Source organism: Actinacidiphila sp. DG2A-62 (assembly GCF_035825295.1).
Classification (GTDB): domain Bacteria; phylum Actinomycetota; class Actinomycetes; order Streptomycetales; family Streptomycetaceae; genus Actinacidiphila.
Window position 1 is genome coordinate 1,645,413 of the sequence record NZ_JAYMGI010000002.1, and the last position, 115,343, is coordinate 1,760,755.

General features: G+C 74.8%; 85 protein-coding genes and 12 pseudogenes (1 of these 97 only partly in view). 42 read left to right on the forward strand and 55 right to left on the reverse strand.

What is annotated here, in order from left to right:
- From cobN to cobC, 11 genes and pseudogenes are all read left to right on the forward strand, one after another.
- A pseudogene (gene cobN / locus VSR01_RS07360) lies at nucleotides 1-404 on the forward strand (cobaltochelatase subunit CobN) (it extends 3,371 nt beyond the left edge of the window).
- Nucleotides 405-409: 5 nt separating this feature from the next.
- Nucleotides 410-2,523: pseudogene (locus tag VSR01_RS07365) on the forward strand (putative cobaltochelatase).
- Complete coding sequence (cobO, locus tag VSR01_RS07370; protein WP_326448464.1) at nucleotides 2,523-3,119, forward strand: cob(I)yrinic acid a,c-diamide adenosyltransferase; 597 nt, start codon at nucleotides 2,523-2,525, stop codon at nucleotides 3,117-3,119. Before VSR01_RS07365 ends, cobO begins: the two are co-directional and overlap by 1 nt.
- Complete coding sequence (locus VSR01_RS07375; protein ID WP_326448465.1) at nucleotides 3,113-5,035, forward strand: cobyrinate a,c-diamide synthase; 1,923 nt, start codon at nucleotides 3,113-3,115, stop codon at nucleotides 5,033-5,035. The genes cobO and VSR01_RS07375 overlap by 7 nt, the downstream gene beginning before the upstream one ends.
- 206 nt (nucleotides 5,036-5,241) lie before the next feature.
- A complete protein-coding gene (gene cobI / locus VSR01_RS07380) occupies nucleotides 5,242-5,973 on the forward strand; it encodes a precorrin-2 C(20)-methyltransferase (RefSeq protein WP_326453535.1) in 732 nt (243 codons plus the stop codon).
- A pseudogene (gene cobM, locus VSR01_RS07385) lies at nucleotides 5,970-6,794 on the forward strand (precorrin-4 C(11)-methyltransferase); the annotation flags it as partial. The gene cobI and the pseudogene cobM, both read left to right, overlap by 4 nt.
- A gap of 130 nt (nucleotides 6,795-6,924) precedes the next feature.
- On the forward strand, nucleotides 6,925-8,376 hold the full coding sequence (cbiE, locus tag VSR01_RS07390; protein ID WP_326448466.1) for a precorrin-6y C5,15-methyltransferase (decarboxylating) subunit CbiE: 1,452 nt from the start codon (nucleotides 6,925-6,927) through the stop codon (nucleotides 8,374-8,376).
- A gap of 184 nt (nucleotides 8,377-8,560) precedes the next feature.
- Entirely contained in the window at nucleotides 8,561-10,378 is a 1,818-nt protein-coding gene (gene cobJ, locus VSR01_RS07395; protein ID WP_326453536.1) for a precorrin-3B C(17)-methyltransferase, read from the forward strand.
- A gap of 103 nt (nucleotides 10,379-10,481) precedes the next feature.
- The gene (locus VSR01_RS07400) at nucleotides 10,482-11,192 is read left to right on the forward strand and encodes a precorrin-8X methylmutase (protein WP_326453537.1); all 711 of its coding nucleotides are present in this window, start codon (nucleotides 10,482-10,484) and stop codon (nucleotides 11,190-11,192) included.
- Nucleotides 11,189-12,205, forward strand: a complete 1,017-nt coding sequence (locus tag VSR01_RS07405) for a sirohydrochlorin chelatase (RefSeq protein WP_326448467.1) — start codon at nucleotides 11,189-11,191, stop codon at nucleotides 12,203-12,205. Before VSR01_RS07400 ends, VSR01_RS07405 begins: the two co-directional genes overlap by 4 nt.
- Before the next feature lie 75 nt (nucleotides 12,206-12,280).
- A complete protein-coding gene (gene cobC, locus VSR01_RS07410; protein ID WP_442785656.1) occupies nucleotides 12,281-13,264 on the forward strand; it encodes an Rv2231c family pyridoxal phosphate-dependent protein CobC in 984 nt (327 codons plus the stop codon).
- Between the two features lie 60 nt (nucleotides 13,265-13,324).
- Here cobC and VSR01_RS07415 read toward each other — a convergent pair whose 3' ends face one another.
- The 6 genes from VSR01_RS07415 to VSR01_RS07440 all read right to left on the reverse strand — a co-directional run bounded on the left by VSR01_RS07415 (nucleotide 13,325) and on the right by VSR01_RS07440 (nucleotide 22,626).
- The gene (locus VSR01_RS07415) at nucleotides 13,325-14,935 is read right to left on the reverse strand and encodes an ABC transporter substrate-binding protein (RefSeq protein ID WP_326453539.1); all 1,611 of its coding nucleotides are present in this window, start codon (nucleotides 14,933-14,935) and stop codon (nucleotides 13,325-13,327) included.
- The gene (locus VSR01_RS07420) at nucleotides 14,875-16,431 is read right to left on the reverse strand and encodes a protein kinase domain-containing protein (protein WP_326448468.1); all 1,557 of its coding nucleotides are present in this window, start codon (nucleotides 16,429-16,431) and stop codon (nucleotides 14,875-14,877) included. Before VSR01_RS07420 ends, VSR01_RS07415 begins: the two co-directional genes overlap by 61 nt.
- Nucleotides 16,432-16,590: 159 nt before the next feature.
- Nucleotides 16,591-17,850: an SCO1860 family LAETG-anchored protein gene (locus VSR01_RS07425; protein WP_326448469.1), complete on the reverse strand. Its 1,260-nt coding sequence runs from the start codon at nucleotides 17,848-17,850 to the stop codon at nucleotides 16,591-16,593.
- A 308-nt stretch (nucleotides 17,851-18,158) separates the two neighbouring features.
- Entirely contained in the window at nucleotides 18,159-20,555 is a 2,397-nt protein-coding gene (locus VSR01_RS07430) for a dipeptide ABC transporter ATP-binding protein (RefSeq protein WP_326448470.1), read from the reverse strand.
- Nucleotides 20,552-21,532 carry an ABC transporter permease gene (locus tag VSR01_RS07435; protein ID WP_326453540.1) on the reverse strand — a complete coding sequence of 327 codons (981 nt, stop codon included), beginning with the start codon at nucleotides 21,530-21,532 and terminating at the stop codon, nucleotides 20,552-20,554. The genes VSR01_RS07430 and VSR01_RS07435 overlap by 4 nt, the downstream gene beginning before the upstream one ends.
- A gap of 110 nt (nucleotides 21,533-21,642) precedes the next feature.
- Nucleotides 21,643-22,626 (reverse strand): ABC transporter permease, encoded by a 984-nt coding sequence (locus tag VSR01_RS07440; RefSeq protein WP_326448471.1) that lies wholly within the window; start codon nucleotides 22,624-22,626, stop codon nucleotides 21,643-21,645.
- 264 nt (nucleotides 22,627-22,890) lie between these two features.
- Here VSR01_RS07440 and VSR01_RS07445 point away from each other — a divergent pair, with 264 nt between their 5' ends.
- Together VSR01_RS07445 and VSR01_RS07450 are read left to right on the forward strand one after the other, a co-directional pair.
- On the forward strand, nucleotides 22,891-24,597 hold the full coding sequence (locus VSR01_RS07445; RefSeq protein WP_326448472.1) for an ABC transporter family substrate-binding protein: 1,707 nt from the start codon (nucleotides 22,891-22,893) through the stop codon (nucleotides 24,595-24,597).
- Nucleotides 24,598-24,657: 60 nt separating this feature from the next.
- Nucleotides 24,658-25,305 carry a class I SAM-dependent DNA methyltransferase gene (locus tag VSR01_RS07450; protein WP_326448473.1) on the forward strand — a complete coding sequence of 216 codons (648 nt, stop codon included), beginning with the start codon at nucleotides 24,658-24,660 and terminating at the stop codon, nucleotides 25,303-25,305.
- A gap of 103 nt (nucleotides 25,306-25,408) precedes the next feature.
- Here the strand turns inward: VSR01_RS07450 and VSR01_RS07455 are convergent, their stop codons facing one another.
- Entirely contained in the window at nucleotides 25,409-26,500 is a 1,092-nt protein-coding gene (locus VSR01_RS07455; protein ID WP_326448474.1) for an amidohydrolase family protein, read from the reverse strand.
- A 152-nt stretch (nucleotides 26,501-26,652) separates the two neighbouring features.
- Between VSR01_RS07455 and VSR01_RS07460 the strand changes: the two genes are divergently transcribed.
- Nucleotides 26,653-27,033 carry a DUF488 domain-containing protein gene (locus VSR01_RS07460; RefSeq protein ID WP_326448475.1) on the forward strand — a complete coding sequence of 127 codons (381 nt, stop codon included), beginning with the start codon at nucleotides 26,653-26,655 and terminating at the stop codon, nucleotides 27,031-27,033.
- A gap of 77 nt (nucleotides 27,034-27,110) precedes the next feature.
- Here VSR01_RS07460 and VSR01_RS07465 read toward each other — a convergent pair whose 3' ends face one another.
- Complete coding sequence (locus VSR01_RS07465) at nucleotides 27,111-28,802, reverse strand: aldehyde dehydrogenase family protein (RefSeq protein WP_326448476.1); 1,692 nt, start codon at nucleotides 28,800-28,802, stop codon at nucleotides 27,111-27,113.
- A 198-nt stretch (nucleotides 28,803-29,000) separates the two neighbouring features.
- Between VSR01_RS07465 and VSR01_RS07470 the strand changes: the two genes are divergently transcribed.
- Nucleotides 29,001-29,771 carry an IclR family transcriptional regulator gene (locus tag VSR01_RS07470; protein ID WP_326448477.1) on the forward strand — a complete coding sequence of 257 codons (771 nt, stop codon included), beginning with the start codon at nucleotides 29,001-29,003 and terminating at the stop codon, nucleotides 29,769-29,771.
- A 141-nt stretch (nucleotides 29,772-29,912) separates the two neighbouring features.
- On the opposite strand, the gene VSR01_RS07475 is transcribed toward VSR01_RS07470, so the two are convergent.
- The gene (locus tag VSR01_RS07475) at nucleotides 29,913-30,659 is read right to left on the reverse strand and encodes a hypothetical protein (RefSeq protein ID WP_326448478.1); all 747 of its coding nucleotides are present in this window, start codon (nucleotides 30,657-30,659) and stop codon (nucleotides 29,913-29,915) included.
- A 176-nt stretch (nucleotides 30,660-30,835) separates the two neighbouring features.
- On the opposite strand from VSR01_RS07475, the gene VSR01_RS07480 reads away from it, so the two are divergent.
- On the forward strand, nucleotides 30,836-31,486 hold the full coding sequence (locus tag VSR01_RS07480) for a SigE family RNA polymerase sigma factor (RefSeq protein WP_326448479.1): 651 nt from the start codon (nucleotides 30,836-30,838) through the stop codon (nucleotides 31,484-31,486).
- A complete protein-coding gene (locus tag VSR01_RS07485) occupies nucleotides 31,486-32,433 on the forward strand; it encodes a hypothetical protein (protein WP_326448480.1) in 948 nt (315 codons plus the stop codon). The genes VSR01_RS07480 and VSR01_RS07485 overlap by 1 nt, the downstream gene beginning before the upstream one ends.
- Before the next feature lie 268 nt (nucleotides 32,434-32,701).
- Here VSR01_RS07485 and VSR01_RS07490 read toward each other — a convergent pair whose 3' ends face one another.
- Complete coding sequence (locus VSR01_RS07490; protein WP_326448481.1) at nucleotides 32,702-33,895, reverse strand: hypothetical protein; 1,194 nt, start codon at nucleotides 33,893-33,895, stop codon at nucleotides 32,702-32,704.
- 25 nt (nucleotides 33,896-33,920) lie between these two features.
- Complete coding sequence (locus VSR01_RS07495; protein WP_326448482.1) at nucleotides 33,921-34,859, reverse strand: 5-dehydro-4-deoxyglucarate dehydratase; 939 nt, start codon at nucleotides 34,857-34,859, stop codon at nucleotides 33,921-33,923.
- A 222-nt stretch (nucleotides 34,860-35,081) separates the two neighbouring features.
- Between VSR01_RS07495 and VSR01_RS07500 the strand changes: the two genes are divergently transcribed.
- From VSR01_RS07500 to VSR01_RS07515, 4 genes and pseudogenes are all read left to right on the forward strand, one after another.
- The gene (locus VSR01_RS07500; protein WP_326448483.1) at nucleotides 35,082-35,900 is read left to right on the forward strand and encodes an NAD-dependent epimerase/dehydratase family protein; all 819 of its coding nucleotides are present in this window, start codon (nucleotides 35,082-35,084) and stop codon (nucleotides 35,898-35,900) included.
- Nucleotides 35,901-36,084: 184 nt separating this feature from the next.
- Nucleotides 36,085-37,064 (forward strand): annotated as a pseudogene (gene dapD / locus VSR01_RS07505) (2,3,4,5-tetrahydropyridine-2,6-dicarboxylate N-succinyltransferase).
- Nucleotides 37,065-37,337: 273 nt separating this feature from the next.
- The gene (locus tag VSR01_RS07510) at nucleotides 37,338-38,960 is read left to right on the forward strand and encodes a hypothetical protein (protein WP_326448484.1); all 1,623 of its coding nucleotides are present in this window, start codon (nucleotides 37,338-37,340) and stop codon (nucleotides 38,958-38,960) included.
- Between the two features lie 301 nt (nucleotides 38,961-39,261).
- Nucleotides 39,262-40,812, forward strand: a complete 1,551-nt coding sequence (locus VSR01_RS07515; protein WP_326448485.1) for an alkaline phosphatase PhoX — start codon at nucleotides 39,262-39,264, stop codon at nucleotides 40,810-40,812.
- 44 nt (nucleotides 40,813-40,856) lie between these two features.
- Here the strand turns inward: VSR01_RS07515 and VSR01_RS07520 are convergent, their stop codons facing one another.
- The 3 genes from VSR01_RS07520 to VSR01_RS07530 form a co-directional block, all read right to left on the reverse strand.
- Nucleotides 40,857-41,501, reverse strand: coding sequence for an HNH endonuclease family protein (locus VSR01_RS07520; RefSeq protein ID WP_326448486.1), 645 nt, complete (start codon nucleotides 41,499-41,501; stop codon nucleotides 40,857-40,859).
- A gap of 201 nt (nucleotides 41,502-41,702) precedes the next feature.
- Nucleotides 41,703-42,950 carry a TerD family protein gene (locus tag VSR01_RS07525; protein ID WP_326453541.1) on the reverse strand — a complete coding sequence of 416 codons (1,248 nt, stop codon included), beginning with the start codon at nucleotides 42,948-42,950 and terminating at the stop codon, nucleotides 41,703-41,705.
- Between the two features lie 112 nt (nucleotides 42,951-43,062).
- On the reverse strand, nucleotides 43,063-45,291 hold the full coding sequence (locus VSR01_RS07530; protein WP_326448487.1) for a DUF2264 domain-containing protein: 2,229 nt from the start codon (nucleotides 45,289-45,291) through the stop codon (nucleotides 43,063-43,065).
- Nucleotides 45,292-45,556: 265 nt separating this feature from the next.
- On the opposite strand from VSR01_RS07530, the gene VSR01_RS07535 reads away from it, so the two are divergent.
- Nucleotides 45,557-45,688 (forward strand): hypothetical protein, encoded by a 132-nt coding sequence (locus tag VSR01_RS07535; protein ID WP_326448488.1) that lies wholly within the window; start codon nucleotides 45,557-45,559, stop codon nucleotides 45,686-45,688.
- 113 nt (nucleotides 45,689-45,801) lie between these two features.
- Here the strand turns inward: VSR01_RS07535 and VSR01_RS07540 are convergent, their stop codons facing one another.
- On the reverse strand, nucleotides 45,802-47,799 hold the full coding sequence (locus VSR01_RS07540) for a lamin tail domain-containing protein (protein ID WP_326448489.1): 1,998 nt from the start codon (nucleotides 47,797-47,799) through the stop codon (nucleotides 45,802-45,804).
- Between the two features lie 607 nt (nucleotides 47,800-48,406).
- On the opposite strand from VSR01_RS07540, the gene VSR01_RS07545 reads away from it, so the two are divergent.
- The 5 genes and pseudogenes from VSR01_RS07545 to VSR01_RS07565 all read left to right on the forward strand — a co-directional run bounded on the left by VSR01_RS07545 (nucleotide 48,407) and on the right by VSR01_RS07565 (nucleotide 55,593).
- Nucleotides 48,407-48,613, forward strand: coding sequence for a type A2 lantipeptide (locus VSR01_RS07545; protein WP_326448490.1), 207 nt, complete (start codon nucleotides 48,407-48,409; stop codon nucleotides 48,611-48,613).
- 120 nt (nucleotides 48,614-48,733) lie between these two features.
- Nucleotides 48,734-49,495 (forward strand): HlyD family efflux transporter periplasmic adaptor subunit, encoded by a 762-nt coding sequence (locus VSR01_RS07550; RefSeq protein WP_326448491.1) that lies wholly within the window; start codon nucleotides 48,734-48,736, stop codon nucleotides 49,493-49,495.
- Nucleotides 49,492-51,897: an NHLP family bacteriocin export ABC transporter peptidase/permease/ATPase subunit gene (locus VSR01_RS07555; protein ID WP_442785410.1), complete on the forward strand. Its 2,406-nt coding sequence runs from the start codon at nucleotides 49,492-49,494 to the stop codon at nucleotides 51,895-51,897. Before VSR01_RS07550 ends, VSR01_RS07555 begins: the two co-directional genes overlap by 4 nt.
- Before the next feature lie 178 nt (nucleotides 51,898-52,075).
- Nucleotides 52,076-52,366 (forward strand): annotated as a pseudogene (locus tag VSR01_RS07560) (hypothetical protein); the annotation flags it as partial.
- A gap of 305 nt (nucleotides 52,367-52,671) precedes the next feature.
- The gene (locus VSR01_RS07565) at nucleotides 52,672-55,593 is read left to right on the forward strand and encodes an NHLP bacteriocin export ABC transporter permease/ATPase subunit (RefSeq protein ID WP_442785411.1); all 2,922 of its coding nucleotides are present in this window, start codon (nucleotides 52,672-52,674) and stop codon (nucleotides 55,591-55,593) included.
- Nucleotides 55,594-55,616: 23 nt separating this feature from the next.
- Here the strand turns inward: VSR01_RS07565 and VSR01_RS07570 are convergent, their stop codons facing one another.
- The 8 genes from VSR01_RS07570 to VSR01_RS07605 form a co-directional block, all read right to left on the reverse strand.
- Nucleotides 55,617-55,955, reverse strand: coding sequence for a metal-sulfur cluster assembly factor (locus VSR01_RS07570; protein WP_326448492.1), 339 nt, complete (start codon nucleotides 55,953-55,955; stop codon nucleotides 55,617-55,619).
- On the reverse strand, nucleotides 55,952-56,416 hold the full coding sequence (gene sufU, locus VSR01_RS07575) for a Fe-S cluster assembly sulfur transfer protein SufU (protein ID WP_326448493.1): 465 nt from the start codon (nucleotides 56,414-56,416) through the stop codon (nucleotides 55,952-55,954). The genes VSR01_RS07570 and sufU overlap by 4 nt, the downstream gene beginning before the upstream one ends.
- A gap of 13 nt (nucleotides 56,417-56,429) precedes the next feature.
- Nucleotides 56,430-57,677, reverse strand: a complete 1,248-nt coding sequence (locus VSR01_RS07580; RefSeq protein WP_326453544.1) for a cysteine desulfurase — start codon at nucleotides 57,675-57,677, stop codon at nucleotides 56,430-56,432.
- Between the two features lie 44 nt (nucleotides 57,678-57,721).
- Complete coding sequence (gene sufC, locus VSR01_RS07585) at nucleotides 57,722-58,486, reverse strand: Fe-S cluster assembly ATPase SufC (protein ID WP_326448494.1); 765 nt, start codon at nucleotides 58,484-58,486, stop codon at nucleotides 57,722-57,724.
- A gap of 7 nt (nucleotides 58,487-58,493) precedes the next feature.
- Nucleotides 58,494-58,844, reverse strand: coding sequence for a non-heme iron oxygenase ferredoxin subunit (locus VSR01_RS07590; RefSeq protein ID WP_326448495.1), 351 nt, complete (start codon nucleotides 58,842-58,844; stop codon nucleotides 58,494-58,496).
- A complete protein-coding gene (sufD, locus tag VSR01_RS07595) occupies nucleotides 58,841-60,022 on the reverse strand; it encodes a Fe-S cluster assembly protein SufD (protein WP_326448496.1) in 1,182 nt (393 codons plus the stop codon). Before sufD ends, VSR01_RS07590 begins: the two co-directional genes overlap by 4 nt.
- 109 nt (nucleotides 60,023-60,131) lie before the next feature.
- Entirely contained in the window at nucleotides 60,132-61,553 is a 1,422-nt protein-coding gene (gene sufB, locus VSR01_RS07600; protein WP_326448497.1) for a Fe-S cluster assembly protein SufB, read from the reverse strand.
- Nucleotides 61,550-62,482: a helix-turn-helix transcriptional regulator gene (locus VSR01_RS07605; RefSeq protein ID WP_326448498.1), complete on the reverse strand. Its 933-nt coding sequence runs from the start codon at nucleotides 62,480-62,482 to the stop codon at nucleotides 61,550-61,552. The genes sufB and VSR01_RS07605 overlap by 4 nt, the downstream gene beginning before the upstream one ends.
- Before the next feature lie 191 nt (nucleotides 62,483-62,673).
- Between VSR01_RS07605 and VSR01_RS07610 the strand changes: the two genes are divergently transcribed.
- From VSR01_RS07610 to VSR01_RS07625, 4 genes are all read left to right on the forward strand, one after another.
- Nucleotides 62,674-63,600, forward strand: coding sequence for an ABC transporter ATP-binding protein (locus VSR01_RS07610; protein WP_326448499.1), 927 nt, complete (start codon nucleotides 62,674-62,676; stop codon nucleotides 63,598-63,600).
- 161 nt (nucleotides 63,601-63,761) lie between these two features.
- Nucleotides 63,762-64,478 (forward strand): ABC transporter permease, encoded by a 717-nt coding sequence (locus VSR01_RS07615; protein WP_326453545.1) that lies wholly within the window; start codon nucleotides 63,762-63,764, stop codon nucleotides 64,476-64,478.
- Between the two features lie 51 nt (nucleotides 64,479-64,529).
- Nucleotides 64,530-65,105 carry a YdeI/OmpD-associated family protein gene (locus VSR01_RS07620; RefSeq protein WP_326448500.1) on the forward strand — a complete coding sequence of 192 codons (576 nt, stop codon included), beginning with the start codon at nucleotides 64,530-64,532 and terminating at the stop codon, nucleotides 65,103-65,105.
- A gap of 130 nt (nucleotides 65,106-65,235) precedes the next feature.
- Nucleotides 65,236-66,321, forward strand: a complete 1,086-nt coding sequence (locus VSR01_RS07625) for a COX15/CtaA family protein (RefSeq protein WP_326448501.1) — start codon at nucleotides 65,236-65,238, stop codon at nucleotides 66,319-66,321.
- Between the two features lie 420 nt (nucleotides 66,322-66,741).
- Here VSR01_RS07625 and VSR01_RS37675 read toward each other — a convergent pair.
- From VSR01_RS37675 to VSR01_RS07645, 4 genes and pseudogenes are all read right to left on the reverse strand, one after another.
- Nucleotides 66,742-66,932 (reverse strand): annotated as a pseudogene (locus VSR01_RS37675) (amidohydrolase); the annotation flags it as partial.
- A 246-nt stretch (nucleotides 66,933-67,178) separates the two neighbouring features.
- Nucleotides 67,179-67,688: pseudogene (locus VSR01_RS07635) on the reverse strand (amidohydrolase); the annotation flags it as partial.
- 116 nt (nucleotides 67,689-67,804) lie between these two features.
- On the reverse strand, nucleotides 67,805-68,221 hold the full coding sequence (locus VSR01_RS07640; RefSeq protein ID WP_326448503.1) for a hypothetical protein: 417 nt from the start codon (nucleotides 68,219-68,221) through the stop codon (nucleotides 67,805-67,807).
- 79 nt (nucleotides 68,222-68,300) lie between these two features.
- Complete coding sequence (locus VSR01_RS07645; protein ID WP_326448504.1) at nucleotides 68,301-69,011, reverse strand: tetratricopeptide repeat protein; 711 nt, start codon at nucleotides 69,009-69,011, stop codon at nucleotides 68,301-68,303.
- 413 nt (nucleotides 69,012-69,424) lie between these two features.
- Here VSR01_RS07645 and VSR01_RS07650 point away from each other — a divergent pair, with 413 nt between their 5' ends.
- On the forward strand, nucleotides 69,425-70,390 hold the full coding sequence (locus VSR01_RS07650; protein ID WP_326448505.1) for an ArsR/SmtB family transcription factor: 966 nt from the start codon (nucleotides 69,425-69,427) through the stop codon (nucleotides 70,388-70,390).
- Here the strand turns inward: VSR01_RS07650 and VSR01_RS07655 are convergent.
- Nucleotides 70,335-71,309 (reverse strand): heme o synthase, encoded by a 975-nt coding sequence (locus VSR01_RS07655; RefSeq protein ID WP_326448506.1) that lies wholly within the window; start codon nucleotides 71,307-71,309, stop codon nucleotides 70,335-70,337. The two genes, VSR01_RS07650 and VSR01_RS07655, sit on opposite strands and share 56 nt — an antisense overlap.
- A 445-nt stretch (nucleotides 71,310-71,754) precedes the next feature.
- Here VSR01_RS07655 and tkt point away from each other — a divergent pair, with 445 nt between their 5' ends.
- From tkt to pgl, 5 genes and pseudogenes are all read left to right on the forward strand, one after another.
- Nucleotides 71,755-73,857, forward strand: coding sequence for a transketolase (gene tkt, locus VSR01_RS07660; protein ID WP_326448507.1), 2,103 nt, complete (start codon nucleotides 71,755-71,757; stop codon nucleotides 73,855-73,857).
- Nucleotides 73,858-73,894: 37 nt separating this feature from the next.
- Entirely contained in the window at nucleotides 73,895-75,013 is a 1,119-nt protein-coding gene (gene tal, locus VSR01_RS07665) for a transaldolase (RefSeq protein WP_326448508.1), read from the forward strand.
- 114 nt (nucleotides 75,014-75,127) lie between these two features.
- Nucleotides 75,128-76,633, forward strand: a complete 1,506-nt coding sequence (zwf, locus tag VSR01_RS07670; protein ID WP_326453546.1) for a glucose-6-phosphate dehydrogenase — start codon at nucleotides 75,128-75,130, stop codon at nucleotides 76,631-76,633.
- On the forward strand, nucleotides 76,630-77,691 hold the full coding sequence (gene opcA / locus VSR01_RS07675) for a glucose-6-phosphate dehydrogenase assembly protein OpcA (protein WP_326448509.1): 1,062 nt from the start codon (nucleotides 76,630-76,632) through the stop codon (nucleotides 77,689-77,691). The genes zwf and opcA overlap by 4 nt, the downstream gene beginning before the upstream one ends.
- A gap of 44 nt (nucleotides 77,692-77,735) precedes the next feature.
- Nucleotides 77,736-78,475, forward strand: a pseudogene (gene pgl, locus VSR01_RS07680) (6-phosphogluconolactonase).
- Between the two features lie 78 nt (nucleotides 78,476-78,553).
- Here the strand turns inward: pgl and pgi are convergent.
- The 3 genes and pseudogenes from pgi to VSR01_RS07695 all read right to left on the reverse strand — a co-directional run bounded on the left by pgi (nucleotide 78,554) and on the right by VSR01_RS07695 (nucleotide 82,193).
- Nucleotides 78,554-80,212: a glucose-6-phosphate isomerase gene (pgi, locus tag VSR01_RS07685; protein ID WP_326448510.1), complete on the reverse strand. Its 1,659-nt coding sequence runs from the start codon at nucleotides 80,210-80,212 to the stop codon at nucleotides 78,554-78,556.
- An 84-nt stretch (nucleotides 80,213-80,296) separates the two neighbouring features.
- A pseudogene (locus VSR01_RS07690) lies at nucleotides 80,297-81,059 on the reverse strand (sugar isomerase domain-containing protein).
- Nucleotides 81,060-81,206: 147 nt separating this feature from the next.
- Nucleotides 81,207-82,193, reverse strand: coding sequence for a BadF/BadG/BcrA/BcrD ATPase family protein (locus tag VSR01_RS07695; RefSeq protein ID WP_326448511.1), 987 nt, complete (start codon nucleotides 82,191-82,193; stop codon nucleotides 81,207-81,209).
- Between the two features lie 55 nt (nucleotides 82,194-82,248).
- Between VSR01_RS07695 and VSR01_RS07700 the strand changes: the two genes are divergently transcribed.
- Nucleotides 82,249-83,115 carry a MurR/RpiR family transcriptional regulator gene (locus tag VSR01_RS07700; protein ID WP_326448512.1) on the forward strand — a complete coding sequence of 289 codons (867 nt, stop codon included), beginning with the start codon at nucleotides 82,249-82,251 and terminating at the stop codon, nucleotides 83,113-83,115.
- 212 nt (nucleotides 83,116-83,327) lie between these two features.
- Here the strand turns inward: VSR01_RS07700 and VSR01_RS07705 are convergent.
- The 11 genes and pseudogenes from VSR01_RS07705 to uvrA all read right to left on the reverse strand — a co-directional run.
- Nucleotides 83,328-83,542: pseudogene (locus tag VSR01_RS07705) on the reverse strand (RNA polymerase-binding protein RbpA); the annotation flags it as partial.
- 253 nt (nucleotides 83,543-83,795) lie between these two features.
- Nucleotides 83,796-84,032, reverse strand: a complete 237-nt coding sequence (gene secG, locus VSR01_RS07710) for a preprotein translocase subunit SecG (protein WP_326448513.1) — start codon at nucleotides 84,030-84,032, stop codon at nucleotides 83,796-83,798.
- A gap of 121 nt (nucleotides 84,033-84,153) precedes the next feature.
- Nucleotides 84,154-84,939 (reverse strand): triose-phosphate isomerase, encoded by a 786-nt coding sequence (tpiA, locus tag VSR01_RS07715; protein WP_326448514.1) that lies wholly within the window; start codon nucleotides 84,937-84,939, stop codon nucleotides 84,154-84,156.
- Between the two features lie 6 nt (nucleotides 84,940-84,945).
- The gene (locus VSR01_RS07720; RefSeq protein WP_326448515.1) at nucleotides 84,946-86,160 is read right to left on the reverse strand and encodes a phosphoglycerate kinase; all 1,215 of its coding nucleotides are present in this window, start codon (nucleotides 86,158-86,160) and stop codon (nucleotides 84,946-84,948) included.
- Nucleotides 86,161-86,337: 177 nt separating this feature from the next.
- Nucleotides 86,338-87,342, reverse strand: coding sequence for a type I glyceraldehyde-3-phosphate dehydrogenase (gap, locus tag VSR01_RS07725; protein WP_326448516.1), 1,005 nt, complete (start codon nucleotides 87,340-87,342; stop codon nucleotides 86,338-86,340).
- 247 nt (nucleotides 87,343-87,589) lie between these two features.
- Nucleotides 87,590-88,567 (reverse strand): DNA-binding protein WhiA, encoded by a 978-nt coding sequence (gene whiA, locus VSR01_RS07730; protein WP_326448517.1) that lies wholly within the window; start codon nucleotides 88,565-88,567, stop codon nucleotides 87,590-87,592.
- The gene (locus VSR01_RS07735; protein ID WP_326448518.1) at nucleotides 88,558-89,577 is read right to left on the reverse strand and encodes a gluconeogenesis factor YvcK family protein; all 1,020 of its coding nucleotides are present in this window, start codon (nucleotides 89,575-89,577) and stop codon (nucleotides 88,558-88,560) included. The genes whiA and VSR01_RS07735 overlap by 10 nt, the downstream gene beginning before the upstream one ends.
- Before the next feature lie 2 nt (nucleotides 89,578-89,579).
- Nucleotides 89,580-90,503 (reverse strand): RNase adapter RapZ, encoded by a 924-nt coding sequence (gene rapZ, locus VSR01_RS07740; protein ID WP_326448519.1) that lies wholly within the window; start codon nucleotides 90,501-90,503, stop codon nucleotides 89,580-89,582.
- 214 nt (nucleotides 90,504-90,717) lie between these two features.
- Nucleotides 90,718-92,794: pseudogene (gene uvrC / locus VSR01_RS07745) on the reverse strand (excinuclease ABC subunit UvrC); the annotation flags it as partial.
- Nucleotides 92,795-92,861: 67 nt separating this feature from the next.
- On the reverse strand, nucleotides 92,862-93,299 hold the full coding sequence (locus VSR01_RS07750; RefSeq protein ID WP_326448521.1) for a Rieske (2Fe-2S) protein: 438 nt from the start codon (nucleotides 93,297-93,299) through the stop codon (nucleotides 92,862-92,864).
- A gap of 212 nt (nucleotides 93,300-93,511) precedes the next feature.
- The gene (gene uvrA / locus VSR01_RS07755; RefSeq protein ID WP_326448522.1) at nucleotides 93,512-96,520 is read right to left on the reverse strand and encodes an excinuclease ABC subunit UvrA; all 3,009 of its coding nucleotides are present in this window, start codon (nucleotides 96,518-96,520) and stop codon (nucleotides 93,512-93,514) included.
- Between the two features lie 260 nt (nucleotides 96,521-96,780).
- Between uvrA and VSR01_RS07760 the strand changes: the two genes are divergently transcribed.
- Complete coding sequence (locus VSR01_RS07760; protein WP_326448523.1) at nucleotides 96,781-97,446, forward strand: MBL fold metallo-hydrolase; 666 nt, start codon at nucleotides 96,781-96,783, stop codon at nucleotides 97,444-97,446.
- 103 nt (nucleotides 97,447-97,549) lie between these two features.
- Here the strand turns inward: VSR01_RS07760 and VSR01_RS07765 are convergent, their stop codons facing one another.
- The 3 genes from VSR01_RS07765 to VSR01_RS07775 all read right to left on the reverse strand — a co-directional run bounded on the left by VSR01_RS07765 (nucleotide 97,550) and on the right by VSR01_RS07775 (nucleotide 99,859).
- A complete protein-coding gene (locus tag VSR01_RS07765; RefSeq protein ID WP_326448524.1) occupies nucleotides 97,550-98,041 on the reverse strand; it encodes a DUF6907 domain-containing protein in 492 nt (163 codons plus the stop codon).
- The gene (locus VSR01_RS07770) at nucleotides 98,038-98,469 is read right to left on the reverse strand and encodes an ATP-binding protein (RefSeq protein ID WP_326448525.1); all 432 of its coding nucleotides are present in this window, start codon (nucleotides 98,467-98,469) and stop codon (nucleotides 98,038-98,040) included. Before VSR01_RS07770 ends, VSR01_RS07765 begins: the two co-directional genes overlap by 4 nt.
- A gap of 205 nt (nucleotides 98,470-98,674) precedes the next feature.
- Nucleotides 98,675-99,859 carry a helix-turn-helix domain-containing protein gene (locus VSR01_RS07775; RefSeq protein ID WP_326448526.1) on the reverse strand — a complete coding sequence of 395 codons (1,185 nt, stop codon included), beginning with the start codon at nucleotides 99,857-99,859 and terminating at the stop codon, nucleotides 98,675-98,677.
- A 217-nt stretch (nucleotides 99,860-100,076) separates the two neighbouring features.
- Between VSR01_RS07775 and VSR01_RS07780 the strand changes: the two genes are divergently transcribed.
- A complete protein-coding gene (locus VSR01_RS07780; protein WP_326448527.1) occupies nucleotides 100,077-100,451 on the forward strand; it encodes a hypothetical protein in 375 nt (124 codons plus the stop codon).
- A 204-nt stretch (nucleotides 100,452-100,655) separates the two neighbouring features.
- Here the strand turns inward: VSR01_RS07780 and VSR01_RS07785 are convergent, their stop codons facing one another.
- The 7 genes and pseudogenes from VSR01_RS07785 to uvrB form a co-directional block, all read right to left on the reverse strand.
- Nucleotides 100,656-102,488, reverse strand: a complete 1,833-nt coding sequence (locus VSR01_RS07785) for a protein kinase domain-containing protein (protein WP_326448528.1) — start codon at nucleotides 102,486-102,488, stop codon at nucleotides 100,656-100,658.
- Nucleotides 102,489-102,608: 120 nt separating this feature from the next.
- Nucleotides 102,609-103,481, reverse strand: a complete 873-nt coding sequence (locus VSR01_RS07790; RefSeq protein ID WP_326448529.1) for a serine/threonine protein kinase — start codon at nucleotides 103,479-103,481, stop codon at nucleotides 102,609-102,611.
- Nucleotides 103,482-103,627: 146 nt separating this feature from the next.
- Complete coding sequence (locus VSR01_RS07795) at nucleotides 103,628-104,692, reverse strand: cytochrome c oxidase assembly protein (protein ID WP_326448530.1); 1,065 nt, start codon at nucleotides 104,690-104,692, stop codon at nucleotides 103,628-103,630.
- Between the two features lie 114 nt (nucleotides 104,693-104,806).
- A pseudogene (locus VSR01_RS07800) lies at nucleotides 104,807-105,806 on the reverse strand (TerC family protein).
- 146 nt (nucleotides 105,807-105,952) lie between these two features.
- Nucleotides 105,953-107,986 carry a TerD family protein gene (locus VSR01_RS07805; protein ID WP_326448531.1) on the reverse strand — a complete coding sequence of 678 codons (2,034 nt, stop codon included), beginning with the start codon at nucleotides 107,984-107,986 and terminating at the stop codon, nucleotides 105,953-105,955.
- Between the two features lie 109 nt (nucleotides 107,987-108,095).
- Nucleotides 108,096-108,674 carry a TerD family protein gene (locus VSR01_RS07810; RefSeq protein ID WP_326448532.1) on the reverse strand — a complete coding sequence of 193 codons (579 nt, stop codon included), beginning with the start codon at nucleotides 108,672-108,674 and terminating at the stop codon, nucleotides 108,096-108,098.
- Between the two features lie 209 nt (nucleotides 108,675-108,883).
- The gene (gene uvrB, locus VSR01_RS07815) at nucleotides 108,884-110,980 is read right to left on the reverse strand and encodes an excinuclease ABC subunit UvrB (protein ID WP_326448533.1); all 2,097 of its coding nucleotides are present in this window, start codon (nucleotides 110,978-110,980) and stop codon (nucleotides 108,884-108,886) included.
- A gap of 211 nt (nucleotides 110,981-111,191) precedes the next feature.
- Here uvrB and VSR01_RS07820 point away from each other — a divergent pair, with 211 nt between their 5' ends.
- On the forward strand, nucleotides 111,192-111,722 hold the full coding sequence (locus VSR01_RS07820) for a methylated-DNA--[protein]-cysteine S-methyltransferase (protein WP_326448534.1): 531 nt from the start codon (nucleotides 111,192-111,194) through the stop codon (nucleotides 111,720-111,722).
- Between the two features lie 253 nt (nucleotides 111,723-111,975).
- Here VSR01_RS07820 and VSR01_RS07825 read toward each other — a convergent pair whose 3' ends face one another.
- Nucleotides 111,976-113,025: a slipin family protein gene (locus tag VSR01_RS07825; protein ID WP_326448535.1), complete on the reverse strand. Its 1,050-nt coding sequence runs from the start codon at nucleotides 113,023-113,025 to the stop codon at nucleotides 111,976-111,978.
- A gap of 210 nt (nucleotides 113,026-113,235) precedes the next feature.
- A complete protein-coding gene (locus VSR01_RS07830; RefSeq protein ID WP_326448536.1) occupies nucleotides 113,236-113,601 on the reverse strand; it encodes a tetratricopeptide repeat protein in 366 nt (121 codons plus the stop codon).
- 106 nt (nucleotides 113,602-113,707) lie between these two features.
- Between VSR01_RS07830 and coaE the strand changes: the two genes are divergently transcribed.
- Nucleotides 113,708-114,310 carry a dephospho-CoA kinase gene (gene coaE / locus VSR01_RS07835; RefSeq protein ID WP_326448537.1) on the forward strand — a complete coding sequence of 201 codons (603 nt, stop codon included), beginning with the start codon at nucleotides 113,708-113,710 and terminating at the stop codon, nucleotides 114,308-114,310.
- Between the two features lie 67 nt (nucleotides 114,311-114,377).
- Here the strand turns inward: coaE and VSR01_RS07840 are convergent, their stop codons facing one another.
- On the reverse strand, nucleotides 114,378-115,313 hold the full coding sequence (locus VSR01_RS07840; RefSeq protein ID WP_326448538.1) for a proteasome assembly chaperone family protein: 936 nt from the start codon (nucleotides 115,311-115,313) through the stop codon (nucleotides 114,378-114,380).
- Between the last annotated feature and the right edge of the window lie 30 nt (nucleotides 115,314-115,343).

The window sequence follows — 115,343 nt, forward strand, 5'->3', positions numbered from 1 at the left end:
GCGCCCGCGTGGTCAACCCCCGCTGGATGGCGGCGATGCGGCGGCACGGCTACAAGGGCGCCTTCGAGATGGCGGCCACCGTCGACTACCTGTTCGGCTACGACGCCACGGCCGGCGTGGTGGACGACTGGATGTACGAGCGGCTGTCCGCGGAGTACGTCTTCGCGCCGGACAACGCGGACTTCATGCGGAAGTCCAACCCGTGGGCGCTGCGCGGCATCACCGAGCGCCTGCTGGAGGCGGCCGACCGCGGCCTGTGGGAGCGGCCGGACCCGCGGACGCTGGAGCGACTGCGGGAGACCTACCTCGCCCTGGAGGGCGATCTGGAGGGCGCGGTGGACGGCGAGTCGGACAGCGAGTGGGGCAGCGGCACCGAAGGCGACCCGGAAGGCGGCACCGCATGAGCGGCATGAACACCCCTTATCCGTTCAGCGCGTTGGTCGGGCAGGACGCCCTGCGGCTCGCGCTGGCGCTGAACGCGGTGAGCCCGGCCGTCGGCGGCGTGCTGGTCCGCGGCGAGAAGGGGACCGCGAAGTCCACCGCGGTGCGGGCGCTGGCGGCGCTGCTGCCGCCGGTCGCGGTGGTGCCGGGCTGCCGCTTCAGCTGCGACCCGGCCGCTCCCGACCCGGCCTGCCCGGACGGTCCGCACGCGCAGGACGGGCCCGGCGCGGACCGCCCGGCCCGCCTGGTGGAGCTGCCGGTGGGCGCCTCCGAGGACCGCCTGGTGGGCGCGCTGGACATCGAACGCGCGCTGGCCGACGGGGTGAAGGCGTTCGAACCGGGGCTGCTGGCCGACGCGCACCGCGGCATCCTCTACGTCGACGAGGTCAACCTGCTGCACGACCACCTGGTCGACCTGCTGCTCGACGCCGCGGCGATGGGCGCGAGTTACGTGGAGCGCGAGGGCGTCTCGGTGCGGCACGCGGCGCGTTTCCTGCTGGTCGGCACGATGAACCCCGAAGAGGGCGAGCTGCGCCCGCAGTTGCTGGACCGGTTCGGGCTGACCGTGGAGGTCGCCGCGTCCCGCGAGACGGACGAGCGGGTGGAGGTGGTGCGCCGCCGGCTGGCGTTCGACGCCGACCCGGCGGGGTTCGCGGCGCGTTGGGCGGCCGAGGAGCAGGCCCTGCGCGAACGCATCGCGGCGGCGCGGGCGCTGCTGCCGCAGGTGCGGCTCGGCGACGCGGCGCTGCGGCAGATCGCCGCGACCTGCGCGGCGTTCGAGGTGGACGGGATGCGCGCGGACATCGTGATGGCGCGCACCGCGACCGCGCTCGCCGCGTGGGCCGGCCGCACCACGGTGCTGGCCGAGGACGTGCGCCAGGCCGCGCTGCTGGCGCTCCCGCACCGCAGGCGGCGCAACCCCTTCGACGCGCCGGGGCTGGACGAGGACACGCTGGACGAGACGCTGGAGCGCGAGCGCGGCGAGGACCCCGAGGACGGCGGCGACGGCGGGGGCCCCGACGATCCCGACCCCGGCCCCGACGGTCCGGGCGGCGGCCGGCCCCGCGGGACGGCGGCCCGGACGCGGGGCAGGCCGCCTCCGACGCCGACACCGGGAGCCGGGCGGACGACCGTGTCGCGCAGGCGCCCGAGGACCCGTCGGGCCCGGACGCCGGCCGGGGCGACCCCGCGCCCCGGGACGCCGCGCGGCAGGACCCGGCCGACCGCGGTTCCGACGGCGCCGCGGACGGCGGCACGCGTCCGCCCGCCGCGCCCGCCGACCCGTACCGGACCCGGCCGCTGACCGTGCCGGGGCTCGGCGAGGGCGCGGCAGGCCGCAGGTCAAGGGCGCGCTCGGCGCACGGCAGGACCACCAGCGACCGGCGGCCCCGGGGCGCGCTCACCGCGCTGCACCTGGCGGCCACCGTGCGCGCGGCGGCCCCGCACCAGCGGGCCCGCGGACGCGCCGGACGCGGCCTGGTGGTGCGCAGGGACGACCTGCGGCAGGCGGTGCGCGAGGGCCGCGAGGGCAACCTCGTGCTGTTCGTGGTGGACGCCTCGGGGTCGATGGCCGCGCGGCAGCGGATGAGCGCGGTCAAGGGCGCGGTGCTGTCGCTGCTGCTGGACGCCTACCAGCGGCGGGACAAGGTCGGCCTGATCACCTTCCGCGGCGCCGCCGCGGACCTCGCGCTGCCGCCGACGTCGTCGGTGGACACCGGCGCGGCGCGGCTCGCGGCGCTGCCGACCGGCGGCCGGACGCCGCTGGCCGCGGGCCTGTTGAAGGCGCACGAGGTGCTGCGGGTGGAGCGGCTGCGCGACCCGGCGCGGCGCGCGCTGCTGGTCGTGGTGACCGACGGCCGGGCCACCGGCGGACCCGAGCCGGTGGCGCTCGCCGCGCGCGCCGCCCGCCTGCTGGCCGCGGCCGGCGCGGCGTCGGTGGTCGTGGACTGCGAGTCCGGGCCGGTCCGGCTGGGCCTCGCGGGCGCGCTCGCCGAGGAGTTGGGCGGCGTCGCGGTGACGCTCGGGGAACTGCGCGCGGACACCGTGTCCGCGCTGGTGAAGGACGTACGGAGGGCCGCCTGATGCCGCAGGGACAGCCGAGCGTGGTGCCGGACGACGGCCTGACGACCCGTCAGCGCCGCAACCGTCCGCTGACGATCGTGCACACCGGGCCCGGCAAGGGCAAGTCGACCGCGGCGTTCGGGCTGGCGCTGCGCGCGTGGAACCAGGGCTGGCCGGTCGGGGTGTTCCAGTTCGTGAAGTCCGCCAAGTGGCGGGTGGGCGAGGAGCGGGCGCTGCGTGTGCTCGGCGCCTCCGGCGAGGGCGGCACGGTCGCCTGGCACAAGATGGGCGAGGGCTGGTCCTGGGTGCAGCGCTCGCCGGAGTCCAACGAGGAGGCGGCGCGCGAGGGTTGGGCGCAGGTCCGGCGCGACCTGGCGGCCGAGACGTACCGGCTGTACGTGCTGGACGAGTTCGCGTACCCGATGCACTGGGGGTGGGTGGACACCGACGAGGTGGTGTCGGTGCTCCGCGACCGCCCCGGCACCCAGCACGTGGTGATCACCGGCCGCAACGCGCCGGCCGCGCTGCTCGACGCGGCGGACCTGGTCACCGAGATGACCAAGGTCAAGCACCCGATGGACGCGGGGCAGAAGGGCCAGCGGGGCATCGAATGGTGAGCGGGCGGGAGCGCAGCGGCCCGGGCGCGGACGCGGCGGGCGAGGGCGGCCCGAGCGCGAGGGCGGACGCGGCGGCGCGTGAAGTCGGCGCGGCGGCGCGGGCGTACCAGGTGCCGCGGCTGGTGATCGGCGCGCCGGCCTCGGGCAGCGGCAAGACGACGGTGGCCACCGGGCTGATGGCCGCGTTCGGCGCGCGGGGCGTCGCGGTGTCGCCGCACAAGGTCGGGCCGGACTACATCGACCCCGGCTACCACGCGCTGGCCACCGGCCGGCCGGGCCGCAACCTCGACCCGTACCTGTGCGGCGAGGAGCGGATCGCGCCGCTGTTCCTGCACGGCGCGGCCGGCTGCGAACTGGCCGTGGTGGAAGGCGTGATGGGGCTGTTCGACGGCGCCTCGGGACAGGGCGAGGCGGGGTCCACCGCGCAGGTGGCGAAGCTGCTGCGGGCGCCGGTCGTGCTGGTCGTGGACGCCTCCTCGCAGTCGCGGTCGGTGGCCGCGCTGGTGCACGGGTTCGCGTCGTGGGACCCCGGGGTGCGGCTGGGCGGGGTGGTGCTCAACCGCGTCGGCTCCGACCGGCACGAGACGCTGCTGCGCGAGGCGCTGGACGAGGCGGGCGTGCCGGTGCTGGGCGTCCTGCACCGCGCCGACGACCTCCGCGTGCCGTCGCGGCACCTCGGCCTGGTCCCGGCGGCCGAGCGCGCCGCCCAGGCCCGCGAGTGGCTCTCCGCGCTCGCCTCGCGCGTCACCACGGGCTGCGACCTCGCGGCGCTGTGGGCGCTCGCCCGGTCCGCGCCGCCGCTGCACGCCGCGCCGTGGGACCCGGCGGTGGAGATCGCGATGGCGGGAGCGGCCGGAGCCGCCGGAGCCGCCGCCGGAGCGGGAAGGCCCGGTCCGGACGGGAGTGACGGCGCGGGGACGCCGGGCGCTGCGCCGGCGAACCGCCGTGCGGCACCGCCGGCTTGGGCGTCCGGCGCCGAGCAGACGGGCGGAAGCCCGCGCGGCGGCGCGGACGGCGGGCTGCTCCTCCCGCGCGCCGCCGCAGCCGATCCCGGGCGGGCGCGGGGCGCCGCGCGGCCGGTGGTGGCGGTGGCGTCCGGGGCGGCGTTCACGTTCGCGTACCCGGAGAACGCGGAACTGCTCCGGGCCGCGGGCGCGCGGGTCGTGGCGTTCGACCCGCTGGCCGACGAGACGCTGCCCGAGGGGACCGCGGGCGTGGTGCTCGGCGGCGGCTTCCCCGAGGCGTACGCGGCCGACCTGTCCGCGAACGAGCCGCTGCGCCGGGCGCTGGCCGCCTTCGACGGGCCGATCGCCGCGGAGTGCGCGGGCTTGCTCTACCTGGCGCGGTCGCTCGACGGCCGGCCCATGTGCGGGGTGCTGGACGCCGAGGCCGTCATGACCGACCGCCTCACCCTCGGCTACCGCCAGGCCGTCGCGCTCGCCGACAGCGTCCTTGCGGCACCGGGCACCCGGCTGCGCGGCCACGAGTTCCACCGCACGGCCGTGACCCCCGCGTCCGGCTCCGACGGCCTCGCCGCGCGCGGCGGCGCACGGCGCGGAGTGAGCGCCGGCCGGGCGGTGAGCGCCGGGCGCGCGGACGGCACGGGTACGGCGGCGGGCCGTACGGTCCGGGTCGCCCCCGCGGGTGCGGGCGGCGCGGGCCACCGGCCCGGCGCGGGCGTCGGAGGCGTCGCCGGCACGGGCCGGGTGACCGGTGTGACAGGTGCGACCGATGCGACCGATGCGCACGACGCGGCCCGTACGCCCGTCGAGGCGTCCGCCGCCTGGGGCTTCACCCCGCCCGCGCCCCGGCGCGAGGGCTTCGTCCAGGGCGCCGTGCACGCCTCCTACCTCCATCTCCACTGGGCCGCCGAGCCCTCGCTGGCCCTGCGCTTCGCCGGAAGGTGCGCCTCATGACCACGTCTTCCCCCGTCCCCCGGCCGCCCGACGGGCACGACCGGACCGCACCGGCCCCGCCCCGGCCCGCCGCCGCGGCGACGGCGCCGCAGGTCCCCTCCACGCCCTCCCGGGTCGGCCCGGCCGCCGCGGGCGAGCACCCGGCCGACCCGGGACGGGCGGGCGCGCCGGCCGCCGCGGGCGGATCCGGGGGCGGCCCCGGCGGGGTGCCGCCGCGGCTGGTCGGGGTCGGGGTGGGGCCCGGGGACCCGGAGCTGGTGACGGTCAAGGGCGTGGCGGCGCTGCGCGCGGCCGGCGTCGTGGTCGTGCCGGTGCTGGACACCGGTGAGACGGGCCGCGCGGAGGCGACGGTGCGGCACTACGTGGACGCCGCCCGGATCGTGCGCGTCGTCTTCGCGCTCAACGAGCGGACGGACCGGGCGCGTCGGGAGGCCGCGTGGGACGCGGCGGGCGCGCGCGTCGCCGAACTGCTGCGCGTCCACGGCACGGTGGCGTTCGCGACGATCGGCGACCCGAACGTGTACTCCACGTTCACCTACCTCGCGCAGACCGTGCGCGCGCTGCTGCCGGACACGGCGGTGCGGACCGTGCCGGGCATCACCGCGATGCAGGACCTCGCCGCGCGCAGCGGCGCCGTACTCGCCGAGGGGACCGAGCCGTTGACGCTGGTGCCGGTCACCGCGGGCGCCGCGGTGCTCAAGGACGCGCTGGAGGGGCCGGGCACGGTGGTCGCGTACAAGTTCGGCCGGCTGGCGGGGGACGTCGCCGCGGCGCTGCGCGACACCGGCCGCACCGAGGGCGCGGTGTGGGGCAGTTCGCTCGGTCTGCCCGCCGAGTCGATCCGGCCCGCGTCCGAGCTCCTCGACGGCCCGCTGCCGTACCTGTCCACGCTGATCGTGCCCGCGCGGCGCGACGGCGGGCGGGGGGCGAAGCTGTGAGCGCGGCGGGCGCGGGCGCGGCCGGTACCAGCGCGGGCGGCGGCAAGGTGACCATCGTGGGCGCCGGTCCCGGGGCCGCGGACCTGCTGACCTTCCGGGCCGCGAAGGCGATCGCCGAGGCCGACGTGGTGATCTGGGCGGCGAGCCTGGTGCAGCCGGGCGTCCTGGAGCACGCCCGGCCGGACGCGGAGATCATGGACTCGGCCGGGATGCCGCTGGAGGACGTGGTCGCGGTCTACGAACGGGCCGCCCGCGAGGGCCTGAAGGTGGCGCGCATCCACTCCGGCGACCCGGCGTTGTGGGGCGGTACGCAGGAACAGGTCGACCGCTGCGCGGAGTTGGGCGTCGAGGTGGAGATCGTGCCGGGCGTCTCCTCGTTCTCGGCGGTGGCGGCGGCCGCCGGGCGGGAGTTGACCGTGCCGGAGGTCGCGCAGTCGGTCGTGCTCACCCGGCTGGGCGGCGGCAAGACGCCGATGCCGCCGGGCGAGGAGGTGCGCGAGTTCGCGCGGCACGGCACCACGATGGCGGTGTTCCTGTCCGCCGCGCGGTCCGGCCAGCTCGCCGCGGAGCTGCTGGAGGGCGGCTATCCCACGGACACGCCGGTGGTGGTCGCCCACCAGGTCACGTGGCCCGAGGAGTTGCTGCTGCGCTGCACGGTGGGCACGCTGGAGCAGACCGTGAAGGCACACCGGCTGTGGAAGCACACCCTTTTCCTGGTCGGCCCCGCGCTCTCCGCCTCAGGCACCCGCTCGCACCTGTACCACCCGGGCCACTTCCACGGCTTCCGCCGCGCGGACCCTGCGGCCCGGCGCGCCCTGCGGGACGCCACGCGCGCGACGGGGGCGGCGAGCGCTGCGGGTGCGGCGGGTGCGGCGAGCGCTGCGAACGCGCTGGACCCGGCGGGTTCCGCGGACGGCGGCGCCGCGGCCGAGACGGCTCGCGGGTGACGGCGTGATCACGGTGTACGGGACGGGGACGGGGACGGGGACGGGCGCGCCGCCGCCGCTGGTCGGCGCCGCGGACCTGGTGGTCGGCGCGGCCCGGCACCTCGCCGCGGCGCAGCTGCCTGCGGGGGCGCGGCGGCTGGCGCTCGGCCCGCTGGCCCCCGCGCTGGACGAGATCGCGGCGTATGTGCGTGCCGGACGGCCCGTGGCGGTGCTGGCCTCGGGCGACCCCGGGTTCTTCGGCATCGTGCGGGCGCTCGGCGAGCGCTTCGGCGCGGCGTCACTGGACGTCCGGCCGTCCGCGCCGTCCGTCGCGGTCGCGTTCGCCCGGCTCGGGCTGAGCTGGGACGACGCGGTCGTGGTGAGCGCCCACGGGCGCGACCTGCGGACCGCGGCGAACGTCTGCCGCGCCCACCGCAAGGTCGCCGTCCTCACCGGCCCCGGCGCCGGCCCCGCCGAACTCGCCGCCGCCCTCCTGCCCGGACCCGCTCCGGCGGCCACCGCGGCGGCCGCCGTCCCTAGCGCGGCCGCCACGACGCCGCACGCCGAGCCGCCGCACGCGGAGCCGCCGAGCGCCGGGGCCTGCGCGACGGCGGGCCTCGCGGGGGCCGCCAGCGGCGTTGACATCGGGGTCGCGGAAGCCGGGGCGGACGACCGGGCAGTGTCCGGGGACGAGCGGGGCGGGCCGGAGCGGGTGCTCGTGGTCGCGGCCGCGCTCGGGACGGCGGCCGAGTCGGTGGTCCGGGTGCCGCTCGCGGAGGCGGCCGCGCGGTCGTGGCCCGCGGGCGTGTCGGTCGTGCTGTGCCTGGGGCCCGAGCCGTCGCTGGTGGCCGGGCGGGCCCGTACGGTCGCGGGCGGCCCGGCCGCGCCGGCCGGGTGGGCGCTGCCCGAGGAGGAGTTCGCGCACCGGGACTCGATGATCACCAAGTCCGAGGTGCGGGCGCTGGTGCTGGCCCGGCTCGGCCCGCGCACGGGCGAGTTGGTGTGGGACGTGGGCGCTGGGTCCGGCTCGGTCGCGGTCGAGTGCGCGCGCTTCGGCGCGGCGGTCGTGGCCGTCGACCAGGACCCGGACGCGGTCGCCCGGGTCCGCGCCAACGCCGCCGCGCACGGCGTGGACGTCGAGGCGGTACGCGGCCGCGCGCCCGCCGTCCTGGCCGAACTGCCCGACCCCGACGCGGTGTTCGTCGGCGGGGGCGGCGCGGGCCTGCCGGCGGTCGTCGCCGCGGCGGCACGTCGCGCGCGCCGCGCCGTCGTCGTGACCCTGGCCGCGATCGACCGCGCGGCGGCGGTCCGCGCCGCCCTGCGCGAGGCCGGCCTGGTCCCGGACGGCGTCCTCCTGCAGTCCTCCCGCCTCGCCCCGCTCCCCGGCGACGTCACCCGCCTGGCCGCGACCAACCCCGTCCTCGTCCTCTGGGCCACCCGCCCGCTGCCCCCGCCCGCCGAAGGAGCCCCCGCATGACCCACGCCGACCCCTCGGCCCCGCCGCACGGCGCCGGGCGCACGCCCGCGCGGGCCGCTGCCGCCCGGCGGCCGCAGGCGCCCCCGCACGGCCGTGAGCGAGGGCGCCACGCCCGCACCGCCGGGCAGCCGCGGGCGGCGGGCGCCGACTCCGCCGGATGCGGCCCGACCGACGGGGGGCCGCGGTGATCGGGCTGGTGGCGGCGACGGCGGCCGGGGCGCGGGGGTGCGAGCGGCTCGCCGCGGCCTGGCCGGAGCGGACGCGGCGGTACGAGGGCGGCGTCAGGGACGCGCTGACGCGGGCGTTCGCGGAGTGCGACCAGGTCGTGGCGTTCCTCGCGACGGGCGCGGTGGTGCGGCTGGTCGCGCCGCTGCTGGTGTCCAAGGCCGCGGACCCCGGCGTGGTGGCCGTCGACGAGGCGCACCGGCACGCCGTGGCGCTGCTCGGCGGCCACGCCGGCGGCGCGAACGCGCTGGCGCGCGAGGTCGGCGCGGTGCTGGGCGCGGAGCCGGTGATCACCACCGCCACGGACGCGGTCGGCCTGCCCGGCCTCGACGCCCTGCCGTATCCCGCGGAAGGCGACCTCGCGGCGGTCACCCGCGCCCTCCTCGACGGCGCGCCCGTCGCCCTGCACGCCGACGCGACCTGGCCGCTGCCCCCGCTCCCGGTGACGCCGGCGGCCCCGGACGACACCGCAGCCGACCGGGAGACCTCACCCGCGGCGCCGGAGCACACCCCCGCGAACGCCGCGGACACCGCCGACACCGCGGACCCCGCCGACACCGCCGACACCGCCGACACCGCTGCCATCGGCGGCGGGTTCGCCCTCCACGTCACCGACCGCGTGCCCGACCCGGCGCACCCCCGAAGCGGCCATGCCGTGTACGTACGGCCTCCCTCGCTCGTGGTCGGCGTCGGGGCGAGCCGCGGCGTCGGCGCCGCGGAGGTCGTGGCCCTGGTCCGGCGCACCCTCGCGGAGAGCGGCCTCGCGGGCAAGAGCGTGACCGCGCTGGCGACCGTGGACGCCAAGCGGGACGAGCCGGGCATCGTCGCGGCAGCGGCGGAGTGGGGCGTGCCGCTGCTGGTGTTCGACGCGCCGTCCCTCGCGGCGGTCGCCGTGCCGAACCCGTCCGCCGCGCCGCTCGCGGCCGTGGGAACGCCGTCCGTCGCGGAGGCCGCGGCGCTGCTCGGCGCCGGTCGCGGCGGTGAACTCGTCGCGCAGAAGCGGAAGTCGGCGATGGCGACCGCTGCCGTGGCCCGCAGGACGCCGCGCGGCCGGCTCGCCGTGGTGGGCCTGGGACCGGGCGCGCGGGACCTGATGACGCCGCGCGCCGCCGCCGAGTTGCGCCGCGCCTCTGTGGTCGTCGGCCTGGACCAGTACGTGGACCAGGTCCGCGATCTGCTGCCGCCCGGCATGCGGGTGCTGGAGAGCGGCCTGGGCGCGGAGGAGGAGCGCGCCCGCACCGCCGTCGCGCAGGCCCGCGCGGGCCACGCGGTCGCGCTGATCGGCAGCGGCGACGCCGGGGTCTACGCGATGGCCTCGCCCGCGCTCGCCGAGGCCGCCGACGACATCGACGTGGTCGGCGTGCCCGGGGTGACCGCCGCGCTCGCCGCCGCCGCGCTGCTCGGCGCGCCGCTGGGGCACGACCACGTCGCGATCAGCCTGTCGGACCTGCACACGCCGTGGGAGGTGATCGAGCGGAGGGTCCGGGCGGCGGCCGAGGCCGATCTCGTCGTCACCTTCTACAACCCGCGCAGCCGGGGCCGGGACTGGCAGTTGCCGAAGGCGCTGTCGGTGCTGGCCGGGCACCGCAGGCCGGACACGCCGGTGGGCGTCGTGCACGCCGCGTCCCGCCCCGACGAGCGGCACGCGGTGACCACGCTCGCCGAACTCGACCCGGCGGACGTCGACATGGTGACGGTGGTGACCGTGGGCAACACCGCCACGCGTACCGTCGCCGGCCGCATGGTCACCCCGCGCGGCTACCGGTGGCAGTCGTGACCCGGGCGGGGCACGGCCGCCCGCCGCGGGTCGAGCGGCGCGCCCCGCACCGGGCGGGGGACCGCACGCCAGAAACCGACCGTTCGCCGAGGAGCGCACCGTGATCCGTACCCGAACCGTCCACCCCATCGAGCAGGAGTCGTTCCGCATCCTGCGCTCGCGGCTGGACACCTCGCGCCTGCCGCCGCTGCGCCGCGCCGTGCTGGAACGGGTCGTGCACGCCAGCGCCGACCTGGGCTACGCCGACGACCTGGTCGCGGACGAGGCCCACCTGCGGGCCGGGCATGCGGCGCTGCACGCGGGCGCGCCGATCGTCGCGGACGTCGAGATGGTCGCGGCCGGGATCACCGCGCGCCGCGCGCTGTGCCGGGTCGCGGACGCGGCGGCGGGCGAGGGGCTGACCCGCAGCGCGCACGCGGTCCGGCTGGCGTACGCCGAGGTCGGCCCGGGCGCGGTGTGGGTGGTCGGCTGCGCGCCCACGGCGCTGGAGGAGCTGATCGCGCTGGACGCCGCGCCCGCGCTGGTGATCGGGATGCCGGTCGGGTTCGTCGGGGCGGCCGAGAGCAAGGCGCACCTGCGGGCCTCGGGGCTGCCCGCGGTCAGCAACGTCTCGGAGAAGGGCGGCTCCGCGGTGGCCGCCGCGGCCCTCAACGCCCTGCTGTACACGCCGCTTTCGGCCCCCACGGCGGACGGCCCGGCGACGGCCCGCGCCGCCGCCGGCGTCGCCACGGCTCCCCCGGCCGATGTCCCGTCCCCCGCCGGGCCCCCCGGGTCCGGCGGCCCGCACCCCCTGCGCAGGGAGAACCACCGGTGAACGCCCCCGCCCTGCTCCTGGTCGGCCACGGCACCCGCGACACGGCCGGCGCCGAGGCGTTCCGCGCCTTCGTCGCGCAGTTGGCCGCCGATCATCCCGAAATCCCCGTCGGCGGGGGCTTCATCGAGCTGTCGCAGCCCCCGCTGGCGGACACGGTGGCCGCGATGGCGGCGGACGGCGTACGGGAGTTCGCCGCGGTGCCGCTGGTGCTGGTGTCGGCCGGGCACGCCAAGGGCGACATCCCGGCGGCGCTGGCCCGCGAGGAGCGGCGGCACCCGGGCACCTCGTACGCGTACGGCCGGCCGCTGGGCCCGCACCCGAACCTGCTGGCGGTGCTGGAGCGGCGGCTTGACGAGGTGCTCGCGGAGGCGGGGGCGTCGCGTGCGGACGCCACCGTGCTGCTGGTGGGCCGTGGTTCGACCGACCCGGACGCCAACGCCGAGGTGTACAAGGCCGCGCGGCTGCTGTGGGAGGGCCGCGGGCCGGCCGGTGTGGAGACCGCGTTCGTGTCGCTGGCCGAGCCGTCGGTGCCGGCCGGCTTGGACCGCTGCCGCCGGCTGGGCGCCCGACTCGTCGTGGTGCTCCCGTACTTCCTCTTCCCCGGTGTGCTGCCCGACCGGGTACGGGACCAGGCCGGCGAATGGGCCGCGGGCGAGGACGCGGCGGGCGTGGACGTGCGCTGCGCGGACGTGATCGGCCCGGAACCCGAGCTGGCCGCGCTGGTGATGGAGCGCTACCGCGAGACCCTGGCCGGCGACCTGCGGATGAACTGCGACGCGTGCGTGTACCGGATCAAGCTGCCGGGCTTCGAGGACCGGGTCGGCGCGCCGCAGCAGCCGCACCACCACCCGGACGACCCGGGCCACACGCACGGGAACCACGCGCACGGCGACCACGCGCACGGCGACCACGGACACCAAGGCCACGGACCGCACGGCGACGACCACGGGCACGAAGGCCACGGACCGGGCGGCGGCCACGGCAGCGGCGGTCACCATGCACACACCCACTGACCCGGGCGCCGGCCCGCACCCGCGCCCGGCGGCTACGACCTGCTGCACCACGGCGACGCCGAGACCGCCGCCGGCCTGGTGGACCTGGCGGTCAACGTCCGTGCCGGCACGCCCCCTTCGTGGCTCGCGCGGGAGATCGCCGACTCGCTCGGGGGCCTCGCCGCCTACCCCGACGACCGCTCCGCCCGCCGGGCGGTCGCGCGCCGGCACGGCAGGCCGGACGCGGAGGTGCTGCTGACGGCGGGCGCGGCGGAGGCGTTCGTGCTGCTCGCGCGGGCGCTGCGGCCGCGCCGCGCGGTCGTGGTGCACCCGCAGTTCACCGAGCCGGAGGCGGCGCTGCGGGCGGCCGGCCACCGGGTGGAACGGGTGCTGCTGCCCGCCTGCGACGGTTTCCGGCTGGACCCCGCGGCGGTGCCGGACGACGCCGATCTGGTGGTGCTGGGCAATCCGACGAACCCGACGTCGGTGCTCCACCCGGCCGCGCTGGTACAGGATCTGGCGCGGGCCGGGCGCACTCTGGTGGTGGACGAGGCGTTCATGGACGCGGTGCCGGGCGAGCGGGAGTCGCTGGCCGGGCGGCGGGACGTGCCGGGGCTGGTGGTGCTGCGCAGCCTGACCAAGACCTGGGGTCTGGCGGGCCTGCGGATCGGCTACGCCCTGGCCGGCGCGGCGACGGTGGCGGCGCTTCAGCGCGCACAGCCGCTGTGGGCGGTCTCGACCCCGGCGCTGGCGGCGGCGCGGGCGTGCGTGACGCCGCGGGCGCTGGCCGAAGCGGCGGAGGCCGCCCGCACGGGCGCCGCGGACCGCGCGTATCTGGTGGAGCGGCTGCGCGCGCTGCCCGGCGGTGTCGAGGTCGCGGGAGAGGCGCCGGCCGCGCCCTTCCTGCTGCTGCGGCTGCCGGACGCCGACGCGGTGCGGCTGCGGCTGCGGGATCTCAGCTGGGCGGTGCGCCGCGCCGACACCTTCCCCGGGCTCGGCCGGGAGTGGCTGCGGGTCGCGGTGCGCGACCGGCGCACGTCGGACGCGTTCGCGAAGGCGCTGGCCGCCGCGACGGCATAGGGGCGACGGGACCGCTCCCGGCACCCCCGCCGACGCCGCACCGCATCCCGGGGACCGCGGCTACCGCCGCACGCCCAGCGCCGTCAGGTCGATGCCGCCGAGCACCTGCTGGACGTACACGTTGGTCAACCGCGGCGCGCGGTAGACGAGATGGCGCGGGTAGAGCAGCGGGACCATGGTGGACTCGCTCATCACCTTCGCGTCGATCTTCTTCCAGTCGTCCGCGGCCTTCGCCGGGTCGGACTGCGCGTCGGCCTCGTCCACCAGGGAGTTGATCTCGGAGTCGTCCAGACCGGAGTAGTTGTTGGCGCTGCCCGGCTGGATCAGGGTGCGCAGGAAGCCGCCGCCGGTGGGCCAGTCGGCGGCCCAACTGGTCAGCACCATGCCCCACTTCTTCGTCTTGAGCTTGGCCGGGTTGAGCAGCGCGTCGTAGAAGGTCGCGGTGTCCATGCTCTGCACGGTGACCTTGATGCCGACCTGGGCCAGCGCGGTCTTGACGGACTGCATGGCGTCGTCGGTCTGCGGGGAGTCGGGCCCGGCGAGGGTGACGTCGAAGCCGTTCGGCCGGCCGCAGTTCTTCAACTGCGTCTTGGCCGCCTGCGGGTAGGACACGCCGGCGGTGGTGCCGAAGGGCGTCGCGTTCGCGTCGTGGCCGTCGCTGGTGGGCGGCAGCATGGTGGTGGCGATGTCGCCGCCGTCGTACTGCCCGCCGAAACCGGCGCGCAGCGAGGCGCGGTCGACCGCGTACTCCACCGCCCAGCGGCACTGGTAGTCGCTGAACGGGGCGACGTCGGTCTGCAGGCTGAGGAAGCGGGTGGCGCCGCTGTAGGCGAGGTCGGTGTTCGCCTTCAGGGCGGGCGAGTTGAGGATCTTGGTCTCGGTGGCGTCGGAGAGGGTGGCCGCGTCGATGTCCAGGTCCGCGCGGCCGTCCAGCAGCGCCGCCTCGACGGCGTCCTGGCTGGCCAGGTAGGTGAGGTCGATGCGGTCGGGCAGCGCGGAGTGGATCGGGTCGGTGGCCGGGTCCCACTCGGGGTTGCGGACCAGCTCCAGGCTCTTGTCCGGGGCATAGGAGGCGACCTTGTACGGGCCGCTGGCCACCGGGTGCTTCTCGAAGTCCTTGCCGCCGCCGGTGTCGGCCGAGCGCGGCACGGGCGCGCCGATGGACAGCGCGAGCACGTAGCGGAAGTCGGCGAACGGCTTGGCGAGGGTGAAGACGATGGTGGAGGAGTCCGGCGTGGCCACCGACTTCAGGCCGAGCTTGTCGGGGTCGGTGTCCTGGTAGGGGCCCGGGTAGTGCTGGCCCTCGTCCAGCAGGTCCGGGAAGTAGGAGGGGCCGCCGGGGAAGACGTCGCGGGCGAAGGTGCGCTCGATGCCGTACTTGACGTCCTGGGAGGTGATCGGCGAGCCGTCCTGGAACTTCACCCCGGACTTCAGGTGGAAGGTCCAGGTCAGGCCGTCGGAGCTGACCTTGCCCGTGTCGGTGGCGAGGTCGGGTTCGAGGACGCGGCCCTTCTGTCCGGGCGCGGGGGCGTAGTCGACCAGCTTGCGCAGGTACAGCCGCTGCACGTTCCAGGCGGGCTGCTCGTAGGTGGCGGCCGGGTCGAGGAGGTTCAGCGGCGGGTAGGCGGCGGCCAGCCGGAGGGTGCCGCCCTTGGTGCTCGACGGGCGCACGACGCCGTCGAGGCCGCCGCCGTAGCCGCTGCCCTCCTTTCCGCCGTGCAGGGTGAGCGCCGCGTTGCGCACGGTGGTGGACGTGCCGGTCGCGGTGCCGGTCGGATCGGGGTTCGCCGTGCCGCCGCCCAGCGGCCCGTAGACCAGGGCCATGGTGACGCCCACGGCGGCCACCGCGACGCCCGCGCCGGCCGCGGTCCAGCGGCCCCTGCGGCGGCGGCGCAGCGCGGCGGCGCCGTCGCCCGCGTTCGGCGGCGGGGTGCCGGGGCCGGCAGGTAGGCGGGCGGCGGGGGCGTGAGCGACGGCGGCGTGTGCGGGGCCGCCTGGCCGTACGCGGGGTGCTGGGGCTGCGCGGGCGGCGGCGGGGTGGCGTCCCGCACGCCCTGGGCGGGTATGTGCGGCGGGAACTGCCCGGGCGTCCGCGGCGCCGGGCCGCCGGGCGCGCCGGCCGGCTGCCGCGGGGCCGCGCCCGGCAGCACCGGCAGCTGGCCGCCCAGGCCGTACGTGGCGCGGGGGTCGGCGCGGTGCGCGGGGGCGTCCGCGGCGGGGGCGGCGGTCGGGGCCGCCGGCGCGGCGTCCTTGACCAGGGGCGCGGACGTGGCCGCGGCGGCGGGGGCGGCGTCGGCGGACGGGTCCGGGACGGCGGACGAGCCGGCGGCGGCCACGCCGGACAGCCAGCCGCGCAGCCGGTTGCGGAAGACCGCCGCGTCGGCCGGCCGCGAGGCCGGGTCCTTGGCGAGCGCCTGCAGCACCAGGGCGTCCAGTTCCCTGGGCACCCGGGGATTGCGCGCGGAGGGCTCGGGCGGCGGGGTGTGGACGTGCCAGTACATCAGGTTGATCGGGTTGCCGTCGGTGAACGGCGGGCGCCCGGTGAGCAGTTCGACCAGCACGCAGCCGGCCGCGTAGACGTCGCTGCGGGCGTCGACGTCACCGCCGTTGATCTGCTCCGGCGACATGTAGCTGGGCGTGCCGATCGCCGAGCCGGTCGCGGTCAGCCGCTGGTCGGAGTCCAGCACCCGCGCGATGCCGAAGTCGGCGACCTTGACGGTGCCCTCGTCGGTGATCATCACGTTGGCGGGCTTCACGTCGCGGTGGACGGTGCCGCGGCTGTGCGCGTGGGCGAGCGCGTCGAGGATGTCGCAGACGATGCGGACGGCTTCCTCGGGCTCGAACGACGCGCGTTCGCGGACGAGTTGGGCGAGGGTGCGGCCGGAGACGTACTCCATCACCAGGTACGGGACGACCTGGTCGCCGTCCTCGACCTCGTCCTGGTCGTGGACGGTGACGATGCCGGGGTGGTTGAGCGCGCCCGCGGCCTGCGCCTCGCGGGCGAACCTGCGGCGGGCGTCGGGGTTGTCGGCCAGCTCCGGCAGCAGCGTCTTGACCGCGACGATCCGGCCCATGCGGGTGTCGCGGGCCCGCTGGACCCGTGCCATCCCGCCGTGGCCGAGCATTCCCAGCAGTTCGTACCGCCCCGCGAACAGCCCCTCGCCCATGCTCTGCCCGTCCCGCGCCCCGGCGCGTCGTCTCGCGGCGCCGTCCCCGCGGCACCGGCTCCAGATTAAGGGGGCGACGCCGCTGCTGGCGCCGCCCCCCGGTGCTGTTACCGGCTTGTGTCGATCAGTTGCAGGAGCGCGACCCGAGGCCGCGCCCGGTCAGTTGTCGCCCTGGGCGGCGGCGCGCCTGCGGCGGTTGGCGACCAGGTAGACCCCCGCGCCGGCCGCGACGAGGGCCGCGGCGCCGCCCGCGAGATACGGCGTGGACGAACTCGCGCCGGTCTCCGCGAGGTCGCCGGTGTCGGCGACGGTCTGGGTGTGCGTGTCGCCGCTGCCGCCGCTGCCGCCGCTGGAGGAACCGCCGGACGAGGAGCCGCCGGAGGCGGCGGCTCCGGACGTCGAACCGCCGGAGCTCGACCCGCCGTTGGTGCTGCCGGACGTCGAACCGCCGTTCGTGGAGCCGCCGTTCGTGGAGCCGCCGTTCGTGGAGCCGCCGTTCGTGGAGCCGCCGCTGCCGGAACCGCCGGAGCCGCCCGAGGTCGATCCGCCGGTGGAGGTGCCGCCGGTGGTGCTGCCGGACGTCGAACCGCCGGACGTGGCACCGCCGGTGGACGAGCCTCCGGTCGAACCGCCTGTCGAGCCGCCGGTCGAACCGCCGGTCGAGCCGCCCGTCGAGCCCTCCGGGGTGCGGCAGGTGGCCTGCGCGAGCGTGACGTCGCCGCTCACGTCGGCCACGCCCAGGTTCAGCGGGTTGACGTGGACCTGGAGGCGCAGGGCGGTGGCCGCCGCGGTGCGCGAGGTCAGCACGGTGTTCGTCAGTTCCAGGCTGACCTTGCCGACGCCGGGCACCACCACCTGCGTGGTGCCGACCGCGTCGAGCGCGACGCGCTGCCCGAGCACGGTCACACCGGCCAGGTGCGAGGAGGCGGTGGGCTTGCGCCCCACCGTGCAGGTGGCCCGCGAGGAGATCGCGTCCAGCTTGACCAGGGACAGCAGCGGCAGGCCGGGCAGGTGCAGTTGGGCGTTGGCGACGTTCGCGTAGCCCTCCGCGGTGTGCCGGTCCACGGTGGCGTCCGCGGTGGCGACGGCCGCGCGCAGGATGTTCACCGGGCGGCCCTGCTCCACGCCGTGGCCGACGGTGACGGTCAGCGCGGTCTCGTCGGCGGAGGCGGGGGCGTGCACGTCGTTCAGGGAGACGTTCACCGGCACGTCGACCGTCTTGTTCAGCAGCGAGACGTCCAGACCGGCGCGCAGCACGGTCGCGGTGGACGCCCCCGCGCCGGTGGTGTGCGCCGGCGCGGGCGCACCGGCCCGCGCGGCCGGCGCGACGGCGAGGGCGCCCGCCGCGAGGGCGGTGGCGGCGCCGAGCACGGCGGCCGAACGGCGAGCTGGGACAAGGGACTTGGGAATGCGGTACACGGTTGGGAACCCCTGTGGAACGACATGGCGTCCCCGGCGCGCGCTGATCTGGGGACAGCCGCCGGAGACTCGGACCCGGCCATGATTTACGCACTGTGGGTGAATGAGCGGCTACACGGCGCTAGTTCACCCGTAAGCGTGGTTTCCGCGCGTGTTTTCGAACGACGGCGTACACCCGTTCCCAACGAGCCCTTGTCGCGACCCCTTTCGTGGTGTCCGCAGTCGCCCCCGCACCGGACATCTCGGCCGGCGCGGCGGGGGTGCGAGCCCGGTACGCCAGGCGTACCCGCGCCCGCGGACCCGCGCGGTCAGCCCGCCGGGGCGTCCGGCCAGTGGCAGGCGGCCACGTGGTCGGGGCCGTGCGCGGTGGCGGCGGGCTCCTCCGCGGCGCACCGGGCCCGCCGCCCCTCGTCCAGCACCGCGTGGACCGGGCAACGGGCGCGGAAGCGGCAGCCGGTGTGCCGCCGGGTCGGGCTCGGCGGGTCGCCCGCGAGCAGGATCCGCTCCCGGGACCGCTCCCGCGCCGGGTCGGGAACCGGGACGGCGGACAGCAGAGCCCGGGTGTACGGGTGCCGGGGGCGGCCGAACACCGCGTCCACGCCGCCCGCTTCGACGACGCGGCCCAGGTACATCACGCTCACCCGGTCCGCGACGTGCCGCACCACCGACAGGTCGTGCGAGACGAACAGGTAGGCCAGGCCCAGTTCGGCCTTCAGCCGCTGGAGCAGGTTGAGCACGCCGGCCTGCACCGACACGTCCAGCGCGGACACCGGCTCGTCCAGCACGACGAGCCGCGGCGAGGTGGAGACCGCCCGCGCGATGCCGATGCGCTGGCGCTGGCCGCCGGAGAACTCGTGCGGGAAGCGCTCCGCGTGCGCGGCCTCCAGGCCGACCTGGCGCAGCAGTTCGGGCACCCGCGCCGCGATGCGCTCGCGCGGCATGCCGTGGGCGCGCATCGGCTCGGCGACGATGTCGCCGATCGTCATCCGCGGGTCGAGGCTGGCGGCCGGGTCCTGGAAGACGATCTGCACCCGGCCGCGCGCGGCGCGGGCGGCGCGACCGGTCGGCCGGCCGGCGCCGCCCACCGACTCGCCGAGCACCGTCACCTCGCCCTCTTCGGGCTCGCCGTCGCGGAACAGCTCGAACAGCGTGGTGCTCTTGCCCGACCCCGACTCACCGACCAGGCCGAGCGTCTCGCCCTCGCGGATGTCCAGGTCCACGCCGTCCACCGCGTACACCGTGCCGCCCCCACGCCGCAGCAGCCCGCGCCGCAGCAGCCCGCGCCCGGCCGGTGCGAAGGTGCGCACCAGCCCCTGGACGCGCAGGATCTGCTCGCGCTCCCCGCGCGGTCGCGCGGCGACGGCCGGGGCCGCCGCCTCGGGCACCGGGAAGACGTCCCGGGGCGCGAGCCCGTCCGTCTCCCCCGCCCGCGCGCAGGCCACGAGGTGGGGATACGCCCCCGGGCCCGCGGCGGGCCGGCCGTCGGCGCCCGTGCCGGGGCCGGTACGCTCCCCCGGCCGGTGCGGCTCAGCGGGCGCGGGGACGGCCGCGGCCGAGGCTGCGGGAGCGGCGGGGGCGGCCGCCGGAAGCGGGAGCAGGACCGGCTCGGCGGACCGGCAGTCCTCGTGGGCCAGCGGGCAGCGCGGCGCGAAGGGGCAGCCGCCCGGCAGCGCGGACATCGGCGGCGGGGCGCCGGGCACGGGCACCAGGGGCGCGCCGTCGCCCGCCGCGTCGAGCCGCGGCACCGCGCCGATCAGCCCCAGCGTGTACGGCATCCGCGGCCGCGCGAACAGCTCGTCGACCGGCGCGGTCTCCACCACCCGCCCCGCGTACATCACCGCGACGCGGTCCGCGAAGCCGGCCACCACACCGAGGTCGTGGCTGACCAGCAGCAGTGCCGCGCCGGTCTCACGGCGGGCGGTGCGCAGCACGTCGAGGACCTGGGCCTGGATGGTCACGTCCAGCGCGGTGGTGGGCTCGTCGGCGAGGATGAGGTCGGGGTCGTTGGCGATGGCCGCGGCGATCATCGCCCGCTGCCGCATGCCGCCGGAGAACTCGTGCGGGTACGCCTGCGCGCGCAGCCGCGGCTCGGGGATGCCGACCAGGTCGAGGAGTTCGACCGCGCGCTCGCGGGCCTGCCGGCGGGAGACGTCGCGGTGCGCCCGTACGGTCTCGGCGATCTGGTCGCCGATCCGGTACACCGGGGTGAAGGCGGACAGCGGGTCCTGGAAGACCATCGCCACCCGGCTGCCGCGCAGCCGGGCCATCGCGCCGTCGGAAGCGCCGACCACCTGCGTGCCGCCGAGCAGGACCGAGCCGGTGACGCGGGCGTCGGCGCCGAGCAGCCCGGTGAGCGCCAGGGCGGTCACCGACTTGCCGGCGCCCGACTCGCCGACCAGGCCCAGCACTTCGCCGCGCGCCAGGTCGAGGTCCACGCCGCGCACGGCCGGCACCGCGCCGCCGCGCCGGGCGCCGGGCGCGCCGAACTCCACCCGCAGGTCGCGCACCCGCAGCACCGTCCCGTCCGCGAGGTCGGCACGGCCCGGACGGCCCGGATGAACCGGACGAACCGGTTGGCCCGGACGGCCCGGACGGTCCGGCCGAACCGCCTGGTCCCGCTGGTCCGCCTGGTCCACCTGGTTCGCCTGGTCCACCTGGTTCGCCTGGTCCGGCTGGTCCGGCTGGTCCGGCTGCGCCCCGCTCATGGTCCCTTCCCTTCCGCGGTCGGCCGCGGCTCGCGCACCGGGTCCTGATCCCCCGCCCGCGCCCGCAACGCCTGCCGGCCCTGACGTCCGAGCCGGTCCCGACGGCCTCGCCGGTCCCGCCGTCGCGCCCGCCGCTCGCCGCGCCGCCTGGCCCGGTCGGAGGTGGGGTCCAGCGCGTCGCGCAGCCCGTCGCCGACCAGGTTGACCGCCAGCACGAAGACCACCAGCAGTCCGGCGGCGAAGAAGAACATCCACGGGTAGGTCAGCGCGGAGGGCGTGCCGTCGGCGATCAGCGTGCCCAGCGAGACGTCCGGCGGCTGCACCCCGAAGCCGAAGTACGACAGCCCGGTCTCGCTCATCACCGCGCCGCCGACCTGGATGGTGGCGTCGATGATCAGGAACGACGCGACGTTCGGCAGGATGTGGCGCAGGATCACCCGGAACGGGTGCAGCCCCATGAAGCGCGCGGCGCGCACGAAGTCGCGGTCGCGCAGCGACAGCGTCATCGAGCGGACCACCCGGGCGGTGATCATCCAGCCGAACAGCGCCAGCAGCCCGACGAAGGCGATCCAGCCGGCCGACTTCAGCCGCGGCGAGACGATCGCGATGATCAGGAAGCCGGGGAAGACCAGCAGCAGGTCGACGACGAACATCAGCACCCGGTCGGTCCAGCCGCCGAAGTAGCCGGCGCAGGCGCCGACCAGCGAGGCGGCCACCGTCGAGAACAGCGCCACCAGCAGCCCGATCAGCAGCGACTTCTGCAGTCCGCGCACGGTCTGGGCGAAGACGTCCTGGCCGATCGCGTTGGTGCCCCACCAGTGGCTGCCGCCGGGCGCGGACCGGATCGACTCGTAGTCCACCGACGCGTAGGACCAGTGCGTCAGGTGCGGTCCGGCGAAGGCCAGCACGAACAGCGCCACGATCACCGCGGCGCCGGCCGCCGCGCCGCGGTTGGCCAGGAAGCGGCGCAGCACCACGCGGGCCCGGCCGGCGCCGCCCTGCCCCCGGCCCGCGCCGCGGCGCTCCCCGCCGGCGGGGTCCTCGCCGCCGGTGCGGTCCTGTCCTGCCGCGGTGCGCGGCGGCGCGGTCACGACTGCCGCACCCGCGGGTCGAGGGCGGCGTGCAGCACGTCGGCGAGCAGCCCGGACAGCAGCACCAGCACGGCCGTGAAGATGTTCACCGCCACCACCGAGTTGACGTCGCTGCGGTTGATCGAGTCGATGAACCACTCGCCCATCCCGTGCCATCCGAAGATCTCCTCGGTGAACGTCGCACCGGTGAACAGTCCGAGGAAGCCGTAGGCGAAGAACGTCGACATCGGCACCAGCGCCACCCGCAGTCCGTGTTTGAACAGCGCCCGGCGGCGGGTGAGTCCGCGCGCCATCGCCGCCCGCACGTAGTCCGCGCCGAGCACGTCGAGCATGGTGCTGCGCTGGTAGCGGCTGTACGCGGCGACGGTCCCGAGCGCGATCGCCAGCGTCGGCAGCACCAAGTGCACGGCGTCGTCCCGCACATGGGCGAGGAAGCCGCCGCTCATGTCCGGCGTGGACTGGCCGGTGAACTGCAACAGGTCGTATCCCAGCAGGGAGTTGAGTTTGATCGCGCCGATCTTCAGCAGCACGGCGATCAGGAAGGTCGGCATGGAGAGCACCACGAACGACAGCACCGTGACGACACGGTCCGAGGCGCGGTACTGGCGGACCGCGCCCCACGCGCCGACCAGGATGCCGGCGGCGGTGCCCACCAGCGTGCCGACCAGCAGCAGCCGCAGGCTCACCCCGATCCGGCGGCCGAACTCGTCGTTCACGGGCGTGTCGTCGATGGTCCTGCCGAGGTCCCCGCGCACCGCGTGCCCGGCCCAGTGCCCGAACCGGTCCGGCAGCGGGGTGCGGTCGTTGATGCCCAGGTGGGTCAGTTCGCGGTCGACCGAGGCGGCCGCGGGACGCGGGTGCTTCGCCTCGAAATAACCGCGCGGGGCGAGGGCCGCCGCCGCGAGCAGATACGACAGGAAGGTCGCGACGACCAGCAGCACGGCGTAGTAGCCCAGCCGCCGCCCGGCGTACGCCAGCATCGCGCCCCCCTTCATTTCTTTCGCACCGGCCGGTGCAGCGGAAACGTAGCAGGTGCCGGGCAATTCCGAGAGCCCCGGGGACGGTTGACGTGCCATTGTCTCGGCAGTATGAACGCGATATTAAATAACCCGCTCCGGCTATACAGCTGGGGCCGGTGGTGCCTACGGTGAGCCGGCCTCTTTCCGCGGCGCGGCCCAGATCGGGCGGTGCGCCGCGGTTCCGCGTGCCCCGGACACGGGGCGGCCCAGCAACCGGGAGAGTCAGTGGGACATCAACGGGGGCGCCACACCGCCCTGTTCGCCGTCGTCGTCGCGTTGGGCCTGGTGGTCGCCGGCTGCGGTTCCGGCGGCAAGCACTCCGGCGCCCCGCACCCGGGCGGTTCGGCCGCGCCGGCCGCCGGCTCCTCGGGCATCGCGGCCACCGCGCGGGACCGGGTCAAGCAGGGCGGCACCGAGACCGTCGGCATCCAGCAGTGGATCGACCAGTACAACCCGTACCAGGTGGACGGCGCGCAGGGGGACGGCTCGTGGCTGGCGTCGCTGACGCTGCCGGACCTGTTCAGGACCGACGCCTCCGGCGTCCCGCACACCGACCCCGACGTGCTCGCCGACGCGAAGGTCACGGCGACCTCGCCGCGCCAGGAGGTGACGTACACGCTCAACCCCAAGGCGGCGTGGTCGGACGGAACTCCCTTGAGCTGGAGAGACTTCCGCCGGCAGTGGCAGGACCTGAACGGCTCCGACCCGGCGTACCTGATCACCTCGTCGAGCGGCTACGACCAGATCTCCGACGTGCGCAGGGGCGCCGACGACCACCAGGTCGTGGTCACCTTCGCGCGGCCCTTCGGCTCCTGGCAGCAGCTGTTCGATCCGCTGCTGCCGGCGGCCGCGGCGGACACCCCGGCGAAGTTCAACAAGGGCTGGCAGGCCAAGGTGCCGATCACCGGCGGCCCGTGGACCTTCGGCGCGACCGACAAGACCACGCAGACGGTCACCCTGGTGCCCTGGACCGGGTACTGGGGCGTCAAGCCGAAGCTGGACAAGCTGGTGGCCAGGGCGCTGAGCGGTGACGCGGACACCGACGCCTTCCTCAACCACGAGATCGACGTCACCGGCGCGGGCACGCCCGACGAGTACAAGTCGCTGTCCAAGGCCCCCGGCACCGACATCCGGGTGGGCTCGCGGTGGGACCAGACGATCATGTCCTTCAGCAACCAGGGGCTGCTGGCCGACCAGCGGCTGCGGCAGGCGCTGCAGCACGCGGTGGACCGCAAGGCGCTGGCCAAGGTGGCCGGTTCCGGGCTGCCGTTCACCCCGCCGGTGCTGAACAGCCACTTCTACATGCCGAACCAGGCCGGCTACCAGGACGACTCCGGCGGCTACGGCACCTACGACCTGGCGGCGGCGAAGCGGCTGCTGGACCAGGCGGGCTGGCGGGACCACGGCGCGGGCAAGCCGCGCACCGACGCCAGGGGCCGCGAGCTGAAGCTCTCCTACGTCATCTCCAGCGGAAGCCCGACCTCCTCCCAGCGGGCGCAGCTGGTGAAGAGCATGCTGGGACAGATCGGGGTGGACGTGGAAATCCAGACGGTGCCCGCGAACGATTTCTTCGAGAAGTACGTGAACGACGGCAAATACGACCTGACCGTTTTCCGCGAGGTCGACCAGGTCTATGCCTCGCAGTCCATTCCCGACTACCAGAAACCGGTCGGGACGAATGTCTTCGAGAACTACGGGGAGATCGGCACGGACCAGCTCGACGCGACCATGCGGCAGGCCGCGGAGCAGACCGACCCGGCCAAGGCGCGGGCGCTGTACAACCAGGCCGACCGCCAGTTGTGGGCGCTGGCCAACTACCTGCCGCTGTTCCAGACGCCGTCCATCCACGCGGTGACGAGCAAGCTGGTCAACGAGGGCTCCTGGGGCATGCTCGACGCGAACCAGTACGTCGACACCGGATACGTCGGCTGACCGCCGGGGCCGCGCCAGGCGCGGCCCCGCTGTCGTACCCCGCCCCTACGCTCGGCCGGTATGACAGAACCCGGCTTCCTCACCGACGCGCGCGCCTTCTACGACACCATCGCCGACGAGTACGCCGAGCGGTTCAAGGCCGAGCTGGAGGGCGCCGTGCTGGCGCGCGCGATGCTCGACGCCTTCGCCGAACTCGTCGGTCCCGGCGGCCGGGTGCTGGAGGCCGGGTCGGGCCCCGGCCGCGTCACCGCGTATCTGCACGCGCGCGGGCTGGACATCAGCGGCGTCGACCTGTCGCCGCGCATGGTGGAGCTGGCCCGCGCCGCGCACCCGCACGTGCGCTACGAGGTCGGGTCGATGACCGCGCTCGGCGCCGCGGACGGCTCGCTGGCCGGACTCGTCGCGTTCTACTCGCTCATCCACATCCCCGCGGAGCGGCTGCCGGACGTGCTGGCCGGGTTCCGCCGGGTGCTGGCCGCCGGCGGGGTGCTGCTGCTCGGCTTCCAGGTCGGGGACGAGCCCAGGCGGCACGAGCGGACCGCCGCCGACGGCCGCCCGGTCGCCCTCGCGTTCCGCCGGCTGCGCCCCGGGCGGATCGCAGCGCTGCTCGCGGCGGCGGGCTTCGACGTGGAGGCCACCATGGAGCGCGCCGCGCAGGGCGACGAGCCGTCGCCGCACGCCTATGTGATCGCCCGCGCGCGGCGGTAGCGTCCCGGCCGGCCGGGACGGGGCCGGCTCAGCCGTCCCGCGACTCAGCCGACCACCCGACCACCCGAATCAGCCGACCACCCGGCTCACCCGACCACCCGGCTCAGCCGACCACCCGGCCGCGCAGCACGATCCGCCGCGGCGCGGCCAGCACCCGCACGTCCTCGCGGGGATCGGCGTCGTAGACGACCAGGTCGGCGGGGGCGCCCTCGGTGAGCCCCTCCCGGCCGAGCCACTGCCTGGCTCCCCAGGTGGCGGCCGACAGGGCGGCCGTGGCCGGGAGTCCGGCCCGCACCAGTTCCTCGACCTCCGCGGCGATCAGGCCGTGCGCGAGGCCGCCGCCGGCGTCGGTGCCCGCGTAGACCGGGATGCCGGCGTCGTATGCGTCGCGGACGGTGGCGTGGCGGCGGGCGTGCAGCCGGCGCAAGTGGTCCGCCCAGCGCGGGTACTTGGCGTCGCCGCCGGCCGCGAGGGAGGGGAAGGTGGCGATGTTGACGAGCGTCGGCACGATGGCGACGCCGCGCTCGGCGAAGAGCGGGACGGTGTCCGCGGTCAGCCCGGTGGCGTGCTCGACGCAGTCGATGCCGGCGTTCACCAGGTCGGCGAGCGAGTCCTCGGCGAAACAGTGCGCGGTGACCCGGGCGCCCTCCTCGTGCGCGGCGGCGATGGCCTCGGCGAGGGCGTCCGCGGGCCAGCACGCGGTGAGGTCGCCGACCTCCCGGTCGATCCAGTCGCCGACCAGCTTGACCCAGCCGTCGCCGCGACGCGCCTCGCGGCGCACGTAGGCGGCCAGGTCGCCGGGCTCGATCTCGTGCGCGTAGTTGCGGATGTAGCGGCGGGTGCGGGCGATGTGCCAGGCCCTGATGATCTTCGGCAGGTCGGCGCGGTCGTCGATCCAGCGGGTGTCGCTGGGCGAGCCGGCGTCGCGGGCCAGCAGGGTGCCGGCGTCCCGGTCGGCGAGCGCCTGCTTCTCCGCGGTGCCGGCGTCCACCGCGCCGTGCGCGTCCAGGCCCACGTGGCAGTGCGCGTCCACCAGCCCCGGCAGCGTCCACCCGGTCAGCGTGGCGTCGGGCGCGGCGGCCGGCCGCGTGTACGTGACCCGCCCGCCGACCACCCACAACTCGTCGTGCACGTCCGCCTCGCCGGGCCCGGCCAGCACCCGTCCCGTGACGTGCAGCACCTCTGCTTCAGCCATGCACCGCACTCTACGAGCCCCGGTCCCGCGCCCCCACCCGGGCCGGTCCGCCGCTACGGCCCGCCGCCGGGCGTCCGCGCGCCGGCCGCGGGAAGCTGGAGGGGGAAGGCACGGGCCGGCGCGGGCCCGTATCAGCGCGGCAGGAGGTCGTCATGGCAGCGTCCCCAGCGTCCCCAGCGTTCCGGGTGCGGCGGGTGTACGAGGAGCCGGAGCCGGCGGACGGCGTGCGGGTGCTCGTGGACCGGCTGTGGCCGCGCGGGCTGGCCAAGGACCGCGCGGCCGTCGACGAGTGGGCGAAGGACCTGACGCCCAGCGGCGAGCTGCGCGCGTGGTACCACGCGCACCCGGACGAGTACGCGGAGTTCGTCCGCCGCTACCGCGCGGAGCTGGCCGAGCCCGAGCTGGACGAGCCGCTGCGGCGCCTGCGCGACCTCGCGGCGAAGGGCCCGGTCACGCTGCTGACCGCGGTGAGGGACCCCGAGCGCGGGCACGTGCCGGTGCTGCGGGCCTGCCTGGAGGACGAGGACGGGTAGCCGCCGGACGTCCCCGGGGGCTCCCCGACAGCCCGGGGCCGCCCCGGCCGGCGTCCCGCGGGGGCGGCGCCAGGACGCTAGGAAGCCGGCGCCGCCGGGACGAGGCGGCCGTCGACCCTGCTCGGGATGCCCAGCGGGTTGCCGTCGCGCAGCTCGGGCGGGAGCAGCGCGGCGGGGGTGTCCTGGTACGCCACCGGGCGCAGCCACCGCTCGACGGCCGTCGCGCCGACCGAGGTTGAGGTCGAGGTGGTCGCCGGGTAGGGGCCGCCGTGGTGCTGGGCGGCGGTCACCGCGACGCCGGTCGGCCAGCCGTTGATCAGCACCCGGCCGGCCAGCGCGGTCAGCCGGGCGAGCAGGGCCGCGGCCGGTCCGCCGTCCTGCTCGGCCTCGCGCGCGCCGAGGTGGGCGGTCGCGGTGAGGCTGCCGGGCAGCCGGTCGAGGACCGCGGCCAGCTCGGCGGCGTCGCCGTAGCGGACCACGACGGTCAGCGGGCCGAAGCACTCCTCCAGCAGCAGGTCGTACGCGCCGGGCTCGGTCAGGTCGCGGGCCTGGGCGACGACGTAGCCGGGCCGGACCGCGGGCGCGGCACCGGCCTTGTCGGAACCGCCCGCCGCGTCCGCACCGCCGGCCGCGCCTGCACCGCCCGCCGCGCCCGCGCTCCCCGCGGTGTCCGCGCCGCCGGCCGTACGGGCATCGGTCCCGCCGGGCTCCTCCGCCCCGCTCGCGTCGCCCGCGCCGACCGGGCTGGTGACGCCCGGCAGCGCCGCCCGCGCCGCCGCGCCCCGCAGGAAGTTGTCGCGCATCCGGCCGTCGAGCAGCACGCCCGCCGGGGCGGCCGAGGCGGCCTCGGTCAGCGCGGCGAGCAGCCGGTCGCCGTCCGGGCCCGCGGGCGCGAGGACCAGGCCGGGCTTGGTGCAGAACTGGCCGACGCCCAGCGTGAACGACCGGGCCAGGCCCGCGCCGATGGCCTCCGGGCGCTCGGCCGCGGCGGCCGGGGTGACCACGACGGGGTTGAGGCTGCCCAGCTCGCCGTGGAAGGGGATGGGCCGGGGCCGGGCCGCGGCGGCGTCGAACAGCGCCCGGCCGCCGGGCACGGAGCCGGTGAATCCGGCCGCGGCCACCAGCGGGTGCCTGACCAGCTCGACGCCCGCCTCGAAGCCGTGCACCAGCACGACCGTGTCGGCGGGCAGCCCGGCCTCCACGGCGGCGCGGCGCAGCAGGGCGGCGCACAGCTCGGAGGTGGCGGGGTGGTCCGGGTGCGCCTTGACCACCACCGGGCAGCCGGCGGCGAGCGCGCTCGCGGTGTCGCCGCCGGGCACGGAGAAGGCGAGCGGGAAGTTGCTGGCCGCGTAGACCGCGACGACGCCCAGCGGGACCTTCCAGCGGCGCAGGTCGGGGCGCGGGATCGGGGTCGCGTCGGGGTCGGCGTGGTCGATGATCACGTCGAGGTACGCGCCCTCGTCGACCACGTCGGCGAAGGTCCGCAACTGGTAGGCGGTGCGGGCCAGTTCGCCGGTCAGCCGGGGCACGCCGAGCGCGGTCTCGGCGTCGGCCGCGGCGACCACCTCGGCCGCGGACTCCTCCAGCAGCCCGGCCGCGCCGCGCAGCAGCCGGGAGCGTACGCTGCGGTCGGCGAGCGCGGGCAGCGCGGTCGCGGCGGCGCGCACCGCGGCGTCGACGTCCGCGGCGGTGGCCTCGACGGCGACCGGGCCGCCCTCCTCCCGGCGCTTCCCGGTGCGGGGGTCGGCGCTCCAGACTGCTGTTGCCACCGGATGAACCTCCATGTGTCCGTGCCGTCAATCCGTACCGCGCATCCGTGCCGTCGGTCCTACCCTGGGCCGCGGAGCCGCCGTCGTTTCAGGTTGTTCCAGCCAGTGGTTCGATATACTGAACGGCGTCTTCGGATGTGAATCTATGCCGGGAGCCTACGTCCACGCCTCCCGGCCGAACAAGAGGGGTCTTGCGCGATGGCTGCTGCCGAGGGAGCCGGTTCCCAGGTCAAGTCCGCGGTCCGCACGGTGGAACTGCTGGAGTTCTTCGCGAACAGCCCCGGCATGCACAGCCTGGCCGCGGTCCAGGAGTCGGTCGGCTACCCCAAGTCCAGCCTGTACATGCTGCTGCGCACGCTCGTGGAGCTGGGCTGGGTCGAGACCGACGCGACCGGCACGCGGTACGGCATCGGCGTGCGCGCGCTGCTGGTCGGCACCTCGTACATCGACGGGGACGAGGTGGTGGCCGCCGCGCGGCCCACGCTGGACCGGCTCTCCGACGACACCAGCGAGACCATCCACCTGGCCCGGCTGGACGGCACCAACGTCGTCTACCTCGCCACCCGCCAGTCGCAGCACTACCTGCGCCCGTTCACCCGGGTCGGCCGCCGGCTGCCGGCGCACTCCACCTCGCTCGGCAAGGCGCTGCTGGCCACGTACAGCGACGAGCAGGTGCGCAAGATGCTCCCGGAGACGCTGGAGCCGCTGACCGAGCACACCCACACCGACCGCGAGAAGCTGATCGAGGAGCTGGCGCAGATCCGCGAGCAGGGCTACGCGGTGGACCGCGAGGAGAACACGCTGGGACTGCGCTGCTTCGGCGTCGCCATCCCCTACCGCACGCCGGCGCGGGACGCGGTGAGCTGCTCGGTGCCGGTGGCGCGGCTCACTCCCGGGCACGAGCAGATGATCAAGGACACGCTGTTCGACGCGAGGGACCGGCTGCTGCTGGCGACGCGACGGCTGTAGGGGTTGGGCGCGGGCGCGTAGGGTCGGTGGCATGGCGGGGACGCCGTGCTCGACGTGAGATCGCGCGGGTGCTGCGGCCGGGCGGGGTGCTCGGCGCGCCGTGGCACCCCGACGACGCGCCTGTGACGTGAGCGGCCGCGGTCACCGGTCGGTGTGGGCGGCGGTGACGGCCGCTTCGACGCTGAAGCCGGCTTCGCACTCCGCGCATCGGGCGTGGCCGAAGGCGTAGGTCAGGGCCGTGGCGATCTCGGGATGGCCGTCGGCGAGGGCCCGGGCGTGCAGGGAGCGGGCCGGGGCGCTCAGGGCGTCGGGGACCGCGGGGATCAGCGGGAGCTTCGGAGCGGCGCTGTCGCGCATGTACATGCTGTCGGTCGTGGTGAAGCAGCCGTACCGGCCGAACGCCACGAAGTTCTCCGCCGCGCACGCGGGGCACGCGACCACGTACTCCCCGTCGTTCAGCCGGTCGAGCTGCTGGGCCCAGACCTCGACGCCGTCCAGGGCGAGCAGCGTCTGCAGGAGGTGGACATAGGCGTCGGCGTCACGCGCCGGGACGCTCAGGGCCTGTTCGGTGAGGGCGCGCAGCTCGGTGATCTCGGCCGCGTACGTCGCGCGGGGGTCGTCGTGGCCGTGCGGCCGGTCGGTGCTCGCGAGGATCGCCCCGGCCAGGACCAGCGGCATCGACCGGTCCGCGGGCGGCCGGCCGCGGGCGATCGCGGTGAGCGCGGGCAGCGCCGCGTAGCTCGCGGTGTACACGGTGCCCTGGTGGCACACCCTCGACCACAGGTCGTCCCACTCGGGGGCCCGCGGATGCGCGCCGGCCGCGTCGAGCAGCGCGGGGAGGTCCTCCGCCGTGCCGTACGCGTGCCGGAGCCGCGACCAGTCGGTCATGCCGGTGATCCCATGCCGGTGATCCAAACACACGCCGGCCCGGCCCCGCACACCGGCGGCGGCCGGCTCGCACGCCGGAGACCGCCGTGTCCGGGTTATGGCGTGGCGGCCGGAGGGGGCGCTACGCTCTCCGCCGCGCTGGGCGGGGTCGACGGGGTCGACGGGGAGAGGTGACCGTGGGGGAAGCCGGTGAGGGGGCGGGCGACGCCGCCGCGTTCCACGCCTTCTTCGAACGCCACTACGCCGAACTCGCGCGGCTGGCCGCCCTGTTGACCGGCGACGCGGACGCCGCCGACGACCTCGCGGCGGACGCGCTGGTGGCGGTGTGGCGGCGCTGGGACCGGGTGCGGGACGCCGACCACCCGGCCGCCTACGCGCGCGGCGTGGTCGCCAACCTCGCCCGCTCCCGCATCCGCAGCGCCGTGCGCGAGCGCCGCCGGATCGCACAGTTCTGGTCACAGCGCAGCGACCGCGTGGACGACCCGGACGTGCCCGCGGTCCTCGACGTGCGCGAGGCGCTGCAGCGCCTGCCGTTCCGCAAGCGCGCCTGCGTGGTGCTGCGGCACGCCTTCGACCTGTCGGAACGCGACACCGCTGCCGCGCTCGGCATCTCGGTGGGTACGGTGAAGAGCCAGACGTCGCGTGCGGTGGCCGAACTCGAACGGCTGCTCGCACCGCGGTCCACCGTGGCCGATACGGTTCCGGGGGCGCCGCGCCCGGACGCCCGGGGAGACGCCGGCGCCCCGGACACGGCCGCCCCGGCCCGGCTCCTCGGCGCGCCCGCGCGCGAACCGCGGGCCCGTACTCGTACCGGACGGGGAGTGTGATGGCCGAACTGCCGGAGCGGCTGCGCGAGGCGGCCGACGCGCACCGGCCGGACCGCGCGCGCATCCTGGCCCGGGTGGAGGAGGCGATGGCCGCGCCGGACGGCGGGGCCGCCGCGCCGGTGGGCGGCGCCGCGGCGGGGTCGGACGTCGGGCCGGGCCGGGAGCGCCCGCCCGCGCCGTGGGTGCGGGTGGCGGCGGTGACCGCGGCGGTCGCCGCCGCGGTCGGCCTCGGCGGACTCGCCGTGGGCGCCGTCACCGGTGACGCCTCGCCGGCCCCGACCACCGCGGCGCCCGGCGGCGTGAGCCCGTCCGCCCCGCCGCCGACCGCCGACTCCCCCCGCGGCTCGGCGGGTTCGGGCAGCGGCGCGAGCCGGACCCCCGCTCCGCCGGCCGGCCGCACCGGCGCCGACACGCACCGGGGCACGCCGACCGGCGGCCCCTCGGGAGCGCCCGCGAGCGGCGGGTCCGGACCGTCGGCCACCCCGACCGGAAGCGGCGCCGACACGGGTACCGGCACCGGCGCCGGCCAGGGCGGACAGCGCACGCCGCAGCCGGGCGGCGCGAAGGCGCAGAGCAACGGCGTCGCCGCGACGGCCGCGGTGGACGGCAGCAGCAACGACTACTGGACGCAGAGCGACATCACGCTGACCTGCGACCGCCCGCTGACCTCGCTGACGATCGAGCTGCGGATCGCCAGGACGCCGGGGGTGGAAACCACCGGCTCGTACGACTCGGTGTCCGGGCAGACCAACGTCTCGACCACCGTCGAGGGCGATGTCCTGGTCTACCGCTGGGCGTTGAACGCCGGGCAGACCCTCGCGCCGGGCACCTACACCTTCGCCGGGCAGTTCCAGCACGACGGCGGCGGGCGCGACGCGTCCGGCGACACGTACACGGTGGCGGCGAGCGGCCCGGCCGGCGACTCGTCCCTGTCCGGCCACTACTGACCGCCCGGCGCGGCCGACCCTCCGGGCCCGGGTCCGCGGCGCTCCGCGGCCGACTGTGACGGATCAGTGGCAATCCGTGGCGTCACGGGTCTGGACCCCGGGTGTGACCTCCCGGAAATATTCCCGTCATCACGGCAACCTCCTGCGCCCCGGTGGCGACTTGGGTATGCACGACCCCCCGCCCGACGGCGGGTGCGACTCCGGAGCGCGGCGGTACCCCCATGATCGCCGCGCTCCGGGCACCAACCCCGGCGCGCCGCCCGCGGGTTCACAGCCCGGCGAGCGCCTCCCGCACCAGGGCCAGGTCCGCCTCGGCGGCCAACCCCGCGTGGTAGAGGCGCAGTTCGGTGGCGCCGAGCGACGCGGCGTGCGCGGCGTCGGCGGCGAGCGTGGCCGGGCTGCCGCCCATGCCGCGCACGACGGTGAAGTTCGCCGCCAGCACGGTGTGCCGGCGCGCGTGCCGGGCGGCCGGGCCGAGCACCGCCTCGCGCGCCGCCGCGTCCCCGGTGCACGGCAGCACCAGCCCGTCGGCCACGCCGAGGATGTGCGCGGCGTCCACCCCGGCGTTCGCGCCGCAGCGGTACGGCGCCGGGTCGGCGTGCATCAGCACCTGGAAGCCGGGCTCCGCCGCCGCGCGCACCGCTGCCACCACCGCCTCCTGGAGCGAACGCGCCTGCCGCGTCCGCCAGTCCAGCACCGCGGCGGCCAGGTCGGCGTCGCCGAGCAGCGCGGCGCCGACGGGTGCGTCGAGGACGGCGCCGGGAGCAGTGCCGCGTCCCGCCCAGTGCGGTGCGAGCCCCCGCCGCACCGCCGCGGCGAGCCGTTCGCCGTCCACGCCGCGGTCCGCGTAACCGGCCCTGCAGTGCGGGCAGAAGCACAGCGACATCAGGTACTGCTCCGCGTCGCCGAGCGGCACCCCGCCGATCTTGTCGTGGGCGTGCAGGTGCGCCAGGCCGTACCAGCCGAGGGATTCCAGCTCCGTGCCGGACGCGCCGGGCCGGGTCGCGGCTTCGGCGGCCAGCTCCACCAGGTAGGCGCGGACGGCCGGTTGGGCGATGCACGGCGCCCAGGGGTAGCGGTCGCCGTAGGCGTTGACCACGCTGGTGTCCGGACGGTCGCGGCCCATGCGGGAGTTGTGCGCGAGCACCACCCAGGTGTGCACGTCGAGTCCGGCGGCGCGCAGCGCGGCGGCGGCCTCGCCCCAGGCGTCGCCGGGCGCCCAGGCGCCGGCGGCGTAGGGCCGCAACTCCCGGTCCCGCCAGCGGTGTTCGTCGGTCGGGTAGAGCACCGCGGCGTGCTCGGCGGTGACCACCCGGTGCCGCGGGTGGCGCGGGGTCAGCGCGCGGGTGGAGTGGTAGGCGGCGGCGAGGGTGACCTGCGCGACGCCGAGCGCGGCGATGCGCTCGGGCGCGGCGGGGTCGCCCACCACGTCCCAGGGGTAGACGAAGGCGGAGGCTCTCATCACCGGCGGCGTCCCGTGCCCGCCGTCAGTTCTCGCCGAGCAGCGCGAGTCCGCGCTCGATCAGCTCGGCGAGCTCCTTGACGTGGGCGGGCGACGGCTCCGACAGCGGCGGGCGCACCTCGCCGACATCGGTGCCGCGCAGCCGCACCCCGGCCTTGACCAGCGAGACGGCGTAGCCGCGGCCCTTGTTGCGCAAATCCACCAGCGGCCGGTAGAAGCCGTCGAGCAGCCGGTCCACCACCGCGTCGTCGCCGGTGGTCAGGGCGCGGTGGAAGGCGAGGGCGATCTCGGGCGAGAAGGCGTAGACCGCCGAGGAGTAGAGGGTGACGCCGATGCCGCGGTAGGCCAGGCCGGTGAGCTCGGCGGTGGGCAGGCCGTTGAAGTACAGGAAGTCCTCGCCGGGCCGGGCGGTGCGCACCGCGCTGATGATCCGCTGCATGAGGTCCAGGTCGCCGTAACCGTCCTTCAGGCCGATGACGTTGGGGATCGCGGCGAGGGCGACGACGGTCTCCGGGGTGAAGACCGCGTTGTCGCGCTGGTAGACGATCACGTCCAGGCCGGTGCCGGCGGCGAGGGCGGTGTAGTGCCGCAGCAGGCCGTCCTGGTCGGCGGTGACGAGGTACGGCGGCATCGCCAACAGGCCGTCCGCGCCGGCCCGTTCGGCGAGCGCCGCGTACTGGAGGGCGAGCGCGGTGCCGTATCCGGCGCCGGCCACGACGGGGGCCCGGCCGGCGGCCTCCTCGACCGCGGCGGCGACGCACGCGCGGAACTCCTCGGGGGTCAGCGCGTGGAACTCACCCGTGCCGCAGCAGGCGAAGACGGCCGCCGCGCCGGCCTCCACGCCCGCGCGCACATGGGTGCGGAAGGCGTCGAGGTCGAGGGCGCCGTCCGGACCGAAGGCGGTCACCGGGAAGAACAGCAGGCCGTCGAGGCGCCCGGCGAGCGCGGATGCGGGTGAGGTCATCGGTCCCCCCTGAGGGTGTGCGCACTTCTGATTCATATCCATATTCGTGAACGCTGCCACGCTAGGCGAGGCCGCCTCCGCCGGTCAAGCCGGTGACCGGCCGACACCCGGGGCGCCCCGAGGCCCGCCGCACCCCTGCCACGACCCGCCATTCGTCCACGTACATGAATCACATCCACGGATATACTCGACGGCGTCGTCCGCTCCCGAGGAGGCCCCGCGATGCCCGCTGCCCGTACCGTCCTGCTCACCGGCGCCGCAGGCGGAGTCGGCACCCTGATGCGCGAGCTGCTGCCACCGTACGGCTACGACCTGCGGCTGTTCGACGTCCAGCCGGTCCCGGGCGACACCGGCGGCGCGCAGGTGATCACCGCGGACCTCGCCGACCGGGCCGCGCTGCGCGAGGCGGTGCGCGGCGTCGACGCGGTGCTGCACCTGGCGGGCATCTCGCTGGAGTCCTCGTTCGAGAAGATCCTGCGCGCCAACATCGAGGGCGCCCACCACCTCTACGAGGCGGTCCGCGAGGAGGGCGTGCGCCGCGTGGTCTTCGCCTCCAGCAACCACGCGATCGGCTTCACCCCGCGCCCGCGCGGCGACGACCCGCTGATCCCGGTCACCGCGCCGCGCCGCCCCGACACCTTCTACGGCCTGTCCAAGTGCTTCGGCGAGGACCTCGCACAGCTCTACGCGGACCTGCACGGCATCGACACCGTCTCGGTCCGGCTCGGCTCCTGCTTCCCCGAGCCCACCACGGTGCGGATGCTGTCGATGTGGCTCAGCCCCGCGGACGGCGCCCGCCTCTTCCACGCGGCGCTCACCGCGGACGTCACCGGCCACACCGTCGTCTACGGCTCCTCCGCCAACACCCGGCTGTGGTGGGACCTGTCCACCGCGCGGGCGCTGGGCTACGAGCCGCAGGACGACTCCGAGCCGTTCGCCGCGCGGCTGATCGCCGAGCAGGGCGAGCTGGAACCCGGCAACCCGGCGCACGACAACGTCGGCGGCGCGTTCTGCACGACGCCGCCGATCTGGCCGCACTAGCCGGGGCGGGCGCGCGGAGACGGGCAGGGGCGCGCTCGGGCGGGCGCGTACGGGCGGGCGCATACGGGCGGGCTCGCTCGGGCGGGCGCGAGGACAAGGGGGCGTGCCCACCGGCGCGGACCCCGCGGACCTGGCGGTTCGGGTCGAGGCGCGCACGGCCGCCGGCAGCCGCTAGCGTTGCCGTATGACACAGACCCGCGCCACGGGCGCCATCGGCGCCGGCCTCGCCACGATCGCGGAGGACGGCACCGTCCTCGACACCTGGTACCCCTCCCCCGCCTCACCGAGGAGCCCGGACCCGCGGGGACCGTACGGCTGACCGCGGAGCAGGCCGCCCAGGAACTGGGGGAGGCGGCGCCGCGCGCGCTGGGGCAGGACCCGCGCCGCGGCGTCGAGGTGGTCGCCGTCCGCACGGTGATCGGCTCCACCGACGACAAGCCGCTCGACACCCACGACGTCTACCTGCGGCTGCACCTGCTCAGCCACCGCCTGGTCCGGCCCAACGCGCAGAACCTCGAAGGGATCTTCGGGCTGCTGGCGAACGTGGCGTGGACCTCGCTCGGCCCGGTCGCGGTGCCGCGGCTGGAGCAGACCCGGCTGGCCGCGCGCGCCGAGGGTCTGCACCTGGCGGTGTACGGCGTCGACAAGTTCCCGCGGATGACCGACTACGTGGCGCCCTCCGGCGTTCGCATCGCCGACGCGGACCGGGTCCGGCTCGGCGCGCACCTGGCGTCCGGCACCACGGTCATGCACGAGGGCTTCTGCAACTTCAACGCCGGCACGCTCGGCACGTCGATGATCGAGGGCCGCATCTCGCAGGGCGTGGTGATCGGCGACGGCTCCGACGTCGGCGGCGGCGCGTCGATCATGGGCACGCTGTCCGGCGGCGGCACGCAGACCGTCTCGGTGGGCGAGCGCTGCCTGCTGGGCGCGGAGTCGGGTCTGGGCATCGCGCTGGGCGACGACTGCGTGGTCGAGGCCGGCCTCTACGTCACCGCGGGCACCCGGGTCACGCTGCCGGACGGCCGGATCGTCAAGGCGCTGGAGCTGTCCGGCGCCCACAACCTGCTCTTCCGCCGCAACTCCACCACCGGCACCGTGGAGGTGCTGCAGCGCACCGGCTCCTGGGGCGGACTCAACGCGGCGCTGCACAGCCACAACTGACCGCGGGCGTACGCCCGGCGCGCGTCCGGGGTCGTTCGGAACTCGTACCGCACGCCCGGCTTGGGCGGTGGCTACGGGGGGTACTCCCGGAGAGGCGTTCTGTGTCCGGTAGCGGTCGCCCGGGGCCGTGCAGGCAATACGCTGAGCGATGACGCGCAGTGCCGCGCGCACGTCCTCGCGGCGCCGCGGGCTCCCTCATGCCCCGGCGCCGGGCGGACGCGCCGTGGCGCGGGTCGACATATCCCGATGAGATGCTGAATGGGAGCCCTCCCGATGTCCGCAAGTCCCCTCGTCCTGCCGCCTGTCCGGCTGCTGCCCGCGGACGACCTGGCCCGGCTCGCCCTGGCCGCGCCGCTGCTCGACCGCGCGTTGCGGCTCACCCGGTGGGCCGCGCCGTATCGCGACGTCGACGCCATGGGGGAACTCACGGAAGCCGATCTCGCGGCGGCGGCGGCCGAGTTGGGGCTCGCCGACGAGGAGGGCGGACTGGCCGACACCGCGCTGGCCTGGGGCGTCGCCGTGGACACCGGGCTGCTGACGGTCGACGTCGACGAGGGCGCGGTGGAGAGCACCGGGACCGGGGAGCCGGCCGGGCGGGCCGTGCCGGGCGAGACGTTCGTGCAGGTGGAGAAGGGTGACGCGGACGAGATCCTGGACCTGTGGCTGTCCGCGACCGAATCGGCGCTCGCCGAGGCCGCCGCGCTGGACCTGGAGTCGCTGCGCGGGGCGGCCGGCGACGAGCCGGCGGACCCGGAGCCGGTCGGCCGGGACGCCGCGGAGGACTCCGACGGCGCGGCGGCGGACGGCGCGGCGCGGGCCGGCCGCGGCGCCCGGGCGCGCCGCGGCGTCGCCGGGGACGAGCGCCCGCCGCTGGAGGACACCGCGTGGGACCCGGAGGAGGAGGCGGAGTTCCTGGACTCCGCGCTGGTCAACCTCTACGCGCTGACCGCGATGGACGCCGCCGTTCCGGACGCGCAGCGGCCGCAGGGCGGCGCGGTGCCGCTGCCGGTGCTGGCCGCCTCGCTGGTGGTGCCGGAGGAGATGGAGCAGCCGAGCGACGCGGTGCTCGAAGAGGTCACCGAGGTCATGATGCGGCTGGACGGCCACTTCCGGCTGCTCACGCCGACCGGTCTGCTGGACTACCAGCCGGTGGACGAGACGCTGATCGAGGAGGACGGCGAGCCGGACGCCGCGGCGGCCGACCTGGAGGACCTGGACCCGGAGGAGATCTCCCGGTACGGCATGGTGAAGCTGACCCCGCTCGGCCTGCACGGGATGCGCGAACGCCTCAACGACGCGGGCGCGTCCGCCCCCGCGGTGGGCGAGCTGGCCGCGCGCCCGGCCGCCGAGCTGCTGGCGTCGCTGACCGAGTATCCGGAGCAGGCGGCGCGCGAGGAGGCGCAGTTGTGGCTGGGCAGGCGCCAACCGGGCGACGCGGCGCGGGAGTTGCTGGCCGCCTCGCGCGGTGACGACGAACCGGCGCCGCAGCGGCGGCTGATCGCGCAGCAGTCGCTGGCGCTGCTGGGCGCCGAGGCGGAGCCCGCGGTGCGCGAGGTGCTGGACGACCGGCAGTTGGGCGGGCTCGCCCGGGTGTGGCTGACCGAGCGCGGCGCGGCGGACGTGCCGGCGCCCGACCAGGCGATGGTGTTCTGGCTGACCGTGGACACGCTGGCGGCGCAGCTCGCCTCGGGCGATGACCCGGAGCTGCTGGCCGAACTGGTCCGCGACCTGGTGGCCCGGCACGACGGGTTCTTCGACCAGGCGTGGCGGGTGGACCACCCGGCGACCGCGGAGGTCCTGGAGGCGATGGGCCGGCTGCACCCGGACCGCAAGGCGGCGAAGGAGGCCCGCAAGGCGGCGTTCAAGGCCCGCTCGCGCAGCGGCGCCCCGAGCTGACGCGGGACCCCGGCCCGGCAAGGGGCGTGCGGGGCGGGGGGCGGAACGCGGCGGCCCGCGAGGCCCTGCGGCTCTCGGGGCGCTGCGCGGCTCTCGGGGCGCTGCTCTCGGGGCTGTGCGACGCACCGCGAGGCTGGTGCGCCTCCTGGGGCCCGCGAGACGCGTACTTGGTACGGGCTTTACGAATTCTTGGCGCGATAGGGGGCTGTCCCCCGGCGGGTTCCGCACCGTTCACCGGACGTTGGCCGGGGAGCGGGAGCGTAGCCCGCCGGAAGCCCCCGCGCGACAGAAGGAGAGCACCGTGCCGCTCACCCGCAGAGACTTCGTCCAGCGTTCCGCGATCACCGGCGCCGGCATCGCGCTGACCGGCGCCGTCGACGTCCTGGCCACCGCGCCCGGCGCGCTGGCCGCCGACGGCCGCGGCGGTCACCAGGGCCAGGACGGCCACGGCGGCCATGACGGCCCCGGCCGCACCGAGCCCGGCTACGGCCCGCTGGTGGACGACCCGGCCGGGCTGCTCGCGCTGCCGGCCGGCTTCTCCTACCGGGTGGTCACCCGCAGCGGCGAGACCACCTTGGACTCCGGTGAGTCCACCCCGTCCAACCACGACGGCACCGCCGCGTTCGCCGGCGAGCGCGGCGCGACCCTGCTGGTCAACAACCACGAGCTGGGCGGCCCGCGGTCGAAGTGGGCATACCCCGTCCCGCTGGCGTCCGGGCTGGTCTACGACCCCGCGGCGTCCGGCGGCTGCACCGTGGTCGAGGTGCCGCGGCACTGGAACGACGGCGCGGACGGCAGCGGGAAGGACGCCGGACGGGGCCACGGGAACGGCGGCGGCGGGCGGCCCGGTCACGAGCCGGTCGCCGAGTGGGTCGGCATCGCCGGCACATCCACCAACTGCGCGGGCGGCGCGACTCCTTGGGGCACCTGGCTGACCTGCGAGGAGACCGAGGACAAGGCCGGCGTCAACGGCATGACCAAGGACCACGGCTACGTCTTCGAGGTCGACCCGCACGACCGCCGCGCCAACCGCGACCCCAAGCCGCTGAAGGCGCTGGGCCGTTACGCGCATGAGGCGGTCGTGGTCGATCCCAAGCGCGGCCACCTGTACCTCACCGAGGACGCGTCGGGCCCCAACGGCCTGCTCTACCGCTGGACCCCGCCGCAGGGCTTCCGCCACGGCCGCGGCCGGCTGGCGACGCTCGGCGACACCGCGGGCGCGTTGCAGGCGTTCCGCTGCTTCGACTCCGGCGGCCGCTACGTCGACGACCTGTCCCGCGCCACCCGCATCGGCACGGTCTACGGCGTGGACTGGGTCGACGTGCCGGACCGCGACGCCCGGCAGACCTCGGTGCGCAAGCAGTTCACCGAGGGCCAGGTGACCCGCGCCCGCAAGCTGGAGGGCATGTGGTGGGCGGACGGCGGCGCGTACGTGGTGTCGTCGTTCGCACGCGAGGAGAGCCCGGTGCAGCACGACGGCGCGGTGTGGTTCTACGACGCCTCGCGGCGCACCATGACGCTGAAGGTGCTGCTGGGCGTCAACGCCGAGCCGGAGAAGGAGGGCGCGTTCGACGGGCCCGACAACATCACCGTCTCCCCGTACGGCGGCCTGATCCTGGCCGAGGACGGCAACGGCGTGCAGCACCTGTTCGGTGCGCTGGAGGACGGCCGCACCTATCCGCTGGCCCGCAACCAGCTCAACATCGGCACCGAACAGGAGCCGGAGTACAGCGAGTTCACCGGCGTGACCTTCTCCCCCGACGGCCGCACGCTGTTCGCGAACATCCAGACGCCCGGCATCATGCTGGCGATCACCGGGCCGTGGCGCCGCCAGGGCGGCAAGGGCTGCTGAGCGCCTCCCCGGGCACGGGTTCGCCCCGTGCCCGGGGAAACGATTCAGCAGCCGCTCAGCACGGACTGGAGCGTCGACTTCTCGGCGCTGTCCACGGTCAGCCCGTAGTAGTGCTTGACCTGCACCCACGCGCGGGCATAGGTGCACCGGAAGGACGACTGGGGCAGCCACTCGGCCGGGTCGTCGTCGCCCTTGGAGCGGTTGGAGGACGCGGACACCGCGAGCAGCTGCGGCCGGGTCACGTCGTTGGCGAACGCCTGGCGCTGCGCGGTCGTCCACGCCCAGGCGCCGGAGGCCCACGCCTCGGCCAGCGGGACCAGGTGGTCGATGTCGAAGGTCGACGGGTCGGTGGTGGTCGCGCCGTCGTAGACGCTGGTCCAGTGGCCGGAGGTGGCCTTGCAGGCGCTGTCGGTGACCACGCTGGTGCCGTCGCGCTTGATCACGTACTCCCGGGTGTCGCAGGTGCCGGAGATCGTGATCCAGGTCGGGAACAGGTCGCGGTCGTAGGTGGAGGCGTGCGTCTCGGCGGTCGCCGTCATCCCGGACAGGTAGCTGCGGGCGGTCGAGGCCGCGATCGGCGTGGGCAGCGCGGCCTGCGCGGTGCCGCTGCCGAGGAGCAGCGCCGTCATGGCGAGCAGGGCGGAGCCGACGACAGCGGATATGCGGTACCGGAGACGGTTTCTGGGCATGGCTGAGCACTCCCGTGACTAGGGGTCGAGACGGTGCGGGTGGTGCCCGACCAGGGTCCCGGCCCCGGGTCTATGCGGGTAGACCGTCAGCGGTAAAGGTTAGGTGAACATGACATTCCGATCCCGGGAGGAGACCCCGGCACCGGCGAACGGCCCGGCCCCGTGGGGGGCCGGGCCGTTCGCCGGTGCCGGGGGCGGGCGTCAGAGCGCCGCGGCGCCCGGCTTCTGCATGCCGCGGGCGGTGCGCGAGTCGACGAAGGTGCCGAGCGCGGTCATCTCCCACTCGCCGCTGTACTGCTTGATCATCTTGGCCATCAAAACCCCGGTGCGGGCCTCGCCGTTCGTCAGGTCGAAGCGGACCAGCTCCTCGCCGGAGGAGGCGTCCAGCAGCCGGCAGTACGCCTTCGCGACCTTGTTGAACTTCTGACCGGAATAGGAGTTGACGGTGAAGACCAGGCCGGTGACCTCCGGCGGCAGCCCGCCGAGGTGGACGGTGATCGCCTCGTCGTCGCCGGAGCCGTGACCGGTGAGATTGTCGCCGGAGTGCTGGATCGCGCCGTTGAGGATCTGCAGCTTGCCGAAGTAGCAGGTCGCGATCGCGTTGCGCTGCGGGCCGTAGGCGATGACCGACGCGTCCAGGTCGATGGCCCGGCCGCCGAACGCGGGCTCCCAGCCCAGGCCCATCCGCACCGAGGTGAGCAGCGGCTTGCCGCCCTTGACCAGCGAGACCGTCTCGTTCTTCCGCAGGTTGACCCGGCCCTTGTCCAGATTGATCCGACCGGGCGCGGCGGGCGGCGCCGGGGGCTGGGCCGGGGCCGCGGCGGGCGGCGGCGGCAGGTGCGCGGCGGGCGGGCCGGAGGGCGGGGGCGCGCTCGGCGTGAAGGGCGCGGTCGGCGGCTGCGGCGGCGCGGCCTGGGGCTGCGCGGGGGCGGCGGGCTGCGGTTGGGCGGGGGCGGCGGGCTCCTCGACGTTCACCCCGAAGTCGGTGGCGATGCCCGCGAGTCCGTTGGCGTACCCCTGGCCGACCGCGCGCACCTTCCACGCGCCGCCGCGGCGGTAGACCTCCACGACGACCAGCGCGGTCTCCGGGCCGAGGCCGGTCGGCGCGAACGTGGCGATCTCGGCGCCGTCGTCCGCGCCGCGGACGGTGGCGGTCGGCACGGTGCCCGCGAAGGCGGCGCCCCCGTCGATGCTCGCGGTCACCACGATCTTGTCGATCTCGGCGGGCACGGCCCCGGTGTCGACGGTGATCGCGTCCGGCCCGGAACCGCCGCCGGAGCGGTGCGAGACGCCCGGCCCCTGCGGCTGGTTGTAGAACACGAAGTCGTCGTCCGAGCGCACCTTGCCGTCGGAGGTCAGCAGCAGCCCCGATACGTCCAGCCGCACCGGGGCGGCGACCTCCACGGTCACTCGCTGTGCGGACAGCGGGACATTCGAGCCAGGCGTCATTGCGGTCATGCCCTCCATAACGAGCCACCGGCCTTTGCGGTTCCATTACTCGCGGCGGCCCCGCGGGCGGGCCACGAGCCCCGGCCGGTCGGGCGGCGGTCGCGGGCGGGGCTCAGCGGGACTCAGCGGGACTCAGCGGGGAGGGGCGGGCGGCCGGCGGTTCCAGGCGGTGGCTTCGGCGGCAGCCGCTCCGAGGACCGCGCAGCGCAGCCAGTGCTCGCCCGGGGGCAGGTGTGTGACCAGCACCGGCAGGACCGTGCGGCGGGCCAGCACATTGGTGCCGGGCAGCAGGTCCAGGACCCGCCCGGCCCGCGGCGGCGCCCCGGGCCCTGCCGCCGGCCCCGCCGTCCGCACGGTCGATGCCGTCCGCACGGCCGATGTCGTCCGACCGACCGATCCCGTCCGCACGGCCCAGGCCGTCCACCCGACCGACGCGGTCCGTCGGTCCCGCGAGGTCCGGCTGCTCCCGGTCGGCGGGGGCGGGCAGGTCGCGCAGGCCGCTCAGGTCGCCGGCCGCGGAGACCGCGCACGCGCTGCCGGCCGTCTCCTCGCGGCGGTCGAGGCCGGCGTCGCGGTCGACGGCGAACCCGCCCTCGTACGCGTGCAGCGCTCGTCCCGTGCGGACGCGGTGGACGCGCAGGTGCCAGGGCGCGGCAGCGGCGAGCCAGGTCGTCACCTCGACGTCGGCCCACGGGCGCCAGGTGCTGACGAGCACGAGGTCGCCGCCGGCCGCGCCCGCCTTCCCCGCCCCCAAAGCCTCCTCGCCCGCCTCCCCGGACCGGGTCGCCTCCGCCCCCGGCGCACCCGCGCGCCACGCCTCCACGCGGAACTCCTCGCACGTCTCGCGCACCCGGAAGTGGACCGGCTCCGCGCCCGGCGGCACGGCGTCGTCGCTCAGCGCGAGCACCGAGTCGTACGCGCCCTGCGCCGCGCCGAGGCCGCCGGCCGGCAGGCTGAAGCCGAAGCGCGTGGAGTACGCGAACTTGGCGTACTTCGCCGCCCCGCCGCGCACCCAGGTGTTGTGCTGGCGCGCGCCGAGCAGCGTCACGTCGCCGCCGGAGCGCATCAGCAGCGCCCCGGCCTCCGGCTGGACCAGGGTCGCCGGCAGCGCGGCCGGCGGGAGTTCGGGCGCGGTCCAGAACGGGTGCCGCTCCGGCAGCGCCAGCGGCAGGAACGCCTTCATCGCCCAGTACGGCGAGCCAGGCCCGTTGTACTGCTCGGCGACCGCGGGCTGCGGATAGCCGTAGCCGACGGTCAGCAGCCCGTCGGGCGAGGTCAGCGGCCCGCGCCGGCGCCACCCGCGCAGGTGCCGCAGCAACAGGCCCTTGACCTCGCCGTGCGGCAGCGCGGTCACGTCCGCGTACGGCAGCGCGCCCCAGAACGCGCCCTGCGCGAAGCGGTACGTCAGGCTGCGCCCGTACGGGACCGCGGAGCCGTCGTCGGCGAACCAGTGCCGGAACCCGGCGGCGAACCGTGCGGCGCGCTCGCGGAAGCGGGCCGCGCGCGCCGGGTCCGCGGGGCCGGCCAGGGCGGCGTAGAGCAGGCCGTAGAAGTGCATCGCCCACGGGATGTAGTAGTCGCGCTGGGCGGTGGCGCCGTCGGAGTACCAGCCGGCGCCGATCCGTTCGGCGTCGTCCGCGGCGAAGCGGTCGCCGGGGCCGCCGCCGAGGGCGTAGCCCTCCAGCCGGTCCAGCCGGGCGCGGCGCGAGGAGGCGTCGTGGCGGTGGCCGACCCGGTCCAGGCCGATGCCGACCAGGACGGGGAAGAAGTTCCAGTTGTTCGCGGGCGTCTCGCGTTCCACGGCGCCGGCCAGCCAGCGGCCGACGCGGTCGCGGGCCGCGCCGCTCAGCGGGTCCCAGAGGCGCTCGGGGACCAGCGCGAGAGCGAAGCCGATCGCCGCGGTCTCGACCAGCCGCTGGTCGACGTCGCCCGGCTCGCCCCAGAACTCCGGGTGCGCCGGGTCCGTGCCGCTGTCCAGGCCGCGGACCCACACGTCCCAGTGCGCGAACTCCCCGCCGCCGGCCGCGAGCGGGGCCAGCCCCCACAGCGGCCGGGCGTACCCCTCCAGGTCGGCCGCGGCGTCGTCGTGGTGCGCGGTGTTCACGCCGAGCCGGAACCGCGCGCCGCCGGGGCTCGCGTACCGGAGCAGCGGCGCGGTGAGTTCGCGCACCCACGCCTGGAGGTCCGCGCGGTCGCCGCCGGCGGGAGCGTCCGCGCGGTCGCGATCCGTACGGCCCGCGGTGTACGTGCCGGTCGCCGCGTCGCCGTGCCGCTCCGGCCGCCGCGCCTGCGCGTCCTGCGCGTCCTGCGCGTCCTGCGCGTCCTGCGCGTCCTGCGTCATCGGTGCCCGCCCCTCCCCCGCTCGTCCACCGCCCGGCCGCCCCTGCCCGGCCCCTGCCAGGCCGCCGCCCAGCCGCCGCTGCCCGGCCACCGGCCCGGCGCGGTGATCACCCTGTGGATGTCGCGGACACGATCGCAACCGCGTCCCCGCGGCGTCAACGGATCGGCGGCGATACCGGCGAACCGGACGTAATCCGCGTCACTCACCGGTTCCCGGGACGCGCGGGACAACGTAGTGTCGGACCGGAAGAAGGCAGGTGAGGCTCGTGAACCGACTGATCAGAAGCATCCTGACCAGGCTCGACTGGTGGTGGGTGCGGCTCGTCGGCGAGCACCGCGTGCCCAGTTACCCGCCGCGCGGGCTCTGCCTGGTGTGCCTGGAGCGCGAGTCCCACTAGCCTCACGCCGCACCGCCCCGTGGCGCCGACTGCCGGGCCGGGAAGCGGCGTTGACGACGCGCCGCGCCGGGGGCGGCCCGGTGTGCGGGTCGCCCCCGGCCTCGGGGCGTGGGTCAGCAGGGGAAGGTGCCGCTGTACAGGGCGTGCCCGGATGAGGACGTCGAGGCGCCGAAGCCGTAGATCCCGTCGTCGCTCCAGACCGCTTCGCGCGAGCCGGCCACGCAGGTCGAGGTCGGCGCGAGCGCGAAGCCCTCCAGGTTGTCGGTCGGCATCACGGCGGGGTTGGTGTAGGTCACGTCCGGGACGATCGCGCCCGCGCCGCCGACCTTCAGGAAGGTGTGCGTCTCGCCGCAGGTGTTGTCGCAGGTGGCGAGGAGGCGCTGGGTCCCGGCGTCGAAGGTCACGTCCATCACGGAGGGCTTGCCGGTGGCGATCGTGCCGAAGGTGGTGAAGGTGCCGTCGGAGTTCAGGCCGTAGACGTGCAGCGTGCCGTCCCACTCCAGGCCGGCGAAGAACAGACCGGAGCCGTGCAGCGGGTAGTCGGCCGGGTCGTAGGCGGCGCCGGTGAGCGGGTCGGTCCAGCCGTTCGCGGTCAGCCAGCTGTCGGGCACGTAGCCGACGCCCTCGAAGCCCAGGTTGGCGTCGTCCTTGCTGCCGGTGTTCAGCTGCGGGAACTGGCTGGTCATGTCCCACTGGTGGACGGGCGCGAGGGTCGATCCGGTGGCGGCCGGGTCGAACTCCATGACCGTGTCCTTGGGGACCGTGTTCTTGGTGTTGTCGCGCTCGGAGGTCACGTAGAGGTGGCCGTCGCCGCCGACCGTGAGGCCCTCGGAGTCCGGCTCGCCGGAGCCGCCGGCGAACCGGATCTGCTTGCCGGTCGCGCTCCACGACGGGTCGGGCGTCCACAGGCCGTTGCTCTTGACCAGCTTGAACAGCCAGTCCTTGTTCTTCACGGCCCACAGCACGGACGGGTTCGCCGGGTCGAAGGCCAGGCCGCTCACGTCGCGTCCCTCGGGTCCGGTGGACGTGGTGAACGCGCAGACCTTGTCGGCGATCGTGACGTCCGCGCCGCCCGGCCACGCCAGGGTGCCCGCGGGGGTGGAGCCCGTGCCGGAGGGCGCTTCGGGGGCGCAGCCGCTGGTGAGGGCTCCGCCGCCGCCCAGCAGTCGGCCGGGCTGGCCGCCCGTGCCGCCGCCGGTGCCGCCGCCGGTCCCGCCGCCGGCGCCGGAGCAGGAGTTCGGCGCGCCGGGCGTCGCGGTGGTGGCGGTGCGGAAGGCGCCGGCGCCGTCGGCGCAGCGTTCGTACGACGGCTTGGCGGCGTCGACCGCCCAGGTCACCGAGTCGACGGTGGTGCCGGTGCCGTCGAGGAGGAAGAGCGAGTCGGCGTCGCCGAGGCCGAGGGCGGAGCCGAAGGTGACGTAGCCGCCCGCCGGGATGCTCGTCGCGCTCGGCGAGGCCGCCGAGACCGCGGCCGGGGTGTGTCCGGTGTCGCCGTCGACGTACTTCCAGGACGCGAGGGAGACCGCGCTCGTGCCGCCGTTGTACAGCTCCACGGTGTCGGCGCCGGCCGAGGTGACCTCGTTGATCCGCACCCGGCTCGCCGCGGGCGCCGGCGACGGGCAGCCCGGGGCGTTCGCGGCGCCGAAGGTCGTGGCCGCGGTCGTGGTCACCCACGCGCCGACGCCGTCGCCGCCGCACCGGGCCATCGCCGGCTTCGCCTTGTCCGTCGCCCACTCGACCCGGTCGACCACCGTGCCGCCGGAGGTGTAGATCACCAGCTTGTCGGAATCGCCCAGCCCTTTGGGCGAGTCGAAGGTGACGAAGCCGCCGGCCGGGATCGTGCTCGCGGAGGGGCTGAACGACTGCGGCGAGAAGCTGTCGTCGGACATCTTCCAGCCGCTGAGGCTCACCGCGGTCGAGCCGGTGTTGTACAGCTCCACGGTGTCGCCGTTCGACGAGGTGACCTCGTTGATGCGGACGTTCTGGTAGCCGGCCGGGTCGGCGGCGGACGCGGGCTGCGCGGCCACGAGGCCGGTGAGGACGAGCCCTGAGACCGTCAGGGCCGCGGCGCACGCGGTGGCGGCGCCGGCACGCAGAGGTGAGGTAGGCACGAGGCGGCACTCTGATGTGGCGACCTTGCCCCGGGGTGTACGCGGGCTGAATGCCGTCTGCGGGCCGACCGAACGCCCGGCGCGCCCCGTCCGCCACGACCGCGGCGCCTGCGCCTCGCCATGTCGGACATCACCGCACATCACCGGATCGAAAAGGCGTCGGCCGACGTGCCGTCACGAATGGCGGTTTCGGCGGGAGGGCACAGGGCCGCTGCGAAAGCTGCACAGCGTGTGCGATTGACGCGCATCACACGGCGCGCGCCCCGGCGCACACGCAGGAGTGTTCGAGACCGGGCGCGGAATCCGGGCGCTTTCCTTACGGTCCGGGGGTGTTGTGGAGAACGTTGTGAAGGAAACGTCCCCGTCCCGTGCGGGCGATCGGCGGACGATATCCGAACACGCGGACGGGCGGTCCTTCTTGGGTGGCCGGACCGTGGGTGACGTGCTTACATCGTCCGCCATGCGGGAGTTGGCCAGACGCCCTCCGGATTCCCCGGAACGTCGAACACCCGTGTGCCGCGGCCTTCTTCGCACTCCCCTCTGAAGGGGCCCGCGGCTTTGTCCCCCACGTGCAAGACGACGTGCAAGACGAAAGGAATTCGCTCTTATGCGCAAGGACTCCGCGCCCCAGGTCGAGACCCGCGAGATTTCCGACAGCGAGCTGGACACCGTCTCCGGCGGCCTGCTCGAGCCGGTGCTCGGCACGGTCTGGGCCGTCGACTCGGTGCTGCCGTCCGTCTCGGACGTCACCGGCCTGGTCTCGGGCGCGACCGGCGTGAACGTCGCGCCGCTCACCGGCCTCGCGGGTCTCTGAGACCCCAGCCGATCCCGCCGCGGACCCCGGAGCGCTCCTGCTCCGGGGTCCGCGGGGCGTCCTGACGCGTGACGTCCGATGCCTGATGCCCGTCCCGAACCCGCAGAGGAGACACGTCCGTTGGAGTTCCGGCGCAGCGCACTCGCCCGGCTGCACTCGCCCGAGGAGCTGGACCTGCCGGTGCGGCTGGCCCGCCCGCAGGGACGCCTTGTGCTCGCCGTGACCGTGCTCGTGCTGGCCGTCGCCGGCGTCTGGGCGGTGAAGGGCACGGTGTCCACCCGGCTGTCCGCGCCCGGCATCCTCACCTACGGGCAGGGGAGTTACGCGGTGCAGAGCCCGGTGGCCGGCCAGGTCGTGGACGTCGCCGCGCGGCCGGGCCGGCTGCTGGCCGCCGGAGCGCCGCTGGTGCGGGTGCGGACCTCCGCCGGGGTGCGGCAGGTGCGCGCGGTGGCCGCGGGCCGGGTGGTCGCGGTGCCGGCCGGCCTCGGCACGGTGCTCGCCACCGGCGCGCCGGTCGCCACGCTGGAACGGGTCCCCGCCGCCGCGGCCCCGCTGGTCGCGGTGGTCTACGTGCCGGCGTCCGACGCCGCGTCGGTGCCGGTGGGAGCGCCGGTGCGGCTGGCCGCGGGAGCGGCCCGCGTCGGCGCCGGCTCCGCCCTGCGCGGCGCCGTCGCCCAGGTCGGCGCGGCCCCGCAGTCCCGGGCCCGGCTCACCGCGTTCCTCGGCGACCCCGACCTCGCCGCCGCCTTCAGCGCCGAGGGCGACCCGGTGCCGGTGGTGGTCCGCCTCGACGCGCGCCCCGGCGGCCTGGCGTCGATGACGCCCGTCGCCGCGTCCGTACGGCTGTCCGCGCAGCACCCGCTCGACTGGATGCTGCCGTGACCGCCCGCCACTCCCCCGCGGCCGCCGGCCGCGGTCGGCACCGCCCGGAACCCGCCGCCACGGGCCGGGCCGGTGCCCACGCCGAGGGCCGAGGCCACGGCCGCGCCCGCAGCCGCGGGGGCCACAAAGACAGCGGGGCCGGGGGTCCCCGTCGCACACCGCGCCCGGTGCGTACGCCCACCGTGCTGCAGATGGAGGCGGTGGAGTGCGGCGCGGCGGCCCTGGGCATGGTGCTGGGGCACCACGGGAAGCACGTACCGCTGGAGGAGCTGCGGATCGCCTGCGGCGTCTCCCGCGACGGCTCCCGGGCGAGCAATCTGCTCAAGGCCGCCCGCGGCCACGGCATGACGGCCAAGGGCATGCAGATGGAGCCCGCCGCGCTGGCCCACGTCCCGCCGCCCGCCGTGCTGTTCTGGGAGTTCAACCACTACGTCGTCTACGAGGGCACCGGCCGCAGGCTCGGGCGGCGCGGGGTGTACGTCAACGACCCGGCGCGCGGGCGCAGGTTCGTGCGCGAGGAGGACTTCGACACCAGCTTCACCGGTGTGGTGCTGACCTTCGAGCCGGAGCCGGGCTTCCGCCGGAGCGGGCGCGGGCCGGGGCTGCTCGCCGCGCTGCCGGCCCGGCTGCGCGGCACCTCGGGCACCATGCCGGCCGCGGTGGTCGCCAGCTTCCTGCTGGTGGTGGTCGGCGCGGCGGTGCCCGCGCTCAGCCGGACGTACATCGACTCGTTCCTGATCGGGCGTCAGACCTCGCTGCTGGCGGTGCTGTTCTGGTCGATGGGCTGTCTGCTGGCGCTCACCGCGGCTTTGACCGCGGTCCAGCAGGCGAATCTGCTGCGCGGCCGGATCATCTCCTCGACGCTGACCAGCGCCCGCTTCATGCGCCATCTGCTGCGGCTGCCGGTGCAGTTCTTCGCCCAGCGCAACCCGGCCGACCTGGTGCAGCGGCTCCAGTCGAACGACTCGGTGGCCGAGACCCTCGCCCGCGACCTGGCCGCCGCGGGCGTGGACGCGGTGGTGGTGCTGCTCTACGCGGTGCTGCTGTGGACGTACGACCCGCAACTGACCGCGGTGGGCGTGCTGGTGGCGCTGCTGAACGTGGCCGCGCTGCGGGTGGTGGTACGGCTGCGCGCCACCGGTACGCACAAACTCCGGGCGGACACCGCGAAGTTGACCAACACCTCCTACGGCGGCCTGCAGTTGATCGAGTCGATGAAGGCCACCGGCGGTGAGAGCGGCTACTTCAGGCGCTGGTCGGGGCAGCACGCGGCGACCCTGGACGGGCAGCAGCGGCTCGGCGTGCCGAGCGCCGCGCTGGCCGTGGTGGCGCCGACGCTGGCCGCGCTGAACAGCGCGCTGATCCTGCTGATCGGCGGGCGGCGGGCGGTCGACGGCGGGATCTCGGTGGGCCTGCTGGTGGCGTTCCAGGCGCTGGTCACCGGCTTCACCGCGCCCGTCAGCAGGCTCGGCGCGGTGGCCGGGCGGGTGCAGGACTTCGCCGCGGACGTGGCCCGGCTCAAGGACGTCGAGAACTTCCCGGTGGACCCGCTGCACGTGCGCGACCGCGCGGGAGCGGGGCCCGGCCCGGAGGCAGGAGCGGGGCCCGGCCCGGAGGCAGGGGCAAGGGCAGGGGCAGGGGCCGGCGAGGGGCCCGCGGCCGAAGCGGCGGCCGTCCGCCGGCTCAGCGGCCATGTCGCCCTGGAGAACGTCACGTTCGGCTACAGCCCGCTCGACCCGCCGCTGCTCACCGGGTTCTCGCTGACCGTCGGCCCGGGCCGCCAGGTCGCCCTGGTCGGCGGCTCCGGCAGCGGCAAGTCCACGGTGTCCCGGCTGATCGCCGGCCTGTACCGGCCGTGGGAGGGCGTCATCGCCTTCGACGGGCAGCGGCTGGAGGACATTCCGCGCGGCACGCTGGCCGCGTCAATGTCCTTCGTGGACCAGGACGTCTTCCTCTTCGAGGGCACCGTGCGGGACAACGTCGCGCTGTGGGACCCGTCGATCCCCGACGAGGACGTGCTCGCCGCGCTGGCGGACGCGGCGCTGTCCGAGGTGGTCGCGGCGCGCCCCGGCGGCATCCTGGCCCGGGTCGAGCAGGACGGCCGCAACTTCTCCGGCGGCCAGCGCCAGCGCCTGGAGATCGCCCGCGCGCTGGTCAGGCGGCCGAGCGTGCTGGTGCTCGACGAGGTCACCAGCGCCCTGGACGCCGAGACGGAGCTGCGCGTCATCGACAACCTGCGCCGCCGCGGCTGCGCGTGCGTGGTCATCGCGCACCGGCTGAGCACCGTCCGCGACAGCGACGAGATCCTCGTGCTGGAGCGCGGCGAGGTGGTCGAGCGCGGCCGGCACCAGGAACTCGTCGCCGCGGGCGGGGTCTACGCGCGCCTGGTCAGGGAGCACTGAGTGACGGCCCGCCCCGGCGACACCGCGCCCCCCGCCGTCCCCCGGCCGACCCGGGCCCCGCGCCCACACCCCTGCCCGCGCCCGCGCCCACATCCTCGCCCCCGCCCGGCCGGGCGCACGCCCCCGTCCCGGGTCCGCCCCACCCGGCCGCCCCGCACCCCGCCGGCCCGGCCCGGTCCTGCCGGACCCGGTCACCGCCGCCTTCGGCGGGCTCGGCGCGGCCGTGGACTGCGCGGGCCTGCATGACCTGCCGCTGGAGGGGACGCATGTGCTGTGGCTGGTGGCGGCCGGGGCGATGGACCTGTTCGCGGTCGACGCGGCCGGGCACGGCAGTTGGCACTTCCTGGGCCGCGTGGCGGCCGGCACGCTGCTGCTCGGCCCGGTCGCCGGCCCCCGCCACACGCTGGTCAGCCGCCCTCTGCGCTCCTGCGCGGTTCGCCGCATCCCGCTGCGCGAACTCCCCCGGCCGCGCCGCCCGACGCGTACCGGACCGGATACCCGGCCCCGGGCGGGTACGCCGCCCCGGCCGCGTCCGCGGGTCCGGAACCGTACGGCGCCCCGGACCCGCACGGGGGTCCGCACACGTACAACACCCCCTCCGCGTACGGGAGTCCGGACACGTACGGCGACGGCGGCGCGTACGCCGGTCCGCCGCCGCATCCGTACGGCGGCGACCCGTACTCCTACGGCGGTCCGGGCCCGTACGGCTCCGGCCGGCCGCGGGACGCGGCCCTGGAGGACGCGTTCGCGCGCGGGCTCGGGCGCGGGCTGCGGGTGCTGTTCGACGCGCGGGTGGACGGCCGGCCGGGCGGCGGCGGCACGGACGACGAGGACATCCCCTGGACGACGGTGGACCCGGGCGGGGTGCGGTCCGGCGCCGACTTCGGCGCGTGGGCGCCCGGACCGGCCTGGGCGCCCGGACCGGCGTGGGCGCCCGGACCGGCGGAAGCACCCGGCGCGACCGGGACGGCCGGGGCGGCCCCGGAGCCCGGGCCCACCGCGGCAGCCGGGCCGGACCTGCTGGTCGACCCGGCGCTGTGGCAGCGCCTGGTCGCCCAGCAGTCCCGGCTGCTGACCTCGCTCGGCCGCTGGATCGACCGGCTGGAGCGCGCCCACGAGGAGCGGGCCGCGGCCGGCATCCGCGCGGGGCACGAGGCGGGCGCCGCGGCCGACGAGGTGCTGCTCGCGGCGATCGACTCGTCCGTGCCGCGCCCCGGCCGCGGCGGACCCGCGCAGGACGCGGGCTCGGCCCCCGCCGAGGAGGCGCGCAGGCGCAGGACCGCGCGCCGCCGCCGGGTGGTCCGCAGCGCCCCGCCCGCGCCGGACGTCGGCGCGGGCGTCGATCCGGACCTGCTCGCGGTCTGCCGCCTGGTCGCCGGCGCGGCGGGCGTCGAGGTCACCGCGCCCGCCGGCCCGCCCGGTCCGCGCCTGGACCCGATCGAGCGCATCGCCCTCGCCTCCGGCTTCCGCACCCGCGAGATCACCCTCGGTGACCGCTGGTGGCGCGAGGACTGCGGCCCCCTGATCGGCTTCACCACGGACGCCCGGGCCGCCGCAGCCCCGGACGCGGGCGACCCGGAGCCCGCCGCGCCAGGTCGCTCCGCCCCGCCCGCGACAGCCGCCGCAGGCTCTCCCTCCCCTCCCGGCGGCCCAGGCAGCACCCCGACCTACGGTCGGGCCGCCGGTCCGGGTCGGCCCACGAGTTCCGGTCCGGGCCCCGTCCCGGGCCGCGGTCCGAGCCCCGCCCAGGGCCGCGGCCCGAGGTCCGGCCCGGGCGCCGGTCCGGGCGCCGGTCCGGGTCAGGACCCGGCGCCGGCCTCCGGACCCGCCGCCCGGCCGACCCCCGTCGCCCTGCTCTGGCGCCGGGGGCGCTACGAAGCCGTGGACGCCGCCGGGCGGGTCAGCCGGGTGGGCGCGCGGGCGGACGCGGAGCGCTACGAGCGGCGCGCGGTGGCGGTGGTGCGGCCGCTGCCGCACGGGCAGGCGACGGCCTGGCAGCTGGCCCGGTTCGCGCTGCGCGGCGGCGGCGGCGACCTGCGCGGCCTCGCGCTCGGCGGCCTGGTCTCGGTCGGGCTCGGCGCGCTGGTGCCGGTGGTGACCGGGCAGGTGCTGGGGTCGTACGTGCAGGCCGGCGAGAAGGGCCTGATCGTGCAGGCCGCGCTCGCGGTCGCGGCGGCCGCGGTGCTGTCCGCGGTCTTCATGCTGTGGCAGAACCTGGCGATGCTGCGGCTGGAGGGCCGGATGGAGGCGGCGCTGCAACCGGCTGTCTGGGACCGGTTGTTGCGGCTGCCCACCCGGTTCTTCGCGAGCCGCTCGACCGGTGAGCTGGCGAGCGCGGCGATGGGGGTGAGCGCGGTCCGCCGCACGGTGTCGGGGATCGCGCCGGTGGTGGTGCAGTCGGGCGCGCTGGCGGTGGTGGACCTGGCGGTGCTGCTGTGGTGCAGTGTGCCGCTGGCGTCGGCGGCGCTCGGGATGCTGGCCGTGGTCGGCGCGCTGTTCCTGGCCACCGGGCTGTGGCAACTGCGCTGGCAGCGGCGGCTGGTGGAGCTGGGCAACCGGCTGAACAACCAGGCGTTCCAGACCCTGCGCGGGCTGCCGAAGCTGCGCGTCGCCGCCGCGGAGAGCTTCGCCTACGCGTCCTGGGCGGAGGGCTTCGCCCGCAGCCGCGAGCTGCAGCGCACGGTCGGCCGGATCAAGAACCTGACCGCCGTGCTCAACGCCGTGTACCTGCCGCTGTGCACGCTGCTGGTGTTCCTGCTGATGGCCGGCCCGGCGCGCGGGAGCATGGACGCGAGCACGTTCCTGACCTTCACCACCGCGGCGACCACGATGCTCACCTCGGTGACCCAGCTGACCGGCGCGCTGGTCTCCGCGGTGGCGGTGCTGCCGATGGTCGAGCAGATCGCCCCGGTGCTGGCCGAGCCGCCGGAGGTGCCGCCGGGCGCCGCCGCGCCCGGCGAGCTGACCGGCGCGATCACCGCCAGGGGCCTGACCTTCCGGTACGCGCCGGACGGGCCACTGGTGCTGGACGACGTGTCGTTCGAGGTGCGGCCGGGCGAGTTCGTGGCGGTGGTCGGCGCGAGCGGCTGCGGCAAGTCGACGCTGCTGCGGCTGCTGATCGGCTTCGACCTGCCGCGGTCCGGCAGCGTCCGCTACGACGGGGTCGACCTGGGCACGCTGGACCGGGCCGCGGTGCGCCGGCAGTGCGGGGTGGTGCTGCAGAACGCGCAGCCGCTGAGCGGGTCGATCCTGGATTGCGTGCGCGGCGCGGGCTCGTACGGCCCGGAGGAGGTGTGGGCGGCGCTGGCGATAGCCGGGCTGGCCGAAGACGTCAGGGCGATGCCGATGGGCCTGCACACGGTGGTCGCGGACGGCGGCGGCGCGGTCTCCGGCGGCCAGCGGCAGCGGCTGATGATCGCCGCGGCGCTGATCCGCCGGCCGCGGGTGCTGTTCCTGGACGAGGCGACCAGCGCACTGGACAACGCGACGCAGAAGGTGGTCATGGACAGCACCCGGGCGATGCGGGCCACCAGGATCGTGGTGGCGCACCGGCTGTCGACGGTGCTGGACGCGGACCGGGTGCTGGTGATGGACCGCGGCCGGATCGTGCAGGAAGGGCCGCCCGCCGGCCTGCTGGCCGACGCGGGCGGCCCCTTCTACGCGCTGGTGCGGCGCCAGCTGGCCGACGCGGGCTGAGCGCCCGGGGGCGCCTCAGCCGCTCAGACGTTGAACCCCAGCGCGCGCAGCTGCTCGCGGCCGTCGTCGGTGATCTTGTCCGGGCCCCACGGCGGCATCCAGACCCAGTTGATCTTCAGGTCGTTGACGATGCCCTCGGTCGCGGTCTTGGCCTGCTCCTCGATGACGTCGGTCAGCGGGCAGGCCGCGGACGTGAGCGTCATGTCCAGGGTGGCGACGTTGCCGTCGTCGATGTGGATGCCGTAGATCAGGCCGAGGTTGACCACGTCGATGCCCAGCTCGGGGTCGACCACGTCGTACAGGGCTTCCTTGATCTCTTCCTCGGAGGCCGGCTTGAGTGCGACCTCGGCGTCGTTGGTCATGCGGTCTCCTCGTCGGGGGCGCCGGACAGCGCCTGCGCGGTCGCGTCCTTCCACGCCATCCAGCTCAGCAGCGCGCACTTCACGCGCGCCGGGTACTTGGAGACGCCGGCGAACGCCACCGCGTCCTCCAGCACCTCCTCCATCGCGTCGTCGGGCTCGATCCGGCCCTTGGACTGCATCAGCTCCAGGAAGGTCTCCTGGATCTTGCGGGCCTCGGAGATCTCCTTGCCGACCAGCAGGTCGTTGAGCACCGACGCGCTGGCCTGGCTGATGGAGCAGCCCTGGCCCTCGTACGAGACGTCGCCGATCACGTCGCCGTCCATCCGCACCCGCAGCGTGATCTCGTCGCCGCACGTGGGGTTGACGTGGTGCACCTCGGCCTGGCCGTCCCGCAAGCCCCGCCCGTGCGGGTGCTTGTAGTGGTCCAGGATCACGTCCTGGTACATCGAGTCGAGCTTCACAGCAGCACCGCCATCAGCCGAAGAAGTTCCGGACCTGCTCCAGCCCCTCGACCAGGGCGTCGACCTCGGCCGGGGTGGAGTACAGATAGAACGACGCCCGCGTGGTCGCAGGAATTCCGTAGCGCAGGCACACCGGCCGGGCGCAGTGGTGTCCCACGCGGACCGCGATGCCCTGCTCGTCCAGCACCTGCCCCACGTCGTGGGGGTGTATGTCGCCGAGCGTGAAGGAGATCGCCGCGCCGCGGTCCTCGCTCGTGGTGGGCCCGACGATCCGCAGGTCGGGCACCTCCAGCAGGCGTTCCAGCGCGTAGTGGGTGATCGCGTGCTCGTGCGCGGCGATCTTGTCCATGCCGACCGCGGTGAGGTAGTCCACCGCGGCGCCCAGGCCCACCGCCTGCGCGATCGGCGGGGTGCCGGCCTCGAACTTGTGCGGCGCGGGCGCGTAGGTGGAGGAGTGCATCGAGACGGTCTCGATCATCTCGCCGCCGCCGAGGAAGGGCGGCAGGTCCTCCAGCAGCTCCTGGCGGCCCCACAGCACGCCGATGCCGGTCGGGCCGAGCATCTTGTGGCCGGTGAAGGCCACGAAGTCCGCGCCCAGCGCCTGCACGTCCAGCACCATGTGCGGGGCGGCCTGCGAGGCGTCGATCAGCACCAGCGCGCCGACGTCCTGGGCGCGGCGCACGATGGCCTCGACCGGGTTGACGGTGCCCAGGATGTTGGAGACCAGCACGAAGGAGACGATCTTCGTCTTCTCGGTGATGACCTGCTCGATGTCCGACAGGTCGAGCCGGCCGTCGTCGGTCAGGCCGAACCACTTCAGCTTGGCACCGGTGCGCTGCGAGAGCAGCTGCCACGGCACGATGTTGGAGTGGTGCTCCATCTCGGTGATGACGATCTCGGTGTCGCGGTCCACCCGGTAGGGCTCGTCGGCCCAGCCGAGCATGTTCGCCACCAGGTTCAGCGACTCGGAGGCGTTCTTGGTGAAGATCACCTCGTCGCGGCTGGGCGCGTTGACGAACGCCGCCACCTTGTCGCGCGCGCCCTCGTAGAGCGCGGTCGCCTCCTCCGCGAGGACGTGCACGCCGCGGTGGACGTTGGCGTTGTGCCGCTCGTAGTAGGCGTTCAGCACGTCGAGGACCTGGCGGGGCTTCTGCGAGGTCGCCGCGTTGTCCAGGTAGACCAGCTTGCGGTCGTCGTGCACCAGGCGGTCCAGGACCGGGAAGTCCTTGCGGATCGCCTCGGTGTCCAGCAGGCCGGGGATCGCCCGGCCCGCGAACGCGGCGGGCGGGGGAGACGAGGGATCGGTCACGCGGCAGCGCCACCCTTCACATAGGACTCGTAGCCCTCCTCCTCCAGCTTGTCGGCCAGCTCGGCGCCGCCGGACTCGGCGACCCGGCCGCCCACGAAGACGTGCACGAAGTCGGGCTTGATGTAGCGCAGGATGCGCGTGTAGTGGGTGATCAGCAGGGTGCCGACCTCACCGGTCCCGCGGACCCGGTTGACGCCCTCGGAGACGATCCGCAGCGCGTCGACGTCCAGGCCGGAGTCGGTTTCGTCGAGGATCGCGATGTGCGGCTTGAGCAGTTCGAGCTGGAGGATCTCGTGGCGCTTCTTCTCACCGCCGGAGAAGCCCTCGTTGACGTTCCGCTCGGCGAAGGAGGGGTCCATCTGGAGCCGCTCCATGGTCTCCTTGACCTCCTTCACCCAGGTGCGCAGCTTGGGGGCCTCGCCGCGGATGGCGGTGGCCGAGGTGCGCAGGAAGTTGGAGACGGAGACGCCGGGGACCTCGACGGGGTACTGCATGGCGAGGAAGACGCCGGCCCGGGCGCGCTCGTCGACGGTCATCGCGAGCACGTCCTCGCCGTCGAGGGTGACGGTGCCGCCGGTGACGGTGTACTTGGGGTGACCGGCGAGCGAGTAGGCGAGGGTGGACTTGCCGGAGCCGTTGGGGCCCATGATGGCGTGCGTCTCGCCCTGCTTCACGGTCAGGTCGACGCCCTTGAGGATTTCCTTCGTGGCGTTGTCGGCCTCGACGGTGACGTGCAGGTCGTGGATTTCAAGCGTGGCCATGGGTGACTCAGGACTCCTGGGTGACGGAGACGAGCACGTCGTCCCCAACGATCTGTACGGGGTATACGGGCACCGGGCGGGTGGCGGGCAGCCCGGACGGCTTGCCGGTGCGCAGGTCGAAGCTGGAGCCGTGCAGCCAGCACTCGATCTGGCAGTCCTCGACCTCGCCCTCGGAGAGCGAGACGTTGGCGTGCGAGCAGACGTCGTTGATGGCGAAGACCTCGCCGCCGGTGCGCACGACGGACACCGGCACGCCGCCGAGCTCGACCCGGTGCGGGGTGTCGTCCTCCAGCTCGCTGAGCGCGCAGGCCCGCACGAAGCCGGCCGCGGCGCCCGGTGCGCCCTCTTCGACTGTCATCCGACGGATGCCTCCAGTTCGGCGTCGATCTTCGCCATCAGCCGCTCCTCCAGGTCGGCGAGCCCGATCTGCTGGACCAGTTCGCCGAAAAAGCCGCGGACCACCAGGCGGCGGGCGTCCTCCGCGCCGATGCCGCGGGACTGCAGGTAGAACAGCTGCTCGTCGTCGAAGCGGCCGGTCGCCGAGGCGTGGCCGGCGCCGACGATCTCACCGGTCTCGATCTCCAGGTTGGGCACCGAGTCGACCCGCGCGCCGTCGGTGAGGACGAGGTTGCGGTTCAGCTCGTAGGTGTCGGTGCCCTCGGCCGCGGCCCTGATCAGCACGTCGCCGATCCACACCGCGTGCGCGTCCTGGCCCTGGAGCGCGCCCTTGTAGGCGACGTTGGACCGGCAGTGCGGGGTGTCGTGGTCGATGAACAGCCGGTGCTCCTGGTGCTGGCCCCGGTCGGTGAAGTACAGGCCGAACAGCTCGGCCTCGCCGCCCGGGCCGCCGTAGACCACCCGGGGGTGCAGCCGGACCAGGTCGCCGCCGAAGGTGACGACGACCGACTTGAAGGAGGCGTCGCGGCCGACCAGCGCGGTGTGCTGGGCGGCGTGCACGGCGGTGTCGTCCCAGTCCTGCACCGAGATCACGGTGAGCCGGGCGCCGTCGCCGAGCACGAACTCGACGTTGGCGGCGAGCGTGGCGTCGCCGGTGTGGTCGATGACCACCACGGCCTCGGCGAAGTCGCCCAGCTCCACCAGCTGGTGGGCGTAGACGGTGCCGCCCTCGCCGTGCACCGCGATCCGCACCGGCTCGGTGAGCACCGCGTTCTTCGGGACGCTGACCACCGACGCCTTCTCGAAGGCGGAGTACGCCTGGGCGGCGACCCGGTCGACGGGCTTGCCCGCCCGGCCGAGCCGCGGGTCGTCGCGGTCCACGGTCTGCACGGTGACGCCGTCGGGGGCGGTCACGTCGACGCGCAGCGCGCCGGTGGCCTCCGCGGTGCCGTCGTGCAGGCCGCGCAGCCGCTCCAGCGGGGTGAAGCGCCACTCCTCCTCGCGGCCGTGCGGCACCGGGAAGTCCGCCACGTCGTACGACGGCTCGACGCCGGTCCTGGCGTCGGTGGGCTGCTCCACCGGCTGCCCCACCGTGATGGCACCGTCCGTGGTGCTCCCCGCAGGGGTGTTCTCGGCCATGGCTGTACTGCTGCTCGCTTTCTGGGAGTACGGGGAGTGCGTCGTCCGGCGGTCCGGGCCGGTGGCCGGGGCGGGCGCGTCGGAGGCGCGGCGGGTGGGGACGGGGCGGCTAGCCGACGGCCCCTTCCATCTGCAGCTCGATCAGGCGGTTCAGCTCCAGCGCGTACTCCATCGGGAGCTCCTTGGCGATCGGCTCGACGAAGCCGCGCACGATCATCGCCATGGCCTCGAACTCGGTCATGCCGCGGCTCATCAGGTAGAAGAGCTGGTCGTCGGAGACCTTGGAGACGGTCGCCTCGTGGCCCATGGACACGTCGTCCTCGCGGACGTCCACGTAGGGGTAGGTGTCGGAGCGGGAGACGGTGTCCACCAGCAGCGCGTCGCACAGCACGTTGGACTTCGATCCGGCCGAGCCCTCGCCGATCTCGATCAGGCCGCGGTAGGAGGTGCGGCCGCCGCCGCGCGCCACCGACTTGGAGACGATGTTGGACGAGGTGTTCGGCGCCATGTGGACCATCTTCGCGCCGGCGTCCTGGTGCTGGCCCTCGCCGGCGAACGCGATCGAGAGCGTCTCGCCCTTGGCGTGCTCGCCCATCAGGTACACGGCCGGGTACTTCATGGTGACCTTGGAGCCGATGTTGCCGTCGACCCACTCCATGGTCGCGCCCTCGTACGCCACGGCGCGCTTGGTGACCAGGTTGTAAACGTTGTTCGACCAGTTCTGGATGGTCGTGTAGCGGCAGCGGCCGCCCTTCTTGACGATGATCTCGACGACCGCGGAGTGCAGCGAGTCCGACTTGTAGATCGGCGCGGTGCAGCCCTCGACGTAGTGGACGTAGGCGTCCTCGTCGACGATGATCAGGGTCCGCTCGAACTGGCCCATGTTCTCGGTGTTGATCCGGAAGTAGGCCTGGAGCGGGATCTCCACGTGCACGCCCTTCGGCACGTAGATGAAGGAGCCGCCGGACCACACCGCGGTGTTCAGCGAGGCGAACTTGTTGTCGCCGGCCGGGATGACGGTGCCGAAGTACTCCTGGAACAGCTCGGGGTGCTCGCGCAGCGCGGTGTCGGTGTCCATGAAGATGACGCCCTGCTCCTCCAGGTCCTCGCGGATCTGGTGGTAGACGACCTCGGACTCGTACTGCGCGGCGACGCCCGCCACCAGGCGCTGCTTCTCCGCCTCGGGGATGCCGAGCTTGTCGTAGGTGTTCTTGATGTCCTCCGGCAGGTCGTCCCAGCTCTCGGCCTGCTTCTCGGTGGACCGCACGAAGTACTTGATGTTGTCGAAGTCGATGCCGGACAGGTCCGAGCCCCAGGTGGGCATGGGCTTCTTGTCGAACAGCCGCAGGCCCTTCAGACGCATCTTCAGCATCCAGTCCGGCTCCGACTTCTTCGCGGAGATGTCGCGGACGACGTCCTCGGAGAGGCCGCGCTTGGCGGCGGCGCCGGCGATGTCCGAGTCGGCCCAGCCGTACTCGTAGGTGCCGATGCCTTCCAGCTCCGGGTGAGTGGTCTCCGTGGGAGCAGTCATGCGGGTTTCCTCCCGGACGTGCTGACTGGTGCGTGGTCTGTGGTGGTGCGGTGGTGCTCGGGGTGCTGCGCTGGGTCGTGCTCGGCGGGTTCTCGGCCGCCGGGTTCTGGGTCGGCGGGTTCTCGGTCGGCGGGCGCCGGGCCGCCGGGTTTTCGCCCGCCGGGCCGGCCGTCGCCCGGCCGGCCGTCGCGTTCCCGGTCGGCGGCGTCGGCGCGGCCGACCTGGGTCTGCGGGATGAAGGTGGTGCACACCCCGTCGCCGTGGGCGATGGTGGCCAGCCGCTGCACGTGGGTGCCGAGCAGGCGGGAGAAGACCTCCGCCTCGGCCTCGCACAGCTGCGGGAACTGCTGCGCCGTGTGCGCCACCGGGCAGTGGTGCTGGCACAGCTGCTCCCCCGCCGGGCCCGCTTCCCCGGCCGCGCTGCGGGCACTGGCAGCGTACCCGTCCGCGGACAGCGCGCGGGCCAGCGCCGCGGCGCGGTCCTCGGGGGCCGCGGCCTCGACGACGGCGCGGTAGCGTTCGGCCTGCGCGGCCACCCTGGCGCGGGCGAACGCGGAGACCGCGGCCTCGCCCTGCTCGCCGCCGCCCGCGGACTGGGCGATCCAGCGCAGGGCGTCCGCGGCGAGCTGGTCGTAGGACTGGTCGAAGGCGTCCCGGCCGCCGTCGGTGAGCGCGAAGACCTTGGCGGGGCGGCCGCGGCCGCGGTGTCCGTAGACCCGCTGGTCGCGCGCCTCCACCATGTGCTCCGCGGTCAGGGCGTCGAGGTGGCGGCGGACCGCGGCCTGGGTCAGGCCGAGCCGCTGCGCCAGGTCTGCGGCGGTGGAGGGTCCGTGGTCCAGGATGGAGCGGGCGACCCGGTTGCGGGTGCGCCGCTCCCCGGTCGTCTGCTCCTCCGCCGCCCCCTGGGGGACGCCACCGACGTTTTTCACAATGCCATTGTTGCGTAATTCGGCGCGGCCGGGCAAGCCGCGATGATCGCGGGCGCGGTGGGGTGCGTCACTTAGGGTGACCTAAGTGACGGTGGGCCCCGTGGCGGTCCGGGCGCTCCGAGGGTGCTCGCGCGGGCAGCGTTCCACCCCTGCGGTCCCCCGGGCGGCACGCGCTCCCTAGACTCGTCGGCATGCGAAACGAGCCCGCGGTCGAGGCGACCGGTCTGGTCAAGCGGTACGGGACCAAGGCCGCCGTCGACGGTCTCGACCTGTCGGTGGCCCGCGGCGCGGTGACCGCGGTGCTGGGCCCCAACGGCGCGGGCAAGACCACCACGATCGAGATGTGCGAGGGCTACCGGAGACCGGACGGCGGGTCGGCCAGGGTGCTCGGCCTCGACCCGGTCACCGAGGCGGCGCGGCTTCGGCCGAGAATCGGCGTGATGCTGCAGTCCGGCGGGGTGTACCCGGGCGCCCACGCGGTGGAGATGCTGCGGCACACCGCGTCGCTGCACGCGCACCCGGTGGACCCGGCGCTGCTGATCGAGCGGCTCGGCCTGGAGGCGTGCGGCCGTACGCCCTACCGGCGGCTGTCCGGCGGCCAGCAGCAGCGGCTCGCGCTGGCGATGGCCGTGGTCGGCCGGCCCGAGCTGGTCTTCCTCGACGAGCCGACCGCGGGCCTGGACCCGCAGGCCCGGCACGCCACCTGGGACCTGGTGCGCGAGCTGCGCGCGGACGGCGTCACGGTCGTGCTCACCACGCACTACATGGACGAGGCCGAGCAGCTCGCCGACGAGGTGGTGATCATCGACGGCGGCCGGGCGATCGCCGAGGGCACCCCCGAGGAGCTGTGCCGGGGCGGCGCGGAGAACACGCTGCGGTTCTCCGGGCGGCCCGGCCTCGACCTGGTGTCGCTGCTCAACGCCCTGCCGGCGGACACCGTCGCGGTCGAGCTGACGCCCGGGAGCTACCGCATCGAGGGCAAGGTCGACCCCCAGCTGCTGGCCACCGTGACCTCCTGGTGCGCCCAGCACGGCGTGATGCCGGACCGGCTCGCGGTCGAGCGCCGCACCCTGGAGGACGTGTTCCTGGAACTGACCGGCAAGGAGCTGCGCGCATGACCGCCACGACGAGCACCGGGGCGGGCGCGGGCTCCACCTCGAACGGGACCGGTGCGGCCGGGACGGGCTCCCGCTCGAACGGGTCCGGGTCCGGGACCGGGACCGGCGCCTTCGCCACCGGCGTCTTCGCGCCGCGGCCCGGCGCCGCGCCGACGCTGCGGATGATCGCCTCCCAGGCCCGCCTGGAGACGGTGATGCTGCTGCGCAACGGCGAGCAGCTGCTGCTGACGGTCGTCATCCCGGCGCTGCTGCTGGTGCTCTTCAGCTCGGTCGACATCGTGGACACCGGGCGCGGCAGGTCGGTGGACTTCCTCGCACCCGGCGTGCTGGCGCTCGCGGTGCTGTCCACGGCCTTCACCGGCCAGGCCATCGCGACCGGTTTCGAGCGCCGTTACGGCGTCCTCAAGCGCCTCGGCGTCTCGCCGCTGCCCCGCTGGGCGCTGATGGCGGCGAAGACCTGCTCGGTGCTGGTCACCGAGGTGCTGCAGATCGCGCTGCTCACGGTCATCGCGCTGGCCCTCGGCTGGTCGCCGCACGGCAACCCGCTCGCGGTGGCCGCGCTGGTCCTGCTCGGCACCGCGGCCTTCTCCGGCCTGGGCCTGCTGATGGCCGGCACCCTCAAGGCCGAGGCGACGCTGGCCGCGGCCAACCTGGTCTTCATCCTCCTGCTGGTCGCGGGCGGCGTGATCGTGCCCATGGACAAGTTCCCGCACGGCGCCCGGGTCGTCCTCGACCAGCTCCCGATCACCGCGCTGTCCACCTCCCTGCGCGACGTCCTGCAGCACGGCGCCGGCATCCCCTGGCACCCCCTGCTCGTCCTGGCCGCCTGGTCCGTGGTGTCCCTCACCGCGGCCTCCCGCTGGTTCCGCTGGGAGTAGCGGGGCCCGCACGGCCCCTCGGCTGTCGGCGGGACGTGGTTGGCTGGTGGGGTGACCGAGGACCGGGAGATCGTCGCCTTCGCCTCCGCCGCGGCGTGGCGGGCATGGCTCGAGGAGAACCACGCCGTCTCGTCCGGCGTCTGGCTCAAGCTGCGCAAGAAGGGCGCGGGGGCCGTCGGGCTGGACTACGCCCAGGCGCTCGACGAAGCGCTCTGCCACGGCTGGATCGACGGCCGGAAGGCCGCGCTCGACGACGAGTGGTGGCTCCAGCGGTTCACCCCGCGCACGCCGCGCAGCAGGTGGTCCAGGATCAACCGGGACAAGGCGCTCGCGCTGATCGCACAGGGCCGGATGCGCCCCGCCGGCCAGGCCGAGGTCGACCGCGCCCGCGCGGACGGCCGCTGGGAGGCGGCCTACGCCGGCGCGCGGACCGCCACGGTCCCCGACGACCTCGCCGCAGCCCTGGCCGCCGCCCCGACCGCGGCGGCGGCCTTCGCCGCCCTGGATCGCCGGAACCGCTACGCGATCCTCTACCGCGTCCAGGACGCCAAGAAGCCCGAGACCCGGGCCCGCCGGATCGAGACGTACGTGGCGATGCTGGCGCGGGGCGAGAAGCCGCACCCATAGCCCGGGGAGCCCTTCGCGTCAGCCCAGCGCCCCCGACACCCCCGAACCCCGGGCCCACCCACCGCCGGACCCTCGTGAAGACGTGGACCCCTCGTGAAAAGGTGCACAAGGGGGCGCCTACCATGGGCGGGTGGTGAAGCTGTCCGAAAGTGCGCTCAATCCGCTTGCGTTCGTCGCCGCACGGTGGACGCCGTCCGCCCGGGTGGTGCGGCGGGCCGCGCTGGCCGCGCTGGCGATGTCGGTGGTGATCGTCGTCACCGGCGGCCTGGTGCGGCTGACCGCGTCCGGGCTCGGGTGCCCGACATGGCCGACCTGCAAGGGCGACAGCCTGCTCGGCACCCGCGAGATGGGCATCCACCACACGATCGAGATCAGCAACCGGATGCTGACGTACGTGCTGTGCGCCGCGGTCGGCTGGACGATCGTGGCGATCCGCGCGATGGAGCCGCGCCGCACCGGCGTGTACCGGCTGGCCTGGGCGCAGTTCTGGGTCGTCGTGGCGAACGCGGTGTGGGGCGGCGTCACCGTGCTGACCAAGCTCAACCCGTACGTGGTGTCCTTCCACTTCCTGCTGTCCGCCGCGCTGATCACCGTCGCCGTGCTGACCTGGCACCGGCTGGCCGAGGGCGACGCCTCGGCGCGCCCGCTGGTCGGCAAGCCGGTGCGGCAGCTCGGCCAGGTGCTCGCCGCCGCCTCCGCGGTGCTGATCGTGGTCGGCACGCTGGTCAGCGGCGCCGGGCCGCACCCGGGCGAGTCGACCGGCAAGTACAAGGTCCAGCGCATCGAGGTGGACTGGAAGACGATCGCCCAGCTGCACGCCGACGTAGCGTGGGTCGTGGTCGGGCTGACCGTCGCGCTGTGGTTCGTGCTGCGCGCGGTGGACGCGCCGGTCGGGCCGCAGCGGCGTACCAGGGACCTGTTCCTGGTGCTCATGGGCCAGGGCGTCATCGGCTACGTCCAGTACTTCACGCACCTGCCGGCCGCGCTGGTCGACCTGCACATGTTCGGTGCGTGCCTGGTGTGGATCGCGGTGCTGCTGGTGCTGCTGTCGTTCCGCGAGCGGCCGTTCGCGGAGCCGGGCGCGCTGCCCGCGGCCGTGCCGGGCCGCGCCCAGGTGTCCGAGGCCGCCGAGGCCGCGGAAACCGCAGACGCCGCCGGGGGCCGGGCCGCCACCGCCTCAGCCGCGACCGCGCCCGGGTCCCCCGCCCCGCGGTAGCCGCGGCCCGGGCAGCCGGCCCGCCGCCGTAACCGGGAGCCGGTGCACCCTGCGCGCATTGCCCTCGCCGACCAGCGCCGCGACGCGCTCCCCGTCGCCGGCCGACCACTCCCCGGCGGCCACCCGCTCGGCGACCGTGCGGTGCAGCCCGTCCAGGAACGCGCGCACCCCCGTGACGTACAGCTCCGGCAGGCCCACCGCGCCGCTGGCGTACAGCACCTTCCCGAACGGCGTGCGGGCCAGCACCGCCGAGGGGTCGCCGCCCAGCGCGACGTAGACGTGCGGCAGCGCCGCCGCCAGCTCCGCCGCCGCGAACTCGTGCGGCGGCCCCGGCAGCAGGACGACCTCCATGCCGAGCCCCGCGGTGGCCCGCAGGAAGCCCTCCGCGGCGCGGGGCCCCGGACCCGCGGCGGCGTACCGCAGGACCAGCGGCAGCCCGGTGGCCACGGCCTGCCAGCGCAGGTGGCTCAGCAGCACCGGGTCCGACGGCCGCCCGCCGACCCGCCGCGCGCCCAGCCAGCGGGCCGCCGCACGCCGCACCCGCGCCGGCTCCGGCGGCCGAAGGTCCAGGCCGCCGTCCACGCCGTGGGCGCCGCCGCCGACCATGCCGTACGCACCGCCCTGGCCGTACGGGCCGCCACCGACAGCGTCGTCCCCGCCGTACCAGGCACCCTGCCGGTACGCGTCGCCCCGCCCGTACGCCTCGCCCCGCGGCCAGCGATCGGCGTGGCGGCCCGTGCCGTACGCCTGCCCCGCCGCGCCGCCGGCCCGGCGCCGTCCTCGACCGACGGCCACCACACCTGCGGACCGTCGAGGGCGGTGCGCACCGGCGTGCCGCGGCCGGGCCTGGCGTGCCGGCCGGCCGGGCGCGGCGCGACGCCGTCCCCGCAGCAGAAGCCGACCGCGTCCAGGGCGGCGCCGTGCACCGCCTCGGCGAGGTTGGCGAGGAAGCCGTCGACGGTGCCCGAGGTGTCCGCGACCTGCTGGGCCAGCGGTTCGAGCCGGACGATCTCGTACGCGGGCGCCGCGCCGGCCGCGCCCAGCTCGCGGGGCGGCGTGAGGTCGCCCGGCTCGCCGGTGTCGACCAGGTAGCCGGTGATGCCGGTGCCGCGCAGCAGCCGCCGCGCCGCCTCGTACGCGCCCAGCTCCCGCCGCCTGGCCAGATAGCGGGCCGGCGGGCAGTGCGGCTCCAGGCCGAGCAGCGGCGGGCACCAGCGGCGCACCGCGAAGCCGGTGGGGCTGTCGAAGAGTGTGGTGCCGGGGGCCGCGGCGCCCGGCAGCCGGGCCTCGAACGCGCCGAGGCCGAGGTCGCCCTGGAGCACCCCGTGGCAGTACGCGTCCACGAGGTGTCCCTGCGCCGCGGCCATCCGCCGTGCTCCCGTCGCGTCGTCCGTCGCCGTCGCCCTCCGCGCCGCCGTGCCGGCGGCGACGGGTCCGGCCGCTCGCCGGGGGCCCGCAACGGGAACAACGCGCGAGGACCGCGTCAGGTGTTGGCGGGGCCGCCGATCTGGATGCCCGCCATCCGGGTCCATTCGTACGGCCCCGTGGTGACCTTGGCGGCCATCTCGCCGTCGAACGCCTCGTGGACCGTCGCGCCCGCGCGGGCGACCGCGGCCTGCGCCACCGCATAGGTGGGCGCGACCAGGTCGCCCCAGGCGCCGTCCCGCGCGACGAGCACCACCCGGGCGCCGCGCTCGCCGAGGTACGCCACGTTCGCCTCGACCGGCGCGCCGCCGTGCGCCGACGCGAACGCGGAGATCCGCCGCGCCAGCCGCCCGGCCTGCCGCTCTGCGCGCGCCGCGGCCCGCGCCGCCGCCCGGTCCACGCCGTCCGCCGAGGTCACCCCGCTGCCCGTCGAGTGCGCCGCGTCCGCCGCGCGCTCCGCGTTGTCGTCTGTCATGCGCCCATGCTACTTACGGGTAACTCCGGGCGCACCCCCCGCCCGCGCGAGGACCCGCGCCGGCGGGACGCGCCGCCGGCTACGCGTCCGCGTCCGGCCGCGGGGCGTCCTCGGTCAGGGCGCGCGCGTAGGCCGCCATCGAGCGCTGGTAGCGCGGCAGGTGGGGGGCCAGGGCGGCGACTGCGACGGCGACGCCCTCGCGGGGGCGGCCCGCGTCGGCCAGGGCGAGCGCGAGGACCGCGGCGACCGCGTCGCCGAGGTGGTCGCCGCCGGCCGCGCGCTCGGCGGTCAGCAGCTCGACGCTCTCCTGCGCGCGGCCCAGATTCCGCAGGGAGCTGGCCAGTTGGATCACCGCGCGGCGCCGGCGCTCGCCCGGCAAGCGGCCCCGCAGCGCCTCCCGGTAGAGGGGGACCGCCCGGTCGGAGTGCCCGGTGGAGTCCCAGGCGGCGGCGCGCTCGAACGCGGCGACGGGGTCGCCCGCCGGCAGCTCCGCCACCAGCGCGTCCATCGCCGCACGGAACTCCGCGGCGCCCGCCTCGCCCTTCTCGCCGTAGCCGTCCAACGCGGCCCACAGCGCGAGGTTCCGCGCCTCCCACGCCGCGCCGGGCGGGTTCGCCGCGCCCGCGTCGGCGGCGTCCGCGCCGGGACCGTGTACGTGCGTCGCCCCCTCGCCGGTCGCCGTGCCCGACGTGGCCGCGGCTCCCCCGCCCGGTGCCGCTCCCCCGCCCGGTGCCGTGCCTGCTCCCACTTCCCTGCCCGCGCCCGCTTCCGTGCCCGCTCCCGATGCCATGGCCGTCCCCACTCCCCACTGCCGTACGCCTCCGGTCCGCAGCCGTCGCGGCGCCGTCGCCGCAGGTCGCCGCCGATGCCCGGCCGCTCGGCCGGGACGTGGACAGCCTGCGGGCCCGGCTAGAATCGCCGCCACTGATTCGGTGGCCGCCGAATCAGTCCCCGGCCGGCCGTGCCGGGCCGCCCCTCGAACCACCCGCCACTGCGAATCACCCGCAGGCCCGGGCCGGGCCCCGCCCCGCGCCGGCCCCGCCCCGGCCCGACCGCACCCGACCTCGACCCCGCACACCGACCCAACCGCGCCCGCAGGCCCCGACCACGCCCGCACGCGCCCGCCCCCGGGAGGCCCCCATCGCCGCCACCCTCCGCTTCGGCGCAGCCGACCTGCGCCGCTGCCGCCTCTCCTACTCACCGGTGTTCGAGACGCTCTCCGCGGTGCGCGTGGCGACCGGGCCGCAGCCGCCGGGGCCCCACGAGCGCTGGCTGGCGGAGGTGCGGCCCGCCCTCGCCCACCTGGACCTGCGGCCGCTGACCCTGCTGCAGCCGCGCCGCGGCTACACCCCCGACTTCCTGTCGCCCCCGCCGCGGGACGCGCCCGAGGCGTTCGACGCCGAGCTGGCCCGGATCGCCGCGACCCCGCATGAACAGGTGCGGCGGGAGATCGACCGCTCGCTCGCCGACACACCCGGCGCCGCGCGCTCCGCCACCGGAACGCTGCTGCGGGGCGACCCGGCCGAGGTGCTGGACCTGCTCACCGGGCTGGTCGCGGCGGCGTGGCGGTCCCTCGTCGCGCCGTACTGGCCGCGGCTGCGCGCGCTGCTGGAGGCGGACATCGCCTACCGGGCGGGGCGGCTGGCCGAGGGCGGGCTCGACCTGCTCTTCGCCGAGCTGCACCCCTCGGTGCGCTTCCACGACGACGTGCTGGTGCGCGCGCACGGCGACGACGACCACCGCGACCTGGCGGGCGCCGGCCTGGTGCTGCTGCCCAGCGCCTTCAAGTGGGACCAGGTGGTGGTCGTGCTGGACCCGCCCTGGCAGCCCACGCTGGTCTATCCGGCCCGCGGCGTCGGCACTCTCAGGGAGGCGGGGACCGGCGGCGACCTCGGCCGGCTGATCGGCAGGACCCGCGCCCTGCTGCTGACCGACCTCGCCGAACCGGCCGCGACCTCCTGGCTGGCGCACCGCCACCGTTTCGCGCCGGCCACCGTCTCCGAGCACCTGGCGGTGCTGCGCCGCACCGGCCTGGTCACCGGCGAGCGGCACGGCTACGAGGTGCGCTACCGCCGGACCCCGCTCGGCGACGCGCTGGTCGCCGGCGACGGCCTCAGTGCAGGAACGGGTCGACCGCCACCGCGACGAACAGCAGCGTCGCGTACGTGATCGACCAGTGGAAGAGCCGCATCTCCTTGAGCTTGGCGCCGGCGATCCCGGCCTTGGCCCGCGCGTGCAGCCCGTGCGCCTCCTTCAGCCAGACCGCGCCCAGCACCGCCGCGACCACCGGGTAGAACCACGAGGTCACGCCGAGCGGCCACCACAGCGCCAGCGAGGTGAGCACCATGACCCAGCTGTAGAGGACGATCTGCCGGGCGACGATCTGGTTGCCGGCGACCACCGGCAGCATCGGCACGCCCACCCGCTCGTAGTCGTCCTTGACCTTCATCGACAGCGGCCAGTAGTGCGGCGGCGTCCAGAAGAAGAGGACGAGGAAGAGCACGAACGGCGCCCAGGCCAGTTCGTCCCGCACCGCGGACCAGCCGATGAAGACCTGCAGGCAGCCGGCCACGCCGCCCCAGACGATGTTCTGGGCGGTGCGGCGCTTGAGCCACAGGGTGTAGACGAAGACGTAGTAGAGGATCGCGGTCAGCGACAGCACCGCGGACAGCGGGTTGACCAGCGCCGCGAACCACACGGTGGAGACCACCGAGAGCACGATGCCGAAGACCAGGCCCTCGGTCGGCGAGACCATGCCGGTGACCAGCGGACGCTGCTCGGTGCGGTGCATCAGCGCGTCGATGTCGCGGTCGATGTACATGTTCAGCGCGTTGGCGCCGCCCGCCGAGAGGTAGCCGCCGATCACGGTGGCCAGCACCCGCCACAGATCGGGCACCCCGCCCGCGGCCAGGAACATCACCGGGACGGTGGTGACCAGCAGCAGTTCGATGATGCGCGGCTTGGTCAGCGCCACGAATCCCATCACCCGGGCCCGCGGCGGCCGGTTGCCGGGGCGGGGGCCGGAGCCGGCCCCGGTGATCCCTGCGGGTCGGGTGACCCCTGCGGGTCGGGATTCGACGGCCGTCACGAGCACCCCAAGACACGAAGACACTGAAGACAGAAGGGTCCGGCAGGCGCCCGCCGGCCGCGGTGGAACCGTCGGGCCGTGGCGCTTGCGCGTACCACGCCACTCTAGAGGTAGGGAATACCCGGCTTTCGCCCGGGGGGTTGGGCGCGCCCCTCGTGTCCCGCACCGGGCGCCGCACCGAGTCCCCCGCACTGTCCGCACCGGGTCCTCCGCACTGTCCCGCGCCGCTTCCCCCCGGTGGCCGCGCGGCCGCACGCCCGCGCCCGCCGGCCGCACGCCCGCGCCGCCCGCCTTCACGATCCGTTCACCGGTTTCAGGAGGCGAAGGCGCCGATGCCGGGGCAGGATCGAAAAGGTGAGCGCCCCTGCGGCGGTAGGCTCGTGAACGTCGGACAGACACCGTGTCACCGGCGCTTTCTACATCCGGAGAGGAGCCCTGACCCAGGGTGAGCAAGCAGCCGACCACCTCAGACCTCGAGTGGAGCGAACTGGACGAGCGCGCGGTGGACACCGCCCGCGTCCTGGCCATGGATGCCGTGCAGAAGGTCGGCAACGGCCATCCGGGCACGGCGATGAGCCTGGCTCCCGCCGCGTACCTGCTGTTCCAGAAGGTCATGCGGCATGACCCCGCGGACCCCGACTGGACCGGCCGCGACCGCTTCGTGCTCTCCGCCGGGCACTCCAGCCTGACCCTCTACACGCAGCTCTACCTGGCCGGTTACGGCCTGGAGCTGAGCGACCTGGAGTCCTTCAGGACCTGGGGCTCCAAGACCCCGGGCCACCCCGAGTACGGCCACACCGCCGGCGTGGAGACCACCACCGGCCCGCTGGGCCAGGGCGTGGCCAACGCGGTGGGCATGGCCATGGCCGCCCGTTACGAGCGCGGCCTGTTCGACCCGCAGGCGCCGGCCGGCTCCTCCCCCTTCGACCACACGATCTGGGCCATCGCCGGCGACGGCTGCCTCCAGGAGGGCATCTCCGCGGAGGCGTCCTCGCTGGCCGGCCACCAGAAGCTCGGCAACCTGGTGCTGCTGTGGGACGACAACCACATCTCCATCGAGGGCGACACCGAGACCGCGGTCTCGGAGGACACCGTCAAGCGGTACGAGGCGTACGGCTGGCACGTGCAGCGCGTCGACATGGCGGAGAACGGCTCGCTGGACGTCCCCGCGCTGTACGCGGCGATGCAGGCCGCGAAGGCCGAGACCTCGCGCCCGTCGTTCATCGCGGTGCGCTCCATCATCGGCTGGCCGGCGCCGCACGCGCAGAACACCGGCGCCGCGCACGGCTCGGCGCTGGGCGAGGACGAGGTGCGGGCCACCAAGGAGGTGCTCGGCTTCGACCCCGACCAGCACTTCGCGGTGGCCGACGAGGTGATCGCGCACACCCGTGCGGTCGGCGAGCGCGGCCGTGAGGCCCGCGCCGCGTGGGACAAGGCGTTCGCCGCGTGGCGCACCGCCAACCCCGAGCGGGCGGCGCTGTTCGACCGGATCGACGCGGGCGAGCTGCCCGAGGGCTGGGAGGAGCAGCTGCCGGTCTTCGAGACCGGGAAGTCGCTGGCCACCCGCGCCGCCTCGGGCAAGGTGCTGGAGGCGCTGGGCGCGGTGATCCCCGAGCTGTGGGGCGGCTCCGCCGACCTGGCCGGCTCGAACAACACCACGTTCGACAAGAACTCCTCCTTCCTGCCGGAGGGCAATCCGCTGCCGGGCGCCGACGTCTACGGCCGCACGCTGCACTTCGGCATCCGCGAGCACGCGATGGCCGCCGAGATGAACGGCATCACGCTGCACGGCAACACCCGTGTCTACGGCGGCACCTTCCTGGTGTTCTCCGACTACATGCGCAACGCGGTGCGGCTGTCGGCGCTGATGCACCTGCCGGTGACGTACGTGTGGACGCACGACTCGATCGGCGTCGGCGAGGACGGCCCGACCCACCAGCCGGTGGAGCACCTGGCGTCGCTGCGGGCGATCCCCGGGCTGAACGTGGTGCGCCCGGCGGACGCCAACGAGACGGCGATCGCCTGGCGGGAGATCCAGCGGCGCTGGACCAAGGAGTTCGGCAAGGGCGCCCCGCACGGCCTGGCGCTGACCCGGCAGGGCGTGCCGACGTACGAACCGCACGACGAGACGGCGCGCGGCGGCTATGTGCTGTTCGACGCCGAGGGCGCGGACGGCGCGGCGGCCGAGCCGCGGGTGGTGCTGATCGGCACCGGCTCCGAGGTGCAGCTGGCGGTGGGCGCGCGCGAGGAGCTGCAGGCCGCGGGCATCCCGACCCGGGTGGTGTCGATGCCGTGCGTGGAGTGGTTCGACGAGCAGGACCAGGCGTACCGGGACAGCGTGCTGCCGCCGTCGGTGCGGGCGCGGGTAGCGGTCGAGGCGGGCATCGGTCTGACCTGGCACCGCTACGTGGGCGACGCCGGGCGGATCGTGAGCCTGGAGCACTTCGGCGCCTCCGCCGACGGCAAGCTGCTGTTCCGCGAGTTCGGTTTCACCCCGGAGGCGGTGGCCGCCGCGGCCCGGGAATCCCTCGCCGCCGTAGATCGCTGACGCTGACAACACGACGAAATCAGGAGATGCAATTCCCATGACAGACGCACTCAAGCGCCTCTCCGACGAAGGCGTCGCGATCTGGCTGGACGACCTGTCGCGCAAGCGGATCACGTCCGGCAACCTGGCGGAGCTGATCGACGAGCAGCACGTGGTGGGCGTGACCACCAACCCGTCGATCTTCCAGAAGGCGATCTCCCAGGGCGACGGCTACGACAGCCAGCTCAAGGACCTCGCGGCCCGGCGGCTGACCGTCGAGGAGGCCATCCGGATGATCACCACCGCCGACGTGCGGGACGCCGCCGACGTGCTGCGGCCGGTCTGGGAGGCCACCGACCACCAGGACGGCCGGGTGTCCATCGAGGTGGACCCGCGGCTGGCGCACGACACGCTGGCCACGGTCGCCGAGGCCAAGCAGCTGGCGTGGCTGGTGGACCGGCCGAACACGCTGATCAAGATCCCGGCGACGGAGGCCGGCATCCCCGCCATCGCGGAGACCATCGGCCTGGGCATCAGCGTCAACGTCACGCTGATCTTCTCGCTGGAGCGCTACCGCGCGGTGATGGACGCCTACCTGACCGGCCTGGAGAAGGCCAAGGCGGCCGGCCTGGACCTGAACGAGATCCACTCGGTGGCGTCGTTCTTCGTCTCCCGCGTCGACACCGAGATCGACAAGCGGCTGGAGAAGATCGGCGGCGACGAGGCCAAGGCGCTCAAGGGCAAGGCCGCGGTCGCCAACGCGCGGCTGGCGTACCAGGCGTACGAGGAGGTGTTCGCCTCCGACCGCTGGCTGGCGCTGGAGAAGGCCGGCGCGAACAAGCAGCGCCCGCTGTGGGCGTCCACGGGCGTGAAGGACCCGGCCTACCCGGCCGACCTGTACGTCTACGAGCTGGTCGCGCCGAACACCGTGAACACCATGCCGGAGGCCACCTTGGAGGCCACCGAGCAGCAGGACCGGATCGACGGCGACCGGGTGCACGGCAGCTACGAGCAGGCGCGCGCCGACCTGGACGCGCTGGCCGCGGTCGGCGTGTCGTACGACGACGTGGTCCGGGTGCTGGAGGAGGAGGGCGTGGAGAAGTTCGAGGCGGCCTGGAACGAGCTGCTGGACTCCACCAAGGCGGAACTCGAGCGGCTCGCTCCCTCGGAGGCCTGAGTGACCACGCAATCCACCGACGCCTCCGGCGCCGCCGAGGCGGCCGCGGCCGTCGACGCGACGACCGTCGACGCGACGGGCGGCGCGGCCGACACGGCGGTCGCGCGCAACCCGTTGCGCGACCCGCTGGACCGGCGGCTGCCGCGGATCGCCGGCCCCTCGGGCCTGGTCATCTTCGGCGTGACCGGCGACCTGTCCCGCAAGAAGCTGATGCCGGCGGTGTACGACCTGGCCAACCGGGGGCTGCTGCCGCCGGGCTTCGCGTTGGTCGGCTTCGCCCGCAGGTCCTGGGAGAACGAGGACTTCGCGCAGGAGGTGCACGACGCGGTCAAGGAGCACGCGCGCACGCCGTTCCGCGAGGAGGTGTGGCAGCAGCTGGCCGAGGGCTGCCGCTTCGTGCAGGGCGACTTCGACGACGACAAGGCGTTCCAGCAGCTGAAGTCGACCATTGAGGACCTGGACAAGGCCCGGGGCACCGGCGGCAACTTCGCCTTCTACCTGTCGGTGCCGCCGAAGTTCTTCCCGAACGTGGTGCAGCAGCTGAAGAAGCACGGGCTGTCGCAGGGCAGCGGCGACTCCTGGCGGCGCGCCGTCATCGAGAAGCCGTTCGGCCACGACCTGGCCAGCGCGCAGCAGCTGAACCGGATCGTGCACGAGGTGTTCCCGCCCAACGAGGTCTTCCGGATCGACCACTACCTGGGCAAGGAGACGGTACAGAACATCCTGGCGCTGCGCTTCGCCAACACCATGTACGAGCCGATCTGGAACCGGTCCTACGTGGACCACGTGCAGATCACGATGGCCGAGGACATCGGCATCGGCGGCCGGGCCGGGTACTACGACGGCATCGGCGCGGCCCGTGACGTGATCCAGAACCACCTGCTGCAGCTGCTGGCGCTGACCGCGATGGAGGAGCCCGGCTCCTTCCACCCCAAGGCGCTGACCGCGGAGAAGCTGAAGGTGCTGGGCGCGGTCGTGCTCCCGGACGACCTGGCGAAGTACACCGTGCGCGGGCAGTACGCGCACGCCTGGCAGGGCGGCGAGGAGGTGCTCGGCTACCTGGAGGAGGAGGGCATCGACCCCAAGTCCAAGACCGACACCTACGCGGCGGTCAAGCTGGAGATCAACAACCGCCGCTGGGCCGGGGTGCCGTTCTACCTGCGCACCGGCAAGCGCCTGGGCCGCCGGGTCACCGAGATCGCGGTGGTGTTCAAGCGCGCCCCCTACCTGCCGTTCGAGTCCGGCGCCACCGAGGAGCTGGGCGAGAACGCGCTGGTCATCCGGGTGCAGCCGGACGAGGGCGTGACCGTGCGGTTCGGTTCGAAGGTGCCGGGGACCTCCACCGAGGTCCGGGACGTGACGATGGACTTCGCGTACGGCGAGTCGTTCACCGAGTCCAGCCCGGAGGCGTACGAGCGGCTCATCCTGGACGTGTTGCTGGGCGACGCCAACCTCTTCCCGCGCCACCAGGAGGTCGAGCTGTCCTGGACGATCCTCGACCCGATCGAGGCGTTCTGGGACAAGCACGGCAAGCCCGCGCAGTACGCCTCGGGCACCTGGGGCCCGGTCGAGGCGGACGAGATGCTCGCACGAGACGGCAGGAGCTGGCGCCGGCCATGAGAATCGATCTGACGGACACGACCTCCTCGAAGATCAACGCGGGGCTGATCCAGGCCCGGCGGGCGATCGGCACCCCGGCGGTCGGGATGGTGCTGACCCTGGTCATCGTCACCGACGAGGGCAGCGCCTACGACGCGCTGAAGGCGGCGCACGAGGCGTCGAAGGAGCACCCGTCGCGCATCCTGGTCGTCATCAAGCGGCCCGGGCGCTCGCCGCGGGACCGGGCGCTGGCCCGGCTGGACGCCGAGGTGGTGGTGGGCGACGAGGCCGGCACCGGCGAGACCGTGGTGCTGCGGATGCACGGCGAGCTGGCCAACCACGCCGAGTCCGTGGTGCTGCCGCTGCTGCTGCCGGACGCCCCCGCGGTGTGCTGGTGGCCGGACAAGGCCCCGGACAACCCCGCGGAGGACCCGCTGGGACGGCTGGCGGCGCGCCGGATCACGGACGCGGCGGCGACCGAGGACCCGGTGGGCTCGATCGGGCAGCGCGCCAAGTCGTACGCGCCCGGCGACACCGACCTGGCCTGGACCCGGATCACGCCGTGGCGCTCGATGCTGGCCGCGGCGCTGGACCAGAAGCACACCAGGATCAGGTCCGCGGTCGTGGAGGGCGAGGCGTACAACCCGAGCGCGGAGCTGCTGGCCCTGTGGCTGGCGGACCGGCTCGGGGTGCCGGTGGAGCGGCGGGTCTCCGACGGCCCGGGCATCACCGGGGCGCGGCTGTCCACCGCGGACGGCGAGATCTGCCTGGACCGGGCGGACGGCGCGCTGGCCGAGCTGTCGGTGCCGGGGCAGCCGGACCGCCATGTGGCGCTCAAGCGGCGGGAGACCTCGGAGCTGATCGCCGAGGAGCTGCGCAGGCTGGACCCGGACGACATATACCGCGCCACCGTGCGGTTCGGCGAGACGCACCTGCTGGACTCCGACGGTTCCGGCGGCTCCGCGGCCGGCAGCGCTCCCGCCGGGGGCGCCGCGAAGGCGGCCGGCTCCGGGAAGGCCGCGGCCGGCAAGTCCGCGGCGGCGGGCCGGGGCGCGGCGGGGAAGGCGTCGGCCAAGTGACCGCGCACACCCCGCAGGTGGTGGTGCACCGCGACAAGGAGCTGATGGTGCGCGCCGCGGCGGCCCGGCTGATCACGAGGATCGTGGACGCCCAGGCCGCCCGGGGCGCCGCCTCGGTGGTGCTCACCGGGGGCCGCAACGGCAACGGGCTGCTGGCCGCGCTCGCCGAGTCCCCGCGCGCGACGCGGTGGACTGGGGGCGGCTGGACCTGTGGTGGGGCGACGAGCGGTTCCTGCCCGACGGGGACCCGGAGCGCAATCTCACCCAGGCCCGGGAGGCGCTGCTGGACTCGGTGCCGCTGGACCCGGCGCGGGTGCACGCTATGGCGGCCTCGGACGGCGCGTACGGCTCCGACGTGGAGGCCGCCGCGGCGGCCTACGCGGCGGAGCTGGCCGCGGCCGCGGGTCCCGAGGACCACGCCCGAGTGCCCTCCTTCGACGTGCTGCTGCTGGGCGTCGGCCCGGACGCGCACGTGGCGTCGCTGTTCCCGGAGCACCCGGGGGCGCGTGAGGAGACGCTGACGGTGGTGGGCGTGCACGGCTCGCCGAAGCCGCCGCCGACCCGGATCTCGCTGACCTTCCCGGCGATCCGGGCGGCCCGCGAGGTGTGGCTGCTGGCGGGCGGCGAGGACAAGGCGGCGGCGGTCGCCCTCGCGCTGTCCGCGCCGGGCGAGCTGCAGGCCCCGGCGTCCGGAGCCTACGGCCGGTCCCGCACGCTGTGGCTGCTGGACCGCGCGGCCGCCGCGAAACTGCCCGCGGACCTCTACCCGCCGGCCTCGGCATAGCGCGGGCGTCACCGCACAGCGCGCGGCATCACGCCAGGGGCGCGGGGAACGTTCCCCGCGCCCCTGTTGCGTCGGCGCTCAGCGCCCCCGCAGCTCGCGGTACTTGGCGACCAGGGCCGTGGTGCTGGGGTCGAGGCCGGGGACGTCGGCGCCCTCGGACAGCGCGGGCTCGACCCGCTTGGCGAGGACCTTGCCCAGCTCGACGCCCCACTGGTCGAAGCTGTCGATGTTCCAGATCGCGCCCTGTACGAACACCTTGTGCTCGTACAGCGCGACGAGCTGCCCGAGCACCGAGGGGGTCAGCTCGGTGGCCAGGACGGTGGTCGTCGGGTGGTTGCCGCGGAAGGTCTTGTGCGGCACCAGTTCCTCGGCGACGCCCTCCGCGCGCACCTCCTCCGGCGTCTTGCCGAAGGCCAACGCCTGGGTCTGCGCGAAGAAGTTGGCCATCAGCAGGTCGTGCTGCCCGGCCAGCGGGCCGAGTTCGCCGATCGGCCGGGCGAAGCCGATGAAGTCCGCGGGGATCACCTTGGTGCCCTGGTGCAGCAACTGGTAGTACGCGTGCTGCCCGTTGGTGCCGGGCGTGCCCCACACCACCGGCCCGGTCTGCCAGCTGACCGGGTTGCCCTGGCGGTCCACCGACTTGCCGTTGGACTCCATGTCCAGCTGCTGGAGGTAGGCGGTGAACCGGCTGAGGTAGTGGCTGTAGGGGAGCACCGCGTGCGACTGCGCGTCGAAGAAGCCGCCGTACCAGACGCCGAGCAGGCCCAGCAGCAGCGGCGCGTTCTGCTCCGGCGGCGCGGTCTTGAAGTGCTCGTCGACCAGGTGGAAGCCGGCCAGCATGTCGCGGAAGGCCTCGGGGCCGATGGCCAGCATCAGCGACAGGCCGATCGCGGAGTCGTAGGAGTAGCGGCCGCCGACCCAGTCCCAGAACTCGAACATGTTCTGGGTGTCGATGCCGAAGTCCGCGACCTTCTGCGCGTTGGTGGACAGCGCCACGAAGTGCTTGGCCACCGCCTCGTCGCCGGCGCCCAGCTGGTCGAGCAGCCACTGCCGGGCCGAGGTGGCGTTGGTGATGGTCTCGATGGTGGTGAAGGTCTTGGACGCGATGATGAAGAGCGTCTCCGCGGCGTCCAGGTCCCGCACCGCCTCGTGCAGGTCGGCGCCGTCGACGTTGGAGACGAAACGGAACGTCAGGTCGCGGGCGGTGTACGGGCGGAGCACCTCGTACGCCATGGCCGGTCCGAGGTCGGAGCCGCCGATGCCGATGTTGACGATGTTCCTGATCCGCTTGCCGGTGTGGCCGGTCCACTCGCCGGAGCGCACCCGGTCGGTGAACACCGACATCTTGGTGAGCACCGCGTGCACGGCCGGCACCACGTCCTGGCCGTCGACGTCGATCTCCGCGTAGCGCGGCGCGCGCAGCGCGGTGTGCAGCACCGCCCGGTCCTCGGTGACGTTGATCTTCTCGCCCCGGAACATCGCGTCCCGCAGCTCGAACACCCCGGCTGCAGCGGCCAGTTCGCGCAGCAGCCGGAGGGTCTCGTCGGTGACCAGGTGCTTGGAGTAGTCCAGGTGGAGGTCGCCGACCCGCAGGGTGTAGCGGTCTGCGCGGTCCGGGTCGTCGGCGAACAGGTCCCGCAGGTGGGTGTCCCCGACCTCCTCGCGGTGCTTGGCCAGCGCGTGCCACTCGGGGCGCCGGTCGAGCCTGGTGGTGTGCTGCGCGTTCGTATCGGACATCAGTCCACTTCTCCTCGTCCTCGCTACGGTGACCACGCTAGTTGATGGCGTGGCGCGACGAGAGGAAGGGGAGGCGGCGGCGGATCAGAAGCCGCCGCGGTGCAGCCGCCCGGCGTAGCGCTCCTCGACGACCACGTTCCGCTCGTGGCCGCCGGGCAGGTTCGCCGAGACGTACACCGGCGCCTCCTTGCCCTCGGCGGTGAGCAGTCCGACGGACTCGGCGACGACCATCTGGACCAGCAGCGCGGAGGTGATGGTGGAGACGCCGCACAGGGCGTTGCCGTCGGGCAGCGGCAGCAGCGCGTCGCCGGCCGGCGCGCAGTTGTCGAGCACGGCGTCGGCGAGGTCGGCGAGCCGCTTGCCGCTGGGGTGCAGCGCGGGCACCGCGCGGGTGTGGGTCAGCGAGGTGAGCGCGACCAGCTTGTGCCCGGCCTCCTTGACGTGCAGGGCCATGTCCACGATCGAGTTGTTGACGCCGGAGTTCGACACGATCACGAACAGGTCCTGCGGGCGCGGCTCGGCCAGTTCGTACAGCCGGCGGGCCAGGCCCGGGGAGCGCTCCAGCAGCGGGTCGGCGAGCACCGAGCGGTCCTCGCCGCCGCGCAGCACCAGGTCGGCCAGGCCGATCCGGTTGGTCGGCACATAGCCGCCGGCGCGGCCGACGATCTCCAGCACGGTGGCCTGCGAGTGGCCGGTGCCGAAGCCGTGGATGACGCCGTCGGCGGCCACGCAGTCGGCGAAGAGGCCTGGCGGCGGCGACGGAGTCCTTGTTCGCCTCGATCGCCCGGTCGACGGCCGCGCGGCCCTCGTCGGCGAACGCGGCGGCGCTGATCGTTGTGTCGGCCATGACTCCGGCTCTCCTTGGTTCAACCAACCATGCCTGTGACGTCACGATGAAACAACCAACCATCAGCGGCCGTCAAGGGACCGCCCGGAGAGCGGGACGCGCGGCGCGGCGCGCGGAGGTCTCGGACCGGCCCCGCGCCCGGCCGCTTCAGAGCAGCAGCGCGGCCAGTGCCGCCGCTCCCGTCGTGCCGTCGCGGGTGGGGTGCAGCCGCAGGCCGAGGGGCTTCAGCCGGTCGGTGACGCGGGCCAGCAGGGGGCCTTCGGGGCCGAGCAGGCCGCCGGTGAGGACCAGCGGCTCCCCCGCCCGCGGGCCGAGCGCGCCGACGGTGTCCGCCAGCAGGTCCGCGGCGGCGTCCAGCAGCCGCAGCGCCACCTCGTCGCCGTCCCGCGCGGCGCCGACCGCGGCGCGGCTGAGCCGGGCGAGCGCGGCCGGCGGCTCCCCGTAGGCGCGCGTGACGATGCCCTCGCCCAGCTCCCAGCGGCGCTGCGCGTCGATCCCGGGCGTCAGCCCCTCGGCCGCGGCGGCGCCCAGGTAGTGCGCGGCGACCCGCCCGACCAGCGCGGTCCAGGGCCCGCGGCCGTCCAGCGCCTCCAGGGCGGCGCGCACCGCCCGGCCGCCCAGCCAGAAGCCGCTGCCCTCGTCGCCGAGCAGCCAGCCGTGGCCGTCGACCACGGCGGCGCGCCGGCGGCTGGCCAGCCGGGTGGCGATGGCGCCGGTGCCGGCGATCAGCACCAGGCCGTCGGCGGGCGCGCCGGGCGCCGCGGCCAGCGCCACCTCGGTGTCGCCGCCGACGCCGACGGCCGCGCCGGCGATGCCGTTGGCGGCCAGCGCGTCCCGGACGCAGGACAGCGCCAGCCCGTGGCCGCGCTCGCTGCCCAGGCCCTCCGCGGCGCCCGCGAAGCCGCCGAAGACGCCGGCCACGTGGGCGCGGGCGGCCGGCGGCACGGCGGCGGCGATCGCCTCGGTCAGGTGCCGGGTCAGGTCCGCGCGGCCCACGCTGAGCGCGTTGCCGGGCCCGCCCGCGCCGCGGCCGAGCACCGCGCCGCCGACGCCCGCCTCGGCCAGGCAGGCCCTGCTGCTCGTGCCGCCCGCGTCGATGCCGATCACCAGCGGCCGGTTGTAGATTTCAGTCATCACCCCGCATGGTGGTTGACGTATTCATTCCGCACAAGCCCGGGAGACCGCCGACATGATCACCTCGCGGATTCGCGCAGAACTCCCCCGGATGTCCGGCTCGCTGCGCAAGGTCGGCGAACTGGTGCTCGCCGACCCGGCGGCGGCCACCCACGGCTCGGCGGCCGAGCTGGGCCGCCGCACCGGCACCTCGCAGGCCACCGTGACGCGCTTCTGCCGGGCGCTGGGTCTGGAGTCCTACCAGCAGCTGCTGATCGAGCTGGCGCAGGAGCAGGGGCGGGCCGAGGCGGAGCCGCCGGGCGCGGCGCTGGGCCCGCAGATCGGCCCGGAGGACGACCTGGAGAAGGTCATCGGCGTGGTCGCGGAGGCCGATCTGCGGGCCCTGCGGCACACCGCGGAGGTGCTGGACCGGGAGGCGCTGGAACGGGCCGCACAGGCCCTCGCACGGGCCCGCAGGACCGATGTCTACGGGGTGGGCGGCTCGGGGATCGTCGCGCACGAGGCGCAGGCCCGGCTGTTCGGCATCGGCAGCGCGGCGCACGCGTGGACCGAGGTGCACGCGGCGGAGACCTCCGCGGCGCTGCTGACGCCCTCGGACGCGGTGCTGGCCTTCTCCCACTCGGGGGCCACCCGCGAGGTGCTGGAGCCGCTGCGGCTGGCCGGGGACCGCGGGGCCACCACGGTGGCGGTCACCGGCGACCCGCGGTCACCGGTGGCGCAGGCCGCGGACATCCACCTGACGTCGTACTCCGGCGAGACCAGCTTCCGCCGGGGCAATTTCGGCACCCGCCACTCGGTGCTGCTGATCGTGGACTGCCTGTACGCGCGGGTCGCGCAGCTCACCTACGACCGGGCCACCGCCTCGATCGCGCTGACGTCCCACATCGCCGACGGCCACACCGCCCGCGCCCGCAGGCGCTGAGCCGCCCGCAGGCGCCGAGCCGCGCGCACGCGCCGACCGACCGGCGGGCGCGGACAGGCCCGGGACAGGCCTCGGCAGGGGCCTGGAGGCCCCGGAGGGCCTCAGCGGGCCGTGGAAGACCGGGAGACCGGGAGACCGGGTCAGATCTCGCCGCGCAGCTTGGCGAGCGCCTCGGCCAGGATCGCCTCGCCGTCCGCGGCCGAGCGGCGCTCCCTGACATAGGCCAGGTGCGTCTTGTACGGCTCGGTACGCGGGGGGCCGGCGGGTTCTCCTCGTCCTGCCCGGCCGGGAAGCCGCAGCGGGGGCAGTCCCAGGTCTCCGGGATCTGCGCGTCGCTGGCGAAGCTCGGCTGGGTCTCGTGCCCGTTGGAGCACCAGAAGGAGATGCGCAGCCGCGGCGCGGACTCGCCCCGCTCGGCCTCTCCCATCGGCCCCGCCCCGACCCGACTGCCACGGATCGCGTTGCCACTTGCCACGGTCGTAACTCCCTGCGTGATGGTGCTGCGTCGTGCTGCGAGGTCGCCCTTTGCGGAGACCGCCGTTCCCCGCCGACGGTGGGGAAAGGGCACGGTATCCCAAGACGCGCGTCCATCATAAGTCCCGGACCGGCCGCTTCCACGACGCGGCGTCAATTCTCCCCGAAAGGGCGGGAATCGGACCTCTCGCGCACCAACCGCCCGGTCAGTTCTTGAACTTCATCACCAGGCCGAGCACGACCACGCAGGCGAACCAGAGCAGGCCGACGACCACGGTGATGCGGTCGAGGTTGCGCTCGGCCACCGACGAGCCGCCGACGGAGGACTGCATGCCGCCGCCGAACATGTCCGACAGGCCGCCGCCCTTCCCCTTGTGCATCAGCACGAGCAGCAGGAGCAGCAGGCTGAAGATGATGAGGGCGATGGAGAACCCGATGACCACGGCTGGACCAACTCTCTCGACTGCAGGACGGCACTACATGACTACGGACAGGTGCTGACAGGGCCGACCGGCGTGGTCACGCCGTCCGGCCCCGCCAGGGTACTTCACCGGTCCCGGGAGTTCACTGGTCCCGGAAGCGGACGATCTTCACGAACTCCTCCGCGTCCAGCGCGGCGCCGCCGACCAGCGCGCCGTCGACGTCCGGCTGGGCCATGATCGCGGCCACGTTCCCGGACTTCACCGAGCCGCCGTACTGGATGCGCACGCCGTCGGCCAGCTCCTGGTCGTACAGCTCGGCCAGCCGGCCGCGGATCGCCCCGCAGACCTCCTGGGCGTCCTCGGGGGTGGCCACCTCGCCGGTGCCGATCGCCCAGACCGGCTCGTAGGCGATGACGATCGACGCGGCCTGCTCGGCGGTGACGCCCTTCAGCGCGCCGTCGACCTGGGCGAGGGTGTACGGGACCTGCTCGCCGGCCTTGCGCACGTCCAGGCCCTCGCCCACGCACAGGATCGGGGTGAGGCCGTGCTTGTACGCCGCCTTGACCTTCGCGTTGACGACCGCGTCGTCCTCGGCGTGGTACTGCCGCCGCTCGGAGTGCCCGATGGCCACATAGGTGCACTTCAGCTTGGCCAGCATCGGCCCGGAGACCTCGCCGGTGTAGGCGCCGGAATCGTGCGCGGACACGTCCTGCGCGCCGTAGGCGATGCGCAGCTTGTCGCCGTCCACGAGGGTCTGCACCGAGCGCAGGTCGGTGAAGGGCACCAGGACGGCGACCTCGACCTCGGCGTAGTCCTTGTCGGTCAGCGCGAAGGCGAGCTTCTGGACGTGGGCGATGGCCTCCAGGTGGTTGAGGTTCATCTTCCAGTTGCCCGCCATCAGCGGGGTGCGGGTGCTCTGGTCGCTCATCGGTGTTCAGTCCTCCAGGGCGGACAGGCCGGGCAGGGTCTTGCCTTCGAGGTACTCCAGGCTGGCGCCGCCGCCGGTGGAGATGTGGCCGAAAGCGTTCTCGTCGAAGCCCAGGATCCGCACGGCCGCGGCGGAGTCCCCGCCGCCGACGACGGTGAAGCCGGGGGCGTCGATCAGCGCCTGGGCGACCGCGCGGGTGCCGTCGGCGAAGTCGGGGTGCTCGAAGACGCCCATCGGGCCGTTCCAGAACACCGTGGCGGCGTCCGCGAGCTTGGCCGCGAAGAGCTTGCGCGACTCCGGGCCGATGTCCAGGCCGATGACGTCGGCCGGGATGGCGTCCGCCGCGGCGGTGACCGGGTCGGCGGGCGCCTTGGTCTTCAGGTCGGGGAACTGCGTGGCGCCGACCACGTCGACCGGCAGCACGAACTCCACGCCCCTGGCCTTCGCCCGCTGCAGGTACTCGGTGACGGCGGGCAGCTGGTCCTCCTGCAGCAGGCTCTTGCCGACCTCGTGCCCCTGGGCCTTGAGGAAGGTGAAGACCATGCCGCCGCCGACCAGGATGCGGTCGGCCTTCTCCAGCAGGTGGTCGATCACGCCGAGCTTGTCGGAGACCTTGGAGCCGCCGAGCACCACCGCGTAGGGGCGGCTGACGTCCTCGGTCAGCTTCTTCAGCACGCCGACCTCGGTGGCGATGAGTCCGCCGGCGGCGTGCGGCAGCCGGGCCGGCAGATCGTACACCGAGGCGTGCTTGCGGTGCACGGCGCCGAAGCCGTCGCCGACGTAGGTGTCGGCGAGCGCGGCGAGCCGGTCGGCGAAGGCGCCGCGCTCGGCGTCGTCCTTGGCGGTCTCGCCGGCGTTGAAGCGCAGGTTCTCCAGCAGTGCGACCCGGCCGTCCGCCAGCGCCTCCACGGTGGCGCGGGCGCTGTCGCCGACGGTGTCGGACGCGAAGGCCACCTCGGCGCCCAGCAGCTCGCCCAGGCGCGCGGCCACCGGCGCGAGCGAGAACTGCGGGTCGTGCTCGCCCTTGGGGCGGCCCAGGTGCGAGGCGACGATCACCTTGGTGCCGGCCTCGGCGAGCCGGGAGATCGTCGGGACGGCGGCGCGGATGCGGCCGTCGTCGGTGATCGCGCCGTCGGACAGCGGCACGTTCAGGTCGGCGCGGACGAACACCCGCCTGCCCTCGACCCGACCTTCGGAGATCAGGTCGTCGATCGTCTTCATCTGTGCGGTCTCCTGTGACTTACGGGAAAGGTACGTCGGACGGACAGCGCCGTCGCACCGGCGGCTGCGGACAGTCACCCGCGGCGGCGGACAGCGCGGAACAGGGCCCGGCCGACGCGCTGGGCGCGCCCGGACCGGACCCTGTTCACGCTTGCGTTCCCGCTCGCTGCGGCGCGGTCAGAGCTGGTTGCCGACGTAGACCGCGAGGTCCACCAGGCGGTTGGAGTAGCCCCACTCGTTGTCGTACCAGCCGATGACCTTCACCGTCTTGCCCTGGACCATGGTCAGGGACGAGTCGAAGGTGCAGGACGCCGGGGTGTTGACGATGTCCGAGGAGACGATCGGGTCCTCGGTGTACTCCAGCAGGCCCTTGAGCTGGCCCTGGGCGGCCTTCAGGAAGGCGGCGTTGACCTCTTCCTTGGTGACCTCGCGCTCCAGGTCGACGACCAGGTCGGTGACCGAGCCGGTCGGCACCGGGACGCGCATGGCCAGGCCGTCGAGCTTGCCCTTGAGCTCGGGGATGACCAGCGCGGTGGCCTTGGCGGCGCCCGTGGTGGTCGGGATGATGTTCTCCGCGGCGGCGCGGGCGCGGCGCAGGTCCTTGTGCGGGAAGTCCAGGATGCGCTGGTCGTTGGTGTACGCGTGGACGGTCGTCATCAGGCCCTTGACGATGCCGAAGTTCTCCAGCAGGACCTTCGCCATCGGCGCCACACAGTTGGTGGTGCAGGACGCGTTGGAGATGACGTGGTGCTTGGCGGCGTCGTACGTGTCCTCGTTGACGCCCATCACGATGGTGACGTCCTCGTCCTTGGCGGGTGCCGAGATGATGACCTTCTTGGCACCGCCCGCCAGGTGCTTGGCGGCGTCCGCGCCCTTGGTGAAGATGCCGGTGGACTCGATCACGATGTCCGCGCCCAGCTCGCCCCACTTGATCGCGGCGGGGTCGCGCTCGGCGAGCACCTTGATCGTGTGGCCGTCCACGGTGATGGTGTCGGCGGTGTGGCTGACCTCGGCCTTCAGGCGGCCCAGGATGGTGTCGTACTTCAGCAGGTGGGCCGTGGTAGCGGTGTCACCCAGGTCGTTGACCGCCACGATCTCGACGTCCGCACCCTGCTCCAGGATGGCGCGGAAGAAGTTACGCCCGATGCGGCCGAAGCCGTTGATGCCTACCCGGATCGTCACGAACCGATCTCCTCGCTCATTCGCCGGAGTCCCTCTCCGGCTGCGAATTATGGGATGTCCCCGACCACTACTGAGCCTACCTGGCCCCGCGTCCCGACGCGCCCACGGGTCGCGCCCCGCCCCCTCGGCTCCGCGCCGGGCGTTCCCCGAAGGCACGGAGCCGACGCGGGGCCGGCGCGGGGCCGGGGCGCAGCCGACGCGGGGCCGGGGCGCGGGCCGACGCGGGGCCGGGGCGCGGGGCCGGCGGTCAGACGACCATCTCCTCCGTGAGGTTGGACTCCGTGCCGGGGACGCCGAGGTCGGAGGCCCGCTTGTCGGCCATCGCCAGCAACCGCCGGATCCGCCCGGCCACCGCGTCCTTCGTGAGCGGCGGCTCGGCGAGCGAGCCCAGCTCCTCCAGGGACGCCTGCTTGTGGTCCATCCGCAGCCGCCCCGCCGCCGCGAGGTGCTCCGGCACCTCCTCGCCGAGGATCTCCAGCGCCCGCTGCACCCGCGCCCCGGCCGCCACCGCGGCGCGCGCGGACCTGCGCAGGTTCGCGTCGTCGAAGTTGGCCAGCCGGTTGGCGGTGGCCCGCACCTCGCGCCGCATCCGGCGCTCCTCCCAGGCCAGCACCGAGTCGTGCGCGCCGAGCCGGGTGAGCAGCGCGCCGATCGCGTCGCCGTCGCGGACCACCACCCGGTCCACGTTGCGCACCTCGCGCGCCTTGGCCGGGATCTGCAGCCTGCGGGCGGCGCCGACCAGGGCCAGCGCGGCCTCGGGTCCCGGGCAGGTGACCTCCAGGGAGGAGGACCGGCCGGGTTCGGTGAGCGAGCCGTGCGCGAGGAACGCGCCGCGCCAGGCCGCCTCCGCGTCGCAGGTCGCGCCGGACACCACCTGCGGCGGCAGCCCGCGGATCGGCCGGCCGCGGCCGTCGACCAGGCCGGTCTGCCGGGCGAGCTGGTCGCCGCCGGCCACCACCCGCACCACGTACCGGCTGCCGCGGCGCAGCCCGCCGGGGGCCATCACCACCAGGTCCGAGCTGTGGCCGAAGATCTCCAGGATGTCCTTGCGCAGCCGCCGGGCGGCGATCCCGGTGTCCAGCTCCGCCTCGATCACGATCCGGCCGCTCACCAGATGCAGTCCGCCCGCGAACCGCAGGATCGACGAGACCTCCGCCTTGCGGCAGCAGGTCCGGGTGACGGGGAGCCGGGAGATCTCGTCCTTCACCGCTGCCGTCATCGCCATGGGCCGATCCTTCCACGCATACGAAAAATCCTGTCATACGCGGCGGCCAACGACTCGGGGTCGTGCCGCGGCCCGTCGGGGGCGGCGACCGGAGCGAGTTCGACCGTGGCGCCCAACCGCTGCGCGGCCTCGTCGAGGCTCGGGCGGTCGGGCACGGCGGCCTCGTCGGCGAGAACCACGTCGATGGTGAGTTTAGGGGCGTGTCGCCCCAAAACCTCCAAGTGACGCTGCGGGGAAAATCCTTCCGTCTCCCCCGGCTGCGGCGCGAGGTTGAGGGTGAGCACCCGCCGCGCCCTGGTCGTCATCAGGGCTTCGGCCAGTTCCGGCACCAGTAGGTGGGGGATCACGGAGGAGAACCAGGAACCGGGCCCGAGAACCACCCAGTCGGCGTCCATCACCGCCTGCACGGCCTCCGGCACCGCGGGCGGGTCGGCCGGCACCAGCTGCACCTCCTGGACCTCCCCCGGGGTCAGCGCGACGGTGGCCTGGCCGCGGACCGTCGACACCGCGTCGGGCTGCGCCGGGTCGTGGCCGCGGACGATCGCGTGCAGGTCCAGCGGCACCCCGGACATCGGCAGCACCCTGCCGTGCGCGCCGAGCAGCCGGCCCACCCACTCCAGCGCCGCCACCTCGTCGTTGAGCTGCTCCCACAACGCGACGATCAGCAGATTGCCGACCGCGTGGCCGTGCAGGTCGCCGCCGCTGACGAAACGGTGCTGCACCACCTTGGACCAGGTGCGGCCCCACTCGTCGTCCCCGCACAGCGCGGCCAGCGCCTTGCGCAGGTCGCCGGGCGGCAGCACGCCCATCTCGCTGCGCAGCCGCCCGCTGGACCCGCCGTCGTCGGCGACCGTGACCACCGCGGTCAGGTCGCCGGTGATGCGCCGCAGCGCGGCCAGCGAGGCGGACAGCCCGTGGCCGCCGCCGAGGGCGACCACTTTCGGCGGCACCCCGGCCCGGCGGCCGTTCGCCGCCGGAAGTCCCGTACGGCGCCGCCGCCGACCGGTCATGATCACTCGCGCCCCATGTCCCTGTGCACCGTCACCGTCTCCACTCCGTCCGCCGCGAGCCGCGCCGCGAGCCGTTCCGACATCGCCACGCTGCGGTGCTTGCCTCCGGTGCAGCCGACAGCGATGGTCACATACCGTTTGCCCTCGCGACGGTAGCCCGCCGCGACGATGTGCAGCAGCTCGGCGTAGCGGTCCAGGAACTCCTTGGCGCCGGGCTGGTTGAACACGTACGTGGCCACCTCGTCGTTGAGCCCGGTGAAGGGCCGCAGCTCCGGCACCCAGTGCGGATTGGGCAGGAAGCGGCAGTCCACCACGAGGTCGGCGTCGACGGGAAGGCCGTACTTGAATCCGAACGACATGACGGTGGCCCGGAGTTCCGGCTCCTCCTCGCCGGCGAACTGCGCGTCCAGCTTGGCGCGCAGCTCGTGCACGTTCAGGCTGGAGGTGTCGATCACCAGGTCGGCGTCGCCGCGCAGCTCGCGCAGCAGGTCGCGCTCGGCGGCGATGCCGTCCACGATCCGGCCGGAGCCCTGCAGCGGGTGCGGGCGGCGGACCGACTCGAAGCGGCGGACCAGCGCGTCGTCGGAGGCCTCCAGGTAGATCACCCGGCGCTTGACGCTGCGGGTGTCCAGGTCGGCGAGGGACTCGCGGAGGTTGTCGAAGAACTGCCGGCCGCGCACGTCGACCACGACCGCGATCCGCGCGACGTTCCCCTGGGAGCGGGCGCCGAGGTCGACCATGGTCGGGATGAGGGCCGGCGGGAGGTTGTCGACCACGAACCAGCCGAGGTCCTCCAGGCACTTGGCCGCGGTGCTGCGGCCCGCTCCGGACATCCCGGAGATGATCACCAGTTCGGGGATGGCCTCGGCGGCCTCGCCCGCGCCTCCGCTGGTCATATGGCTGTCCTGTCCGTCCTGCTCGCTCATGTGCTCTTCCCCCGATGGTGGGACAGGGCCGCCGTGGGGGCCGGCCCGTCGCTGATCCGTGATGTGTCGCTGTCCTGCGGTGGTCCGTCGTGCGGTGCGTCGGCCTGCCGTGCGTCGGCGTGCGGTGCGTCGGCCTGCGGTGCGTCGGCGGCGGGCGGCGCGGCGGCGGGCCCGGCCTCGCGCGGCGCGGTGTCCTGCGCCCCGTCGCCGTCGTCGAGGATCTCGCCGGTCGCGGTGTTGACCGCGGGCGCGGCCGGGGCGGCGGAGGCGAGGGCCGCGGCGATGGTCTCGGCGGTGCGGCGGCCGATCCCCGGCACCTCGCACATCTCCTCGATGGTGGCCGCGCGCAGCCGCTTCAGCGAGCCGAAGTGCTTGAGCAGGGCCTGCCTGCGGGTCTCGCCGAGCCCCGGCACCGAGTCCAGCGCGCCCGCCTTCATCGACTTGGAGCGCTTGGTGCGCTGGTAGGCGATGGCGAAGCGGTGCGCCTCGTCGCGCACCCGCTGCAGGAGGTACAGGCCCTCGCTGGTGCGCGGCAGGATGACCGGGTCGTCCTCGCCGGGCAGCCAGACCTCCTCCAGGCGTTTGGCCAGGCCGCACACGGCGACGTCGTCTATGCCCAGTTCGCGCAGCGCGGAGGCGGCGGCGGCGACCTGCGGCCGGCCGCCGTCGACCACGACGAGCTGCGGCGGGTAGGCGAACTTGCGCGGGCGACCGGTCTCCGGGTCGATCGGCCCGCCCACCGGCTCGTCCCCGCCGTCCCCGTGGGCGTCCGCACCGTGACCGCCGGCGCCGTTGCCGTCCGCACCGTGCCGGCCGTCCCCGTGGCCGTTCCCGCCGGCGCCCTGCTCCTCCCACTCGCTGGTGCGCTGCTTCTCCTGCAGATAGCGGCGGAATCGACGGGAGACCACCTCGTGCATGGAGCGGACGTCGTCCTGGCCGGTGAACGACTTGACCTGGAAGCGGCGGTACTCGCTCTTACGCGCCAGGCCGTCCTCGAAGACGACCATCGAGGCCACCACGTCGTCGCCCTGGAGGTGGCTGATGTCGTAGCACTCGATGCGCAGCGGCGCGGTGTCCAGGTCGAGCGCCGCGGCGATCTCCTCCAGCGCGCGCGAACGGGTGGTGAGGTCGGAGGCGCGCTTGGTCTTGTGCAGCGCGAGGGCCTGCTGCGCGTTGCGCTGCACGGTGGCCATCAGGTCCTTCTTGTCGCCGCGCTGCGGCACCCGCAGGCTCACCTGCGCGCCGCGCCGCTGGGTCAGCCACTGGGCGAGCGGCTCCGCGGGCTCGGGCAGCGCCGGGACCAGCACCTCCTTGGGCACGCCGCCGGTGCCGCCGGACTCCAGCGCGTCCCCGCTCTCGTCGCCGTAGAGCTGTTGCAGCGCGTGCTCGACCAGGCCGGCGGTGTCGACCGCCTCGACCTTGTCGGTGACCCAGCCGCGCTGGCCGCGCACCCGGCCGCCGCGGACGTGGAAGATCTGCACCGCGGCCTCCAACTCGTCCTCGGCCACCGCGATCAGGTCCGCGTCGGTGGCGTCGGCGAGCACCACCGCGTTCTTCTCCATGGCGCGGCGCAGCGCCTCCAGGTCGTCGCGCAGCCGGGCCGCCTGCTCGTACTCCATCGCCGCGGCGGCGTCCTTCATCCGCTGCTCCAGGCGGCGCAGGTAGGTGCCGGCGTGCCCGGCCATGAAGTCGCAGAACTCCTCGGCCAGTTCGCGGTGGTCCTCGGGGCTGATCCGGCCGACGCAGGGCGCGGAGCACTTGCCGATGTAGCCGAGCAGGCAGGGGCGCCCGATCTGGGCGGAGCGCTTGAACACCCCGGCGGAGCAGGTGCGGACGGGGAAGACCCGCAGCAGCAGGTCCACGGTCTCGCGGATGGCCCAGGCGTGGGCATACGGCCCGAAGTAGCGCACCCCGCGGCGCTTGGGCCCGCGCATCACCTGGACCCGGGGGAACTCCTCGTTCATCGTCACCGCGAGCGACGGATAGCTCTTGTCGTCGCGGTACTTGACGTTGAACCGCGGGTCGAACTCCTTGATCCAGGAGTACTCCAGCTGGAGCGCCTCGACCTCGGTGGAGACGACCGTCCACTCGACCGATGCGGCCGTGGTGACCATGGTGGCGGTGCGCTGGTGCAGGTTGGCGATGTCCTGGAAGTACGACGACAGCCGCGCGCGCAGGCTCTTGGCCTTGCCGACGTAGATCACCCGGCGGTGCTCGTCGCGGAACTTGTAGACCCCTGGGGAGTCGGGGATCTGGCCCGGCTTCGGTCGGTACGTACTGGGGTCTGCCATGCCTTCCACCCTACTGGCGGGACGTGACAATCCCGCCTCCGGCGCGGGGCCGGCGCCGGCCGGCGGGTCAGGACGAGGCGGGGCCCACGGTGAGCTTGCCGCCCGCCTCGGTGATCTTCACCGGGGGCAGCGGCTTGGTCGCCGGGCCCTGCACCACCGCGCCGGTCTCGGCGTTGAACTGGCTGCCGTGGCAGGGGCAGGACGCCGTGGTGCCGTCCACCGTGTCCAGCACACAGCCCTGGTGCGTGCAGACCGCGCTGAACGCCTTGAAGCCGCCCTGCTGCGGCTGCGACACCAGCACCTTGTCGTCGCGGTACAGCTTGGCGCCGCCGACCGGCACCGCGGACGCCGCGCCCAGGTCCACCGGCGACGTCGGGGTGTTGGACGACGACTTTCCGCCGCACGCGGCCAGGCCGGCTCCGGTCGCGCCGACGACTCCGGCGAGCGCCGTGCCGCGCAGGACGGTACGGCGGGAGGCGGGCGGACCGACGGGCTCGCTGGGCATGGTCTCTCCAGGGGGTACGGGGGCGTGCGCACCGACTCTACGGCGCGCGACCGCCCCCACCCGCGCAGACCCGCCCGGACCCGCACGCGGCGTCCGGACCCGCGCGCAGCCGCGCGGACTCGCACGCAGTGTCCGGACCCGCACGGACCCGTCAACTGCCCCCGCCGGGACCTGCCCGGCCCCTTTCGGGCCCCGCCCCGGTCTCGCCCCCCTCACGCCTTGCCGGCGGCCCGCTTCCTCGGCGCGGCGGTCTTCTTGGCCGCGGTCTTCGTGGTGCCGGCGGCCGTCTTGGCCGCCGTCCTGCCGCCCGCCGCGGTCTTGGCGGTGGCGCGCTTGCGCGGGGCGGGGACCGCCGCCTCGCTGACCGCCTCGGCGCTGAGGATGTCCCGCAGGAACTTCCCGGTGTGGCTGGCCGGGACGCCCGCGATCTGCTCCGGGGTGCCCTCGGCGACCACCAGGCCGCCGCCGCTGCCGCCCTCGGGGCCCATGTCGATGACCCAGTCGGCTGTCTTGATGACGTCGAGGTTGTGCTCGATGACGACCACCGAGTTGCCCTTGTCGACCAGCCCGGACAGCACCTTGATCAGCTTGCTGATGTCCTCGAAGTGCAGGCCGGTGGTCGGCTCGTCCAGGACGTAGACGGTCCGGCCGGTGGAGCGCTTCTGCAGCTCGGAGGCGAGCTTGACGCGCTGCGCCTCGCCGCCGGAGAGCGTCGGCGCGGGCTGGCCGAGGCGGACGTAGCCCAGGCCCACCTCGTGCAGGGTGCGCAGGTGGCGGGAGATCGTCGGCACCGCCTCGAAGAAGTCGAGCGCCTCCTCGATCGGCATGTCCAGCACCTCGGCGATGGACTTGCCCTTGTAGTGCACCTCCAGCGTCTCCCGGTTGTACCGGGCGCCGTGGCAGACCTCGCACGGCACGTAGACGTCCGGCAGGAAGTTCATCTCGATCTTGATGGTGCCGTCGCCCGAGCAGTTCTCGCAGCGGCCGCCCTTGACGTTGAAGGAGAACCGGCCGGGGAGGTAGCCGCGGACCTTGGCCTCCATGGTCTCCGCGAACAGCCGCCTGACGTGGTCGAAGACACCGGTGTACGTGGCCGGGTTGGAGCGCGGGGTGCGGCCGATGGGCGACTGGTCGACGTGCACCACCTTGTCCACCAGGTCGTCGCCGTCCACGCGGGTGTGCCGGCCGGGGACGGCCCGTGCGCCGTTCAGCTCCCGGGCGAGGTGGGTGTACAGGATGTCGTTGACCAGCGTGGACTTGCCGGAACCGGAGACGCCGGTGACGGCGGTGAGCACGCCGAGCGGGAACGAGACGTCGATGTCCTGGAGGTTGTGCTCGCGGGCGCCGTGCACGGTCAGCCGGCGCTTGCGGTCGATCGGGCGGCGCTCGGCGGGGGTGGGGATGACCCGCTTGCCGGCCAGATACTGGCCGGTCAGCGACTCGTCGTTGTCCAGCAGCTCCTTGAGCGAGCCGGAGTGCACAACCTTGCCGCCGTGCTCGCCGGCGCCGGGGCCGATGTCCACCACCCAGTCCGCGGTCTTGATGGTGTCCTCGTCGTGCTCCACCACGATCAGCGTGTTGCCCAGGTCGCGCAGCCGCACCAGGGTCTCGATCAGCCGGTGGTTGTCGCGCTGGTGCAGGCCGATGGACGGCTCGTCCAGGACGTAGAGCACGCCGACCAGACCGGAGCCGATCTGGGTGGCGAGCCGGATGCGCTGGGCCTCGCCGCCGGACAGGGTGCCCGCGGCGCGGTTGAGCGAGAGGTAGTCCAGGCCGACGTCGACCAGGAACCGCAGCCGCTCGTTGACCTCCTTGAGCACCCGTTCGGCGATCTTGCGGTCGCGGGCGTCGAGCCGCATCCCGGCGAGGAACTCGGCGCAGTCGCTGATGGACATCGCGGAGACCTCCGCGATGGACTTGTCCATCACGGTGACCGCCAGCACGATCGGCTTGAGCCGGGCGCCCTGGCAGGTGGGGCAGGGCACCTCGCGCATGTAGCCCTCGAAGCGCTCGCGGCTGGAGTCGCTCTCGGAGTCCTGGTGGCGGCGCTTGACGAACGGGATCGCGCCCTCGAACTGGGCGTTGTAGACCCGCTCGCGGCCGTACCTGTTGCGGTAGGCGACGCGCACCTCGGACTTGTGGCCGTACAGCAGCGCCTTCTTGGCGCGGGCCGGCAGCCCGGCGAAGGGGATGTCGGTGCGGAAGCCCAGCTCGGCGGCGAGGCCCTCGACCAGGCGGTCGAAGTAGCCCTTGGACATGCCGCCGTTCCAGGGCGCGACGGCGCCCTCGTCCAGCGACTTCTGATCGTCCGGCACGATCAGCTCGGGGTCGACCTCCATCCGCGAGCCGATGCCGGTGCAGTCCGGGCAGGCGCCGAAGGGCGAGTTGAACGAGAAGGAGCGCGGCTCCAGCTCCTCGAAGGACAGGTCGTCGTACGGGCAGTAGAGGTGCTCGGAGAACATCCGCTCGCGCTGCGGGTCGTCCTCCGGCAGGTCCACGAAGTCCAGCACGACCATGCCGCCGGACAGGCCGAGGGCGGTCTCCACCGAGTCCGTCAGCCGGCGCTTGGCGCTGTCCTTGACGGTGAGGCGGTCGACGACCACCTCGATGGTGTGCTTCTCCTGCTTCTTCAGCTTCGGCGGGTCGGTCAGCTGGATCGTCGCGCCGTCCACCCGGGCCCGGCTGTAGCCCTTGGTCTGCAGGTCGGAGAAGAGGTCGACGAACTCGCCCTTGCGCTCGCGCACCAGCGGCGAGAGCACCTGGAAGCGGCTGCCCTCCTCCAGCTCCAGCACCCGGTCCACGATGGCCTGCGGCGACTGCCGGGAGATCGGCCGGCCGCACTGGGGACAGTGCGGCTTGCCGATGCGGGCGAAGAGCAGCCGGAGGTAGTCGTAGACCTCGGTGATGGTGCCGACGGTCGAGCGGGGGTTGCGCGAGGTGGACTTCTGGTCGATCGAGACGGCCGGGGACAGGCCCTCGATGAAGTCGACGTCCGGCTTGTCCATCTGGCCGAGGAACTGCCGTGCGTAGGAGGACAGCGACTCCACGTAGCGCCGCTGGCCCTCGGCGAAGATCGTGTCGAAGGCCAGCGAGGACTTGCCGGAACCGGACAGGCCGGTGAACACGATGAGCGAGTCCCGGGGCAGGTCGAGCGACACGTTCTTCAGATTGTGCTCGCGAGCGCCACGGACGGTGAGTCGATCGGCCACGCCAGTGCGCACCTTTCATCGGAGGGGGGAGGGTCGGCACCCCCCGGTCAGCCTAAACGGGGTGGCGTCGGCATTTCTTCCAGACCGAGCGTATAGCACGTGCTTTCGATTTACGGGGTCGCGCCGCCATCTTCACCCGATCGTGTGCCCAGGCGGCCCGGACCTGCCCCGGAGCCGCCCGGACACCGCCCGGAGGCCGCCCCGGAGCCTGGACCGGAGCCGCGCACCGGGCCCGCACGGCCGGGGCGCCGGCCACGGCCTACCCTGGCGGCATGGCGCACACGGGATACACGGGCAGGGTCTCGGTCGGCGGCACGCCGGACGTGCACGAGCTGCCGGAGCTGATCATCACGAAGACGGCGGTCGGCCCGATGGCGAACAACGCGTACGTGCTGCGCTGCCGCGCCACCGACGAGCAGCTGCTCGTCGACGCCGCGAACGAGGCCGCGACCCTCCTGGAGGTGATCGGCGGCGACGGCCTGGCGTCGGTCGTCACCACCCACCGGCACCCCGACCACTGGCAGGCGCTGCGCGAGGTCGTGGACGCGACGGGCGCGCGCACCTACGCGGGCCGCGACGACACCGAGGGTATCCCGGTGCGCACCGATGTGCCGCTCGCCGACGGCGACACGGTCCGGGTCGGCCGGGTCCGCCTCACCGCCCGCCACCTCGTCGGCCACACCCCCGGCAGCGTCGCCCTGGTCTACGACGACCCGCACGGCCACCCGCACGTCTTCACCGGGGACTGCCTCTTCCCCGGAGGCGTGGGGAACACCCACGGCGACCCGGCCGCCTTCACCTCGCTCCTCGACGGCGTCACCGCCAAGCTCTTCGACGTCCTCCCCGACGAGACCTGGGTCTACCCCGGCCACGGCGACGACACCACCCTCGGCGCCGAGCGCCCGCACCTCCCGGAGTGGCGCGAGCGGGGCTGGTGAGCGACCGGAACCAGGCACCGCGAAGCGCCCCCTGCCCGACCGGGCCGAGCGCCGGTGTTCGCCCCGGGCCGGTCTCGAGGAAGGCGGGATCGGCAGGACCACGTCATCCGACCGGGTCGTCGCCATGGTGACGCTGGGCCCAGTCGGCGCGGGCGGAAGCGAGCTCGGGCGCGACGGTGCCGGTCAGGCGATCGCCCAGGGCACACAGCCGCCGCCCGAGATCGGTGACTCCCGCCGGGTCCAGGTTCCTGATCCACCAGTCGTCGACGATCTGCACGTTGACCACCGGTAGGTCGGGGTCGTCGTCCTCGGCGAAGGGGATGCAGTCGATGGTGACCACCAGCACGCCCGCGTCCCGCGCCGGGCCCGCCCCCGGGGCCACCGGGACGACCAGGCCACCGCGGTTGGCCTGGTGCACGATGCCGGCCAGTGCGAAGTGCAGCCGGTCGGGATGGACCCCCGCCCGGCTCGGGTCGTCCTCGGCCCACCCCGGCAGGTACCCACGGACGACCTCCCCGCCGGTGGTCGACACGGCCCAGGTGCGGGCGGGCGGTGCGAACGGTCCAGGACCCTGCCCGCCGTCGGAACGCCTCACGAGCCCACCTCGTCACGCGTGGCCGTGCACTGCGCCCATACCAGCTTCCCGGGGCCGTCCCGGTCGCTGACGCCCCACGCCCCGCCGGTCAGCACGTGCACCAGTTCCAGCCCGCGCCCGCCCTCCTCGTCGGCCGACGCCTTGCACGGCTCCGGCTTGTCGTCCCCGGTGTCGTGCACCTCGATCCGCACCCCGTCCGCCAGCCGCTCGAAGCGGGTGGCGATCAGATTCCCGTAGGGCGGATGAGCATGTGTGATCGCATTCGTCACCAACTCCGAGAGGATCAGTCCAGCGTCGTCCGACACTTGCGTCAGGCCCCACACGGCAAGCTGCCCGGCCAGCAGTCGCCGCGCCCTGCCCACCGAACGCGCCGTCGGCGGCCACGTCTTCACGACAGCGGACGGGATGCGGTCGGCAGATACACGCATCACCTTCGTCCCCCGTCGCGGAGACGCCAGGCGGTCCCGTGGCGGCGCCGCCACGGGTCTGCGGTGGAACTGGGTACGGGGGTGTCGGACATGACCGCTCCCTGGTCGTGATCAGATACTCACCGAACGTAAGGAGCCGGAGCCCGAGGGTTCAATGGCAGTTTGCGGAGGCCCGGCGCGGAAGTGCCAGTTCCTGTGCCGGTTCCTACAGAGGCAGGCCCACGGCGTCGGCCAGCACCCGCATGCGAGGAGTCAGTGTTCGACGTCGCGCGATCACCTGCGTCAGGATGTCTCGCGCATACTGCTGGTGCGGAAGCCACTGCGGCGCGGCGTGCCAGACCTGCTCCAGGGTGTCCACCGCCTCGCCGTACTTCCGCAGCCTCACCCGGGCGGCGGCCTGGTCGAGCCGGTTCCGGTTCAGGTTGTTCGACGTGGGCCGCAGCCCCTCCCACGAGATCGCGGCGGACAGCTGGAGCACTCGGTCCGGCTGGTCGGCGACCATCGCGTGCTCGGCCGCCTTGAGCTGCACGGTCGTGGCCCCGAACGCCCGCAGGAACCCGCCGGGCACTGGCCGGGGGCCGATCGCGGCGGCCGCCGATCCGGCCAGACGCAGCATCCGGTCGGCGTCGCCCGGGCGGGCATCGCGGTCTGCCGCGGCGGCCGAGCGCAGCAGTAGCCATCCCCATGCGGCAAGTTCTCCGGGCGTCGCTCGCGACATACGCGGTTCTACGCGGTCGGCCCATTCCTCCGCCAGCCGACCCGCCTCGGCGATGCGGCCACGACGCAGCAGCAGCCACCCTTGGGTGCTCACCACGGCGGCAGCGTCCAGATCGTCGCGGGCGTGGTCGACGGCGCGGCTGAGGGCGGCCTCGGCCGCGTCGAACTGCCGGGTCTGGGTGAACATCCAGCCGACCAGGCCGAGCAACTCGGCCTGTACCCGGCGGCCGGTCGGTTCGTCCGCCACGACCGCGGCGTCCCTCAGCAGGACCGGCATCACAGTGGCGAGCTGCTCCAGCCGGTCCGCGGCGGCCAGCGGCATCGCGGCGGCCACCGCCGCTCGGACCCCGGCCACCGTCGGCGTGTCATCGGCAGGTCCTGGTGCGGGAGCGTCGAGGGCCGCCCGCACCGGGGCCCACTGATCCACCACGGCGGGCGACGCACCGGCCGTCTCGTAGGAGCCGCCCAACAGCCATGTCGTGGATACGCCCAACGATGCGGCCAGGGCGCGCGCTGTCTGCGCGCGCGGCTGCCCGTAGTCGCCCTGCTCGATCTTGCGCACGGCGGAGAGGGACACGCCGGACTCGGTTGCGAGCTCACGCTGGCTCAACCCGCGCCGTTTGCGGGCTCGGTGGAGTCGACCGCCGATACCCGTGTCGGTGGGGTGGGACATACTTCTGCCACCTCTGTCTCGGCCTGGACACTCGACACGGTACAGCGGGGCCGCCGCCGGCGCTGCCGGCGGTCTGCGGCATGGCTCCCACCTGCGGGAATGCGGTTCCCCTGTCATATGTCAGGAGCGCGGCGCCCCGGGTTCCTCCTACCGTCGACCTACGGTGCTGACGACTGGTCAGGCAGTCATCGGCAGACCGACAACGGAGGAAAGAACCATGCGCAAGCTCACCAGGGCCGTCTCGGCCCTCGCCGTCGCCGCGGCGGCCGCCGCCGCCGTGACCCTCGGCTCCGGCCCGGCGCAGGCCGCCGACGGGTCGTGGGACGGGTGCCCGTCGGGCGCGGTCTGCATCTACGGCGAAGGCGTCCACGACAACCTCACCACGCCGACCGACGTCTTCTGGAGCTACGGCGCCCACAACCTCAGCGGCCAGTACAACTGGCACTGGGTGCTCAACAACCAGACCGGCGGCGCCCACGCCCACCTGTGCCTGGGGTCGAACGGCGCCAACTGCACCTACGACCTGGCCGCGCAGCACGGCGTCTGGGCCGATCTCACGCCGGTCAACTCCATCACGCTCGACCGGCCGTGATCCGCCGGCCTTCGGCGCGGTGGCCATGATCCGCCGGCTGCGTCGAAGGCCGGCCACCCGCCCGTCGCGGCGGGGGCGGGCCGCCGCCGGACCGCGACTCGGGGGACGGCTGGGGCCCGGGGCGGCGTGCTCCGGGCCCCCAGCCGCGGGTCTCCGGCGGCGGCCCGCCGCGACCGGCCGGCCCCGCCTGCCGTACGGCGCGGGTCAGGCGGAGGTGTAGTCCGCCATGTTGCGGTGGACCTTGTCGACGTAGGGCTGGAGGCGGGCCGGCACTCCGCCCGCGTCGACGATGGTGCGGACGCTGGTGCGGTAGGCCGCCGCGGTCAGCGCGGGCAGGTCGCCGTGCATGCCGTCGGCCTTGAGCTGCTCGTCGATCCAGCACAGGTACGCGCCCATGGTGGCGATGGCGTCGGGCGGCGACATGTAGTCCTTCCTGCCGTCGTGGTCCCCGTCCACCGCCCACGCGTCGAAGACCCGCGGGGTCCACATGGCGATGCCGTACTCGTCGGTGCTCGGGCGGCGGGCCCGCGCGTCGAAGCCGCTCTCGGCCCCCAGCATGGCGGCGATCAGCACCGGGGTGACCTCCTCCTGGACGCACATCCGGGCGGCCTGCGAGATGTACGGGCGCAGCGCGGCGGGCACGTCGGCGTGGGCGGGCAGCGCGCCGGCGAGCGGGGCCAGCCGGGAGGCGGGGGTGGCGTGCGCGGCCCGGGGCGGGGAGCCGCCGGACCCGGTCGCTCCCCCGTCGCCGCCGGTGAACGCGAACGCGGCGGCGACCGCCGCGGCGGCCACGACCGCGAGGGCGGCCGGCAGCAGCACCCGGCGCCGGGTCCGCGGGGCGGCGCGGGCGAGCGGCCCCGCCGCGCGTAACGCGAGGCCAGCGGGAGCCGCCAGGTCCACCGGGCCTGCCGGGCCGGCCGGACCCGCGAGGTCCGCCTGGTCCGCCGAGCCAGCCGGACCTGCCGGGCCCGCGAGGTCCACCGGGTCCGCCGGGTCCGCCAGGGCGACCGGGCCCACCGAGCCAGCCGGGTCCGCCAGCTCGGCGACGCGCGCGACCAGCCGCTCCGCGGTCAGCCCGGCCCGGCCGGCGTGGTCGGGGGCCAGGCACGCGGCGATCAGCTCCCGCCATCCTTCGGCGAGTCCGGGCGCCAGCCGCAGCGGGGCCGTGCCGCGCGCGTAGGACTGGGCGGCCAGCGCCCGCGCCCGCGCGGTCGCCCCGGGGAACGGGTGCAGGCCGCCGGCGAGCACCTGGTGGGCCACCACGCCGTACGCCCAGATGTCGCCGGTCGGGCGGACGGCGGTGCCGCGGCTTCCGGTGCGTTCCGACCACCACTCGGGCGGCATGTGGTCCAGCGTGCCCATCGGCGGCACGTAGGCGTGGGTGCCCTCCAGCTCGGTGGTCAGGCCGAAGTCGGCGAGCCACACCTCGTCGCCGGGGCTGAGCAGGATGTTGGCGGGCTTCAGGTCGCCGTGCAGCCAGCCCTCGGCGTGCAGGTGGGCCAGTCCCGCGGCGGCCCCGCGCAGGATGCGCGCGGCGCCGGGCACCGGTCCCCGCGCGGCGGCGCCGCTGCCCCCGGGCCCCCCGGGGGCGCCCGCGGTCGCCTCGGCGGCGTCCAGCAGGTCCTGGACGCTGTGTTCCGCACGGTCCATGACCAGGACGACCGCGCCGTCCAGACCGGGACGGTCGGGATCGGCGACGGTCAGCGACGCGTGGGTGCGTACCAGGTGCGGATGGCGGGCGGCCAGGCTGAACCGCACCTCGCGGCCCACGATCTCGTCCAGGGCCGCGCGGCGGCCGGGCGTCAGGGCGGCGGCGCCGAGGAACTTCAGCGCGGCCCGCCCGCCGGCGCCGTCCTCTGCTGCGTACACGCTGCCCCAACTGCCCGAGCCGATCGGCCCGGTGACCGTCCAGTCCCCGACGCGGTACCCGTCGGGAACCTCGACCGGCGCCCTGCCCGGCGCGCCGGGCCTCGGGGCGGGAGCGGGCGTCGCGGCACCGGGGGTCGCGGCACGAGGCGTCGCGGCACGAGGCGTCACGGCACGAGGCGTCACGGCGCCGGGTCGCGAAGGCCCGGCGCCGGAGGGATCGCTGCCGGAGAGCGCGCGACCGGAAGGATCGCGGCCGGGAAGACCGCCGCCAGAAGGCTCGGGCACGGCTCACCCCTCCCACGCGCAGGGGCGGGACCGCGGCGGCAGCAACGCCAGGTGCTCCTCCCTGACCAGGTCGAAGCGGAGCGCGAAGGCGACGAGTTCCTCGCGCTTGCCGCCGGCGAGCGCGCCGGACCCGCCCGCGTCGCCGCCGCCCGCGAGGTCGTCGCGCAGCCGCAGCTTCACCGAGGCCAGGTAGTCGATGTGGTAGTTGACCGCCGAACGCGTCAGGTCCGCGCAGGAGTCCAGGCCGCGCAGCCGCTCCAGCACGCCGCCGACGCCGGGCACCGCGCCGGTCGAGGCGTTGCGCAGCCGCGGCTCGCACAGCGCGAGCAGCACCAGGAAGTACTTGGACGTCGGGTCGAGCGCGAACGGCATCGTGGTGCGCTCGCCGCCGGCGGCGGCCTCCTCGCGGGCGTCCGGGTGGTCGTCCTGGTACGCGTGCTGCGGCGCGAACACCTTGAACGACGCGTCGGCGGCGTGCGCGGGCAGCAGCACCCGGGAGAACTCGAACGGCACGGGCGCGCCCAGCCGCCCCGGCGCGACCTTGATGTGCTCGCCCGCGCCCTCCATGTTCTCCACCACGTACGTGGCGGTGCGGCTGTAGTTGGACAGCCGCCAGTAGTCCTCCGCCGCGGCGATCCGCCCGGCGCAGCGCGAGACGCCCGGGTCGTCGAGCCTGACCGGCACCGGGCTGCCGGGGGCGCCCCGGCCGAAGTCGGCGGTCTCCCCCGGGCCGAGTTTCAGCAGCCGTGGCCGGCGCGACGCCGTACCGCCGCGTCCGGGGCCCGTGCCGGCGCCGGCGACGTCGCCGGGCCGCTCAAGCACGCCGCCGCGGCGGGTGCCGCATTCCTCCGGTAGTTGAACGATGACCGTGTCCATGACCCATCCCCCGTATCGTTCACTCGGGTCACATTCGTTGCGCAGTGTTGGACGCGGCGCCACGAGGGCCGGTTGCTCGCGTTCGCCGGAATGGCCGATACGGGTTCATCCCCACGGGTGAGGGGTCGGCGGTGTCCGCCTCGGGCTCAGCGCTGTCCGCGCATCCGCATGCCGACCTCGCCCTGGTCGGTCTCCCACCACGGCCGGGTCAGCTCGGGGACGGCGGGCTTCGCACCGGACGCGGGCCCGGGCACGGCACCGGACGCGGGCCCGGGCACGGCGCCGGGCGCCGCGGCGGGACCGGACGCGGTGCCGGCCGCGGGCGCGCCGCCCGCTCCGGCTCCGGCCTCGGCGAGCGCCGCCTCGCGGTCCAGCCGTGCGTCCAGTTCCGCGGTCTTCGCGCGCTCCGCGCGGGCCCACTCCAGGAAGACCAGCAGCAGGAAGGGCAGCGCGACCAGTTCCGCGAGGGTGAGCATCAGCCCGCCGCCGAGCATCTGGTCGTGGTGGACGGACGGTCCCCAGGTGCGCGGATGCCCGGCGTACCAGTGGCCGGCCACCAGGGTGCCGCTGGTCATCACCACCAGGCCGGGCACCGAGTCGAAGAGCCCGTCGAAGAACACCAGCGCGGCGCGCACCGGGTGGGTGCACCAGCGCGGCAGCATCTCCTGCCGGGTGAGCATCGGCAGCACGAACAGGCAGCCGGTGAAGAGCAGTTGCAGGTGCATCAGCTGCCGGACGAAGCCGTTGCCGAGCGCGGTGGAGAAGTACGGCGTGAAGTAGATCGTCAGTTCGGAGGCGAGCACCAGCACCGAGCTGACCAGCGGGTACGTCAGCGCGCGCACCGGCCGGGAGGCGAAGACGCGGCGCAGCCGGCCGTCCGGCGCGGCGAGCGCGAGCGGGTCGCCGAGCGCCAGCCCGAGCGGCGCGAACAGGTCCAGCAGGATGTTCTGCACGGCGGCCGGCCAGAAGAGCACCTTGTCGTACACCGCCAGTGAGGACATCGTGGCGACGGCGAGGGTGCCCAGGCCCAGGACGGCGAAGGCCGCCGTGCGCCACAGGGGCCACGGTTCGCCCGCGCGCCGTCTGCGCCGCACCCCGTAGCCGTAGGCGGTGCCGAGCAGCACGATCGCCGCCAGGGCCGGGACGTCGAGCTGCCAGGCGTCGAAGAACCGCGACCCGGTCAGCTCGGGCAGCGCTCGGGGGCTCGCCACATCCGCGCCTTTCCGTTCGTGGTGCCCGCGCCGCGCTCCCCCGCCGCCGCGCCGCGCGTCACCCGCCGTACGTGGTGCGACCGTACGGTCGGGGCGCGCGCCCCGTGCCGTCCGTCACCGGGCCACGGTAGACCTTTCGTCGCCCCGGTCCGCATCCAGGGCCTCGGCGGCGCGCTCGGCGCGGCGGGATGCGGCCAGGCTGGTCGCGGTGGTCACGGCGAGGACGGCGACGATCACCGCGAGGGAGACCGGCACGGAGATCTGCGGCACGTGCACGCCGGACTCGTGCAGCGCGTGCAGCAGCAGCTTGACGCCGATGAAGCCGAGGATCACCGAGAGTCCGTAGGACAGGTGGACCAGCTTCTTCAGCAGGCCGCCGATGAGGAAATACAGCTGCCGCAGTCCCATCAGCGCGAAGGCGTTCGCGGTGAAGACGATGTACGGGTCCTCGGTGAGCCCGAAGATCGCCGGGATCGAGTCGAGCGCGAAGAGCACGTCGGTGGTGCCGATGGCGAGCATCACCACGAGCATCGGCGTCATCAGCCGGCGGCCGTTCTCGCGGACGAACAGCCGGGTGCCGTGGTAGCGGTCGGTGGACGGCACGCGTCGCTCGACCGCCTTGAGCAGCCGGTTCTCCTCGTATCCGGCGTCCTCGTGGCCGGTGCGGGCCTCCTGGATCAGCTTCCACGCGGTCCAGATCAGGAAGGCGCCGAAGAGGAAGAAGACCCAGGAGAAGGCGGCCAGCACCGTCGCGCCGGCCGCGATGAACACCGCGCGCAGCACCAGCGCTATCAGCACGCCGACGAGCAGCACCCGCTGCTGGTAGGCCGCGGGCACCGAGAACTTCGCCATGATCAGCACGAAGACGAAGAGGTTGTCGACGCTGAGGGACTTCTCGGTGACGTCGCCGGCGAAGAACTCGCCCTGGCTGCCCGCCGCCGAACACCAGCAGGCCGACGCCGAACAGCCCGGCCAGCGCGACCCAGACGGCCGTCCAGATCCCGGCTTCCCGCACCGACACCTCGTGCGGCGTTCGGCCGACCAGGAAGTCGGCGCCGATCAGGGCACACAGTCCCGCGATGGTGAGCGCCCAGAGGGTGAGGGAGACGTCCACAGATCCTCCGGCAGATTCAGTACGTCCGCAAACGGTACACGAATTACCAAGGAATGGTAAAGCACGAGCCAAGTGTGCAGGCCAGGAGGGGTCGAGGCGGACAGCGGCCGGCGGAGGGACGCGGGCCACGCCGCGGCCGGCCGGGGTTACTGGGGGCGGCCCTGGCCGGCCGGGCGGGCCGCGGCGAGCCGGCGCAGCACCTGCGCGAGCACCTGGCTGCCGGCCGGCAGCTGCGCGGGCTCGTAGGTCCAGGCGTGCCCGACCCAGGGGTCGGCGAGGTGGTCGCTGGGCAGCGGGGTCAGCCGCAGCATCGACCGCCGGGGATCGGCCGCGGCGGCGGCCTGGTACGCGTCGAAGCCGGAGCCGTCCGCGGCGCTCTCGTCGCGCTCGGCCACCAGCAGCAGGTGCACCCCGGCCGCCGGGCCCTCGTCGGCTAGGTAGCGCAGCTGATGGACCGCGCGCTCGTCGAAGCCGTAGGGGTACTCGTTGACGATCAGCAGCAGGCGGGCGGTGTCGAAGCCCGGCGGCAGCGCGTCGGCCGCGCCGCCGCGCAGCGCCATCTGCAGCAGGTCGACCCGCTCGACCAGGCGGTCCAGGACCTCGCCGACCCCGGCGGCGCCCGGTGCGGGCGGCGGCAGCGGCAGCGCCCCGCCCGCGTACAGCGGCGCGAACGAGGCGGCGCCGGAGCCGGCCGGGTCCAGGACGTGCAGCGCGTAGCCGCCGGCCGGGTGCGAGGCGAGCAGCCGGGCGGCGAGGGCGACCGCGGCGTCCGTCGCGGCGCGCGGGTCCTCGCTGCCGTCCATCCACAGGCCGCGCTCCATCGGCAGCCGGGACAGCAGCGGGATGCGCAGCTCGGGCGCCTCGGGCAGGGTGAGCGAGCCGATCCGCACGGCGTACGGCGGCTCCTGGGGCGCCTGGTAGGCGTGCCAGCAGGGGTTGTCCCAGCCCGCCAGCGACGGCGGCAGCGCGGGCTCCACCACCTCGGCCTCGGCGGTCAGCTGGGCGAGGTCGCGGTCGAGCACGGCACGGGCCTGGTCGACCAGCGCCATCTGCCGGAACTGCGCCTCCTCGCGCGCCGCCTCGGCCTGCGGTCCGCCGCGGGTGCGCGGGTCGGCGAGCAGGCGGTCGAGATCCTGTTCGTACCGCGACTCCGCGAAGTCCACGGCGCTGCGGTACGCCGCGACGCTGCGGGTCAGGTCCTCGAACATCCCCCAGACCTGGTTGTACAGCCGCTCGTCCATGCTCCAGCCGGCGGCGTCCCCCGCGACGGGGGCGGGCGGCGCGCCCGCGCCGCCGGAGGCACCGGGGCCGGTGGGGCCGCCCGGCGCGGCGGTGGGCCCGGGTATCGGGCCGGGAGGCGTGGGGGCGGCCGGTGTGGCGGCGGGACCGGCCGGTCCGGCGGCCGGGGGCGCGGACGGGGGCGCGGACGTGCGGCGGCGCGGATGCCGGTAGTCGATGCCGGCGGAGGCACCGGCGCTGGGGGGCGGCGCGGGCGCCGGCCGGGGCGGCCCGGGGTGGTCGGGAGCGGGCGTCGGCGGCGGATGGGCGCCGGGGAGCGCGGACCGTGCCGGCCGGGGCGGTGCGACGGCGCGGGACTGTTCGTGCTCGGTGGCCCGGTGGATCAGCGCGGCGGTCGCGTCCGGCTCGGGGGCCCGCTGGTCGGCGAGCAGCGCGGGCAGCCCGCCTTCGTAGCCCTGGCCGACGGCGCGGACCCGCCAGCCGCCCTGCCGCCGGTACAGCTCCAGCGCCAGCAGCGCGGTCTCCGCGCCGAGGCCGCCGATGGCATAGCCCGCGGCCTCGGCGCCGTCCGGCGTGGTGACGGCCAGCCGCGGCACGGGCGCGGCGCCGAAGACGGCGGGGCCCGGGCGGCCCGGGGGCAGCGCGAGCAGCACGTGCACGCGGTGCACACGCTCGGGCATCGCGCCGAGGTCGACCGCCAGCCGGTGGTCGGCGGCGGCCTGCCGGGGCACTTCGACGCCCGGCAGCCGCGGCGCGCCGGGGTGGGCGAGCCAGCCGTCCCCGGCGGGCGACGCGGCCGCGTCCGGCCCGGTCACCGCCGCCCTGCCCTGCTCGTCGCCCAGGGTGATCGCGGCCACCACCGGGGTGCCCGCGGCGACCCTGATCTCCAGTCGGGTGCCCGGCAGCGGGTGGTTCTGCCCGCGGACCAGTTCGGCCGTCATGCCGCAGCCCCCCGTTCCCCTCGTCCTCGGTCGTACGTGCGTGGCGGGCCGGTCCCGCGGCGGGCCCGCGGGCCGGTCGTGCCCGCGGGCGGCGCCGTCCGGCCGCGGTTCAGAGCGCGGGCAGGATCGCCGGGATCAGGTCCTTGAACGTCCGGCCGTTGGCGGGCGTGCCGATCGCGGTCATCGACCAGCCGCTCTGGCCGCGCTGCACCTTCGCCATGATCTGGGCCGTGTACTGGCCGCCGCCGGTGAGGGTGTAGCGGGCCAACTCCTGGCCGGTGGTCTCGTCGACCAGGCGGCAGAACGCGTTCTGCACCTCGGCGAAGGTCTGGCCGGTGAAGGAGTTGACCGTGAAGACGATCTGGTCGACGTGCACCGGCACGCGCTGCAGGTCCACCAGGATCGACTCGTCGTCGCCGCCCTGGCCCGCGCCGCCCACCAGATTGTCACCGGTGTGCCGGACCGAGCCGTCGTCGCTGGTCAGGTGCTGGAAGAAGACCACGTCCACCGGCTGCTTGTCGGCGAAGAGCACAGCGGAGGCGTCGAGGTCGATCTCCCGTGTGCGGCTGCCGAACAGTCCGCGGCGGGGGGCGGCCTGCCAGCCGAGGCCCATCCTGACCGCCGACAGAGATCCCCCGTCCGACTTGCTCAGGCTGATCTTCTGGCCCTTGGTCATGTTGACCGTCACGTGCGTGTCCCCTCTCACCGTTCACCGTCTGCGCGGTGTCACCCGTCCCCGTGTGCGCGGGCGTGTGCCCCGCACCCTAACAAGACGCCGCCGAAGCCGATCCCGGTTCGCTGCGGGGAGATTTCGGTACGCACCGGGCCGACCCCGCGGGGCGGACCCGGTCGGTCCCGCCACCGCGCCACATCCGCCCCAGGACCGCACCACAGCCTCTACGCCACCCCCGCCTCGCGCATCTGCCGCAGCTCCTTCTTCAGCTCCCCCACCTCGTCCCGCAGCCGGGCGGCGACCTCGAACTGCAACTCGCCCGCCGCGGTGTGCATCTGCTCGGTCAGCTGGGCGATCAGGTCGGCCAGCTCGTCGGCGGGCAGGCCGCCGGAGGCGCGCTTGCCGCCGGCCTTGGCGGACAGGCCCGGCACCGGCGCCTTGCCGCGGGAACGCTGCCGGCCCGAGCCCAGCAGCTCCTCGGTGTCGGCCTCCTCGCGGGCGATGTAGTCCAGGATGCCCGCGATCTTCTTGCGCAGCGGCTGCGGGTCGATGCCGTTCTCGGTGTTGTACGCGATCTGCTTGGCGCGGCGGCGGTTGGTCTCGTCGATGGCCTTCTCCATCGCCGGCGTGATCTTGTCCGCGTACATGTGGACCTGGCCGGAGACATTGCGCGCCGCGCGGCCGATGGTCTGGATCAGGGAGGTGCCCGAGCGCAGGAAGCCCTCCTTGTCGGCGTCCAGGATCGCCACCAGCGACACCTCGGGCAGGTCCAGGCCCTCGCGCAGCAGGTTGATGCCGACCAGCACGTCGTACTCGCCGGCCCGCAGCTCCTGCAGCAGCTCGACACGGCGCAGCGTGTCGATGTCGCTGTGCAGGTAGCGCACCCTGATGCCCAGTTCCAGCAGGTAGTCGGTGAGGTCCTCGGCCATCTTCTTGGTGAGGGTGGTGACGAGGACCCTCTCGTCCTTCTCGCTGCGCAGCCGGATCTCGTGCACCAGGTCGTCGATCTGGCCCTCGGTGGGCTTGACCACGACCTCGGGGTCGATCAGGCCGGTCGGCCGGATGATCTGCTCCACCTCGCCGTTGCTGCGGGACAGCTCGTACGGCCCCGGGGTCGCCGACAGGTAGACGGTCTGGCCGACCCGCTCCAGGAACTCCTCCCACTTCAGCGGGCGGTTGTCCAGCGCGGACGGCAGCCGGAAGCCGTGGTCGACCAGGGTGCGCTTGCGGGACGCGTCGCCCTCGTACATCGCGCCGATCTGCGGGACGGTGACGTGCGACTCGTCGATGACCAGCAGGAAGTCCTCGGGGAAGTAGTCGATGAGGGTGTCCGGCGCGCTGCCCGGACCGCGGCCGTCGATGTGCCGCGAGTAGTTCTCGATGCCGGAGCAGGTGCCGATCTGCCGCATCATCTCGATGTCGTAGGTGGTGCGCATCCGCAGCCGCTGCGCCTCCAGCAGCTTGCCCTGCTTCTCCAGCAGCGCGAGCTGGCCGGTCAGCTCCTGCTCGATGCCGGCGATGGCGCGCTCCATGCGCTCCGGTCCCGCGACGTAGTGGGTGGCCGGGAACACGTAGATCTGCCGGTCCTCGGTGATCACCTCGCCGGTGAGCGGGTGCAGGGTGTACAGCGCCTCGATCTCGTCGCCGAACATCTCGATGCGCACGGCCAGCTCCTCGTACACCGGGAAGATCTCCACGGTGTCGCCGCGCACCCGGAAGGTGCCGCGGGTGAACGCCATGTCGTTGCGCGTGTACTGGATGTCGACGAACTTGCGCAGCAGGGTGTCGCGGTCGATGACGTCCCCGACGTTGAGCCTGACCATGCGGTCGATGTACTCCTGCGGGGTGCCCAGGCCGTAGATGCAGGAGACGGAGGCGACCACCACCACGTCCCGCCGGGTGAGCAGCGAGTTGGTGGCGGAATGGCGCAGCCGCTCCACCTCCTCGTTGATCGAGGAGTCCTTCTCGATGTAGGTGTCCGTCTGCGGGACGTACGCCTCGGGCTGGTAGTAGTCGTAGTACGAGACGAAGTACTCGACCGCGTTGTTCGGCAGCAGCTCGCGGAACTCGTTGGCGAGCTGGGCGGCGAGCGTCTTGTTGGGGGCCATCACCAGCGTGGGGCGCTGGAGCCGCTCGATCATCCACGCGGTGGTGGCGGACTTGCCGGTGCCGGTCGCGCCGAGCAGCACGACGTCCTGCTCGCCCGCGCGGATACGGCGTTCGAGGTCGTCGATGGCCGTCGGCTGGTCGCCGCTCGGCTGGTAGGGGCTGACGACCTCGAAGGGCGCCACACTGCGTTCGATGTCTGATACGGGCCGCATGACCCCCACGGTACGACCAGCCACCGACAATCGGTCGCGGGACGGCCCGCGGCCCGGTTCTCGGGCGGGCGGGACGGAGGCTCGCGGGGCGGCGGCGGGACCGCGGGACGGCCTACGGGGCGGCGGGACGGCTCGCGGGGCGGCGCGGGAGGAGGGCGGCGGCGACCGGGGCCGCGGACCGTTGTCGTACCCCCGGTCTAGCGTGTGGGGTGTGACGACGAACGCTGCGTGGACGGTGCGGGAGACCCCGATCGGGCCGCTGCTGGTGGCGGGGACCGGCGAAAGGCTGGTCCTGGTGTGCTTCCGGGCCGACCCGGCGACCGCGGGCCGGGCGGTGGAGTCGCTGGGCCGCAGGCTGGGCTGCGTCCCGGAGGAGGACGCGGAGCGGCTCGCGGCGGTGACGCGGCAGCTGGACGCGTACTTCGCCGGCGAGCTGCGCGCCTTCGAGCTGCCGCTGGACTGGTCGCTGGTCACCGGCTTCAACCGGCGGGTGCTGCGCGAGCTGGCGTCGGGCGTGCCGTACGGCAGCGTGGTGGGGTATCAGGACCTGGCCGACCGGGTCGGCGAGCCGGGGGCGGCGCGGGCGGTCGGCGTCGCCATGGCCTCCAATCCCCTGCCGGTGGTCGTGCCGTGCCACCGGGTGATCGAGAGCGGCGGCGGGATAGGCGGCTTCGGCGGCGGCCTGGAGATCAAGCGGCGGCTGCTGGCGCTGGAAGGGGTGCTGCCGGCGCCGCTGTTCTGACCTCGGCAGGTGGTCGCGCGTTCTGAGCGTGGGGATCGGCCGCGGGCGCTGAGCGCGGGGGCGCGGGGGGCCTGCCCGCGGGGGCTTGGCGCCGAGGTCCGGCCGCGGGCGCTGAGCGCGGGGGGGCTGCCCGCAGGGGGGCTTGCCCGCGGGCCTGACGCCGAGGTCCGGCCGCGGCGCCGCCCGCGCGCCCTGCCGGGCGGGGGCCGCACGCCGGGCGCGCCCCCGCGGCGGGCGCGCGCCCGCCGCGGACTCAGTCCTGGGCGCTGCGCGGGTCGGGGATCTGCGGCGCCGCCGCCTCGGGCAGCGCCGCGCGCTCGCCGTCCTCAGCCTCAGCCTTGGACAGGCCCTTGGCCAGGCTCCGCGGCGGGTCTGCGGCGGGCACCTCGGGGGCGGCGGGCCCGGGCCCTGGGACCTCCTGCGGGCTCACGCCCGGGGCGTCGGGCGCGGGAGCCCCGGCGCCGTCGCTCGCGCCGCCCTGGCCGGGGGCGCTGCCCTGACCGGGAGCACTGGGCGCGCCGGGCGCGCCCTGCGTGCCCGCGGCGCCGGCCGACGCGCGGTCGAAGAAGCGCAGCAGCTCCACCGGGAACGGCAGGACCAGCGTGGAGTTCTTCTCCGCGGCGACCTCGACCACGGTCTGCAGCATCCGCAGTTGGAGCGCCGCGGGGTTCGCGTCCATGGCCCGGGCGGCCTCGGACAGCTTCTGCGACGCCTGGAGTTCGCCGTCCGCGGTGATGATGCGGGCCCGGCGCTCCCGGTCGGCCTCGGCCTGCCGGGCCATCGACCGTTTCATCGACTCCGGCAGCGCCACGTCCTTGATCTCGACCCGGTCGATGTGCACGCCCCACCCGGTGGCCGGGGTCGACAGCATCAGCTCCAGGCCCTCGTGCAGCTTCTCCCGCCCGGACAGCAGGTCGTCCAGCTCGCTCTTGCCGATGATCGAGCGCAGCGAGGTCTGCGCGACCTGGAGCATGGCGAACTGGTAGTTCTGCACGTCCACCGTCGCGCGTACCGGGTCGATGACGCGGAAGTACAGCACGGCGTCGACCCGTACCGACACGTTGTCCCGGGTGATGCCCTCCTGGGAGGGCACCGGCATGGTCACGACCTGCATGTTGACCTTCGTCATGCGGTCGATGAACGGCACCAGCAGCCGTGGTCCCGGCTCCTTGGGCAGCCGGTTGACCCGGCCGAAGCGGTAGACGACCCCGCGCTCGTACTGCTTGACCACCCGCATGCTGCTGGGCAGGACGATCAGGCCGAGCACGGCTGCGACGATGATGAGCACGACGACGACTTCCATGTCCCCGCTCCCCCTTTGCGCCAAGGGAATGGTCCCGACGGGAGTGCGACGCGCCGCGGTGGGCCGCCGGTTCCGCGGTCGGGCTGGGTCGGCGCCGGGGCGGCCCGGCGCCGTTCGGTGCCGGCGCCGCCGGGGCGCCGGCCTCGGTCGGGGTTCGGCTACGGTCGGGGTTCGGCTTCGGTCGGGCGCCGGCGTCGTCGGGCGCCGGCCTCAGTCGCTGTCGAAGCGCGCCGCTGCCACGTAGTCCGGGCGCGGGTCGAGCGCCGCGGCGAGCCGGAAGTGGCGCTGCGCCTCCGCCGGGCGGTTGGCGCGCTCCAGGGTGCGGGCCAGTGCGAAGTGGGCGAAGGCGTTGGCCGGTTCGCGCTCCAGCACGATCTGGAACTCCAGCTCGGCCGGGCGCAGTTGGGCCGCCAGGAAGAACGCGCGGGCGCGCAGCAGGCGGGCCGCGGTGTTCTCCGGGTGGGCGGCGATCACGGGGTCGAGGAGCTTCACCGCGCCGCGCGGGTCGCGCGCGGCGAGCAGTTGCTCGGCGGCGCGGAAGTCGATGACATGCGTCTCGGGTGAACGCTCGGGCATGCCGCCTCCCTCGATCGGGCACGGGTGACGACTGATCGTCTGGACAGACATACCCAACGCCGCAGGCCGCGACACCATTCCCTGGTCCGGGCCCTACCCTGGGGGCATGCTGACAGTGGGGCTGACCGGCGGCATCGGGGCCGGCAAGAGCGAGGTCGCGCGGCTGCTGGTGTCCTACGGCGCGGTGCTCGTGGACTCCGACCGGATCGCCCGCGAGGTGGTCGAGCCGGGGACGGCGGGACTGGCCGCGGTCGTCGAGGAGTTCGGGCCCGGCGTGCTGGGCGGGGACGGGCGGCTGGACCGGCCGAAGCTCGGGGCGATCGTCTTCGCCGACGAGGAGCGGCTGCGGGCGCTCAACGCGATCGTGCACCCGCTGGTGAGGCAGCGTTCGCAGGAGTTGCAGCAGGCCGCGGGGGTGGACGCGATCGTGGTGCACGACGTGCCGCTGCTCACCGAGAACGGGCTGGCGCCGCTGTACGACCTGGTGGTCGTGGTCGACGCGGCGCCCGGCACCCAGCGGGACCGGCTGGTGCGGCTGCGCGGCATGTCACCGCAGGAGGCGGAGTCGCGGATGGCCGCGCAGGCCACCCGCGAGCAGCGGCTCGCCGTCGCCGATCTGGTGATCGACAACGACGGCCCGATGGAGGCGCTGGAGCCGCAGGTCAGGGCGGTGTGGCGGAAGCTGGTCGAGCGCGCGGCGGCGCGGTAGCCGGCGCGGCCCGGGGCCACCGGAGTCACCGGGGAGCCGCCGGCATCGGGGTCCGGCGGCTCAGGGGTCAGCGGCCGTCGTCCTCGCGGTCGGCGAGGAACCGCTCGAACTCCGCCGCGAGGTCGTCGGCCGAGGGCAGGTCGACGGGCTCGGCGATGAGGCTGTCACGGCCCTCGGCGCCGGCCACCGCGTCGTACTGGCTCTCCAGGCCGCGCACCACCGAGACCAACTCGCCGTCGCCCTCGGCGACCTGACGGTCGATCTCCACGCGGACGGTGTGCGCTTCGTTCCGCAGCGCGTGGGCGATCTGCGGGAGCACCAGGCCGGTGGTGGCGGTGATGGCCTCCAGCACGGCGAGCGCGGCGTCCGGGTACGGGGAGCGGGCGAGGTAGTGCGGGACGTGGGCGCCGATGCCGAGCGCGTCCCGGCCGGCCTCGGCGAGCCGCAGCTCGATCAGTCCGGCGGCGCTGCCCGGCACCTGGGCCTCGTCGAACCAGGCGCGGTGGCCGGGGATCAGGTCCACCCGGTTGCCGTGCGGGGTCAGGCCCACGGGGCGGGTGTGCGGGACGCCCATCGGGATGCCGTGGAAGTTGATCGCCAGCCGGACGCCGAGGCGCTCGATGATCTGGAGGACGGCCTGCGAGAAGCGCTCCCACTCCACGTCCGGCTCCTGGCCGGTGAGCAGCAGGAACGGCGTGCCGGTGGTGTCGCGCACCAGGTAGAGGTCGATCGCCGGGGCCTCGTACGACGTCCAGTGGTCGCGCTCGAAGGTCATCAGTGGCCGGCGCGCGCGGTAGTCGACCAGGCGGTCCGCGTCGAAGCTCGCGACCAGCTCGTTGTCCAGCCGGTCGAGGATCTGGCCGGTGATCTGGCCGCCCACCTCGCCGGCGTCCATGAAGCCCTCGAAGTGGTACAGCAGCACCGGTCCGGCGTCACCCACCGCCTCGTCGACGGCCTCCGCCCCGCCCGGCACGTACTCGTACAGTCCCTGCGGTTCCAGCACGGTGATCGTCCTCCCTCTCTCTGCAGTCGT

Coding starts and splice junctions, on each gene's coding strand:
- cobO (WP_326448464.1), top strand. CDS start 2,523: ATGCCGCAGGGACAGCCGAGCGTGGTGCCGGACGACGGCCTGACGACC.
- VSR01_RS07375 (WP_326448465.1), top strand. CDS start 3,113: ATGGTGAGCGGGCGGGAGCGCAGCGGCCCGGGCGCGGACGCGGCGGGC.
- VSR01_RS07420 (WP_326448468.1), bottom strand. CDS start 16,431: ATGGGCGAGGGGCTGTTCGCGGGGCGGTACGAACTGCTGGGAATGCTC.
- VSR01_RS07430 (WP_326448470.1), bottom strand. CDS start 20,555: ATGAGCGGGGCGCAGCCGGACCAGCCGGACCAGCCGGACCAGGCGAAC.
- VSR01_RS07440 (WP_326448471.1), bottom strand. CDS start 22,626: ATGCTGGCGTACGCCGGGCGGCGGCTGGGCTACTACGCCGTGCTGCTG.
- VSR01_RS07450 (WP_326448473.1), top strand. CDS start 24,658: ATGACAGAACCCGGCTTCCTCACCGACGCGCGCGCCTTCTACGACACC.
- VSR01_RS07455 (WP_326448474.1), bottom strand. CDS start 26,500: ATGGCTGAAGCAGAGGTGCTGCACGTCACGGGACGGGTGCTGGCCGGG.
- VSR01_RS07460 (WP_326448475.1), top strand. CDS start 26,653: ATGGCAGCGTCCCCAGCGTCCCCAGCGTTCCGGGTGCGGCGGGTGTAC.
- VSR01_RS07470 (WP_326448477.1), top strand. CDS start 29,001: ATGGCTGCTGCCGAGGGAGCCGGTTCCCAGGTCAAGTCCGCGGTCCGC.
- VSR01_RS07475 (WP_326448478.1), bottom strand. CDS start 30,659: ATGACCGACTGGTCGCGGCTCCGGCACGCGTACGGCACGGCGGAGGAC.
- VSR01_RS07485 (WP_326448480.1), top strand. CDS start 31,486: ATGGCCGAACTGCCGGAGCGGCTGCGCGAGGCGGCCGACGCGCACCGG.
- VSR01_RS07490 (WP_326448481.1), bottom strand. CDS start 33,895: ATGAGAGCCTCCGCCTTCGTCTACCCCTGGGACGTGGTGGGCGACCCC.
- VSR01_RS07495 (WP_326448482.1), bottom strand. CDS start 34,859: ATGACCTCACCCGCATCCGCGCTCGCCGGGCGCCTCGACGGCCTGCTG.
- VSR01_RS07500 (WP_326448483.1), top strand. CDS start 35,082: ATGCCCGCTGCCCGTACCGTCCTGCTCACCGGCGCCGCAGGCGGAGTC.
- VSR01_RS07510 (WP_326448484.1), top strand. CDS start 37,338: ATGTCCGCAAGTCCCCTCGTCCTGCCGCCTGTCCGGCTGCTGCCCGCG.
- VSR01_RS07520 (WP_326448486.1), bottom strand. CDS start 41,501: ATGCCCAGAAACCGTCTCCGGTACCGCATATCCGCTGTCGTCGGCTCC.
- VSR01_RS07525 (WP_326453541.1), bottom strand. CDS start 42,950: ATGACGCCTGGCTCGAATGTCCCGCTGTCCGCACAGCGAGTGACCGTG.
- VSR01_RS07530 (WP_326448487.1), bottom strand. CDS start 45,291: ATGACGCAGGACGCGCAGGACGCGCAGGACGCGCAGGACGCGCAGGAC.
- VSR01_RS07545 (WP_326448490.1), top strand. CDS start 48,407: ATGCGCAAGGACTCCGCGCCCCAGGTCGAGACCCGCGAGATTTCCGAC.
- VSR01_RS07570 (WP_326448492.1), bottom strand. CDS start 55,955: ATGACCAACGACGCCGAGGTCGCACTCAAGCCGGCCTCCGAGGAAGAG.
- sufC (WP_326448494.1), bottom strand. CDS start 58,486: ATGGCCACGCTTGAAATCCACGACCTGCACGTCACCGTCGAGGCCGAC.
- VSR01_RS07590 (WP_326448495.1), bottom strand. CDS start 58,844: ATGACAGTCGAAGAGGGCGCACCGGGCGCCGCGGCCGGCTTCGTGCGG.
- sufD (WP_326448496.1), bottom strand. CDS start 60,022: ATGGCCGAGAACACCCCTGCGGGGAGCACCACGGACGGTGCCATCACG.
- sufB (WP_326448497.1), bottom strand. CDS start 61,553: ATGACTGCTCCCACGGAGACCACTCACCCGGAGCTGGAAGGCATCGGC.
- VSR01_RS07610 (WP_326448499.1), top strand. CDS start 62,674: ATGCGAAACGAGCCCGCGGTCGAGGCGACCGGTCTGGTCAAGCGGTAC.
- VSR01_RS07615 (WP_326453545.1), top strand. CDS start 63,762: ATGATCGCCTCCCAGGCCCGCCTGGAGACGGTGATGCTGCTGCGCAAC.
- VSR01_RS07640 (WP_326448503.1), bottom strand. CDS start 68,221: ATGACAGACGACAACGCGGAGCGCGCGGCGGACGCGGCGCACTCGACG.
- VSR01_RS07645 (WP_326448504.1), bottom strand. CDS start 69,011: ATGGCATCGGGAGCGGGCACGGAAGCGGGCGCGGGCAGGGAAGTGGGA.
- tal (WP_326448508.1), top strand. CDS start 73,895: ATGACAGACGCACTCAAGCGCCTCTCCGACGAAGGCGTCGCGATCTGG.
- opcA (WP_326448509.1), top strand. CDS start 76,630: ATGAGAATCGATCTGACGGACACGACCTCCTCGAAGATCAACGCGGGG.
- pgi (WP_326448510.1), bottom strand. CDS start 80,212: ATGTCCGATACGAACGCGCAGCACACCACCAGGCTCGACCGGCGCCCC.
- VSR01_RS07695 (WP_326448511.1), bottom strand. CDS start 82,193: ATGACTGAAATCTACAACCGGCCGCTGGTGATCGGCATCGACGCGGGC.
- VSR01_RS07700 (WP_326448512.1), top strand. CDS start 82,249: ATGATCACCTCGCGGATTCGCGCAGAACTCCCCCGGATGTCCGGCTCG.
- tpiA (WP_326448514.1), bottom strand. CDS start 84,939: ATGAGCGACCAGAGCACCCGCACCCCGCTGATGGCGGGCAACTGGAAG.
- VSR01_RS07720 (WP_326448515.1), bottom strand. CDS start 86,160: ATGAAGACGATCGACGACCTGATCTCCGAAGGTCGGGTCGAGGGCAGG.
- whiA (WP_326448517.1), bottom strand. CDS start 88,567: ATGGCGATGACGGCAGCGGTGAAGGACGAGATCTCCCGGCTCCCCGTC.
- VSR01_RS07735 (WP_326448518.1), bottom strand. CDS start 89,577: ATGACCGGTCGGCGGCGGCGCCGTACGGGACTTCCGGCGGCGAACGGC.
- rapZ (WP_326448519.1), bottom strand. CDS start 90,503: ATGAGCGAGCAGGACGGACAGGACAGCCATATGACCAGCGGAGGCGCG.
- VSR01_RS07750 (WP_326448521.1), bottom strand. CDS start 93,299: ATGCCCAGCGAGCCCGTCGGTCCGCCCGCCTCCCGCCGTACCGTCCTG.
- VSR01_RS07760 (WP_326448523.1), top strand. CDS start 96,781: ATGGCGCACACGGGATACACGGGCAGGGTCTCGGTCGGCGGCACGCCG.
- VSR01_RS07770 (WP_326448525.1), bottom strand. CDS start 98,469: ATGCGTGTATCTGCCGACCGCATCCCGTCCGCTGTCGTGAAGACGTGG.
- VSR01_RS07775 (WP_326448526.1), bottom strand. CDS start 99,859: ATGTCCCACCCCACCGACACGGGTATCGGCGGTCGACTCCACCGAGCC.
- VSR01_RS07780 (WP_326448527.1), top strand. CDS start 100,077: ATGCGCAAGCTCACCAGGGCCGTCTCGGCCCTCGCCGTCGCCGCGGCG.
- VSR01_RS07790 (WP_326448529.1), bottom strand. CDS start 103,481: ATGGACACGGTCATCGTTCAACTACCGGAGGAATGCGGCACCCGCCGC.
- VSR01_RS07805 (WP_326448531.1), bottom strand. CDS start 107,986: ATGACGGCCGAACTGGTCCGCGGGCAGAACCACCCGCTGCCGGGCACC.
- uvrB (WP_326448533.1), bottom strand. CDS start 110,980: ATGCGGCCCGTATCAGACATCGAACGCAGTGTGGCGCCCTTCGAGGTC.
- VSR01_RS07825 (WP_326448535.1), bottom strand. CDS start 113,025: ATGGAAGTCGTCGTCGTGCTCATCATCGTCGCAGCCGTGCTCGGCCTG.
- VSR01_RS07830 (WP_326448536.1), bottom strand. CDS start 113,601: ATGCCCGAGCGTTCACCCGAGACGCATGTCATCGACTTCCGCGCCGCC.
- coaE (WP_326448537.1), top strand. CDS start 113,708: ATGCTGACAGTGGGGCTGACCGGCGGCATCGGGGCCGGCAAGAGCGAG.